This window comes from Pseudomonas sp. DD1 (genome assembly GCF_044510355.1).
Classification (GTDB): Bacteria; Pseudomonadota; Gammaproteobacteria; order Pseudomonadales; family Pseudomonadaceae; genus Aquipseudomonas; species Aquipseudomonas shahriarae.
The window spans coordinates 1-113,793 of the sequence record NZ_MSAJ01000033.1; the positions used below are offsets into that span (position 1 = coordinate 1).

A 113,793-nucleotide genomic window follows, 5' to 3' on the forward strand; every position below is an offset into this window, starting at 1 on the left:
AGCCCAGGTTGCGCATGACGATGCGACGTTCGTCGTCGGTCAGGCCTTCGGGGTTTTTCCACAGGGCGATGTCGGCGGTCATGTTGACCTCTTGCGGCATCCAGTGGTTGGCGCAGCCGTCGAGGTACTTCTGCCAGGCCCAGTCGTACTTGAAGGGTACGAGTTGGTTGAGGTCGGCGCGGCAGTTGATCATGCGCTTTTCGTCAACGGCGACACGGGCGGAAGCGCCTTCGAGTTCAGCGAGGCCTTCGGCAACGTCGAGTTTGTCCAGGGCCGCCTTGGCGCGCACGATGGCGGCGGAGTCGTTGGCGGTGACGGCGCGGGCTTCGATGGCGGCGGCAGCGCCGGCGCCGTCGAGGCGGTCCATGTTGGCTTCGGTGGCGTGGCCGGCGTTGGCGCCTTTAGCGGCTACTTCGCCTTCTTCTTCTTTGTCGAATTCGTCCCAGCTCAGCATGACGTGTCGTCTCCTGCGTGTGGGCCAATGGTGCCCGTGTGAAACCGGATGGTTGGGTGTTCACACGGCCCAAGGGCCGCGGTGGATCTTTAAGGAATCGTTTGTTGCAACAGCTCGCGCAGGCACTAAACGGAATAGGGCTACGGGTGTTCTGCTTGAGGCCTGAGGGGCGGAGCGACAGTGTCGTACTCCTGCGGGGCCTCAGGTCTGGCTCGTTACCCCATGTAAAGGGATATTGCAGGCCCGATTTACCCGCGCATTATAGGGAAAAATTTGCCTTTGTGTTGCGGCGGATAGCCTCAGTCGAGGGGCAAAATGAGGGTATTTCCGGCCGGGGCACGGGTTTACAAGGGTTTGCCGGGGTAGGATTTTTTTGACGGGCGGTGAGGGATTTTTGAAGCAGGGGGCAAGGCGAGGATTTTGCGGGTGATTCTTTGCCGCAAGGACAATTCCTTGCGGCGAACATTGCCAGGTTAAGTTCTAACTAACTAAGTTATTAACCGTTAGAGCAACCATTACCCATGACTTTGTAATTAAGAATATGACGCTGGCCCTGGTGGTCTTCATATTCCATGCGCGCTGGAACAACTTCGCAGACATTCGGGATGGCGCTCATGGACACCACTTTGGCGATATCCAGATCGGTGGAGTAGGTGTATTCCTCAACAATGGCGGTGTGCTGGCTGGCTACGTCAGTCGGGATCTCGTCGGCCAGGGCGGCGGTGGCGCACAGGCTGGCAAGGGCCATAACTAATAAAGCTTTCATTTCCAATTTACCTTTTTACAGTCGAAGGGGGTCACGGGGCCCTTGTGAGGCCGCGTGTGTAACTTGAGTAGTGAGTTCGGATTAACGTGCCTTCGTGGGGGCTGCAACTTGGTTAATCACGGTGCCTTGTTGGCGAGGCTGATTTTAGGCGCCTGGGTTGCATTCATATACCCGTGCTTTTGATAAACACTTTTGGCGGTTTTCGTAACAATCCACCACAGAGGTTTTTTTAGCGGCTGAGAAAAGCGCCACAAGCCCCGAGCCAGAGCATTGCAAGGGGATATCAGGGTAATTTGTAGGGGCTTGTTACTACCATCGTCGAATGGTTCTATAGGCCTACCCCGGCTAAAACAGGGGCATACAACAACAACTATTGTCACCGAGGTAAGAAAGATGAGTGCGGCTTCCCTGTACCCCGTTCGCCCCGAAGTAGCAGCCAATACGCTGACCGACGAGGCGACCTACAAGGCCATGTACCAGCAGTCGGTGGTCAACCCCGACGGCTTCTGGCGCGAGCAAGCCAAGCGTCTTGACTGGATCAAGCCTTTCACCACGGTCAAGCAAACCTCGTTCGACGACCACCATGTCGATATCAAATGGTTCGCAGACGGCACCCTCAACGTTTCCTACAACTGCCTGGACCGTCACCTCGCCGAGCGTGGCGACCACGCGGCGATCATCTGGGAAGGCGACGACCCTTCCGAGAGCCGTACCATCACCTATCGCGAACTGCATGAACAAGTCTGCAAGTTCGCCAACGCCCTGCGTGGCCAGGATGTGCACCGCGGCGACGTGGTGACCATCTATATGCCGATGATTCCCGAAGCCGTGGTCGCCATGCTGGCCTGTACCCGCATCGGTGCGATCCACTCGGTGGTGTTTGGCGGTTTCTCGCCTGAGGCCCTGGCCGGTCGCATCATCGACTGCAAATCCAAAGTGGTGATCACCGCTGACGAAGGCATCCGTGCCGGCAAGAAGGTGCCGCTCAAGGCCAACGTCGACGACGCGCTGACCAACCCGGAAACCAGCAGCATCCAGAAAGTCATCGTGTGCAAGCGCACCAATGGCCAGATCAAGTGGAACCAGCATCGCGACATCTGGTACGAAGACCTGATGAAAGTGGCGGGCACTGTCTGCGCGCCAAAAGAGATGGGTGCCGAAGAAGCGCTGTTCATCCTTTACACCTCCGGCTCCACCGGCAAGCCCAAGGGCGTGCAGCACACCACTGGCGGCTACCTGTTGTACGCGGCCCTGACCCACGAGCGTGTGTTCGACTACCGCCCGGGTGAAGTCTACTGGTGCACCGCTGACGTCGGTTGGGTCACTGGCCACACTTATATTGTCTACGGCCCGCTGGCCAATGGCGCGACCACGCTGCTGTTCGAAGGCGTGCCTAACTACCCGGATATCACCCGGGTCGGGAAAATCGTCGACAAGCACAAGGTCAATATCCTCTACACTGCGCCGACGGCGATCCGCGCAATGATGGCTTCCGGCACCGCCGCCTGCGAAGGCACTGACGGCAGCAGCCTGCGCCTGTTGGGTTCGGTGGGTGAGCCGATCAACCCGGAAGCGTGGGACTGGTACTACAAGAACGTCGGCCAATCCCGTTGCCCGATTGTCGATACCTGGTGGCAGACCGAAACCGGCGCGACCCTGATGAGCCCATTGCCGGGCGCTCACGCGCTCAAGCCGGGTTCGGCGGCACGCCCATTCTTTGGTGTGGTGCCGGCGTTGGTGGACAACCTGGGCAACATCATCGAGGGCGCCGCCGAAGGCAACCTGGTGATCCTCGATTCGTGGCCAGGCCAGGCGCGTACCCTGTACGGCGACCATGACCGTTTTGTCGACACTTACTTCAAGACCTTCCGTGGCATGTACTTCACCGGCGACGGCGCGCGTCGCGATGAAGACGGCTACTGGTGGATCACCGGCCGCGTGGATGACGTGCTCAACGTTTCCGGGCACCGCATGGGCACCGCCGAGATCGAAAGCGCCATGGTTGCTCACCCGAAAGTCACGGAAGCAGCAGTGGTTGGCGTACCTCACGACATCAAGGGCCAAGGCATCTATGTGTATGTCACCCTGAAAAACGGCGAGGAGCCGACCGAAGCGTTGCGCCTGGAGCTGAAGAACTGGGTGCGCAAAGAGATCGGCCCGATCGCTTCGCCGGACGTGATCCAGTGGGCACCGGGTCTGCCGAAGACCCGTTCGGGGAAAATCATGCGCCGTATCCTGCGCAAGATTGCCACGGCCGAGTATGACGGGCTGGGCGATATCTCCACCCTGGCCGATCCAAGCGTGGTGCAGCATTTGATTGATACCCACAAGACCATGAACGCCGCGTAAGCGGGTTGATGGGACCAAGCCCCATTCGGTGTAAGCCGGGTGGGGCTTTTTTGTGGGAATTCACTTTGAAGTACCAGCAATGTGGCAGTTGGCGGCTGACAGACTGCTCTCAGCAGCAAGCCAATAAATATCGGTTTATCTCGTAGGGCATTTCTGAATGTTACCCAGCGGTGCAAATGTGTAACCTTGCGCCCAAACATGAGGCAAAGTGCTACATCAGCGCCTCGAAAATGCCCGTTTTAGACGCCCGGCAAAATAAGATCAAACGCTACACTTGCCGGGATAGAAGGGTTTGCGAATAATAGGCCCGCAATTTGCAGCGTTAATAGGTTTAGTATCTTTTGCCTCTGCATAAATTTCAGGGGTTGTCAATGTGTTGGAGTCGCTTTCTCGGTGCTTCTGTAAATTGTTGTCGCATTGAGGAAATATCGGCTTCCGGCCTGTCGTTAGAATGCCGATCACTCGCTCGTCGTCGCCGTGTTGAACTGGTGTAGGACGCAGCACCGCTATTCGGTTTCACTCAGTCGCATCGTGGGCCATGGCTCATACTGCTGTTTTTGTCCTATACCGATGGAGTCCCAAGATGAAGAAACTCGTGCTGTTGGGCGCCCTGGCGCTGTCCGTGCTGTCCATGCAAGCCTTCGCTGAAGAGAAGCCGCTGAAAATTGGTATCGAAGCAGCCTACCCTCCGTTTGCCTCGAAGGCGCCGGACGGCAACATCGTAGGTTTCGACTACGACATCGGCAATGCCCTGTGCGAAGAGATGAAGGTCAAGTGCACTTGGGTCGAGCAGGAATTCGACGGCCTGATCCCGGCGCTCAAAGTCCGCAAGATCGACGCGATTCTGTCGTCCATGTCCATCACTGATGACCGCAAGAAGTCCGTGGACTTCACCAACCGCTACTACCTGACCCCGGCGCGCCTGGTGATGAAGGACGGCGTTGCTCTCAGCGACAGCCTGGTTGAGCTCAAGGACAAGAAGATCGGCGTACAGCGCGGTTCGATCCACGACCGTTTCGCCAAGGAAGTCCTGGCGCCTAAAGGTGCGACCATCGTTCCTTACAGCACCCAGAACGAAATCTACCTGGACGTGGCTGCCGGTCGCCTTGATGGCACCGTGGCTGATGCGACCCTGCTCGAAGACGGTTTCCTGAAGACCGACGCGGGCAAAGGCTACGCGTTCGTAGGTCCTGCGTTCACCGACGCCAAGTACTTCGGCGACGGCATCGGCATCGCAGTGCGTAAAGGCGACAAGGCCAACCTGGAGCGCATCAATGCGGCCATCGCTGCGATCCGCGCCAATGGCAAGTACAAAGAAATCGAGAAAAAGTATTTCAACTTCGATATTTACGGCGCTGACGCCAAGTAAACCTTCGCAGTTGTCTGTCCAGAATGGCGCAAGCACCAGGGTCTCTGAAGTTTGCGCCATTTTTTCATCCGCCTTTTCGAGGACCTGAATCATGTTGAAAGGCTACGGGGCCGTTATCCTCGATGGCGCATGGTTGACGCTTCAGCTCGCCTTGTCGTCCATGGCCTTGGCCATTGTTCTGGGTCTGATTGGGGTTGCACTACGCCTGTCGCCGGTCCGCTGGCTGGCGTGGCTGGGCGACCTGTATTCCACGGTGATCCGCGGGATCCCCGACCTGGTGCTGATCCTGCTGATTTTCTACGGTGGTCAGGACCTGCTCAACCGCGTCGCGCCGCTACTGGGCTACGACGACTATATTGACTTGAACCCCTTGGCCGCCGGTATCGGCACCCTGGGTTTCATCTTTGGCGCCTACCTCTCGGAAACCTTCCGTGGCGCCTTCATGGCCATCCCCAAGGGGCAGGCCGAGGCGGGCATGGCCTATGGCATGAGCCCGTTCCAGGTGTTTTTCCGGGTGATGGTGCCGCAGATGATCCGGCTGGCAATCCCCGGCTTTACCAACAACTGGCTGGTATTGACCAAGGCCACTGCGCTGATTTCGGTGGTGGGCCTGCAAGACATGATGTTCAAGGCCAAGCAGGCGGCGGATGCCACCCGCGAACCTTTTACCTTCTTCCTCGCGGTGGCGGCGATGTACCTGGTGATCACCAGCGTCTCGTTGCTGGCCCTGCGTTACCTTGAGAAGCGCTACTCGGTAGGCGTAAAGGCGGCTGATCTATGATCTTCGACTACAACGTCATCTGGGAGGCCATGCCGCTGTACCTTGGCGGCTTGCTGACCACCCTCAAACTGCTGCTGATCTCGCTGTTCTTCGGCCTGCTCGCCGCCGTGCCCCTGGGCCTGATGCGGGTGTCCAAGCAGCCGCTGGTCAATGGCGCGGCCTGGCTCTACACCTATGTGATCCGCGGCACACCGATGCTGGTGCAGCTGTTCCTGATCTACTACGGCCTGGCCCAGTTCGAAGCGGTACGCGAGAGCTTCCTCTGGCCGTGGCTGTCCAGCGCAACCTTCTGCGCCTGCCTGGCCTTTGCCATCAATACCAGTGCCTACACCGCAGAAATCATCGCCGGCAGCCTCAAGGCCACGCCCCATGGCGAGATCGAAGCCGCCAAGGCCATGGGCATGTCGCGCTACAAGCTGTACCGCCGCATCCTGCTGCCCTCGGCCCTGCGCCGGGCACTGCCGCAGTACAGCAATGAAGTGATCATGATGTTGCAGACCACCAGCCTGGCCTCCATCGTTACCCTGATCGACATCACCGGTGCCGCGCGCACGGTGAACGCCCAGTACTACCTGCCGTTCGAAGCCTATATCACCGCGGGCCTGTTCTACCTGAGCCTGACGTTCATCCTGGTGCGCCTGTTCAAGCTGGCCGAGCGTCGCTGGTTGAGCTACCTGGCTCCACGGAAGCACTGATATGGAACGCATCGACCACGTATTGCCCTGGGGGCACCTGGGCTGCGAGCGCCAACTGACGGTGTTCCGCTTCGGCCACGGCGAGCGCAAGGCGTATCTGCAGGCCAGCCTGCACGCCGATGAGTTGCCGGGGATGCGCGCGGCCTGGGAGCTGAAAAAGCGCCTGCTTGAGCTGGAGCAGCAGGGCGCGCTCAATGGGGTGATCGAACTGGTGCCGGTGGCCAACCCGATGGGCCTGGGCCAATTGCTGCAAGGCAGCCACCAGGGGCGTTTCGAGATTGGCAGCGGCAAGAACTTCAACCGTGATTTCGTCGAGTTGAGCGCGCCGGTGGCGGCCCTGCTGGAAGGCCGGCTGGGCGACGATCCCCACGCCAACGTGCGCATGATCCGCCAGGCGATGAGCGATGCGCTCAATGCATTGCCCGAGCCGAGCAGCCAGTTGCAAGGCATGCAGCGGGTCTTGCTGAGCCATGCCTGCACCGCCGATGTGGTCCTCGACCTGCACTGCGATGCCGAAGCTGCGCTGCACATGTACGCGCTGCCCCAGCACTGGCCGCAGTGGCGTTCGTTGTCGGCGCATTTGAATGTGAAGGTCGGTCTGTTGGCGGAAGACTCCGGCGGCAGCTCGTTTGATGAAGCCTGCTCGTTACCGTGGCTGCGTTTGTCGCGGGCGTTCCCCGAGGCGCAGATCCCTCTGGCCTGCCTGGCAACCACCCTGGAGCTGGGCGGTCAGGCCGACACCGGTCGGGATGAGGCGATTTTTCACGCCGAAGGCATCCTCGCGTTCCTCGCCGAGCAGGGCCTGATCAAGGGTGAGTGGCCGGCGCCGCAACATGAGCCGTGTGAAGGGGTGCCCTTTGAAGGCACCGAATTGCTGTTCGCACCCCACGCCGGGGTGATCAGTTACCTGCGTAAAGCCGGTGATTGGGTGGAAACCGGCGAACCGATTTTTGAAGTGATTGATCCTTTGGCCGACCGCGTCAGCATTGTCTGTGCCGGTACGTCGGGGGTGTTGTTTGCCGTTGAACGGCTACGTTATGCCCAAGCGGGTTTCTGGCTGGCCAAGGTGGCGGGGCGCGAAGCGCTGCGTCACGGGCGCTTGCTCAACGACTGACCAACTGTTTTTGTGAGAACCGACCGCATGTACAAACTTGAAGTCCAAGACCTGCATAAACGCTATGGCAGTCATGAAGTGCTCAAAGGCGTGTCCCTGGCCGCCGCGGCCGGTGATGTGATCAGCATCATCGGGTCCAGTGGCTCGGGCAAAAGTACCTTTTTGCGCTGCATCAACCTGCTGGAGCAGCCTCACGCCGGCAAGATCCTGCTCAATAACGAAGAGCTGAAGCTGGTGGCCAACAAGGACGGCGCGATGAAGGCCGCCGACCCCAAGCAGTTGCAGCGCATGCGTTCGCGCCTGTCCATGGTGTTCCAGCATTTCAACCTGTGGTCGCACATGACCGCCCTGGAAAACGTCATGGAAGCCCCGGTACACGTGCTGGGCATGTCGAAAAAAGACGCCCGCGAAAAGGCCGAGCACTACCTGGCTAAAGTGGGCGTGGCCCACCGCAAGGACGCCTTCCCCGGCCATATGTCCGGTGGCGAGCAGCAGCGCGTGGCAATTGCCCGGGCGCTGGCGATGGAGCCTGAGGTGATGCTGTTTGACGAGCCGACCTCGGCTCTCGACCCGGAGCTGGTCGGCGAAGTCTTGAAAGTCATGCAGGACCTGGCCCTGGAAGGCCGGACCATGGTGGTGGTGACTCACGAAATGGGCTTTGCCCGTGAAGTGTCGAACCAGTTGGTGTTCCTGCACAAAGGCATTGTCGAAGAGCGCGGCAACCCGCGTGAAGTGCTGGTCAACCCGCAGTCCGAGCGGTTGCAGCAGTTCTTGTCCGGCAGCTTGAAGTAAACAGGGCTGCGTTTATGCACTGAAATAGTGCATGCTTCGCAGCCTTGAGGTTGGCCTCGATTCCCTGTGGGGGCGGGCTTGCCTGCGATGGCGAGGTGACTGGCCCGCCTGCTGTCGCAGGCAAGCCAGCTCCCACATCAGATCTCTGTTTGTGTTGAGTTTTGTGTTTACTTACGGGCTAGCATTGGCCCATGCCTCTACTCCCGTTTTTCGTTTCGGATAGCATTCCATGACAGCCCATCGCATCGGTTTCCTGATTTGGCCCAGCACTAAAGCCCTGACGCTTGCGCTGGCTGAGGAGGCCTTGCGCGTTGCCCAGCGGGTGCATCCGGATGTGGTCTACGAGGTGTCATTCCTGCAGGCCGAGCCGCCGGTCGAGGGTGAGTGGAAATTGCCCGGCGAACCCTGGGCCGGCAAGCTGGAAGGTTTCCAGAAGCTGTTCCTGCTGGCCGATGAGCCGCCGACGGTGATCGCCTCGCAACTGGGCTCTGCGCTCAAGCAGCTGGTACGCGCCGGCTGCGTGATCGGTGGCTTGTCGGCAGGGGTGTATCCCCTGGCGCAACTGGGGTTGCTCGATGGCTATCGTGCTGCCGTGCACTGGCGCTGGCAGGACGACTTTGCCGAGCGTTTTCCCAAGGTCATTGCCACCAGTCATTTGTTCGATTGGGACCGCGATCGCCTGAGCGCCTGTGGCGGCATGTCGGTCCTCGACCTGATGCTGGCAGTGCTGGCCCGTGACCACGGCGCCGAACTGGCGGGCGCGGTCTCCGAAGAACTGGTGGTGGAGCGCATCCGTGAAGGCGGCGAGCGCCAGCGCATCCCTCTGCAAAACCGCCTGGGCTCCAGCCATCCGAAGCTGACCCAGGCGGTGTTGCTGATGGAGGCCAATATCGAAGAACCGCTGACCACCGACGAAATCGCCCAGCATGTGTGCGTGTCGCGACGACAACTGGAACGGATCTTCAAGCAATACCTCAACCGCGTTCCCAGCCAGTACTACCTGGAACTGCGCCTGAACAAGGCGCGCCAGATGTTGATGCAAACCAGCAAGTCGATCATCCAGATCGGCCTGTCTTGCGGCTTCTCCTCGGGGCCGCACTTCTCCAGCGCCTACCGCAACTTCTTCGGCGCCACCCCGCGTGAAGACCGCAACCAGCGTCGCAGCAGCAGCCCGTTCGAGTTGTCGTCGGTGCCGTCCGAGCGCGGCTGAGCAGCGTCTTGTCCGGCGCATGCAACTGAGCAAAATTCCCACGGCACTGCCGCAACCGCCTGTCTTCTGTTTAAACTGCGCCATTGCGAAGCTATTTGTCGCATTGGCGTAAACCCGCGTAAAACGGGGGTTGGCGCTATAAGAAGTTGTCGCTTGGCGGCAAGGCCGCGCTGAAAACTGTCCTTACAATCCCTGCATCGCCCGCCAGTTTCAGGCAGGCGTTCCTCTTCAGGAGACTCCGATGTCCGTTGAGCAAGCCCCGGTGCAACGTGCCGATTTCGACCAGGTCATGGTGCCCAACTATGCCCCTGCCGCCTTTATCCCTGTGCGTGGCGAAGGTTCCCGTGTGTGGGACCAGTCGGGTCGCGAGCTGATCGACTTTGCCGGCGGCATCGCAGTGAACGTACTGGGCCATGCCCACCCGGCGCTGGTCGGTGCACTGACTGAACAGGCCAACAAGCTGTGGCACGTCTCTAACGTGTTCACCAATGAGCCGGCCCTGCGCCTGGCCCATAAGCTGATCGACGCCACCTTTGCCGAGCGTGTGTTCTTCTGCAACTCCGGCGCCGAAGCCAACGAGGCCGCCTTCAAGCTGGCCCGTCGCGTGGCGTTCGACCGTTTCGGCAGCGAGAAATACGAGATCATCGCCGCACTGAACAGCTTCCACGGCCGCACCCTGTTTACCGTCAACGTCGGTGGCCAGTCGAAGTACTCCGATGGTTTCGGTCCTAAAATCACCGGCATCACCCACGTTCCTTATAACGACCTGGACGCGCTGAAAGCCGCGGTGTCGGACAAGACCTGCGCCGTGGTGCTGGAGCCGATCCAGGGTGAAGGCGGCGTGCTGCCGGCCGAGCTGGCCTACCTGCAAGGTGCCCGCGACCTGTGTGACGCCAACAATGCACTGCTGGTGTTCGACGAAGTGCAGACCGGTATGGGCCGTAGCGGCCATCTGTTTGCCTACCAGCACTACGGCGTAGTGCCTGACATCCTTACCAGCGCCAAGAGCCTGGGCGGCGGTTTCCCGATTGCCGCGATGCTGACCCGTGAAGACCTGGCCAAGCACCTGGTGGTCGGCACCCACGGCACCACCTACGGCGGCAACCCGCTGGCATGCGCGGTGGCGGAAGCGGTGATCGACGTGATCAACACCCCTGAGGTGCTGGCCGGCGTGAATGCCAAGCACGACCTGTTCAAGGCCCGCCTGGAGCAGATCGGCCAGAAGTACGGGATCTTCACCCAGGTGCGTGGCATGGGCCTGCTGCTCGGTTGCGTATTGAGCGATGCCTTCAAAGGCAAGGCCAAGGACGTGTTCAACGCGGCCGAGAAAGAGAACCTGATGATTCTGCAAGCCGGCCCGGACGTGGTGCGCTTTGCGCCGAGCCTGGTGGTGGAAGATGCGGATATCACCGAAGGGCTGGATCGTTTTGAGCGTGCTGTAAAAACACTGACGCAAGCCTGATAGATACACATTTATCTAACGAACCGGATCAAATGTGGGAGCGGGCTTGCCCGCGATAGCGATCTGTCAGTCGACGTTGTTGTGACTGGCCCACCGCAATCGCGGGCAAGCCCGCTCCCACATTGGAACCTGGGTGATTCCAGGTTCGGTGTCCGGCATTTTTTTATGAAGTTTTCGAGTTAAGGAGTGACACCATGCTGGTGATGCGCCCCGCGCAAATGGCTGATCTGGGCGAGGTACAGCGTCTGGCTGCGGACAGCCCGATTGGTGTCACCTCCCTGCCGGATGACGTTGAACGCCTGAGCGACAAAATCGCCGCCAGCGAAGCGTCTTTCGCCGCCGAAGTGAGTTTCAACGGCGAAGAAAGCTATTTCTTTGTTCTCGAAGACACCGTTGCCGGCAAGCTGGTGGGCTGTTCGGCCATCGTCGCCTCGGCCGGTTATTCCGAGCCGTTCTACAGCTTTCGCAACGAGACCTTCGTCCACGCCTCCCGTGAACTGAAGATCCACAACAAGATTCACGTCCTGTCCCAGTGCCACGACCTGACCGGCAACAGCTTGCTGACCAGCTTCTACGTGGTGCCGGAGCTGGTGGGGTCGGCCTGGTCGGAACTCAACTCCCGTGGCCGCCTGTTGTTTGTCGCCAGCCACCCGGAGCGGTTTGCCGATTCAGTGGTGACCGAGATTGTCGGCTACAGCGATGAGAACGGTGACTCGCCGTTCTGGGACGCCATCGGCCGCAACTTCTTCGACCTCAACTATGCTGCCGCCGAGCGCCTGTGCGGGTTGAAGAGCCGCACCTTCCTCGCCGAACTGATGCCGCACTACCCAATCTACGTGCCGCTGTTGCCGGATGAAGCCCAGGAAGCCATGGGCCAGGTACACCCGCGTGCGCAGATCACCTTCGACATCCTGATGCGCGAAGGCTTTGAAACCGACCATTACATCGACATCTTCGACGGTGGCCCGACCCTGCATGCGCGGGTCTCGGGCATTCGTTCGATCGCCCAGAGCCGCGTGGTGCCGGTGAAGATCGGCGAGATGGTCAAGGGCGTCGGCCGCCAGTACCTGGTGAGCAACGCGCAGTTGCAGGATTACCGCGCGGTCATGCTCGAACTGGACTACGCGCCGGGCAAGCCCGTGACCCTGGACCTGGAAGCGGCCGAAGCCCTGGGCGTCGGCGAAGGCGCCAGCGTGCGTCTGGTCGCGGTTTAAAAGCAGAGTTTCGCGGGTGGCTGCAGCCAGCGGCCCGTTTGAGGAGATAGCATGATCGTTCGTCCCGTACGCAGCAGCGATTTACCGGCCCTGATTGAATTGGCGCGCAGCACTGGCACCGGTCTCACCACCTTGCCGGCCAACGAAGAGCGCCTGACCCACCGGGTGGGCTGGGCTGAAAAAACCTTTCGCGGCGAAGCCGGGCGCGGGGATGCCGACTACCTGTTTGTGCTGGAGAACGACGAAGGCCGCGTGGTGGGGATTTCCGCGATTGCCGGCGCCGTCGGCCTGCGCGAGCCGTGGTACAACTTCCGGGTCGGCCTGACGGTCAGCGCCTCTCAGGAGCTGAATATCTACCGCGAGATTCCTACGCTGTTCCTGGCCAACGACCTGACGGGCAACTCCGAGCTGTGCTCGCTGTTCCTGCATGCCGATTACCGCAACGGCCTCAACGGTCGCATGCTGGCCAAGGCGCGGATGCTGTTTATCGCCGAGTTCCCGCAGCTGTTTGGCAACAAGATCATCGCCGAGATGCGCGGGGTGTCCAATGACGCCGGGCGTTCGCCGTTCTGGGAAAGCCTGGGCCGGCACTTCTTCAAGATGGAGTTCAGCCAGGCCGACTACCTCACCGGCGTGGGCAACAAGGCGTTTATCGCCGAACTGATGCCCAAGTTCCCGCTGTACACCTGCTTTTTGTCCGAGGACGCCCGCAACGTGATCGGCAAGGTTCATCCCGACACCGAGCCGGCCTTGAGCATGCTCAAGAGCGAAGGCTTCAGCTACCAGGGTTACGTCGATATCTTCGACGCAGGTCCGGCGGTGGAGTGTGAGACCAGCAAGATCCGCGCGGTGCGCGACAGCCAGGCGCTGGTACTGGCCATTGGCACGCCGGGGGACGACGCCACGCCGTTCCTGATGCATAACCGTAAACGTGAAGAGTGCCGCATCACCGCCGCACCGGCGCGCCTGGCTGCCGGCACGCTGGTGGTCGATCCGCTGACCGCCAAGCGCCTGCAACTGGTGGCTGGTGATCAAGTGCGTGCGGTACCGTTGTCTGCTGCCCGGGAGTCGAAATAATGAATGCGTTGTATATCGCAGGGAGCTGGCTGGCTGGCCAGGGTGAACGCTTTGAGTCGCTGAACCCGGTGACCCAGCAAGTGGTCTGGGCCGGCAATGGCGCCAGCGTCGAGCAGGTCGAATCTGCGGTGCAGGCCGCACGCCAAGCGTTCCCGGCCTGGGCCAAGCGTCCGCTGCAAGAGCGCATCAGTGTGCTGGAAACCTTTGCCGCCACCCTGAAAAGCCGTGCCGATGAAATCGCCCGCTGCATTGGCGAGGAAACCGGCAAGCCTCTGTGGGAATCGGCCACCGAAGTCACCAGCATGGCCAATAAAATCGCGATCTCGGTGCAAAGCTACCGCGAACGTACCGGCGAGAAGAGCGGACCCCTGGGCGACGCCACCGCTGTATTGCGCCACAAGCCTCACGGTGTGGTCGCCGTGTTCGGCCCTTACAACTTCCCAGGTCACTTGCCTAATGGGCATATCGTCCCGGCCTTGCTCGCGGGCAATACCGTGTTGTTCAAACCGAGCGAGCTGACCCCTAAAGTGGCCGAGCTGACGGTACAGTGCTGGGTCGAAGCCGGCCTGCCAGCGGGCGTGTTGAACCTGCTGCAAGGCGCGCGCGAGACCGGGATTGCCCTGGCTTCAAATCCAGGTATCGACGGGTTGTTCTTCACTGGCTCCAGCCGTACCGGCAACCATCTGCACCAGCAATTCGCCGGGCGCCCGGACAAGATCCTCGCGCTGGAAATGGGCGGCAACAACCCGCTGGTGGTGGACCAGGTGGCCGATGTGGACGCTGCGGTCTATACCATCATCCAGTCGGCCTTTATTTCCGCCGGCCAGCGCTGCACCTGCGCCCGGCGCCTGCTGGTACCGGAAGGCGCCTGGGGCGATGCACTGCTGGCGCGCCTGGTGGCGGTCAGCGCGACCATTGCCGTCGGTGCCTACGACCAGCAACCGCCGCCGTTCATGGGCTCGGTGATCTCCCTGGCGGCGGCCAAGGCCTTGATGGAGGCCCAGGAACTGATGCTGGCCAACGGCGCCGTGGCGCTGCTGGAAATGACTCAGCCCCAGGCGCAGGCAGCCTTGCTGACGCCGGGCATCATCGACGTCACGGCCGTGACCGAGCGCGAGGACGAAGAGCTGTTCGGCCCGTTGCTGCAAGTCATTCGCTATACGGATTTTGAAGCGGCGATCAGTGAAGCCAACAACACCCAGTACGGCCTGGCCGCCGGTCTGTTGTCGGACTCCGAGGCGCGTTACCAGCAGTTCTGGTTGGAGAGCCGGGCCGGTATCGTCAACTGGAACAAGCAACTGACCGGCGCCGCCAGCACCGCGCCCTTTGGCGGGGTAGGGGCATCGGGCAATCATCGCGCCAGTGCGTATTACGCGGCGGATTATTGCGCGTACCCGGTGGCGTCCCTGGAAACCCCGAGCCTGGTCTTGCCGGCCGCGCTGACTCCGGGTGTGACGCTGATCTAAATGTGGCAGCTAGCGTGTGTGGGAGCTGGCTTGCCTGCGATGCGGACACTTCGATCTTTCAGTCAGATTGAGGGGGATGCCATCGCAGGCAAGCCAGCTCCTACACTCGCCGGCGCCTACAGTTGATCGGGTTTGCAGAGACAGATTTGTGGTGTGTTGAAGACCTTTGATGCCTATAAAAACAGATGTTCGTGGAGCCTCGCCGATGAAATCCTGTGAAGTCAATTTTGACGGTCTCGTGGGGCCGACCCATAACTACGGCGGTTTGTCCTACGGCAACGTCGCGTCCCAGAGCAACAGCCAGCAATCTTCCAACCCCAAGGAAGCGGCGTTGCAGGGCCTGGCGAAAATGAAAGCCCTGATGGACATGGGCTTTGTGCAAGGCGTGCTCGCCCCCCAGGAACGCCCGGATGTGGGCGCATTGCGCCGCCTTGGCTTTACCGGTAGCGACGCCCAGGTGATCCAGCAGGCGGCCAAGCAGGCCATGCCGTTACTGGTGGCCAGTTGTTCCGCATCGAGCATGTGGGTGGCCAACGCCGCCACGGTCAGCCCGAGCGCCGACACGGCCGACGGCCGCGTGCATTTCACCGCCGCCAACCTCAACTGCAAATACCACCGCAGCATCGAACACCCGACCACCAGCCGCGTGCTGGGGGCGATGTTTGCTGACCAGAAGCACTTCGCCCACCACGCCGCGTTGCCGGCCGTGGCGCAGTTCGGTGACGAAGGCGCGGCTAACCACACGCGTTTCTGCCGCGAATATGGTGAGGCGGGCGTGGAGTTTTTCGTGTTTGGGCGCAGTGCGTTCGACACCCGTTACCCGGCGCCGCAAAAGTACCCGGCGCGCCAGACCCTCGAAGCGTCCCAGGCGGTTGCCCGTTTGCATGGCCTGCAGGATGACGGTGTGGTCTACGGCCAGCAGAACCCGGCCGTGATTGATGCCGGTGTGTTCCACAACGATGTGATCGCGGTGGGCAACGGCGAAGTGCTGTTCTATCACGAGGATGCGTTCCTCAATACCGAGCAAATGCTGGCTGAGCTGCAGGCCAAGCTGGGCAAGGTTGGCGGCAACTTCCAGGCGATCTGCGTGCCCCGCGCCCTGGTCAGCGTCGAAGACGCTGTGCGCTCCTACCTGTTCAACAGCCAGTTGTTGAGCCGCGCCGACGGTTCGATGCTGTTGATCGTGCCCGAAGAGTGCCACAACAACGAGCGCGTCTGGCACTACCTGCAAAGCCTGACCCGTTCCGGTGGGCCGATCGGCGAAGTGAAAGTCTTCGACCTCAAGCAGAGCATGCAGAACGGCGGCGGCCCGGCCTGCCTGCGTTTGCGCGTGGCGCTGAAGGAGGCTGAACTGGCGGCGGTCAACCCAGGGGTTATCATGACGGCACCGCTGTATGAAACGTTGACCCAATGGGTCGGCAAGCACTACCGCGACAGCCTGCGCGAAACCGACCTGGCTGACCCGCAGTTGCTGCTCGAATGTCGCACGGCATTGGATGAACTGACGCAAATCCTTAAACTGGGCTCGGTTTATCCTTTCCAGATCAATTAAAGCCCCACGGCTGAGACTTACTTATGACCACCGATACCCTGAAGCTGATCCTTGAAGACACCGACGGCACCCAGCTGGAAACCTCCTGCACCCGCCTCGCCGTGGTGTGGCAGGGCAAGGAAATCTGGATCCAGCACGACGGCCGTGGCCAACTGCTGATCGGCGTGGACGTGGAAGAGGGTGATGCCGAATACGCCAACCTGCTGATGCGCCCCCTGGCGACCAACCTGATGAGCCTGCAACTGGAAATGGAACCGGCCGACGTTGAAGGTGATGACGACGATCACGTCCACGGCCCAGGCTGCAACCACTAAGGAAGCTGCTCTATGCTCGCCCTCGGCAAACTGCTTGAACTGACCCTCGCCGGTCGTGAACCGGCGCAAAAAATTCAACTGACTGTCGACGGCGTGCAGATGCGCTGGCTCAGTGAGGGCGCCCTTGAAGTGCGGCCTCCCGAAGCCCGGGACAACGGCGCCGATGTGCTGTTGTCGTCCGGTATCCATGGCAACGAAACCGCGCCGATCGAATTGGCCGACCGCTTGTTGCATGGCATCGCCCGTGGGGAGATCAAGCCTCGCACCCGTATTCTGTTCCTGTTCGGCAACCCCGAGGCCATACGCCGCGGCGAGCGTTATCTCGAGCAGGACGTCAACCGGCTGTTCAACGGCCGTCACGAACAAAGCATCGGCCCTGAAGCCATGCGTGCCGCCGAGCTCGAGCAGTTGGCCCGCACCTTCTTCAGCGTGCCCGGCCGTAGCCGCTTGCACTACGACCTGCACACGGCCATCCGTGGCTCGAAGATCGAACAGTTCGCCCTGTACCCCTTCAAAGAAGGCCGTCAGCACTCACGTGCCGAACTGGCCCGTTTACGTGCGGCTGGCATGGAGGCGGTGCTGTTGCAGAACAAGACCTCCATCACCTTCACCGCGTTTACCTACGAGCAACTGGGCGCCGAGTCGTTCACCCTGGAGCTGGGCAAGGCCCGGCCATTTGGGCAGAACCAGGGGGTGGATGTGTCGCGCCTGGAAACCCGCCTCAAGCAGATCATCGAAGGTAACGAGCCGGCCACCGAGGGCCTGGACGGCCTGAAGTTGTTCAGCGTGGCGCGGGAAATCATCAAACACAGTGACGCCTTCACTCTGCATTTGCCGGCGGACGTGGAGAACTTTTCAGAGCTGGAGAAGGGCTATCTGCTGGCCGAAGACATCGCCAAGACCCGCTGGGTGATCGAGGAGGAGGGTGCGCGCATCATCTTCCCCAACCCGAAGGTCAAGAATGGCTTGCGGGCGGGGATATTGATTGTGCCGACCACAGATGTTGGCCTGGCCTGAACCCCGAGACTGACTCGGTCGAATGTGGGAGCGGGCTTGCTCGCGAAGGCGGAGTGTCAGTCAATACCTGTGTGACTGATCCAGCGCTTTCGCGAGCAAGCCCGCTCCCACATTTGCTTTGCAGTGTCGCTTAAACCGCTACAGCACGCGGCTCATTGCGACGGATCGCGCGGATCTTGTGCAGGGTGTCGGCGCAGGTCTGCGCGGCTTCCTTGCCCTTGTGCACAAAGTGCTCAAAGAAGAAGTTGTGGTGCTCGCTGCCCGCGTGGAAATGATGCGGCGTGAGGGACACCGAGAACACCGGCACTTCGGTTTCCAACTGCACCTGCATCAGGCCGCTGACCACCGATTGCGCGACGAACTCATGGCGATAGATCCCGCCGTCCACCACCAGGGCGGCAGCGACGATGCCGGCGTAACGGCCGGACTTGGCCAGCAGCTTGGCGTGCAGGGGCATTTCAAAGGCGCCGCCGACTTCAAAGAAGTCGATATCCGACTCCTGGTAGCCCTGGACGAGCATTTCGGCGAGGAAGCCTTTACGGCTTTGATCAACAATATCTTTGTGCCAGCAAGCCTGGATAAACGCGACGCGCTCACCGTGGTGGTTTTTGCTCTTGCTGTCGATTGCGGTGGGTTGCATGTTCTGACTCCTGTTTATGAAAAAAACAGGGCGTTATGAATCGAATGGGATTTAAGGGTGCGAGCGGCTGGGGCATGCAGGCATGCCATCAGCGTTCGGCCCTTAGGCGCCAATCCCGTTCTCTCTTCATCCGGACTATGACCGTCGGCCCCGGGATCACACCGGGTCTGCTGACCTTGCCGCCGTCCTGCGTGAGCAGTTCGAGGCGCCAAGCGCTCGCGGGCTATGCGCATTGCGCGCAATTACCGCCGGTGGGGAATTGCACCCCGCCCTGAGAACGTTGCCGCCAGAACCCTGGCGGCGGAGAGTTTTTACCATACATTTCGAAAAACTGCATAGGGTGCTTGTTAATATCGACTATCGACAGGTTTGCTGGCAGCTCCATCCAGGAGCCGGCTTGATATTTGCCGGTGATGCCCGCAGTAATCGGTTACAACAGGGGATTCCCCACTCGCAGAGGCAGATTTGATGTCGGTTATTGATCTTCGTAGTGACACCGTGACCCAACCCACCCCTGGCATGCGAGCTGCCATGGCCGACGCCCCCAGCGGCGATGATGTCTACGGTGAAGACCCCAGCGTCAACCTGCTGGAGGCCGAACTGGCCAAGCGCCTGGGCTTCGCTGCGGCGCTGTTCGTGCCTACCGGCACCATGAGCAACCTGTTGGCGCTGATGGCCCACTGCGAGCGGGGCGAGGAATATATCGTCGGCCAGCAGGCCCACACCTACAAATACGAAGGCGGCGGCGCGGCGGTGCTGGGTTCGATCCAGCCGCAGCCCCTGGAAGTCCAGGCCGACGGTTCGCTGGACCTGGCCCAGGTCGCAGAGGCGATCAAACCGGACGACTTCCACTTCGCCCGCACCCGGCTGTTGGCCCTGGAAAACACCATGCAGGGCAAAGTCTTGCCCATCAGCTACCTGGCCGCTGCCCGCGCATTTACCCGTGAGCACGGCCTAGCCCTGCACCTGGACGGCGCGCGCCTGTACAACGCGGCCGTCAAGCTGGGCGTGGATGCCCGGGAGATTACCCAGCATTTCGATTCGGTTTCGGTGTGCCTGTCCAAGGGCCTTGGCGCGCCGGTTGGCTCGGTGCTGTGTGGCTCCAGTGCGTTGATCGCCAAGGCCCGTCGTTTGCGCAAGATGGTCGGCGGCGGCATGCGCCAGGCCGGCTCCCTGGCGGCGGCCGGGCTGTATGCCCTGGACCATCAGGTGGCGCGCCTGGCCGACGACCATGCCAATGCCCACTGGCTGGGCGACGAGCTGCGCAAGGCCGGCTACAGCGTGGAGCCGGTGCAGACCAATATGGTCTACGTGCAGATCGGCGAGCAGGCCCAGGCCCTGAAGGCGTTTGCCGAGGCCCGTGGGATCAAGTTGAGCGCCGCGCCGCGCCTGCGCATGGTCACGCACCTGGACGTCAGCCGGGCGCAGATCGAGCAAGTGCTGGCGACATTTGTCGAGTTTTCCCGGAAATGACCGTGCAGACCGTCTAATTGACTGTTTCTATCGTATAAACACGCTGTACCACGGGCAAAGGGCCGATATAATGCGGCCCTTTGCCGTCGCTCCGTCTGATGACGTTTAGCACTGGCCTTTGGCCGCAGCCTCCGTGGAAGAACCTAATGAAAAGCGCAGAAATCCGTGAAGCCTTCCTTCGCTTCTTCGAAGAGCAAGGTCACACCCGTGTCGCCTCCAGCTCCTTGATCCCAGGCAATGACCCTACCCTGCTGTTCACTAACGCGGGGATGAACCAGTTCAAGGACTGCTTCCTGGGCCAGGAAAAGCGCGCCTACACCCGCGCCACCAGCAGCCAGAAGTGCGTGCGCGCCGGCGGCAAGAACAGCGACCTGGAGAATGTTGGCTACACCGCCCGTCACCACACCTTTTTCGAAATGCTCGGCAACTTCAGCTTTGGCGATTATTTCAAGCAAGACGCGATCAACTTCGCCTGGACCTTCCTCACTGGCGTGCTGAAGCTGCCGAAGGAAAAACTCTGGGTCACCGTCTACGCCACCGATGACGAAGCCTACGACATCTGGACCCAGCAGATCGGTGTGCCGGTCGAACGCATGATTCGCATCGGCGACAACAAGGGCGCGCCTTACGCCTCCGACAACTTCTGGACCATGGGCGATACCGGCCCGTGCGGCCCGTGCACCGAGATTTTCTACGATCATGGCGCCGACATCTGGGGTGGCCCGCCGGGCTCGCCGGAAGAAGACGGTGACCGTTACATCGAGATCTGGAACAACGTGTTCATGCAGTTCAACCGCACCGCCGATGGCGTGTTGCATCCGCTGCCTGCGCCGTCGGTCGATACCGGTATGGGCCTGGAGCGGATCAGCGCGGTGATGCAGCACGTTCATTCCAACTACGAAATCGACCTGTTCAAGAACCTGCTGAGCGCGTCGGCCGCGGCCATTGGCTGCGCCAACGACAACCAGTCTTCGCTCAAAGTGGTGTCGGACCATATCCGTTCTTGCGGTTTCCTGATTGCCGACGGCGTGCTGCCTTCCAACGAAGGCCGTGGCTATGTGCTGCGCCGCATCATCCGTCGTGCCTGCCGCCACGGTAACAAGTTGGGCGCCACGGGTAGCTTCTTCTACAAAATCGTTGCCGCGCTGGTGGCCGAGATGGGCGAAGCCTTCCCGGAACTCAAGCAGCAGCAAGCCAACATCGAGCGCGTGCTCAAGGCTGAAGAAGAGCAGTTCTCCAAGACCCTGGAGCACGGCCTGAAGATCCTGGAACAGGACCTGGCTGAGCTCAAAGGTACCGTGGTGCCGGGTGATGTGGTGTTCAAGCTGTATGACACCTATGGCTTCCCGATGGACCTGACGGCCGACATCGCCCGCGAGCGTGAACTGACGGTCGATGAGGTTGGTTTCGAGCGTGAGATGGAAGCCCAGCGTGTACGCGCTCGTTCCGCGAGCTCTTTTGGCCTGGACTACAACACCCTGGTCAAGGTTGACGTGGCGACCGAGTTCACCGGCTATCACGCCACCGTCGGCTCGGCCAAGATCGTGGCTATCTATAAAGATGGCAAGTCGGTCGATGTCTTGAGCGAAGGCGAAGAGGCGGTCGTGGTGCTCGATCAGACGCCGTTCTACGCCGAATCCGGCGGCCAGGTCGGTGACTGTGGTTTCTTGCGTTCGACATCCGGTCGTTTCGACGTGCGCGACACCACCAAGACCGGCGGTGCTTTCCTGCATCACGGTGTGTTGGTGCTGGGTAACCTGACGGTCGGCGCTCCGGTAGAAACTCAGGTTGATGCTGAGGTGCGGCATGCAACCGCCTTGAACCATTCGGCCACCCACTTGCTGCACGCCGCGCTGCGCCAGGTATTGGGCGAGCACGTCCAGCAGAAGGGTTCGTTGGTCGACAGCCAGCGCCTGCGCTTCGACTTCAGCCATTTTGAAGCGATCAAGCCTGAGCAATTGAAGGCACTGGAAGATATCGTCAACGCCGAGATTCGCAAGAACACCCCGGTAGAAACTGAAGAAACCGATATTGAAACCGCCAAGAAAAAAGGCGCCATGGCGCTGTTTGGCGAGAAGTACGGCGACGAAGTGCGCGTGCTGAGCATGGGCGGCAGCTTCTCCGTGGAGCTGTGTGGCGGTATCCACGCCGCGCGCACCGGCGACATCGGCCTGCTGAAAATCACCAGCGAAGGCGGTGTGGCTTCCGGTGTACGGCGTATCGAGGCAGTGACCGGTGCTGCGGCCCTGGCCTACCTGAATGCGGCCGAAGAACAACTCAAGGAAGCGGCGACCCTGGTCAAGGGCAGCCGTGACAACCTGATCGACAAACTCTCTGCCGTACTGGAGCGCAACCGCCAGCTGGAAAAACAGCTGGAGCAGTTGCAAGCCAAGGCGGCCAGCGCCGCGGGCGACGATTTGTCGGCCTCGGCCCTGGACATCAAGGGCGTGAAGGTTCTGACTGCACGCCTGGACGGTCAAGATGGCAAGGCGCTGTTGGCCTTGGTCGATCAGTTGAAGAACAAGCTCGGCCGCGCAGTGATCCTGCTCGGCAGTGTCCATGAGGAAAAGGTCGTACTGGTTGCCGGTGTAACCAAAGACCTGACTGGCCAACTCAAAGCCGGTGATTTGATGAAGCAAGCCGCCGCGGCAGTGGGCGGGAAGGGCGGTGGTCGTCCGGACATGGCACAAGGCGGTGGTGTAGACGCCGGAGCCCTGGACGCGGCCCTGGCCCTGACCGTGCCGTTTGTCGAGGCCGGTATTTAAGGCGCTGTTAATGAGCCCATGGTCTAGTCATGGGCTCGCTTAGCTGCTGGAAGATTTGTTTATTGGGCGCTCCTTTACGGGCTGAGGCGGCTTAGAAATGGCTTTGATCGTACAGAAATTTGGAGGCACCTCGGTCGGCTCTGTCGAAAGAATCGAGCAGGTCGCCGACAAGGTTAAGAAATTCCGCGATGCCGGCGACGACCTGGTGGTGGTGCTGTCGGCCATGAGCGGCGAGACCAATCGCCTGATCGACCTGGCCAAGCAAATCAGTGGCGATCAGGCGCCGCTGGCGCGTGAGCTGGATGTGATCGTGTCCACCGGTGAGCAGGTGACCATTGCCCTGCTGGCCATGGCGCTGAACAAGCGTGGCGTGCCGGCGGTGTCCTACACGGGCACCCAGGTACGGATCCTGACGGACAGCGCGCATACCAAGGCGCGCATCCTGCAGATCGACGACCAGAAGATTCGTGGTGACCTGAAGGCCGGTCGCGTGGTGGTTGTCGCCGGTTTCCAGGGCGTCGACGAGCACGGCAATATCACGACCCTGGGCCGTGGCGGTTCCGACACCACCGGTGTGGCGCTGGCGGCAGCCTTGAAGGCTGACGAATGCCAGATCTATACCGATGTGGACGGCGTCTACACCACCGACCCGCGCGTCGTGTCCGTGGCCCAGCGCCTGGACAAGATCACCTTCGAAGAGATGCTGGAAATGGCCAGCCTCGGGTCCAAGGTGCTGCAGATCCGTGCGGTGGAGTTCGCTGGCAAGTACAACGTACCGCTGCGCGTATTGCACAGCTTTAAAGAGGGTCCGGGCACCCTCATTACTATTGATGAAGAGGAATCCATGGAACAGCCGATCATTTCCGGCATCGCTTTTAATCGCGATGAAGCCAAGCTGACCATCCGTGGCGTGCCAGACACCCCGGGCGTGGCATTCAAGATTCTCGGGCCTATCAGCGGCGCGAACATTGAAGTCGACATGATCGTGCAGAACGTTGCGCACGATAACACCACCGACTTCACCTTCACTGTGCACCGCAACGAGTACGATGCGGCCGAACGTATCCTGCAGAACACTGCCAAGGAAATCGGTGCTCGTGAAGTGGTCGGCGACACCAAGATCGCCAAGGTCTCGATCGTCGGTGTGGGCATGCGCTCCCATGCGGGTGTTGCCAGCCGCATGTTCGAATCCCTGGCCAAGGAAACCATCAATATCCAGATGATCTCCACGTCGGAGATCAAGGTATCGGTGGTGATCGAAGAGAAGTACCTGGAACTGGCTGTGCGTGCACTGCACACCGCTTTCGAACTAGACGCGCCGGCCCGACAGGGCGAGTAACGCGTTGCCAGGAAGGCGCGGTTGATCCGCGCCTTTCTTTTTTGTCGGGTGAGGGCGCAAGCCTGTTCTTTTGCCCGTGCTCGACAATACTAAGGCGTGCAGGTCCATGGCCGTTTGGTCATAGGCCCAGGGCCTTTTTTTGCAGACTGTTGTTCCCGAAATGAAATGCGTGAGGAGAAAGGTATGCTGATTCTGACTCGTCGATGCGCAGAAAGCCTGATTATTGGTGATGGCGAAATCACCGTGACCGTGCTCGGCGTCAAAGGCAATCAAGTGCGGATTGGGGTTAATGCCCCCAAAGAGGTGGCCGTCCACCGTGAGGAAATCTACCTGCGGATCAAGAAAGAGAAGGACGACGAACCAAGCCATTAATTTTTATCGTTTTTTATGTTTGCAAACGGGGATGAAGCTGGTTAATATACGCCCCGTGTTGCGGAGAGCTGGCCGAGTGGCCGAAGGCGCTCCCCTGCTAAGGGAGTACACCTCAAAAGGGTGTCGGGGGTTCGAATCCCCCGTTCTCCGCCATTATTTGCTTAGTACGTTGCAATCTGGTTTTTTCGCTAAGTGCTTGAAACTAAACGAAAAAATAGCTTTACATAGAGATTGAACGGCCTATAATGCGCGGCAACAAATGCACTCGTAGCTCAGCTGGATAGAGTACTCGGCTACGAACCGAGCGGTCACAGGTTCGAATCCTGTCGAGTGCACCATTTAAGAGTTAGTTGCAGCAATGCAGATAACTTGGCTTCAACCAGTTGTGATCTGGTATAAAACCACAATCTGCACTCGTAGCTCAGCTGGATAGAGTACTCGGCTACGAACCGAGCGGTCACAGGTTCGAATCCTGTCGAGTGCACCATACAAACAAAAAGCCCGCCTAGTGCGGGCTTTTTGCCGTCTGGGGTTTTTATTTTCCCGTGGGGGTGTGCTTGTGTAGGAATCGTCTGCGGCCTGCATGTTTTTCTCTCGGTCATGTGTTTTCTTTTCTGTCAGCGTCGTCGCAGTTTCATACGTGTGGCCAACACTCAGCTTTGTTGCGCAAGCGCTTGTTCTTTCCAGTTTTTTAACGTTTAAAACGGCCGGGCGGTGTATCATTGCGCCCGTCAGCCCCGCCGGGGCTTGTGGAATACCTCCATGGACTTACCCAGTAGTTACTCAGTACCCCGTTTTACCAATCATGAATTGACTGATTGATCCTTCCGGCGTGCCCCGCTGCTGGGAGTGGAGTTCGCCTATGACCGAAGTAGAAGTAAAGAAAACACAAGAAAGCCTGCAGGATCGCCTGGCTCAAGTCGTTGAGCTGCTGCAGCGCCAGCGTGTGGTCGAAGATCTGACCCATCGCCAGGAAGGCCCTCATCAAGACCGGGTCGAGAACCTGGTCCATCGGCAGAATCTCGTCGAGTTGCAGCGCAAGCTCGATGACCTGCACTCTGCCGACGTTGCCTACATCCTTGAAGCTCTGCCGCTGGACGACCGTCTGACGCTTTGGCAGTTGGTCAAGGCGGATCGCGATGGCGACATCCTCCTCGAAGTATCCGATTCGGTTCGTGAAACCCTGATCGCCGACATGGACGATCACGAGCTCCTGGCCGCCGCCAAGGAGATGGACGCTGACGAACTGGCCGACCTGGCCCCTGAACTGCCCCGTGATGTTGTCCATGAGCTGATGGAGACCCTCGATGGTCAACAGCGTGAGCGTGTGCGCTCCGCGTTGTCCTATGACGAGGAACAGGTCGGCGCATTGATGGACTTCGAAATGGTCACCATCCGAGAGGATGTCAGCCTGGAAGTGGTCTTGCGTTACCTGCGGCGTCTCAAGGAGCTGCCAGGGCATACCGACAAGCTGTTTGTGGTGGACTACGACGGCATCCTCAAGGGCGTGCTGCCGATCAAGCGCCTGCTGGTCAATGACCCGGACAAACAAGTGGCTGAGGTCATGGCCAGTGACCCGGTGAGCTTTCATCCTGATGAAGACGCCTACGATGCCGCCCAGGCATTCGAGCGTTATGACTTGATCTCGGCCCCGGTGGTCGACAAGAACGGCAAGTTGATCGGCCGTTTGACCATCGACGAGATGGTCGACCTGATCCGTGAGGAAAGCGAAAACGAAGTCCTCAACATGGCGGGTCTGCGTGAAGAGGAAGATATTTTTGCGTCAGTCTGGCGCTCCCTGAGCAACCGTTGGGCGTGGCTGGCGGTCAACCTGGTCACTGCGTTCATTGCCTCGCGGGTGATTGGTCTGTTCGAGGGCTCCATCGAGAAGTTGGTGGCGTTGGCGGCACTGATGCCGATCGTCGCCGGTATTGGGGGTAACTCGGGTAACCAGACCATCACCATGATCGTGCGGGCGATGGCCCTGGATCAGGTAAGCACCGGCAACACCTCGCGCCTGATGCGCAAGGAGCTGGCTGTGGGCCTGATCAATGGTCTGGTATGGGGTGGCGTGATCGGCGTGGTGGCCTACCTGCTGTATGGCAGTTGGTCCCTGGGCGTGGTCATGACCGCGGCCATGACCCTTAACCTATTGCTGGCGGCACTGATGGGGGTATTGATCCCCATGACCCTGGCGCGCCTTGGGCGCGATCCAGCGATGGGTGCCAGTGTGATGATCACGGCCATGACCGACAGTGGCGGCTTCTTCATCTTCCTGGGCCTGGCGACGATCTTCCTGCTTTGAACCTACTGGGAGCCGGCACGCCGGCTCCTGCACAAAAGTAAAAATCCCGGGCAAAAAAAAGCCAGCGCAAGGCTGGCCTCAGCTTTCAGTTGCCGATTATTCGGCTTCTGCGGCTGCCTCAACGTCATGGGCAATCAGCGACACAAGCGCATTTTGCTGACGGTGGGACAGTTGGCGAAACCGCTGTAGCAGCTCGCGTTCGTGCAGTGACAGCTCCGGGCTGTCCATACGCATGCTCGGCTCATCACCCAACGCGCCTTCCTGAATAAGGCTTTGCTCCATGCGCGCGATGATTTCAGAGTTCATGCTGCGATGATGATTGCGAGCCACCTCGGCAATGCGTTCCCGCATTCCGTCTGGCAGACGTACGACGAACTTGTCAGCCGTACGGCTGGAATAAATTGCCTGTTTCAATGGGCGCATATATTTAACCGGTTAGTTCAGGGGAGCGGTTTTTGGAATTGGCCGCAACATGTGTGTTAGGACAAGGCTTGCGGACAAATGTTCAACCCGAATTGCAAAGAGGCCGCATCATGCCTCAGTTTTGCCGGTTCCTTGGCGTCAATTCTGTGACAAATATTGAGCTTCCTACAGGCTTTGTGCCAGTACTCATTTTCAAATTTGCGGACTGGTTGGAAAACTTTTCTGCGCAAGAACCGGGCCGCAGGCTCTCGCTAAGATGGGGTTTTCGGGCGCATATCCTATAGCAATGTGGCCTTTTGCCCTTAATTTTAAGACTAGTGGCAAATGGCCGATTTGCGAGCCGGGGCGACATAAGGTAGGGCGGTCAGGCGAGCAGGATTGAGACGGTGTCAATCTCTCGTCACAGGCAGGGTCAGCGCAGGATCGGGTCGAACTTGAAGCGACGCCCGACGACCATGGCGATCACCAGCGCGACTGTGAATAGGGCGCAGGCGCCCAGGCAAAGGGCTTGCCAGTCATTCGACGGAAGGTTGAGTCCCAGAATACCCGTGGCAATGGCCAGGATCAGAAATAGCCAGACTGACTTGGTCATGATGGGCTCACTTAGAAAATCAGGTGTTCAGAAGAGCTCGCGGCCTGTGCGCCCTGTGCCAGGTGCACCGATGATTGTCCATCGCCTGTCATCAGGGCCAGTTGAGGTCGTTGTTGAGCGTGGTGGCTGCCCGCTTGGCTGATCTGCGCTGAATCGCTGTCGTTGCCGGCCTGGAAGTGGAATGTCACCAGTACGGCCAAGGCCAGGGCGTTCAGAAGCAGAAGGGTGCTGTTCATGGGTGTTTCCCCGTGTTCACGTGCAGGACAGTTTTATAAGTACAAAGAGTGCACTCATCATGCCAGCTATTATTTTGATTTAAATCCTTTTAAAACAATAACTTAAGTTGATCTCAAAAGTATGGCTCATTGCAATATGCAATGATGGCATTTCGTGCCAATGCATTTTGCACGATGGGGTCGGCAGGCCTGTGGGCAACGGCTTATCGCCGGTTGGGTGGGATAAAGGCTTACGCCTAAAAAGCTGACGGACGACATGACAAAACCCACCCTGACCGTTAACATGCACGCCGTCCGTCGCAACGCCATCTGGCCCAGCGCCTGTCATTAGTCCCAGTAGCTCAATTGGATAGAGCATCCCCCTCCTAAGGGGAAGGTTGGCCGTTCTTATCCGACATTGGTTTAACTGCATATTGAAAAGGTTCGCCTAGTAAGGGCTGCGCGCCAGTCAGCGTCCTTTTTACTGCATATTCAATGCACCTGAATCGTGGTCGGATCTCAGGATCGAACTTTCATAACCCGCTGTTTTTGCGTAAGATGCCGACGCTCAATGTCCTCTTAGTTCAACGGATAGAACGAGCCCCTCCTAAGGGCTAGATGCTGGTTCGATTCCAGCAGGGGACACATCATCCGCATTTCCTCCCTTCCCAAGTCTTTTGCTACTCATCTGGCAACAAGCTACGCGACTGCGCACACGATGCGTCCTTCTTCAGTCGCTACCGTTCCCATCAGAAAGCTCGATCAACTAGAAGACGGTCTTTAGGGTGTTTGAGCCGAGGCACCACAAGGTTGCCGTCGGAGGAAGTTTCCCTTCCGTCGTTTAGGAATAGGCTTCTTAGCGATGCTGGCGATTGATAGAGCGCAGTCTTCTTCCGTCAGTTGGTAATGTTTTGATGCCACAGCCGCCTTAAGGTGCTCTCTGGCAGTCCGAGCTCTTTCGCCGCTTGGGACTGGCTGAGCCCACGCTTCTTCAGCTCCTGCACCGCCAACCATTTCTTCCTGGCTTCCACGACGCTAGGGGCCGCCAAGGCTTGTGGCTCTGAGGGGAGTAGGGCATCCGCTAGCCCTAAGCCTTCTGCTTCGGCCAGCGCAGCCAGGAGAGCTTCCCGCACTGTGCACCTCTCATGGGAGGCAGCAGCGAGTGCCAGCAAAGTTATTGGTTCTACTTTCAGCGCCGAGGCAAGACGGGCACTCATTTCGATGGTCGCTGAGCTTCTACCGAGCTCTAGCTCGCTTACGTGGGCCTGTGTGAGCGAGCCCGCGAGTTTTGCTTGAGACAAGCCTTTCCGAGTGCGAAGCAGTTGAACTACTGCTGCATAAGATTTCCGCAGCGACATTTCACTATCCCAATAAAAAGAGACGGTATGTCGCATTTGCCTGCCGCCACACAAACAGATATATTTGTCTGCGTGGCGGTATTACGCCTCAGCCGCTAATAATTGAATATTGACAGAGAGGGGTTGGGCCGTGGATGGGATCATCGAAGACGGTGTGTTGGGCGATCCCGGAGTCAGCCTGATGGGTTTTGAGCACGGTCTCGAAGCCGTTATGGCTGCAGCCAGAAAGCGCTACAAATGGATGCCCCTCTGCGCCGTCGAGGAGTGGACAATCCTAGACGCCATCGTCAGCGACGCCGAGCGAGCCAAAGTAGTCGCCGCAGGCTGCCAACCAATCTTCATGTTTGCCCACAAAGTTGTGGATGACGAGCAGAGGCGTTTCGAGCCAGGCCATTGGGTGCGCTCAAGCATGGGCACCGCTTTCAAAGAAGGCTACTTATTCGAAACACGCAACACGGTCTACGTGTTGCTCGGGCCAGGCCATCGTAAGTCTGCTTCTATCGAAGCAATATTTTCCCTTTTCTGATTACCCATCGGTTCTGCTGGGCAACTGACGTGCTCCAGCAGCTTGAGGCGACACATGTTCAGAACCTTAGACAACGACCTGATAGGCCTCCCAGGAATGTTCGGGGAGGGCGTGTCCCATTGGCGCGGAGTCTCAAGGCTGCTCCGAACGCCTTGGTATCACTTAACCCTTAGCGTCGAAAACCAGGGTCGGCTCAGCGAATGCGCGGTGATGATTGACGACACCTACCAGCTTCAAAAAATGTTGGTAAGCCAAGGTGCGGATTTAGCTATCACCGACATTATGGCTGTGACGCCCTCTTGGATGAATAAGTCCGGTGGCTGGCAGATGGAGCGGTTAACCAGAGTAACCGTAGGTGAGGACAGATCTGGTTCTGAGGTTTGCTTGCTGGAAGTGGCTAAAGGGGCGGTGTATCACACCTCACACCAGCGAGACTTCAAGGTTGAAGCGCTGGAAAACCTGAGGCCCGTATTTCTCTCGAACATGATTCAGGGACATTGAGACTACCAACAATCCTGCACGATACCAACGCGTCTGGTTCCGTGCGGAATTCCTGATAACGACTTGCGGAATAGCGCCGGAGCGCAGTGATGCTCGACACCATAGATGTAAATTTCCACGGAAAACGCCACACCGATTTCGATCTCAAACGAATCATTAAAGCCCAGGAGCAAGGATTTGATGTGCCGGTGACCGCTTACCTTTGCGGTGTTTCCATCAGGTCGCGCGCAGGTATCGGTGTTGTTTTTGGCCACAAGCGTAGAGACCAGTACGGTCGGTTAGGTGATGGTCACCTAATCCGGACTTCAGATGTGCGGAAGGTTGAACGGGAGGGGAGGTTTTGGGTAATGACGACGGAGAACTCAAGGTACGTAATCGCAACATTTCAACGCCTAAACGGACGTGCCAGCCTGCGGGATTTTTTGCGCTTATCGCGGGGGCAGCACTATCCAGTACCACGCGTGTTGCAATGACGCCTTTTGATCTGAGTCTTAACCAAGGCAACACCAAGGGGTGGGGGGCGCTGCGTTTGGCCTCCGTTCCTACCGATCCAGATTGGGAAATGCTCAGGGAGATGATGAGTCAGAACTTTGCTACTTGAGTTGACAGGCCTTGGGCGGCGTATTAAAAATGTTAAGTAGTTATTTATTTGTAATGCAATTTACATCATTGGTGTAATTTTTCTGCGAGAAACAAGTTGCAGTCAATGCATATTTTTTACAATTGATCTTCGTGCCGAGTGTCATTATAAATACTTCTAGCGGAACCATCTTCCTTGGCTTTCACATTCCTTTATTACTTTTTCAAGCCATGTCTCGTACCAGTACCAGGTGGTTCCGATATGAACGCCCAGACCTTTGCCAGGATTTTTTGCATCCCAGGTTTGCCATAATACAGTGTGATCTCGCATGCTAAATCTTTTATATCCAGCTTCCTTGACTAAGCTTACGATTTTTGATGGTAGATGCTTAGGGCGTTCAGTTTCTTTTATTTGAATATATTTTGTATTGACCCCTTCAGCCATTTCAGAGCCGGGTTTAATAAATTCAATTACTTGATCAGCTTGACCCTTATGATTAGCGGTTTTTGGAATAAAAAATACGCGATAAGAAAATTTTGGGTCATTAAACTCCTCGTCTGTGAGGCTTAAATCGAACGCTGTTATGTAGGCTCGTATATTTTCAGGCAAGCCTTCTGCTTGAGAGAGCTTGTCCACCTGGTCTTTGTTTAGAGAGGAGAATTGTAGGCTAAAACTTAAATGTTTATCAATGCCGGAGTCTTGCCCAAATAATCGTTTGATTAGCTCATTGTAGTTCAGGCAGCATGCTTGAAATCGAGCACTTAGAAATTGATCAATTCGAGTTGTCATTTGATGCTCAATTTCGTGCCTGAGTCCGATTAAAAAACGAAGATTATTCGCAGCACTCGCATCTACGGGGGATTCAGGGTGATTTAGGCATTTTTCAAGTTCCCAATGTTTTACAGCGCCTTTTGCTGTTTTGTCATATCGCTTTCTCGCCCCTTCCATTCGAAAGTAACGGTACTCAAAACCTTTTTTTCTGTAATATGCATGTAGTAGATACGTCCAAGATATCATCATCAAAACGATAAATATTTCCGATTTGAAAATCAATGCTGGATTATTGAAGATTTGAACTGATGCAAGAGCTGCTTCTCTCGACTTTTTCGTAAGCTCGTTAGCAACTGAGCCGATTGTTCTAATCCTTTTTGCTGTTGCCATGTCTATTTTCCTTAGTTTCTAAAGTTCAGCCAGTTGATTTTTTAAGCTGCGCCTCATGATTGCCTAGGGAAATTATCGCTTTTTCTGCTGAAAACTCTATCTCTTCCCCATTCGCAAATTCTGCAACGAACCCCTGCGTTGTGCCGCCGTATTTTCCTAGTCCTCGGTGAACGTCTCGAACATAGAAACTTATAGCCTGACCTGGGGTTTGGTGATTTGTATACAGGCAGTACCTTGAGTAAAGGTCGCTCAAAAGATCAAACTCTCTAGAAGCAGTGATTTTTTGTTTTGATGCATAGTATTTGTCGCGGATGCTATAAAAGAAAGCGTGTGCGGATTTTTGTGTTGTGAAACTCTCATCAAGTACGTTAAGATTTTTCCCCATACTAAGCTCCTGATTTTTTCGATGTGATTTGCTTGGTCTTCTCATGGCGTCATCTTCAATGAGGCAGCTAAAAAGATAAAATGCGAATGAGTAACGTGAGCTAGGCGCTGGTAATTGATAATTTGTAATTTGTAATTTGTAATTTGTAGTGAGTGTTAGCTTAGCTCAGATGCGCGGTAGCGCCACTTTGGTTCAGTTAATATTTAATTTCCAATAGAGTTTGAACCACGATCAAAACCACAGCGCTTGTGGCTAGTCGTTCACTGACGGCAGTGGTTGCTCCGGCTAGCGTGCTCGGTACGGGATTGGAATCAGTCTTCTTATTTCGAGAGGCTCCCGACTTTTCAAACTTTATTTTTTGTGTAACGTTAGGGGACTAACCACGTAGAGAGTTCCCATGTCCAAACTCGCAGAATTCCGCCAGCTTGAAAAACACCTAGCCGAACAACTCCAAGCTCTTGAAGCTCTCAAGGGCGATGCTGGCCTCAAGAAAGAAATCGAATTCGAAACCAAACTGCGCGATTTGCTCGCAAAATACGGCTACAGCCTCAAGGACGTGATCAACCTGCTTGATCCGCAAGCCGGTCGACGGGCTCCAGTAGCCGAGTCCAAAACCGGCAGTCGCAAGCCGCGCCAGTTGAAGGTTTACAAAAATCCGCACACCGGCGAAGTCGTAGAAACCAAAGGTGGCAACCACAAAACGCTTAAAGATTGGAAATCGAAGCACGGCGCCGCGACTGTTGAGTCTTGGCTGAACAAGTGATTTTTGTGAGTACACCAAAAGGGCCCTCAAGGGCCCTTTTGTATCTCAGTAGCGATCAACTGTTTTTTTTGATAAATCGAGTAGATATCTGAACAGGTCGGCATACCTGAGATTTTACTATTCGTTCCGATTAATTCATTTTGCTGTGATCAGGCATATTCAGAGCCCGCGCTGTTGCTTCAACCTTGATCGACTCCTTCTCGCCTTTGGCATTCTCGACCGTCAACGTCAGCGGCACCTTGTCGCCCTCTTTGACCTGCTGAACCAGGTCAATAAGCATTATGTGATAGTTGTGGGGATCCAGAGTGACGGCTTTACCAGCAGGTAAGGCGACGAATTCTACCGGCGTCATGCTCATCACGTCGTTCTTCATGGTTGACTGGTGAACTTGCACGGTTTTAGCCACCGGCGACTGCGCACTGATCAGCTTGCTGTCGCTGCTTGCCGTGATAGTCATAAACGCGCCGGTCGCTTGTTGGCCTGCGACTGTTGCGCGAACCCACGCGTCATCTACCTGCGTCTGGGCTGATACCTGACAAGCCAGGCCCAGAAGGGATAGCCCAAGTACGACCTGTCTGACGCGCTGGGTGATACTGGTTTGATTATTAATTGAGTTCATTAGCAGACCTCCATGACGGTAAGCAAATCTTCCGCACACTCTTGTGCAGAAAGCGAATGAGACAAACCAAGGCGTAGCGTTCCCCTGGAGTCATAAACATAGCTCGTTGCGGTATGGGACAACGTATAAGTTGATCCGCTGGGGACTTTTTCGTAGAACACGCCGAACTCCTTGGCCGTAGCAGCCGTTTCTTCCAGTGTTCCGTAAAGCGCGACAAATGACGGGTCAAAGGTTTTGACGTATGCATCGAGTACCGAAGGCGTATCCCGCTCCGGATCCAGCGTGATGAAAATGACCTGGAGGCGGTCACCATCCTTGCCCATTAGGTTTTTGATTTTTACTGCACGGGCCAGAGCGGTGGGGCAGATCGCGGGGCATTGGGTAAATCCGAAGAACACCATCGGCATCATGCCTCGATAGCTCGAGAGCGTTCTCACGTCGCCGTCAGTGTCTTTCAACTTAAACGTGCGACCGAGGATCTGATTGCTCAGATCCTTGCCGTATTTGTACGACAACTCCCCTCGGGAATCGCAGCCGGTCAGGATGCCCAGACCAAGCAGCCCCATACCTGCAACCACCTTGCGGCGAGTCAACAAAACGCTCATGGATTAATGCCTTTTGGATCGTCCAGTAGTCCAGTCAACTGTATGGACGCATCATCTTAAAATTAACGTATGGCATCAAAATGACTGATCGATATTTCCCGACTGAACGAGAGGTCAGTCGGGGTCTGCAATGCTGAATGCATCTAATCGATTCAGCTCAATGAGCCGCTGAAGAGTGCTCCTGGCTTACGTTCACGACTCCTTTGAACAGAGCGAACTGCTTCACTCGATTCGGCGATACAGCGCTTTCTGCCTGTGTCACGGATTGGCTCATATGTACGGCTGCGTCTGGGGCCAATCCGGCGCTGCGCAGGGTGGTTGGATCCAGTAACGCGTCGCCTGCACACAGCACGACCCGCCAGCCTTTATCGTTTTTTCCTAGCAGTGCGCGACCTCCGCGCTCGCCTTGTGTCCAACCGGCGACAGCGTGATCACCTTCGACCGTAATTGGGCCGACATCAAGCGGAGCATCCGGACGCTCCCAAGTATGGCGCATCAGGTGTTGGATATTTTGTTGATCCGATGCAGTGTCAGCGAAAGCCCCCGTGACAAGTGTCATCAAGATTAGAAATAGCGGTGCGAATTTCATGGTGTGTGTCCTTGAGTTGAGGCTGCCGTCGATCACTCGGCAGCCGAGTTCCATCGGGGTCGTTTAGAAGCCCATTTTCACGCCGAGCTGCGCCGAGGTTCCAGGCATTGGATAACCGGTGCGATACTCATAGTTGCGGTCGAATAGGTTTTCTACCGCCACAAAAACCTCACCGACTTTACCCAGCGCCGGAACCGCATGACCCACCCTCAGGTTTACGACAGTGAAGCTGTCCACCTGTGCGAAGTTCGCGGCCCCTGCGGTACGCTCTTCCGCTAGCACGTACATGTCTTTCTGATACTGGGCATCAGCGCTGAAACGCCAAGGGCCGGTTTCGTAGGCTGTGCCTAACGACAAAGACTGTTTCGGTGCGTAAGGCAGAGTTTTCAGCGACGGATCCAGCCAGGTGAAGCCGACGAAGCTGCTCCAGCTATCGTTCCAGTGCTGCTGCCAAGTGGCCTCGGCGCCCTTGATTTCGTAATCACCCAAGTTGGTAAATGAGGGCTGTGAAACGGCAGGAGGGAACGCGAACAAATAGCGATCTTTGTACTTGTCCTTGAAGATGGCCAGATCCAGGGTTGCACTCTCGATAGGGTTGAACTTGACCCCCAGCTCCTGGTGATCAAGCTTCTCGGGCTTGAGATCTTTCCAGCTTTCGCCGAGCGCCGGGATTAGGTTCGAGAGAACTGAAGCCTCGAGCCCTGGATAATTGATGCCTCGAGACAGGTTGGCCCGGAACTCGACATTGGAAGTGGACAACAGCACACCAGCATGAGGCGCTGTCGCGCTTTCGAAGACGTTGTGGTCGTAGGTACGCACGCCGGCAGAAGGCGTTAGTGTCCAGCTGTCGTTGAGTTCGAATGCATGACTGACAGCAATGTGTGGCGAGATCACTCGCAAGGTTGGCGCGTCGAAGTCGGCACGCGGTGCCGGCGCTATACGTTTGTAAGTCACGTCGCCTTTGCTTTCATCGATGTCCATGCCCAGCGCGACTTCGCCCTTTTGCCAAGGGCGCAGACTTTCTTCCCAGCGCAGGCCTTGCAAGGTGAAGTCACTGATGGTGTCACCATCGAGCCCTGGTTGATCAAGCGCGCTGCCTCGACCTTCGTTGTGGTAAAGCTTGATGCTACCGTTGCCCCAGTCGTAGTCGTGGTTAAGTGAGAGCGAAGCCAAGGTGCCGCGAGTGTTGAACTCACCGGTCTTGGTCTCTGGCAGACCTTTCTGTCCAGGGTCTGAGGCTTGGTTGTTGGCATGCAACAGCAACAGGCCAGCACTCCAGTTATCGTTTAAACGATAACCTATGCGCGCCAGGCCGTTGTTCAAACGGCCATCGCCATCCGGACGGTCGCCATCGGAGTGAGCGGCTCCTTGCGCTAGCAGGTAGTCCCAATCGCCGCTGCGGCCAATAAGGGAGGCTTGATCGGTCGCAGTGTGGAAACTGCCACCGGTTACCTGCAATTCGCCATGCTGGTTATCGCCCACTTCAGCAGTACGAGGAGTCAAATCAATTGCGGCAAAGGTGTTGCCGAATTTTTGCGGTTGCGGGCCTTTGTAGACGTTGATGCTTTGCATGGCATTGATCGGTAGCAAATCCAGTAAAGGGTGCCCCCAAACGCCCATGTAAAAAGGCACGCCATCGATGTACGTCTTGATCTCACTGCCTGGCCGGCTGGCGCCCATACCACGGATATACACCGCACCACCTTCAGCCCCACCAAACGACCCCACTGGGTTGAATCGTGAAACGGTCACCCCCGGAGTACGGCGCAGCGCGGACGATAGATCTAGCGCGTTGAGGTCGCGGATCTGATCCTGCCCCACCACGGTGGTCAGGCTACCGAAGGAGTCGACCTTGTTCTGGTCGATTACAGAAGAGCCAATCACCGTCGTTTCAGGCAACTCCACAGGTTGATTATCCGCCTGTGCAGCTGCAGTGGCGCCCAACAGTGAAATCGAAACACCGTACCAAATAGCCTTTTGCATCATCCCTTGTGCTCCTTGTTATCGACGAGGCCCTGCTCACTGATGGAGTGTGTGCCTACGTTTTCAATGCCAAAGTTTTCTCGCCTGCGGTGCATCCCCATGCACGGCAGGGACTTGCTGCATCACAAATGAAATAGCCAGCACGGGGCATACCTGATCACACCAGTACGTGATTCAGATCTCGGTATCGGACGCTCACCAACGATGGATCTCTTGGTGATAAAAGGATCCCAGAGATCGAGCTGGCAATAATTGAGCGCTGATGACCGTGGCTATTTAGTACAAGGGAGAGGCGCGAGGGTTGGCCGATGGCCAAGAGTAGCGAGGAGGAGCCTTACTGCGGGTTTCAACGGGTCTTCGCAGAAGCTGGTTGGTTCGCGCAAGCCAAGCAAGGCAGAACAGGAACACGAGGTTTAAGGTGATTGAGGAGCACATCGGGCAACTGAAGTTGCTGGCCCAATTACTCTTGGACTGGGCAACCAAATCCCCCCCGACATCCGCAACACCCACATTAGATACTGAGCAGAATTGCCCTCCCGCGCCATTGAGGGCCAAGCCACTCATCTGTCCGTGAGCAATACCGCAAGCCAATAGATTGAACAGGACGCAGGCATAGAGCGTCCAAGCAATCAACGAGCGGTCTGTTCGAGTTCTATTCATGGAAATGACTCTAGCACCCGACTTTTGGGCGTGCCACGTAACGACCATGTATTTGGTTGAGGTTTAACGCAGAAGCATTTCTAGTTCCAGACGAACCGTCCGAGCGTATTTGAGCTACTGTCGGAAGTGCGTCAGGTGAAACCCAATCATGCCTACTGAGCATTTGTTCTGACCGACTCGTGGAGGGGCAAAAAGTCTAACGACACCTGTCACCTTTGATAACCTGCGACAGTCTGGCGCAGGCATTACCCTAAGTCCGATAAAACATGTCTATCGAGTCGCCTGAGGCAGACTGTCGCATGTTGTTCCGTGGAACCTTGTCGGAAAGACTACTCGCCTCGTGCGCAGACCGTGCAAAACCCTTAATCTGTTGACGCTTTGTGGTTTCACCTTTTGGTGAAGCAATAGGGAAGCAGGTACGCCCTTTGGCCATTCCTGCGCTGCCCCCGCAACTGTGAACGGTTAGCTCTTTCGTCTATGCCACTGGCCTATAACGGCTGGGAAGGCGCGGGAGGGTGTTGAGCTGTGAGCCAGGAGACCTGCCACAAGTGCTGCCGAGTATCCCGGCAGTTTTCAGACCCGCATCCCTCGGAGGGAGAACTGATGCATATCGAACCCGGCGTGCTCAATGCCGCCAAAGTGCTGTACGCCAACGCCGCTGCAATCGCTACGCTGGCGGCGTTTTCGCCGAAGCTGTTACGCCCCGATAACCTGATTAAGACGATACTCGCCGCCGCGTTTTTCTCGGTGTTCATGGAAGTATTCCATTTGCCGGTCGGCGCTTCTGAATTGCATTTCGTCGGTGCTTCCGCCGTCTACGTCATCTTCGGCTTTATCCCCACGCTGTTTGGTTTTGCCATTGGCCTGTTGTTGCAAGGATTGTTGTTCGAACCGCAGGATCTAGTGCACCTAGGGGTCAACTCGTTGTCTTTGATGTTGCCGCTGATTGCCGCCCACGGCTTGCTGGGACGCCGCTTTTTCGACGTTGCCGGACGCAGCATTCGTTGGGCTGAAGTGGTCAAGTTCGATGCGCTGTATTACACCGGTGTGGTAGCGATGGTGGGTTTCTGGTTGTCCATGGGCGAGGAGCCAACCCCTCTGAGTAACTGGGCGCTGTTCGCCGTTTCGTACTTGCCACTGGTGTTGTGCGAGCCGCTGTTCACCTGCCTGGTTGCGAGGACGCTTAAGCGCTATGCCGACAACACCTTTGTCGAGCGCTTCACCTGTGTGAAATCACTGAAAGTCGCATAATTTCCCCGTGCCCCATCGTCTAGGTATTTCTGGGCGGTGGGTTTGAACGACATCTTTCGATCTTCAACCCCGCTTGCTTGGGTGTTAATGTCGCTGCCATGAAATTGTCCCTATCAAACCGCTCGCTCGTTGCCTGGACGCTATATTTCTGCGTCCTGTTCAACGTGTTTGCCTGCGGTTTGGGACATGGGCAGATGAGCGGGCTCGAACTCAATGGAGTCGGCGGTCAGTTTTGCTCTGCACTGGGCAGCAAGAGCCCGATTCAGAAAACGGACTTCACTGACCAGTCAACTGGTGGCTGGGCCGGTAGTCTGTCCTGCCCTATCTGTTCAGCGGTGACATTGAGCATCGCCTTTCTATTTTGCCTGACCTGGCTGCTGCGAATCAGACAAAAGCCGCAGTCCAGCCGCGAGCTGCGCTGCAAGGCACCTCCTCGATACTCTTGGCCCTCGGCCAACCCTCGCGCTTCCCCTCAGATTTGACGCCTGTGAGTGGCCGGCTTGATTTGCCCGCCATCGCTTGTTTTTTCGTCGTCCGTTTTACGCCGGCTGTCGCTGATGCGACCAAGGGTGGACGCCGTTCAACCGTCTCGGGAAGGACATCCGTATGTCTCTTGTTATTGATCATCCAAGTTCCAGGTTTAGTTTTTCCGAAAGGATCACTGTCTGTATTACTGCATTCCGTAAGTCGCAAGCGGTTGTGGCACGGAGGTTGGTATGCGCTCTGTAGCCATTCCTTCAGGGGCTTCGCGGCTGGTCAGTAAGGCGTCGCGTGTGAGCAGTCGTGGCGACTTCCTGTTGCCGTTTCCTGACTACCCCAGTAATGCACGCTGTTTTGTTCACTTGGATGCCCGGTTGCTGCCTTACTGGCATACGTTGTTCGATGTGTGTCCTGGGTTGCTCAAGTTAGATCCACCGGACGGCTTGAACATATTTCGAAGTTTCATGACCTGGGCATACCGCAATCATCCACCTCTGAACTGGACTTACTACCTGAGTGTTTGTCGCTGGTTACTCAACTCGACCTACCAGAAGCAAATACACGAGGAACACATCGACTCCTTCATGACTGCGGCGGCGGCTCGTTGGATAAATACTGACGATAGCCAAGCTCGCGGGCTGGTCTTGGCTTGGCAGGGTTCGCCTATGAGGGTGTTTGACTGGAAGGTAGCCCCCCGTTCTGTCGCCGGCGTTGACCCTGAAAAAGAGGAATTTCCCCCGACGCCTTGGGACTTCGCCTGGTGCCCTCTTACAGGAAAGGGAGGCGCTGGCTTTCGCCGCTGGTTGCCTATCCCCGGATACGAGCCACAGGCCCAGCCTTTGAAGGCTGTCCGTGATAAGCAGAAGTCCTGCTAGTGCATAAGCGCTACATCATCGGAGCATGGCTGAGTCTGTTCGCCATGCTGATGATTTTTGCCGGCCCGCTGATCAGTCAGGGGATCAGCCTTGCCCATGGCCAAAGTCAGCAAATGGGTATGTCAGACATGGAATGCCACGACATGCCTGGCATGAGTCAGATGACTCATCACGGCTCTACTGACAAACACCATGACCTGATCGTGTGGGAAAAGTGTGGGTACTGCTCACTGCTGTTCCAACACCCTGCACTCATCGAGTCGAATCTGCCCAGCTTCCGGCTTAATGCTCCACCGCTACGCCATCTTTATGCTCGCCCCATCGCACAGCCAGCAGAGCCACCAGTGTTTCCTGGTGCTCGGAGCCGAGCGCCACCGGTTCAACCTTTGAACGTCACCGCTACTTTTTGCTGAAAACGCATTGCCGAACTGCGTCAACGGGCTCTTGTGGGCCGTGTTGCCTAATCGTCATGAACGTTCAGCCAACACCTGACTTTCATCGGAAGATCCCATGTACCCGACCAAGAACGAGCCGCTGCTTCACATTGACCTGTCGCGTTTGCGTTGGCGCCTTGCCTCCTACATGGTTCTGGGGCTGGCATTACCAGTAATCGCCCAAGCTGCACAGCCGCAGGACGGCACCGGGGATGCACCACAAACAACCAAACGGTTACAGACCTGGACGTTGGAGCCTATAAAAGTTTCTGGAGAGCGCGAAGGCTATACCGCACCAAGCTCTGCTTCAGCCACGCGCACCGACACACCGATGATCGACGTCCCGCAGTCGGTACAGGTCGTCACTCAATCGATGATCAAAGAGCAGGACAGCCATTCGCTTACTGATGCGCTGGTTAACGTCTCAGGAGTCAGAGCGACAAAGCCTCAAGAGGCACTGTTCGCCCAGCCTATCGTACGCGGATTCCCGGCGGAAATTTACATGAATGGGCTACCTGCATTCGGAGGTACGGCGGCCAGTATTGACCCAGCCAGCCTCATTGGCACCGAACGCGTCGAGGTACTCAAAGGCCCGACATCAGCGCTTTACGGCGGCGGAATTGGCGCGCCACTAGGTGGCTTGATCAACGTGATTTCCAAGCGCCCTGAAGCTGAGCCCAGTGCCTTACTGTCGATGCGCACCGGCAGCTTCGGCACGGTGAATCCTTCGATGGATCTCAATACACCCATCGGCGACAAGGTCGCCGCACGAATATCCGCTGACTATCAGGAAAACGACAGCTGGATTGATCACGTCAATGGCCATCAATGGTCGATACAACCAAGCATTGCGTTCCAGCTCTCGCCAGAGACCGAGCTATTGCTGCGTGGTCAGTACGAGGATCGCAGCCAGCTCGAATATTCCGGCCTACCAGCCGCCCAAGCATTAAGCGGGCAGATTGATCGCAATGCATTCCCAGGGGCTACAAGTGGACAGCCTCACACCACCATCGAGAATCGAACAACGACTGCCCAGCTCACGCATGAGCTTAGCGACGACACGCGAATGACCGTCACCGCTCAGTATTACGAGGGTAAGGTTCGCGACTATGGCAGTTTTGTTTATCCGGAGCTTCTCGGCCCAAGTCCTGCGACGCCAACGGTCTACCCGATATTCAAGCTTTACCTGCCCACGAACATCCGGGAAAACACCCTCGATACCAACCTGGCATCCAGAATCGAAGCGCTGGGCGGCAACCACGAACTACTGGTAGGAGCCAGCTACGACCGTACCGATTTCACCTCGGCCATGTCCGGCGCGGAGCTCATCGGTGAGCTTGACCTTGCCAATCCGGCATATGGGATTTCCTACGGCGCGACACCCGAAATAATGGTGTCCCAGACCAACCGTTACGAAACAAAGGCTCTTTATGTTCAAGATCAAGCAACCTATGGCCGCTTCCATCTTTTGGGGTCGTTGCGACTGACCCAGCTTGATCTCAAGCAGCAAGAGCAGGGCGTTGATACTTCCTATCACCGTGTTACGCCACGGTTTGGCATCACCTATGACCTGACCGAAAGTCTTGCGCTCTACGCGGCGTATTCCACCGGTTTCAGGGGGGCGTTCAACTTCACTGGTCGCGAGACTCCCAAGCCTGAGCTCTCTCGCAACTATGAGGCGGGCGTTAAGCTGGCTTTCAACGATCTTGGCATTTCCGGCACGCTCGCGGTGTTCGAACAGACGCGCCGTAATGTGTCCACTCCCGATCCTGACCCTAACTACTCGATTCTGGGTTATTCGGTGCAGAGCGGCGAACAACGCGCTCGCGGGGTAGAAGCGGATCTAGTCTGGGAACCGATCCCCGCTCTTTCGTTGCTGGCCAACTATGCCTATACCCAGGCAGAAGTCACAGAGGACAGCTCGATTCCGGTCGGTGACGGATTGCCTCGAGTACCACGGCACAGCGGTCGCCTCGCAGCCCGTTATCGAATACTCGATGGCGCCGCGAAGGGGCTGGGCTTCGGTGCTGGTATCACAGCACTTAGTTCCCGTGAGTTAACCCTGCCCAATACGGTATCCGCACCAGGCTATGCACTGCTGGATGCGCAGACTTCCTACGACTTCGACCGATACACGATCTCAGTTTCGGCGGTAAACCTGACAGGCCGCAAAGTCTTTGAGACCTATCAATATTTGGGGTCTCCCCTGGTATTACCTACTCAACCACGTTCGGCTTACCTGACGCTGACAGCCAGCTTCTGAGGACACCATCATGATTGATAACCAACGTCGTAACTTAGTGATTGGCGCACTCCTAGCTCCCTTGGCGGCAAGCGTTCACTTCAAGGCTTCGGCTGCTGACAAAACCACGCAAGAACACAACATTTCTGACATGGGCCCCGACATGGGCAAAGTGCCTTGGATGGGAGACGAGCAAATCGCAATGTTGATCTACCCAGGCATGACAGTAATGGATCTGATTGGCCCGCACTGCATGTTTGGTTCGCTCATGGGGGCCACGATTCATATTGTTGCCAAGTCGCTTGATCCGGTAACCAGCGATGCTGGCTTAACGATTATACCGACCGCCACCTTCGACACCTGTCCTCGCGACCTGACTGTGCTTTTCACACCAGGCGGCACGGACGGCACCCTGGCAGCGGCCTCTGACCCCGAGACTCTGGCCTTCATGGCTGATCGCGGGTCACGTGCAAAATATGTCACCAGTGTCTGCTCTGGCTCGCTAATCCTCGGCGCGGCGGGACTGTTAAAAGGCTACAAGGCAACCTCTCACTGGTCATGCCGCGAGGCATTAGCCGGGTTTGGAGCAATCCCCACCGAGGCTCGGGTGGTGCGCGACCGCAATAGAGTGACGGGGGCAGGTGTAACAGCGGGTCTTGATTTCGGCTTGGCTATGGTCGCGGAGCTGCGCGACCAGACCTATGCCGAATGTACACAGTTAATGAGTGAGTACGATCCCGATCCGCCGTTCAATGCAGGGTCAATGAAGACCGCTCCGCCGAAGGTAAAGGCAGCCATGATCCAGATGGCAGTGGACTTTACGAAGAAGGCAGAGGCGCTCGCCAGCGCGGCGAAAGGCTAAGTTTTGTGGTGCGGGGTATGCGGTAGTTCCGCACTTACGGATATGAGCTGGTGGGGGGCAGCAAGCTGCCTCCCTACCGCCACCCTTACTTCGACATCCACGCAATCACGGCCTTGTAGTCTTCGGCGCTACAGTCCATGCACAGGCCCCGCGCCGGCATTGCATTAAAGCCTTCGGTCACGTGTTTGACTAATACATCGGTGCCCTGCTCAAGACGAGGTTTCCATGCCGCTTGATCACCTTTTTTTGGTGCCATAGGTAACTGGCCGCTATGACACATGGTGCAGGCGCGGTTGAATACCGCTTCAGGCTCCTGGGCGGCATAAGCAGTAGAGAATGCGAGTAAACAGGCAGCTGCCAATACTTTCTTCACGGTCTGACCTCATGGGATATTTTTATAATCAGGCGGCGCCTTCGGAATGACAGAGTCCATCCGTGGCACATGAGCATTGCCGACGCATTTGCCGTTTGGCAGAAAGCACATCAGCAGGGCATTTTGAGTTTAGTGAGGGCGTATCGAGACCCCAAATGCGACAGTCCGCCGCACCTGGCGACCTAGCTAATGAACCGTTGCTCGCTTGAGGGGGGCGAGTGTCACCTGTGGCAGGTTGTCGCAGCCCCGTGTGTCAGTGGATGCATGCTACATTTAAGGCCGACGCGGTGATTTCTCTTGGCAGGGTTAACGTCGTGTCACTGAGTGCCATGGCCTGAGAGGGCCGTGGCACTTTTCTTTTCTCTATGTAGCTCACTCCCGCATCCGATATCTGTGCTCCTTGTTTACTGATTCTCCAGCAGACTCATCTCCAGCTTTTCTTTGAAAGCGCCTCAAAGAAAAGGCCCACAGCGTGGGCCTCGTTAACTTCAGTCGAGCTTACCGATCCAGATCACTTGCCCACGGTGAAACCGTAGTCGCCATCACTTTTGTGGGTATCAACCGAAACGGCATGCCATTCAACCTTGTACTTGCCGGCTGCCAGCGGTTTCTCAGGTGTGACGATCAATGTCTTCTGGTCGCCTGGAGCGGTATCGATGCTTTTGATAGCAACTGCGGAGCCATCGCCAGTGATGGTGACTTTGGTGAACTTGGCTTCGACACCCTCAGAGAACACCAGACGCAGCTCCTGCGGTGCACTTACCGTGCTATCAGCAGCCGGTGTTTCACTCTTAAGGTGGGCATGGGCAAACACTGAAGTGGCGGTTGCAAGAGATGCAAGCAACGCCACGGAGGTCAGGATTTTTTTCGCAAAATGAGCTGGCATCTTTATTACCTCTGGTTAACGACGAGTAAAGGTTTGCTGCGAATTCGTACTCTGTAGCGCTGAGGCCAGATGGGCCCCAGCGGCTATCCACATCAGAAGTCCAGGGTAAGCCCGGCGTACAAAGCACGCCCATCACCTGGTGAGTGCAGGGATGCTTGGGCACCATCAGGGTCATACCAAACGTATTCATAATAGCGGTTGGTGAGGTTTTTCAACTGTAGATCGACGCTCACTGACTCGGTCACTTTGTAGGTCGCGCCGAGGTTCATCAGAACGTATCCGCCATACGTCCCTTTGGTGTTTTCTCGCTCCAGGTAGTAGTTAGTCTGGCCATTCATCCAGGCCGTCAGCTGCAAGGCGGGTGTCGCTTCATAGCTGACCCCAGCGTTGTAAAGGTGATGGGGGATATGGTCGATTTCCTGGCCTTTACTGTTGGGCAAAGTGGCGCTTGGTTGGAGTATTTTCGAATACTGCCAAGAGTAGGCCATCCATATTTCAGTGCGTTCGTTTGGGTGTAGGTTCATCTGCAAGTCATAACCCCACCGTCGCGTTTCACCGACGTTGTCCGACTCGCCGCTCGGGTCGTTGAGGCGGCGACTGACTTCACCCGAGGCTTCTTGCTGCCAGTATGCGACGCGACCATCAATCCAGTCCGCAGGGGTGAACTTGATGCCTGTTTCCCAGCCTTCATTGATTGAAGGTGCCAGATCGGTATCTCTTGGCGGGATTTTGTAGGCTGCCGCGCCGGTGCCAACTTGGAAGGTACGGCCCCAGTTGGCATAAAAACTGGCCACGTCCCAGGGCGAATAGACCACGCTGAGTTTAGGTTGTTTGATCAGGCCATAATCGTTGATGTCGTAATCCAGGCCGGTCATTTCGTTGGTGAAATCACCCTGGATTTTATCGACCCGATACGCCGGTACGATCTTCAGCGACTCGAAAGGTTTGATCTCAGCCTGGACGTAAGCGCCGTAGGTGTCGAAGTCGAACTGCTGATCGCGGGTAGTTGCCAGGCGAGCACGGTCTTTGGTGCGATAGCGCTCACTTTTGTTTTGCTGCTGCTGTACGTCTGCACCACCTTCCAAGGCGAAGTCATACAGCCAACTGACCTCCGGTCGCCATGTCAGGGATGTGAGGGCGCCATATTGGGTTTCATAGGCATCACGCTCCTGTTGGGAGCTAGTGCGCCAATATTGCGTCCAGCGTCGATCATCGAAGGTATTGACGTAGGTCTTCGCCGACCATGCGAGATTCTCAGCCACGTCTGTATCGAAATGCAGACTGACCTGATTCATACGCCGAGTGCCCTTGTCGGTGGCGTTGAAACTGTTGGTCATGGTTGGGTGATGGCGGGCATCACCTTCGGTCAAATAGCCAGGCTCCTGAGCCTCTGCTTCGTAGTGACGGGCGATCAGACCGATTCGGTAGCTGTCGTCATCCGGTGTGTAAAACCACTTACCAGACATCGAAAATCTGTCTGCTTGGGAATGATCCCTGTAGCCATCGGATTTTTGATAGGCAAAGAAGTAGTTCTGAGTCCAGTTGCTGCTTTCGATGCCCTTGGCGAGCTGGGTTTCCTGAGTGTTGAAACTGCCGTAACGAATCCGCGCCTTGGCGTAGTCACCACCGGTGCGGGTCAGCATGTTGACGTTACCCGCGATGTTGTTCAAACCATAGCGCGCATCACTGGTGCCTCGGACAACCTCGATGCTGTCCAGCTCCATGGGGAAAATCATGTCCATGAACGGCATGTTGCCGTCGTTGCTGTTGCTAGGAATCCCGTCAATCAACAGTTTTACGGCGTTCACTTCGCCTTCGCCGTTAAAGCCACGGAAGGAAATTTTTCCTGAGGTCGTGCCCTGGTTGAACTCCGTGAGCATCACCCCAGGAGCTCGGCTGAACAACTCCCAGCTGTAATTGACTGGCATCTTTTCGAGGATATCCCCCCCGAGGATATCCACCGAGCTGAGTACACTGCTGGTACTCAGGGGGCCGCTGGCTGTGCCCTGAACGTTCACGGTGCCCAGAGTCAGAGTCGAGTCTTCGACTTTACCGACGTCGGCCAGAGCCGAGCACAAAGGGTTCATTGCGAATAGGCCAACCGACATCAACGGCCACAGGGAACGGGACACAGACAGACGCTTTGCATGACGCAAAGTAAGTGAAGCAGGCATAGCACGCACTTCCTGATGATCAAGAAACTTCAAGGCGTTTAGCGTCCATCGAGGCCGCTAACAAGTTTAAAGAGGCAGCGCCGGACAATGTCGCGGCGTTATGATCATGCGAAGGGAGAGGCGCGTGGACTTAGACTTGGCCACCGAATCCTGGGATGGAGCTTCGGCAGTTCAGGATTTTCGAGGGAAGTGTCGGATGTGTATTGCGGTAAAAAGTGTCGGTAGTAGTTGGAAGGAAGCGCCGCCATTCCAGCATGGCCACAGCAGCAATCACCGTGCTGCATAACCGTTTTTGAAGGGGCTTGCTGGACAGCGTCGATTGTTTTCTTGAACCCTGGAGGTAAAGCTTGAGAACTGCCTCCCGAGCAGAATCCACCCCAAAGCATGAGCTGAACATCCGGCGTCTGCATAGCGCGGCTCAACGGCATGGCAAACATGTTTAGCAACACGGCCAGGCAGGCGATCCAAGGGCTTATGCGTTTCAACGAGGACATGTTCAAGGTCAGCGTAGAGGGGCGGTTATTTAGCCGGAATTAAGGAGCAATGTAAAAGTTTCATGCGTGCGCTATTTCGCCACAGGCAGCGTCATTTTCCCCGAGATAGGTGATTGGCTGGCGCGTACGATTAACCATCTCCGAGCACGAGTATTTTTACGTGCGAGCACGGACATTCTGGTACGTAGCGACGTTTTTCACGCGTATCAAAAAAAGGATTTCAGCGGTTGCTCGATCCAAATGGACACCGGGTGAATGACAGGGGCCTCTCCAATAACCTCGTTCCGGAGCCTGCCCGCGATCATGAGCCTGGCTAATGTTCTTTTGAAATCAATTCGTTTTTGTTCATATAGCCTCCTTGCTTAAAATACCTGCAGCTCTTCACGGTGGTCGATCTACAGGCCGTCAAATGAAGGAAAAAAATGTTGACCAAAGCTGAAAGAGGCAAGGCGCCATTTCAGGTTTGTCCAAATACAGGTGCAGGTCACGATGAACAACGAATTCACATTTGCTATCAAGAGCATTTGTTTTGATGAGAACTACTTTCCCTCAGAAAATACACGCATTACGACCAACTTTGCCAATCTGGCGAGAGGAGAGAGTCGTCAGCAAAATCTGCGCAACACTTTTAAGATGATTGATAATCGCTTTAATGCGTTGGCGCACGAAAATAATCCTACGGGTGATCGTTACACGGTCGAGTTGAATATTATCTCCGCTGAAGTGAAAATTGATGCTGAAGGTCGCGGCCACGCTATTCCTTTTATTGAGATTTTGAAGACAACGATTGTTGATCGAGAAACCAATGAACGTATAAGTGGCATTGTAGGAAATAATTTCTCATCCTACGTGCGAGACTATGACTTCAGTGTACGGCTGCTAGAGCACAACAAGAACCAGTCGGAATTCAGCATCCCAGATGACTTTGGCGATTTGCACGGCAAACTATTCAAGTGCTTCGTCAACTCAAACGCTTACAAAGAGCACTTCGACAAGCCACCTGTCATCTGCCTGAGCGTATCAAGTGCCCGGACATACCTGCGAACCGAGAACCAGCACCCTGTCTTGGGCTTTGAGTACCAGCAAGATGCGTACTCTTTGACAGATGAGTATTTCAAGAAAATGGGCTTGAAGGTTCGCTATTTCATGCCGCCGAACAGTGCTGCGCCACTGGCTTTCTACTTCTCAGGGGATTTGCTCGGTGATTACACCGATCTTGAGTTGATTGGCACCATTAGCACAATGGATACGTTCCAGAAAATCTACCGTCCTGAGATTTACAATGCAAACTCCGCAGCTGGAAAGTCCTATCAGCCTAGTTTGAAGCATCAGGACTATTCATTGACTCGAATTGTTTATGATCGAGAAGAGCGTAGCCGACTGGCTACTGAACAGGGGAAGTTTGCCGAAGAGCAATTCATCAAGCCCTATCAGGCCATTCTTGATCAATGGTCTGCTCGCTGCGCGCTTTAATTAATTTCAAATCAAGGTCTTTTTTAATGAAAAAACTGTTGCCTACTTCGACCGCTGGTAGCTTGCCTAAACCTTCCTGGCTTGCACAACCTGAAACGCTCTGGTCACCCTGGAAATTGCAGGATGAAGAACTGGTTGAGGGTAAACAGGACGCCCTGCGCCTCTCGTTGCAGGAGCAGCAGTTGGCCGGTATCGATATCGTCAGCGATGGCGAACAGACCCGTCAGCACTTTGTGACGACCTTCATCGAGCACCTCGACGGCGTCGATTTTGAAAATCGTGAAACAGTCCGAATTAGGGATCGCTACGATGCCAGCGTGCCGACGGTAGTAGGTGCTGTTGCTCGGAAAAAGCCGGTGTTTGTGGAAGACGCCAAATTTTTGCGCCAGCAGACGAAGCAACCGATCAAGTGGGCCCTACCTGGCCCAATGACGATGATCGACACCCTCTACGATGCTCACTACAAAAGCCGTGAAAAACTGGCTTGGGAATTTGCGAAGATTCTCAATCAGGAGGCTAGAGAGCTGGAGGCTGCGGGGGTAGATATCATCCAGTTCGATGAGCCTGCATTCAACGTGTTTTTTGACGAGGTGAATGACTGGGGTGTAGCCACTTTGGAGCGAGCAATCGAAGGGCTTAAGTGCGAAACCGCCGTGCATATTTGCTACGGCTACGGCATCAAGGCCAACACCGACTGGAAGAAGACGCTGGGTTCGGAATGGCGCCAGTATGAAGAAGCGTTCCCCAAGTTGCAGAAATCCAGCATCGATATCGTCTCGCTGGAGTGTCACAACTCTCACGTCCCGATGGATCTGATCGAACTCATCCGGGGTAAAAAAGTGATGGTGGGCGCCATTGATGTGGCAAACCATGCCATCGAGACGCCCGAGGAAGTCGCCAATACCCTACGCAAGGCACTTCAGTTCGTAGATGCCGACAAGCTCTATCCTTGCACCAATTGCGGCATGGCTCCGTTGCCTCGCCAGGTGGCAAGGGGCAAGTTGAATGCGTTGAGCGCAGGCGCAGAGATCATTCGAAAAGAGCTGTCGAACTAGGAACCGCGATGTCACTCACTGCCACTACCACTGCTACTTCCATCGAGCCCCTGAGCTTTCGTGAGGCGCTCGGGCACTACGCTTCCGGTATCACGGTGATTACATCGCACACCGGTGATGAGCCGATTGGCTTTACTTGCCAGTCGTTTTATAGCGTATCGATGAACCCGCCACTGGTTTCGTTCAGCGTCATGCGCAGTTCGGCCAGCTATCCGAAGATTCGTGAGGCAGGTCGATTCGCAGTCAATATTCTTTCCGTTGAACAGGTTGGGATTTCCAACCAGTTCGCTCGCCGAGGCACGGATAAGTGGCATGGAATCGAATGGCAGGAGTCGCCGCTAGGTAATCCCGTCATTGCCGACAGCCTGCACTGGCTCGACTGTGAAATCCACGATGAGCACGTCGCAGGAGATCACGTGATAGTGATTGGTGAGGTGAAAGCTTTGGATCTGCAAAAGGCTGACATTGCACAGCCATTGCTGTATTTCAAAGGGCAGTATCGCAACTTGGCCGCGCATGGCGCAGTTTGAGCGACGAGCGTTTTCCTGCGTAAACGGAGTGGCCACAAACCGCTCCGTTATGTTGCGATAACGCAATTTAGACGCCTACAGCGCTGCGAGAGGGGTACAGGGCCAACTCGGCAACCTTGCCGAAAATCAGTCCTAGGCTAGTCCAGAGTACGATCTGGATACCTATTACCTGCGGTGGCTATCAGGTGGTAGCCATTATTCAGTGAATCGCCCCGGATTCTCTAGACACCTTGCAAGCTCATTGCGTAACGTTTTTCAAACTCTACCGGTGACAGCTGATTGTTGAAACCATAGCGGCGTTTTGGGTTGTAGAACATCTCGATGTAATCGAACACATCACTACGAGCATCTTGCCGCGAGGTGTAGATTTTCCGCTTGATTCGTTCCCGTTTCAGAAGCTGGAAAAAGCTCTCAGCCACGGCGTTGTCAAGACAATTGCCTCGGCGGCTCATGCTGGCAACCAAATTGTTCGCTTTCAAAAAACTGCGCCAATCGGAGCTGCTGTACTGGGCGCCCTGGTCGGAGTGAACCATCACCTCTTGTTTCGGTTTTCGCCTCCAAACCGCCATTAATAACGCATCAATGGCCAAATCAATGGTCATCTGCGCCTTCATTGACCAGCCAACGACCTGACGAGAAAACAGATCCAGCACCACCGCCAAATACAGCCAGCCTTCATACGTACGAATGTTGAGTCGCATGGCGATGGCCTGAAGCCATTAACATTAGGGGCTTATCTCCATTTCCCGAACGTCCAGGCCGAGCGCTAGGGCGGGGCCCCCATTTTTCTCTCCCGCCCAGCCCCGCCAGCCCCACATCCCACCCTGCCTTCAAATCAACTCCTGCGGAGAAATCACCCAAGCGCTGCAGGGCATCTTGTACAGCAGGTGTTCCACCGTGCTGCCGATTAATCGGTCCATGGCCCGATGGCCTATTCGGCCCATCACAATCACATCGGTTTCATAGGCACTCGCGTAGCTGGCAAGCACCTTGGCGGGGTTGCCCATGATCATGTGCTGGCGCTCCGGTGGAATACCGTTGCGCTCCGCCAGTTCGTGGAAGGCATCGGCCTGGGCGTCAAACAGTGTCCGGGCTTTGCTGGAGGAGAAGAAGCTTGCGCCATTTTCGAAACCGAATTCATCGGCACTGATAGCTGAAAGGTCGTGGGCATAAATGACGTCTAGTTCTGCGTGACAGATGCTCGCTAGTTTCGCGGCCTCTTGCACAATGGTGTCGTTGAAATCTTTGTATTGCCCGTCGCGATGAAAAGGGTCTACTGCAGCGATGATCTTGCGGGGCAGGGCGTGGTGCATATGGCTGACGAAATGCAAAGGTACCGGGCATTCGCGCAACAGGTGGACATCCAATGGCGTAAACATCAGGCGTGAAAGCAGCGATTCATGCTCCAGCGCCTTGATCAACACCGCCATGGGTTGTTCTTTGAGGTGGATGAGGATTTCCTGCAAGGGGTCGTTCACCCAGACCACTTCAGTGGTGACATGCACCCCGATTCTGCGCAACGGGCGGGCCTGGTCTTCCAACCATTGGCGATGGCGTTCGACATAGCCGATGCGCATTTGCTCCAGCGCTTGCTCGTTGACCAGCCCGGCCGTTGCCAGCCCCTCGAGATAGTCAAATGCCACGATGTGCAATGCCGCATCCGCAGCCTTGGCCAGGGCGGCGGCTCGGTCGAAAGCGGGGCTGTTCTCCATCAAGGGTGGGACGACCAACATGAAGCGTGATTGATCAGACATGACATCTCTCCCGTAGGTAAATGCGCAGGTGCCCGCCCCAATCGCCGCGCAGCTATTGGAACCTGAAACCTCGCAATTAGAGTGTGGCGGACTGCGGGAGGCCGGGTTGATCTTTGTCAAACCCAGGGGGCAATCGGGTGGCAACCCGACGTGCGGTCGGTCAGCGACGAAATTGTTGACCATTATCAATCTTTCCAGTGTTTCCTCGGCGCAGTCTTATAGGCGTGCCGAACCTGGCGCACCCACAGTGGCGGAGGATCACCATGGCGACCATGAAAGCGGCTGTTTTCGTTGAAAAGAACCGGATCGTCCTGGAAGACAAACCCATCCCCACTGTGGGGCCCCTGGATGCTTTGATCCGTATTACCACGACGACCCTCTGCGGTACCGACGTGCACATCTTGCGCGGTGAGTATCCGGTGGCCAAAGGGCTGACGGTGGGGCATGAGCCCGTAGGGGTCATTGAACAGTTGGGCTCGCAGGTGCGCGGCTTTGTCGAAGGGCAGCGGGTCATTGCCGGTGCCATCACCCCCAGCGGGCAAAGTTACGCTTGCCTCTGTGGCTGTGCTTCGCAGGATGGCCCGGACACCCGCCACGGTTTTCGCGCCACGGGTGGCTGGAAGTTCGGCAATAGTATTGACGGTTGCCAGGCGGAGTACGTGCTGGTGCCAGATGCCACCGCCAATTTGTGCCCGATTCCGGACGGCCTCAGCGATGAGCAGGTGTTGATGTGCCCGGACATTATGTCCACCGGTTTTTCCGGGGCAGAGCGCGCCGAGGTCAGCATCGGCGATACCGTTGCGGTGTTCGCCCTCGGGCCAATCGGCCTCTGTGCAGTGGCCGGCGCGCGTCTCAAGGGCGCGACTACCATCATTGGCGTCGATGCCGTGCCCGCGCGAATGAGTGTTGCGCGGCGTCTGGGGGCGACCCATGTGGTCAACTTCAAGGACGGTAATGTCGTCGAGCAAATCATGGCCTTGACCGATGGCCGTGGGGTGGATGTGTCCATCGAGGCATTGGGCACGCAAGGCACGTTCGAGTCCGCTTTGCGGGTCTTGCGCCCCGGTGGTCGGTTATCCAGTCTCGGCGTTTATTCCAGTGACTTGCGCATACCCCTGGATGCCTTCGCCGCCGGGCTCGGGGACTACAGCATTGTCACGACCCTGTGCCCCGGCGGCAAAGAGCGTATGCGCCGGCTGATGGCGGTGGTTAACAGCGGCGGTGTGGACCTGTCGCCCCTGGTAACCCATCGTTTCAAGCTCGACGACATTGAAGCGGCCTATGAGCTGTTTGCTCACCAGCAGGATGGTGTGATGAAGGTCGCGATTACGCCGTGAAGATGGGGTTAGAGGGGGTCTGGAGGTCGTCAATGTTAATTGATATCACGCAGGAGCAGGCAACCGCATGCTGGGTTGTGCACATGGAAGGTGTCGCAGTGGAATTCAAAACCCTGGAAGGTGCGCAGGCATTCGTCAGGCGACTCCTGACGCGTATAGACGCGCCGCATGCCTGGCCGATCAATGTCGATCCGCCCCCTGTCCGGCGAGCGGCCCACGCAGCCCGATAGCCCGGCGACATGGTTGCAACGGTTCGGCCGACCTCGTGGAGTCACGAGTGGGTCGCAAGGCAAGGCCAGCATCGATGACAAAACCATGAATGAAACCCTCGGCATGGCAGGCGCGGCAACCGCACTGGGGATCGGTATGCTCATTGGGCTGGAGCGCGAGCGGCACAAAGGGCAGGGACAAGGCCGCGCCTGTGCAGGACTGCGCACGTTTGCGATCACCGCGCTGTTGGGTTATGTGGCGATGCAGGTCGGCGCCGGTCTGCTGGTCGGGATCGTGGCGATAACCCTTGGGTTGCTGGTCACCGTGGCGTACTGGCGCAGCCTGAGCGATGACCCGGGCGTCACCAGTGAAGTGGCATTGATCACGGTTTTGCTGCTGGGTGCGATGTGCAGTACATCGCCCGAACTGGCCATCGCCATCGCCGTGGTGATCGCGGGCCTGCTGACCTATCGACAGAAGCTGCACTACTTTGCCCGTAACCAACTGACTGATGTGGAGGTGCGCGACGGCCTGGTACTGGCGACTGCCGCGCTGGTGGTGCTGCCGCTGGTCCCTGACCGCTTTATCGGCGCCTACGCCGCGATCAACCTGCGCACCATTTGCACGCTCACGGTATTGCTCATGGTAGTGGGGGCGGTGGGGCATATTGCTGTGCGCACCCTGGGCACCCGGTATGGGTATGCAATCAGTGCCATTGCTTCCGGATTTGCCTCCAGCACCGTGACCATTGCCGCCATGGGGCATATCGCCGCCAGGGAGCCGGACAACATCAAGGTCTTGAGTGCCGCCGCGATCTTCTCCAACCTGGCGACTGTCACCCAAGTCGGGCTGATCATGGGGGCGGTCGACAGCAGTCTGTTACGTCATATCTGGGGACCGCTGTTGTGCGGCGCCGCTGCCACAGCGCTGTATGGACTGTGCTTGATGTTTCCCCGGCCCGCGAATGGCGTGGGGCAACCGATCAAGGTCGGTGGCGCGTTCAATCTCAAGCTGGCGCTGGTGGTCTCATTGACCATGACCGGCATCACTTTCCTGTCGTCGGTGATGCTCAATCACTTCGGTGAAACCGGAGTCATGCTCACGGCGACCCTGTCCGGCTTCGCCGATGCCCATTCCTCGACAGCATCAATTGCGACATTGGCCAAGTCCGGTCAGTTGCCACTTAGCGCCACCACCATTCCTATACTGATTGCAGTCAGCAGTAACACGCTGAGCAAATGCCTGGTGGCGTGGATCAGCGGCGGGCGACGGTTCGCCGCTTACGTTATCCCGGGTCAGGTCTTGCTGACGCTGGCCATGTGGGCCGGGATCTTGCTTCTTTGAATCACATTCAACCTGGTACCTGATGAAGATCAAGTTGGCTGAGTCGGGTGCGTTCACTCTATAGGTGTCAGCAACCAAAAGGCCACGTGCCGAGGTGTCTCATGTCGCAGGCTCAGCGTTTACTGTTAATTGCCCCCTCAACCCTGACCCGTACACCCGCGTTCGAGCGGGCCGGCGCGTTGGCCAAGGCGATGCAAATGCCTTTGCACATTGTCGCATTTGACTACTTGCAGGCCTTGGCGGTGGCCGGCCTGTTCGCCCCTGAACAAATGAACCGGGCCCGTGACGGTTATTTGCAAAACCACAGGCAGTGGCTCACGGAGCAGGCGGGGTTGATCAGCCAGCACGGGGTGCAGGTCACCAGCGAAGTGGTGTGGGTGCAACACCCTTACGAAGAAATCATGCACTTTGTCAGTGAGATGCCACTGGCGTTGATCATCAAGGATGCGCAGGAAGAATCAGCCTTGCAGCGGATCTTTTTCGCACCACTGGACTGGCAGTTACTGCGCGATTGTCCGGTACCTGTGCATTTGGTGACCAACGCGCTCAACCCTCGGCCGCGCAATATCCTGGCCATCGTCGATGTGCTGCGCGACGAGGAGCAGGACAATGTGTTCAACGACCAGATCATCAACGCAGCGGTAAAGCTGGCCAACGAATGCGATGCCCACCTTGAGTTGATGCATGTGTATGACTGGGCGGCGATTTACGTTCAGGACATGGGCTTTGGTGCCTTGCCCCTGGCCACTGGGATTTATGAGGCGCTGGGCACGACTCAGCGGGAAGTGTTTGCCGCCATGGCTGAACGCCATGGTGTACCGCCGGAGTATCGCCACTTCATTGAGGGCAACCCGGTGTTGAGTATTTGTGAGTTCGCTGCCGAGCATCGCACGGACATCATTGTGATGGGCACGGTTCAGCACAAGGGGTTGAACAAGTTGCTCGGGACCACCGCTGAACAACTCCTGCAGCGGGCGCCCTGCAGTGTGCTGGCAATCAAGCCCGGGCGGGTATTGCAATCCTGAGCAGGCCACGGCCCCGCGCTGGAGCGTTGAGCGCAGCAGCGCGGGGCCGTGGCTCTACAGATGCCGGCTATGGATCACTTGGTGGGAGTCACGGGGATCAATGCATGACTCGAAGCCCAGTGCTCTGACCAGGTTACGCATGGGGATATTGCTGGCGGCATCCACCGAATACATCCGGCGGTAGCCATTCTTGCTGGCGGCGTTGATCAAATGTTTCATCAGTAGAGTGCCCAGGCCCAGGTGCGCCCATTCATCGGCTACTGTCACTGCGCACTCACAGTCATCCTTGCCGGTAGCGGCGTAACGGCTGATGCCGATCTCGATCAGATGACCGTTTTCGTGCGCCAGCGCGATATAGGCCACTCGATGTTGGTTATCGGTGTCCATCAACGTATTGAGCAGGCTGTCACTGGGCTCGTTGATCTGCGCCAGGAAGCGCATATGTCTCGATTCGGGGGACAAGCGTTTGATAAACGCATACTCACGCTCGCGATCCTTTTCCTCGAGCGGCCGTATCAGTACGTGGCGACCGTCCCTGAGCGCTTCGATCCAGTGTTCTGCGGTGACGGTGGCATAAACTGCCGCCGCCCGATCATTGTGGTCTTTGAAGGTGGGCATGGGTGAACCTCCATCTGATGTGAAAGGCCGGCGCGCGCAGATAAATCTCGCGGTGCTTCCTTTCTACGTCGTTGAGGGCTTCGGGCGCTGATCTGGATCAGCTACTTGTGTTGGCATCCTTGATTTTCGGATGACTGAGGTGGATTACGCGGCGGCCCTGGGCGGACCAGCCATTTGCGGAATTGGCGGCCCGCCACCCAGGCAGTTGATTGAAATCAACTGCACCTGCGTCATTAAGAGCGATCAATGGCACTTCCCTTGAGTATTCATGGAAACGGCTATGCATATGACATTTCTCGGTGCTGCGGGCACGGTCACCGGCAGTAAATACCTGCTGCAGCACCACGACCATCATGTACTGATCGACTGCGGCCTTTTCCAGGGCTATAAACAGCTGCGGCTGCACAATTGGGATGCGCTGCCGTTTCCGATCGGTGAACTCGATGCGATTGTGCTTACCCATGCCCACCTGGATCACAGTGGCTATCTACCGGTCCTGGTACGCAATGGCTATCGCGGGCCGGTCTATGCCACGCCTGCGACCTGTGACCTGCTGAAGATTCTGCTGCTAGACAGTGGTCGCCTCCAGGAAGAAGAGGCTGAGTTTGCCAATCGGCATGGCTTTTCCAAGCACAGCCCGGCGGCGCCGCTGTATACCGAACAGGACGCCGAGCGAGCGCTGAAGCTGTTACGGCCGATCGAGCTGCATCATACGATTGAGATCGTCACCGGCATGACCCTCCAACTGCGCGGCGCCGGGCATATATTGGGCGCGGCCACGGTCGAGGTGGTCGCCGATGGCGTTACGCTTGTGTGCTCGGGAGACTTGGGGCGACCCGACGACCCCCTGATGTTCGCTCCGGAGACCATCGAGCAGGCGGACTACCTGTTGGTGGAGTCGACCTACGGTGACCGCAAGCACCCGGCCGAGCTGCCAGAGGAACAATTGGCCGACGTCATCACCCGCACCGCGCTGCGCCATGGCATTACCCTGGTACCTTCCTTCGCCGTCGGTCGGGCGCAGTTGCTGATGTACCACTTGTATCGGCTCAAGCAGCAACACTTGATTCCCGATGTGCCGATCTATCTCAATAGCCCCATGGCCACCGACGTCACCACGTTGTACCAGCGTTTTCGCAGCGAACACCGTTTGACCGCGCAGGAGTGCGAAGGCATGTGCCACGTCGCGAAGTTTGTGCGCACTACCGAAGATTCGATCCGCCTGGACCAGCAACGCACGCCGGCGGTGATTATCGCTGCCAGCGGCATGGCTACCGGGGGACGGGTGATCCACCACCTCAAGGCGTTGGCCCCCAACCCGATCAATACGTTGCTGGTTCCTGGCTTCCAGGCGGGCGGCACCCGTGGTGCGCAAATTGTCGCGGGGGCTCCTTCCGTGCGTATTCATGGCAAGGAGGTGCCCATCAGGGCCGAGGTGGTGCCGATGCAGTCCCTGTCGGCACATGCGGATGCCGATGAAATCATGCAATGGCTTCGCGGGTTCAAGCGGCCACCGAAACACACCTATGTGGTGCACGGCGAACCCAATGCCTCGGATGTGCTGCGCCGACGTATCAGCCTGGAGCTGGGCTGGTCGGTCTCGGTGCCGGAGTATCGCGATAGCGTCGAACTCAGCGCCACCGACCACCCTTCGAACACATCGGGCTGATAGCAAACAGTCCTTGCCGCTTTACGGCAGGCTCCAGACTGGCCAAGCGGTTGACGCAGCCAGCCGCTGACGCTCGGTTTTTTTCCAGAAGCAGGGCCTCGTTAGCCGTTTGGCCAGTGCCGTCTGGCTGGTGGGCGCGATATATTGTGCAGACCTTGTACCTTGCCCCCGGTCTGAGTGCGTCTGACACGTAACTCACAGAAGACGGAACTGTTGGGTGTCGAGTTCATCGAAGGCTTCATGCTTCGATAAACCCGAAGTTGTCCCGCTTGTCGGATCAAAATATTCCCGGGTGCCTAAGGTGCCTGGGCTTAACGACGCTTCGCCTTCAGGCTATCGTGTAAATAGCCTGACACCCACTGCAAGGAGCCGCTCGGAACGCCGATGCGCCAAATCTGGAAATCTTTTCGAGCCCTTTATTTCGCCTCCTTGATGATGCTGATCGGCTCCGGCCTGCTCAGTACTTACCTGGCCTTGCGCCTGGCGGCGGATAACGTCGACAGCCTGTGGGTCGGTGCGCTGATGGCGGCCAACTATTTTGGCCTGGTGCTGGGGGGCAAGATCGGGCATCGCCTGATCGCCCGGGTCGGGCATATCCGGGCCTACGCCACGTGTGCCGGGATTGTCGGTGCGGCGGTGTTGGGCCATGGCCTGGTGGATTGGCTGCCGGCCTGGATCGTGCTGCGGATAATCGTCGGCCTCGGCATGATGTGCCAGTACATGGTCATCGAGAGCTGGCTCAACGAGCAGGCCGACGCCAAGCAGCGGGGCGTGGTGTTCAGCGGTTATATGATCGCCTCCTACCTGGGCCTGGTGCTGGGCCAGCTGATTCTGGTCATGCACCCCCAATTGGGGCTGGAGCTGCTGATGTTGGTGGCGCTGTGTTTCGCCCTGTGCCTGGTGCCGGTGGCCATGACTCGGCGTATTCACCCGGCGCCCTTGCATCCGGCGCCCATGGAGCCACGCTTCTTTATCAAGCGCGTGCCGCAGTCCCTGAGTACGGTGTTGGGTGCCGGCCTGATCGTCGGCTCCTTCTACGGTCTGGCGCCGCTGTATGCGGCCCAGCAGGGGTTGAGCACCGAGCAGGTCGGTCTGTTCATGGGTAGCTGCATTTTTGCCGGCCTGCTGGTGCAGTGGCCGTTGGGCTGGCTGTCGGATCGTTATGACCGTGCGCTGCTGATCCGCTGCTTCGCCCTGTGCCTGGCGGTGGCGGCATTGCCGCTGGCGATCATGACCCAGGTGCCGTTGGAAGTGCTGTTTATAGCCGGCTTCCTGTGCTCGCTGGTGCAGTTCTGCCTGTATCCGCTGGCCGTGGCATTTTCCAATGACCATGTCGAAGGTGATCGCCGGGTCTCGCTCACGGCGATGTTGCTGGTGACCTACGGGGTGGGCGCCAGTGTCGGGCCGTTGCTGGCAGGCGTGGTCATGAAGCTGTTCGGCAACCAGATGCTGTATGCGTTCTTCAGCTTGTGCGCCTTGATCCTGGTCTGGCGCATCCGCCCCAAGGCAGTGACCAATCTGCATCAGGTGGACGATGCGCCGCTGCATCACGTGGCGATGCCCGACAGCATGTCCAGCTCGCCCCTGGTGGCTGCCCTCGATCCGCGTGTGGATGAGCAAGTGGTGCAGGACCAGATGCAAACCACCGCGCCGGAACCTGCGCCCGAAGCCGAACCTGACGTGGAGCCACAACCTGAGCTCGAGCCGCCGGAGCATCCGGACCCGGAAGACCACCCGCATGACCTGAGCCGGGCCCGTCCCTGAAACGAAAAACGGGCAGTTCCCCAAGGAACTGCCCGTTTTTTGTGCCTGTGGTTCGGCGCTTACATATCGTCGTCTTTATCGAACCGGCGCGCCTCGCGCTGCAGTTGATAGACAAAACGCTCAACCTGACGCTGCACCAGGCCGCTCATGTTGTGGAAGCGCACACCGGCAAAGGTGGTGTTGATCCTTTCTTCAAAGTGCAGGTAACGCAACTCCACCGCCGTGGTCATGCTGCCGAAGGGCAGGGCGGCGATAAAGCGGTCGTAAACCTGGCCCAATTGCAGACGCTCGGAGATATCACCTTCAAAGCGCAGCTTGCAGCCGGTGGCGGAGATATCCAGCAACTTGCCGCTGAGAGGCGCCTTGAGTTTCTCGCCGCCCAATTCGATATTCACCAGTTGCGCCAGTTTCAATGCCGCACGAAAGGCATTGCGGCGCTGATGGTACACCACTTCTTCAGGCAGGCTGCCCTTGTAGATGCGGTGGCCGTCTTTTGTGCCGATGGTCAGGCTGCCATTGCTCTCCCAGGCCACGCGCACGCCTTCGTGGAAACCTTCGATGCGAAATGCTTCGCCATTTTCCAGATAGCGTTCACCTTCGGGCGGGATCATTTCGTCCAGGCTCAGGGTCTTGCTGTCCTTGTCGACATCCACCAGGTAGCTCTGGAAGCGCTGGTTGCGTTCGTGGAAGGTGATGATCAGCGGGTCGTGGCTCTCTTGCAGCAGCCGCAGGGTGCCGGCAATTTCCAGAGGGGTGGTGAGGACCTTGGGTGGCTGCGGAGCATCTTCCGCGTTGAGGGTGTTGAACACGGTTCTTCCATCTCCAGACAAAATACGACTACACGCAAGAACCGGCATTTTGCCAGTATGTGGCGCGCCTTGATAGGGCGCGCGATAAACCGGCGTCAGGCTTGGCTGAGGGTGCTGGGCTTGACCAGCCGTGAGGTGGAGCCCTGGGCGTTATACAGTGCTGGAGGTTCGCCACCGTGGAGGATGCGCAACTGGTTGGCGGTGGTGGCTTGCTGCAGTTGGATCGACTGGCCATTGAGCACATTGGCCTCCTGGCAGCTGATCAACAACTGATTGAGCGCTGCGCTCTGAGCCAGCAACTGGTCACCGACCGATGAATGGCTGGCGAGCTGTTCCAGGCCGCTGTGATCAGCGGGCAGGCCCAGGCTGAGCAGGATCTGGCTGCGTTTCTGGCCGTGTTGTTCAAGCAGGATGATCAGCGATTGCTTGCGTGCCAGGATGTCTTCCAGCACGCGCATATCGCGGCCGCACAGGGCCACGAATTCGTCTTGAAGCAGCTCCAGCAGCTGTTGCGCCGGAGCCAGGTCTTCATTGATCAGTTGCAGCAGATTTTCGTCGTGCATGGCTGGCCTTGGGGTTTAAGCGTCCAAAAGCCTGGCGCAGGCCTTGGCCTAGCGCTCGGCTTTGATGATTTTGCCGGCTAAACGGTCGTTGTCGATCTGATAGCTGCCATCGGCAATCGCCTGCTTCAATTCGGCCACACGGGCTTTATTGACCACCGGCTGATCGCGCAGCGAGTCTGTGATCTTCTGCAACTGTTGAGCCTCGTTGCTCAAATGCACCGATTCGCCACTCTGGGTCGAAGCGGTCTGTTCTGCCTTGGCAGGCTGTGCCGGGGCCTTGGCTTCAACGCTGTCCTTGGCCGCGTTGGTACGCGTGCCGCCGGGCGTTGCCTGGGCGCTGTTCAATCGGCTGAAATCAATGACCATGTTAAAAAACCTCTGGGTATTTGGACGCTTGCCATGTTTTCGGCCATACCCGGACAAACTTTAGGCGCGATCGACAACAAACCTGTACACCGCCAGATCATGCGCACAGTGTAGGAAAAGCCAGCGTCCCACGCCAGTGATCTATAGCGCCACCTCCACTTGGCCAGGGGCTGTTACCCGGGCCTTGATCACGCGCTTGGAGTTGAGGTTCTTCACGCGAATCTGCTCGCTCATCCCGCCATTGGCCAGGGCTTCCCCCGGCATTTTCACGTTCAGCCCGCCGCTGCTGGCGGATATCACCACTTGGTCGCCCTTGCGCACCACTTCTGCCTGTTCCAGGTGAACCAGGGTGATGACCTGGTCGGTGACCATTGGTCGGGTCAGTTTCTGCCCGACGGCCTGGTCCACGGAGGTGAGGTAACCCTGGCTGATCTGGCTGATGTCCCGTTCGCGCAGGGCCACGTCTTCAAAACCGATGATGCCGGTGCGCTTGAGCGGGCGGGTGACGGTGACCACGTCGCGAAACAGGCGGACCTGGGCCGGCACGAACACGGTCCAGGGCGAACTGCCGTCGCAGCGCACGCGCACGGTCACGCGGCCAATGGGCTGGGCGGGGCTTTCCAGGGAGCCTGTCAATTCCTTGTCACACATGGGCATGCGCAAACGCGGGTCCAACTGGTTGACCTGGATTTCATAACGGCCCGGTGTCTGTGTGGTCGCCAGATAATCTTCTACAGTGAACTCAAGAAAGCCTTGAGTGACGCCGATAAGTAGATCAGGCAAGGTGACGTTGTCGGCACGGGCTGCAAAGCCGGTGCCCAAGGCAAACAACGCCGTCCAGGCGCAGAGCAATCTGCGGTACTGTGGCGAGCGAAGGCGTCGGGAAACTGTCGTTTTGATGTCCATGGCCAATAAATAGCAAAGCGCGTGCCGTTTTGTGTTGGGTACGCGTCGTACCCGTAAGTTTTGTAGCGTAGGAGTCTGGGCATGGCGGGTGTAATGGATTCAGTGAACCAGCGCACACAGCTGGTAGGGCAGAATCGCCTGGAGTTGTTGCTGTTTCGTCTCGATGGCAAGCAGCTCTATGGCATTAACGTCTTTAAAGTGCGGGAGGTGCTGCAATGTCCCAAGCTCACCATAATGCCCAAGTCCAACCCGGTGGTGTGTGGCGTGGCCAACATCCGGGGTGCGACGATTCCGATTCTTGACCTGGCGATGGCCACCGGCTCTTCCGGCTTGCAGGATCGTGAGAGCCCGTTTGTGATCATCACCGAGTACAACACCAAGACCCAGGGTTTCCTGGTGCGCTCGGTGGAACGCATCGTCAACATGAACTGGGAAGAGATCCATCCACCACCCAAGGGCACCGGGCGCGATCACTACCTCACGGCAGTGACGCGGGTCGATAACCAGTTGGTGGAAATCATCGACGTCGAGAAAATCCTCGCGGAAGTGGCGCCGACGTCGGAGCAGATTTCGGTGGGGGTCGTGGATGAGCAGACCCAGCAAAAGGCCGTGTCCCTGCGGGTGTTGACGGTGGATGACTCCTCGGTGGCGCGCAAGCAGGTGTCCCGTTGCCTGCAGACCGTGGGTGTCGAAGTGGTGGCGCTCAATGATGGCCGCCAGGCGCTGGATTATCTGCGTAAGCTGGTGGACGAAGGCAAGAAGCCGGAAGAAGAATTCCTGATGATGATTTCCGACATCGAGATGCCGGAAATGGACGGCTATACCCTCACGGCCGAGATACGCAACGACCCACGCATGCAAAAATTGCATATCATCCTGCATACTTCATTGTCCGGTGTATTCAATCAGGCGATGGTCAAGAAGGTCGGTGCCGATGACTTCCTGGCCAAATTCCGTCCTGATGACCTGGCATCCCGGGTAGTCGACCGGATCAAATCTGCAGATCACGGCTAGGGGCTTTCTCCCTGGCGGTCACACGAGTTAAGAGGCGGTTTCATTGTCTACGGGTAATTTGGATTTCGAACAGTTCCGGGTATTCCTGGAAAAAGCCTGTGGCATATTGCTTGGTGAAAACAAGCAATACCTGGTATCAAGCCGTCTCAACAAATTGATGGAACAGCAGGGCATCAAGTCCCTGGGCGAGCTGGTGCAGCGCATCCAGGGCCAACCGCGCAGCGGGCTCAAGGAGATGGTGGTCGATGCCATGACCACTAACGAAACCTTATGGTTTCGCGATACCTATCCCTTCGAGGTGCTCAAGAACAAGGTATTGCCCGAGGCGATCAAGGCCAGCCCTGGCCAGCGCCTGCGCATCTGGTCGGCGGCGTGTTCGTCGGGGCAGGAACCGTATTCGCTGTCGATGTCCATTGATGAGTTCGAGCGGACCAACATGGGCCAGTTGAAGGCAGGGGTGCAAATTGTCGCCACTGACCTGTCGGGCACCATGCTGACCAACTGCAAGACGGGCGAATACGACAGCCTGGCCCTGGGCCGCGGTCTGTCACCGGAGCGCCTGCAGCGTTATTTCGACCCCAAGGGGGCCGGGCGCTGGGCGGTCAAGGCGCCGATCAAGAGCCGGGTGGAGTTCCGCTCGTTCAACCTGCTGGACAGCTACGCCAGCCTGGGCAAGTTCGACATCGTGTTTTGCCGCAACGTCTTGATCTACTTCTCGGCTGAAGTGAAGAAGGACATCCTGTTGCGCATCCATGGCACGCTCAAGCGTGGTGGCTATCTGTTTCTCGGTGCTTCCGAGGCGCTCAACGGCTTGCCGGATCATTACCAGATGGTGCAGTGCAGCCCCGGTATTATCTACCAGGCCAAGTGATGGCTTGAGCCCGTTCTTCAGGACGCGGCAAGCCGTGCAAACAAGGGAGACCCGCAAGGGTCTCCCTTTTTTTTGCGCGGGATGTTCCCCCCTCTGGAACTTATGTTTCTCAGCTCGCCACGGATGGGTGGGCAAGTTCCGTTCGTTCAAAACGTAAACCGTGTTGACGAGGGCGCGAAGTCTTTATCGCCACGTTCACCGGAAGGAGGAGGGTATGGGAAACATTTCGACAGAGCATCGTCCGGGAGGTGCACGTTTTGCGTTCGATCCGGCTATTGAATCGCGGCGTGTGCAGGATCCCCCCGCAGGGGCGGCAAGGGGGTGGGCAGGTTCCAGCCCTATGCCTGGCACTCAGGCGTCCGGGGCGCCGAGCATCAGCTTTTCCCCGGTCAATAGTGGGGTTTCGAGACAGGCTTTTAGCTACGACTCTTTTGCCTCCAGTGACTCTATGCCGACAAACGATTTCTCTTCTTTTGGAGGGGGCGATTCAGTCCGTGCCGGACTCAAGGCCGGGAAAGATACCGGGGATGTTTTTGCAGGGTTTTTTCAAGGGCGAAATGGTAACTGCGCCACGGTTTCAGCCATCAAGGCAATGATGGAGCGCTATGGCAAGAAGGAGACCGACCTCTTCAAGGATGTGAAGGAAACCAAGAATGGCTACCACATCACGTTGAAGGACGGGAGTGAGGTGAATTTGACTCGCCAGGAGATGGAGGCGGCAGAGCGTCATGCCGGCTTTAAAGGTAATGATCCTGTGATGAAAAAGACCGCAGTCCTGGCCTATGCCACCAGTGCCAAGAAAGCACAGGAAGCCAACCATGAAAATTCGAAATATGACTTTTCCAAGGCCCTGGACTCTCTTGGCAATGGTGAGCACACCAAGGACGCCTTTATCCGGCTAGGCATGAAGGATCATATTCGGCAGGGGACCGTAAGCGATCTGCAGAATGGCCGGTTGGGCATCATAGAGAAGGACGTCGCGGGGCCCGGTACGGCCCATTCGATGGTGGTGGTTGGAGGAGTAGAGGAGCACTGGGGGAGCAAGGGCGGCCGGGTCCAGAGGGGAACCATGACCGGGAACGGCGTCGTATTTAAGGAAAACGTAATCCTTTTGACTTGATGGCGCCTTCAAGGCAAGTGATGCCGGCAGTGGAAACCTTGCAAGAAAAGACCTTTGGTTGCTCATCGTCAACCAAAGGTCCCCGGCAGTCATCGCTGGCGGCAACGCCATCGATTATCTCCCCGGCACAAAACGGCAACACCCATTGCCGCTTTCCTGACGTTTCGCGGTCAAGCGTTGCCGCTTTTCCGGCATTGCCACCGGCAATATCTCCCTAAGCCCTTGATTTATGGGGTCTGAAAAACCTGGCATGGCGCTTGCTATAACCCTGTTACAGAAAAGCAGGTCAGCCCCTAAAGGTTTCCGCCATGAGCATCAGCTTCGATAAAGCGCTCGGTATCCACGAACAGGCCCTGGGCTTCCGCGCCCAGCGTGCCGAAGTCCTGGCTAACAACATCGCCAACGCCGATACCCCGAACTACAAGGCTCGGGACCTGGACTTTGCCGCCGTGCTCGCCGCACAGAGCGACAAGACCAAGAACGGCTCCTTCGCCTTGAACATGACCAATAACCGTCATATCGAAGCGCAGGGCTTGAGCAGTGGCGATGAGTCGCTGATGTATCGCACGCCGATGCAGCCGTCGATCGACCAGAACACGGTCGACGCGCAGCTGGAACAATCGAACTACGCCGAGAACTCGGTGAACTTCCAGGCCAGCTTCACCCTGCTCAACAGCAAATTCAAAGGGCTGATGTCAGCCCTGCGCGGAGAATAAGCCATGTCTCTATCCAGTGTTTTCAATATTGCCGGTAGTGGCATGAGCGCCCAGACCACGCGTCTGAACACGGTCGCCAGTAACATTGCCAACGCCGAAACGGTGTCGTCGAGCATCGACCAGACCTACCGCGCCCGGCACCCAGTGTTCGCCACCATGTTCCAGGCCGGTCAGAACGGCGGCAGCGATTCGTTGTTCCAGAGCCAGGATGCCGCTGGCCAGGGCGTCCAGGTGCTGGGGGTGGTCGAAGACCAGAGCAACCTCGACGCGCGCTACGAGCCCAATCATCCTGCCGCGAACGAAAAGGGTTACGTGTATTACCCCAACGTCAACGTGGTCGAGGAAATGGCTGACATGATTTCCGCCAGTCGCTCGTTCCAGACCAACGCGGAAATGATGAACACCGCCAAAGCCATGATGCAGAAGGTCCTGACCCTCGGTCAGTGATAAGGGGCGCTAAAGCATGTCTGTCACTAACGATGTGTCGAGTAATTCGACGATCCAGAGTCTGTTCGACTCCAAGGTCAAGGATGCCAAGTCCACCCAGGGCAACCTGGCCGATACGGCCAAGGCGGCCTCGGGCAATCAGTCCTTGGGCAAGGATGCGTTCCTGCAACTGCTGGTTACCCAGTTGAAGAACCAGAACCCGCTGTCGCCCCAGGACAACGGCGCGTTCGTGGCCCAATTGGCGCAGTTCAGCAGCCTGGAAGGCATCAACACCTTGAACGACTCGGTGAACACCATCACCGGCAACTACAAGTCGTCGCAGGCACTGCAAGCCTCGTCACTGGTCGGGCGTTCGGTAATTATCGAAACCAACAAGGCCATGGTCGACACCAGCAAGAGCTTCACCGGCTCGGTCGCCGTGGGTTCGTCGGTGGGCAACGTCACCGTCAAGGTCACCGACAAGGACGGCAAGCTGGTCAAGACCATCGATCTGGGTGCCCAGAGCGCCGGCAAGTCGGACTTTATCTGGGACGGTAAAAACGAAGCGGGCGAGCAGCTTGATTCTGGCACCTACACCTTCGCCGCCAGCACCAAGAATGACGCCGGTGATCCGGTCGCCCTGAAAACCTCGCTGCCGGCCACGGTCACCAGCGTGACCTTGAGCCAGACCGGCGGCGAAATGCTGCTCAATCTTTCTGGCGGCATGGGCAGCATCAAGCTGTCGCAAATTCAGACTATCGGTACATAGAGCCGGCTAAATACGGCAAGAGGAGAGAAACATGTCTTTTAATATCGGCCTTAGCGGCCTCTATGCGGCCAACAAACAACTGGACGTGACCGGCAACAACATCGCCAACGTCGCGACCACCGGTTTCAAGTCGTCCCGCGCAGAATTCGGCGACATTTATGCCGCGTCCCGCCTGGGCACCGGCAATAAAACCATCGGCACCGGCGTTAACCTGGCGGCGGTCTCCCAGCAATTCACCCAGGGTGAAATCAACGGCAGCGGCGGCGTGTTGGATATGGGCATCCGGGGCGGCGGCTTCTTCGTGCAGAAGGGCAGCGACGGTTCGCTGGAGTACACCCGTAATGGCTCGTTCCAGGCGAACAAGGACGGCTACATCACCAACAACACCGGCACCTCGCGCCTGCAGGGCTATGCTGCCGATGAAGATGGAAAAATCTCCAAGAGCGGCCTGACCGACCTGCGGATCAACCTGTCCAACTTGCCGCCCAAAGCGTCGACCAAGGTTGACTCCAGCAGCAACCTGAACTCCTCCAAGCCGGTGATCGACCAGACGACCAGCCCGTTTGACCCGACTGTAGCGAGCTCGTTTACCGAGCAGTACGGCACCACTTTGTATGACACTCAAGGCAATGCCCATGAGATGGTGCAGTACATGGTGAAAACCGGCTCCAATACCTGGAAGTCCTACACCCTGATCGACGGACGCAATCCTGACGGTACGCCGGTCAAGGGTACAGGTGCGGTTGCGCCGGTAGCCTCCACGGTGACATTTGATACATCAGGCACGCTGAAGGGGATCGTCACTCCGCCAAGCACCGTATCCAACACCACCCTGACCATCAGCAACTGGAAGCCGGGCGTCATGGATAATGGCGTGTGGAACCCTGACAACGGGGCTGCAGCCAACCCGGGCGGTATCGCGATCAACATGTCCGATATCACTCAGTACAACTCGGCCAGCTACCGGAACCCGCCGATCACTGATGGCTATGCCACTGGCGAAATCACAGGGCTGAAAATCGACGGCAGCGGTGTGCTGTTCGCCACCTTCAGCAACCAGCAGAGCAAGGCCATCGGCCAGATCTCCCTGGCCAGCTTCAACAATGAGCAAGGCCTGCAGCCTGCCGGTGGCACCACCTGGAAAGAAACCTTTGCCTCGGGCCAGCCTGGCTACGATGCACCAGAATCCGGGACCTTGGGCTCGATCGTGGCCAACTCCCTGGAGAACTCCAACGTCAACCTGACCAATGAGCTGGTGGACCTGATCAAGGCCCAGAGCAACTACCAGGCGAACGCCAAGACGATCTCCACCCAGAGCACCATCATGCAGACCATCATTCAGATGACGTGATGCGCTAGCGCTCGACAAGAAGCCCCTCGGAAGAGGGGCTTTTTTGTGGGCGTTGGAAAATCCCCCGCGACGCGTCAGGTAACGCGGTGAAATCCTTAGGAAGGAACACGTCGCTTCTGCCTTGCCACTGATTGGTCCAGAGCCCTGCGGGCTCATCAATCATGGGGGCTGAGAATGTGGAGTTCAGGGGTGTCTGCGCCAGGTGCTGGGCGCGCAATGTTTGTACCTGCAGCATCAAACGTGCCATCGCCTGCCCAGTCCGTAAGCGCAGAGTCTACGGTCACGACGTCGCTGCGCCAGATGTTCGATGCTGAGCAAGGCGCCAGGACCCAGACGGTTCAGGATCTACGCGACAAGTTGAATGCGCTGCGCGAGAAGCTGGGTGACGAGAAATTCAAGGAAATTCTCAACAGTGAGATCAAAGACGCTGATGACAAGTTTCTTGAGTTTCTCAAGCGGTTGCTGGAGGAATGGTTTCCCGAGGATGTAGCGCCACCGACCCCGCCATCACCAAGAGGTGGCGGCGGGGGTGGCGGTAGAGTGAGTCCGGGTGGGTTTGGCCCCACCGAGTCCATGAGCAATAAGCCGATTACCGAAGGCTCAAAGTATTACAGCTACAAACCGGACAATAGTAACCCCGGGAAAAAGCCGAGCAATATCTGGAGCGGCTTCAGCCAGGGCGATGATGGCAACTGCATTACCGTTTCGGCGATAAAAGCCGCCATGATGCGGTATGGCCAGAAACCTACGGACATCTTCAAGGAGGTGAAGGAGACGGCCAACGGCTATGAAGTGACCATGCGCGATGGGGTCAAGGTATCTTTTACCAAGGACGAATTGAAGCAGGCGGCCACACACGCTCGTTTCAAGGGTGACGACCCTCAGATGTTGACCGATGCCAACTTCCTGTATGCCGCGAGTGCCAAGCGCGCGCAGATGGAAAACAACGACGGCACGGCCGGACGCAGTTTCACGGCTGCGATGGACAGCCTCAACGATGGTGAATACTCCCGCGAGGGGCTGGATCGTTTGGGCCTGAAGGGGCTTTACCGGCCGGCGACCGATGCCGACTTGAGAAACAGCAAGGTGGGAACCGTGGAATACAACGGCCACTCAATGGCCGTGATTGATGGCCGCATCGAGTTGTGGGGGCGGCGAGGCGGTGTACCTCAGTCGGGCCTGGCGACTGTGTTGATCTAGCCTGGGCCGGGTTTTTTGCCAGGCAAAAAAAGCCCCCGATACACCACTGGGCATATCGAGGGCTTTTCAGCCTAGGGATTTAAACCCAGGGCAGGCTCAGCTTATTGGCAAGCTTCGCAATCCGGCTCGTCAATCGCGCAGGCCTTTGGCACTGGTGCCGGGCCGGCTGGAGCAGCGAGTACCGAATCGTCACCGTGGTTGCCGCTGGATACAGCGTTCAGCTTGCCGGTGTTGATGGTCGACTTCTCGGTGCTGGTCGCGGCCAGGGCACGGAGGTAGTAAGTGGTTTTCAGGCCACGGTACCAAGCCATGCGGTAGGTCACGTCGAGTTTCTTGCCCGAAGCGCCGGCGATGTACAGGTTCAGGGACTGGGCCTGGTCGATCCACTTCTGACGACGGCTGGCGGCGTCAACGATCCACTTGGTGTCCACTTCGAAGGCGGTCGCGTAGAGCTCTTTGAGTTCTTGCGGGATGCGCTCGATCTGCTGCACGGAACCGTCGTAGTACTTCAGGTCGTTGATCATTACCGAGTCCCACAGGCCGCGGGCTTTCAGGTCGCGGACGAGGTACGGGTTGATCACGGTGAATTCGCCCGACAGGTTCGATTTCACATACAGGTTCTGGTAGGTCGGTTCGATCGACTGCGATACGCCGGTGATGTTGGCGATGGTCGCGGTCGGTGCGATGGCCATGATGTTGGAGTTACGAATGCCTTTCTGCACACGGGCACGTACCGGTGCCCAGTCCAGGGATTCGTTCAGGTCAACGTCGATGTACTTCTGGCCACGCTGCTCGATCAGGATCTGTTGCGAGTCCAGCGGCAGGATGCCCTTGGACCACAGCGAACCCTGGAACGTCTCGTAGGCGCCGCGCTCGTCGGCCAGGTCGCAGGAAGCCTGGATCGCGTAGTAGCTGACCGCTTCCATGGACTTGTCGGCGAACTCGACCGCAGCATCCGAACCGTAAGGAATGTGCTGCAGGTACAAAGCGTCCTGGAAGCCCATGATGCCCAGGCCGACCGGACGATGCTTGAAGTTGGAGTTCTGCGCCTGTGGCACCGAGTAGTAGTTGATGTCGATCACGTTATCGAGCATGCGTACGGCGGTGTTGACGGTGCGTTCCAGCTTGGCGGTGTCCAGCTTGCCGTTGACGATGTGGTTCGGCAGGTTGATCGAGCCCAGGTTGCAGACGGCGATCTCGTCCTTGTTGGTGTTCAGGGTGATCTCGGTGCACAGGTTCGAGCTGTGGACCACGCCCACGTGCTGCTGCGGGCTGCGCAGGTTGCACGGGTCTTTGAAGGTCAACCATGGGTGGCCGGTTTCGAACAGCATCGACAGCATCTTGCGCCACAGGTCTTTGGCCTGGATGGTCTTGAACAGCTTGATCTTGCCTGGGTACTGGGACAGGGCTTCGTAGTACTCGTAACGCTCTTCGAAGGCCTTGCCGGTCAGGTCGTGCAGGTCCGGCACTTCGGATGGCGAGAACAGGGTCCACGGGCCGTCATCGAAGACGCGCTTCATGAACAGGTCAGGGATCCAGTTGGCGGTGTTCATGTCGTGGGTACGACGACGATCATCACCGGTGTTCTTGCGCAGCTCGATGAACTCTTCAATGTCCATGTGCCAGGTTTCCAGGTAGGCACATACCGCGCCTTTGCGCTTGCCGCCCTGGTTCACTGCGACGGCGGTGTCGTTCACTACCTTGAGGAACGGCACGACGCCCTGGGACTTGCCGTTGGTGCCCTTGATGTACGAACCCAGTGCACGCACCGGCGTCCAGTCGTTGCCCAGGCCGCCAGCGAATTTGGACAGCATGGCGTTGTCGTGGATCGCGTGGTAGATGCCCGACAGGTCATCCGGCACGGTGGTCAGGTAGCAGCTCGACAGCTGTGGACGCAGGGTACCGGCGTTGAACAGGGTCGGGGTCGACGACATGTAGTCGAAGGACGACAACAGGTTGTAGAACTCGATGGCACGGTCTTCTTTGTTCTTCTCTTCGATCGCCAGGCCCATGGCCACGCGCATGAAGAACACTTGCGGCAGTTCGAAGCGGATCCCGTCCTTGTGGATGAAGTAACGGTCGTACAGGGTTTGCAGGCCCAGGTAGGTGAACTGCTGGTCACGCTCGTGGTTGATCGCCTTGCCGAGTTTTTCCAGGTCGAAGGTGGCCAGGATCGGGTTGAGCAATTCGAACTCGATACCCTTGGCGATGTAGGCAGGCAGGGCCTTGGCGTACAGGTCGGCCATTTCGTGGTGGGTCGCGCTCTCGGCGACTTTCAGGAAACCCAGGCCTTCGGCACGCAGGGTGTCCATCAGCAGGCGGGCGGTGACGAACGAGTAGTTCGGCTCACGCTCGACCAGGGTACGGGCGGTCATCACCAGGGCGGTGTTGACGTCGGTCAGGGCCACGCCGTCGTACAGGTTCTTCAGGGTTTCACGCTGGATCAGGTCGCCGTCGACTTCTTCCAGGCCTTCGCAGGCTTCGGTGATGATGGTGTTCAGGCGGCCCAGGTCCAGCGGCGCGAACGAACCATCAGCCAGGGTGATGCGGATCGACGGGTGAGCTTGCACGGCTTCGGCGGACGGCGCGTGTACGGCACGTTCCTTGGCGCGCGAATCACGGTAGATCACGTAGTCGCGGGCCACTTTCTGCTCGCCGGCACGCATCAGGGCCAGTTCGACCTGGTCCTGGATTTCTTCGATGTGGATGGTGCCGCCCGAGGGCATGCGACGCTTGAAGGTCGCGGTGACTTGTTCGGTCAGGCGGGCAACGGTGTCGTGGATACGCGACGAAGCGGCAGCGGTGCCGCCTTCAACTGCAAGAAACGCTTTGGTGATGGCGACGGTGATTTTGTCATCGGTATAAGGAACGACAGTGCCGTTACGCTTGATCACGCGCAATTGGCCGGGCGCGGTGGCGGACAGATCCATATTCGAATCAGCGGCCTGCGGCACGGAGCCTTGCGGGTTCTCGCGAGTTGTGTCGGTTTGCATGGGGGGGTGTCTCCACATTCTATATTTATTTGGGCACCATCACGGTGCCCACCGTTCCGTCCTGAAGCACTTACAACAGGCCTTGGCCTGGCATAACAACCTCGGGACAGGAGGAAGGGAGCTGTTCGCGCCGCTTCCATGCCGAAGTCTTCGGTTCCGAGCCTTAAGCTCTTTGCCGTATTCCTGAGTGGGTGTTGTTTGTATTGCAACACCCGTACCGCTTTCTCCCATTCGGGGTTGGAAAACAGCAGCCATCCGCGTGCGCGGTTTGGGCTTTCGAAAAAGGTTTAAGTTCCACCAAACAGGAGCAAGAAAGGGCTTGAGTTTCTTGTCTGATTTGTGTTTGGTCTTTTCGCTTGAAACCCTACATGTAGGGTTTTTTTAGCGACGAGGTACAAGATAATGCGTTTTGGAAGGCTTAGCAACGCACTACCTGTGGATAACGCTGTGGGTAAAATGTGTATGAAAGGTGGAACCGCCGTGTAGGCCGCAGTACTGCTGCATCGCGCCGTTTGTCACCGAATATGCCAAGCCGAAAACACCCGCTTGGATTTTTGCGGGCGCGAACCCTATCACAAAAAAAGGCGATCACCGAATGCATTTCCTGGCTTGTGTTTGAGGGCGGGGCCATGGCTACAATCGGCCTTCATTCCTACACGATTATGCCCTTTGTGCATGACAAATTAGGTACGGCTGGCGAAGATCAAAATAGGGGAGCTGGCTTGCCCGCTGCCACATTTGAACCTGCGCAGTCCTGACAGATCGCTTATAAAAACGAGGACCACCCGTGGAGCAAGAAGCCTGGCAGGTATTGATTGTCGAGGACGACCAGCGTCTGGCTGAGTTGACCCGTGACTACCTGGAAAGCCACGGCCTGCGGGTCTCGATAGAGGGCGACGGGGCCCAGGCGGTGGCGCGGATCATTGCCGAGCAGCCGGACCTGGTGATCCTCGACCTGATGCTGCCCGGCGAAGACGGCCTGAGCATCTGCCGCAAGGTGCGCGAGCGCTACGACGGGGTGATCCTGATGCTCACCGCGCGAACCGACGACATGGACCAGGTCCTGGGCCTGGACATGGGCGCCGACGACTATGTGTGCAAGCCGGTGCGCCCGCGCCTGCTGCTGGCGCGGATCCAGGCCTTGCTGCGGCGCAGCGAAAGCCCCGAGCCCGCCGTCCCGGAAAAGCAGCGGCGCCTGCAGTTCGGCCCGCTGGTAGTGGACAACGCCCTGCGCGAAGCCTGGCTGCACGACGGCGGCATCGAGCTGACCAGCGCCGAATTCGACCTGCTGTGGTTATTGGTGGCCAATGCCGGACGTATCCTGTCCCGCGAAGAAATCTTCACCGCCCTGCGCGGCATCGGCTACGACGGCCAGGACCGCTCCATTGACGTGCGCATCTCGCGGATCCGCCCGAAAATCGGCGACGACCCCATCCACCCGCGCCTGATCAAGACCATTCGCAGCAAAGGCTACCTGTTCGTCCCCGAAGCTGCTGCCGATATGCTGCCGTGAACTCGATCTTCCTGCGCATCTACGGCGGCATGTGCGCGGCGCTGATCCTGGTGGCGCTGCTCGGCGTCCTGGCCCTGCACCTGCTCAATGAGGTGCGCAGCGGCCAGTATCGCGAACGCCTGGCCCACGGCACCTTTGCCCTGATGGGCGATAACCTGCAACCGATGAGCAGTATCGAGCGCCAGCGCGCCCTGGCGGTGTGGGAGCGGTTGTTGGGGATTCCCTTGCAATTGCAGGCGGTGGCGGATGCCCGCCTGGACCTGAGCCAGCGCAATCGCCTGCAACGCGGCCAGGTCCTGGTGGAGCAGACCGGACCCCATGCGGCGCGGGTCTTGCGCCTGGTCAGTGAGAAAGAGGAACTGCTGCTCAGCGGCGAAGTGCAGCAGATCAGCGAGCAATTGGCCCGGGCCACCATTTATTTGCTGGCCGACGAACTGGTGCGGTTTCCGGTGGCCGAGCAGCCGCAACGCTTGGCTGACTTGAAAGAGGCCAAGGGCTTCGGCTTTGAGATGCACCTGCTGAAGCTGGACGAAGCCGACATGGACGAGGACCAGCGGCGTCGCGTGGCCGAAGGCGACACGGTGATGGCCCTGGGCAAGGGGGGCGACTCGATCCGCGTGTTTGCCGGCATGGTCGGCACGCCATGGGTCCTGGAAATCGGCCCGCTGTACCAGATGAACCCTTATCCGGCGCAATGGCTGGTGCTGATTGCCCTGATCGGCCTGACCCTGATCGGCCTGATCGTGTACTTGCTGGTGCGCCAACTGGAGCGCCGCCTGCGTGGCTTGGAAGCGGCCGCCACGCGCATCGCCAAAGGCAACCTGGAAGCCCGGGTGCCGGCGCGCGGGGCCGACTCGGTAGGGCGTCTGGCGGCGGCCTTCAATGGCATGGCCGAGCACTTGCAGCGCCTGCTGGCGATCCAGCGCGAACTGGTGCGCGCGGTGTCCCATGAACTGCGTACGCCGGTGGCGCGCCTGCGTTTTGGCCTGGAGATGATCGGCGACGCCGCCACGCCCGAAGCCCGGCGTAAATATATGGAAGGCATGGACAGCGATATCCAGGACCTCGACGGCCTGGTGGATGAGATGCTGACCTATGCGCGCCTGGAGCAGGGCTCGCCGGCCCTGAGTTTCCAGCGGGTCGACCTGAGTGCCTTGCTCGATCAGGTGATCGAGGAACTGGCGCCGCTGCGGCCGGGGATCGAAGTGGCGCGGGGGGTGTGCCTGTCATCGGCCCATCTGGACGCTGCCTGGGTCGATGCCGAGCCGCGCTACCTGCACCGCGCCCTGCAAAACCTGGTGAGCAATGCCATGCGCCATGCCCAGTCGCGGGTACTGATCAGCTACCAGGTGGGCCAGGTGCGATGCCGTATCGACGTCGAAGACGATGGCCCGGGAGTTCCGGAAAGTGCCTGGGAACGGATCTTTACCCCATTCCTGCGCCTGGATGACAGCCGCACCCGCGCCTCGGGCGGGCATGGCCTGGGCTTGTCGATTGTGCGGCGGATTATCTACTGGCACGGCGGGCGGGCGTTGATCAGCAAGAGCAACAACCTGGGGGGCGCCTGCTTCAGCCTGAGTTGGCCTCGGGACCAGGACAAAACTTGAGCCTGCGGTAGCTATCTATCAGGCGCCGATAGCCACCAAACTCAACAACTGCCCCTCGTGCACCACAAACTGCGCCTCCAGCTCCTTGCCATAACACCACTCACTGGACAGGTCCGTCAGCAACCGCAGGCGCAGCGAGCCCGCTTCAGACCACTCCAGCACCTCGGCATGCTCAAAATAGAAGCGCTTCTGTACGATCGGGTAGAGCGCCTTGAACAGGCTCTCCTTGGCCGAAAACGTCAGCGTCACCCATTGCGCAATCTGCTCTCGTGGCCCGGCGGCCATGCGTTGCAGTTCATCCGGGGTGAGGATTTCCCCGGCCAGGCGCTCGGCCCGTTCAAGGGACAGCAGGTTTTCCAGGTCCATGCCCAGCCCGCGCCATTGCGACTTATGCCCGACGATGGCCGCGGCATGCCCGGTGCTGTGGGTGATCGAACCGCTGATATGGCCTGGCCATACCGGGGCGCGGTCCTCGCCGATGGCGGGGATGCAGTCCAGGCCTTCGAGCTGTTGCAAGGCGGCGCGGGCACACAGTCTGCCGGCGAGAAACTCGGCCTGGCGCTTGGCCACCGAGCGCTGGATACTGGCCGGTGGCGGCACAGCGCAGCGCTGGAAGTCGCCGGCCTCAAGCAGTTTAGGCTCGAAGCGGGTGCTCAGGAACACCGTGCCGGGCAACGTGTCGGGCAGCGGCCAATGGTCATCAAGTGGGGTGCAGCAGGCGGGTATCGGGTTCATGCCGGCTATTCTGCACGGGGCGGCACATACCTGGGTAGCCCGCCGGTTCAGACTGTGTTCAGTTCAACGGCCGTAAACTGCGCAAGCATACCTTCAGGGCCGCTATCATGTTGCCCTGCAGGACAGTGGATTGGCCTTGGAGAGTGTTATGAAATTGCTGGTTGTCGAAGATGAGGCGTTGTTGCGCCATCACCTGTTGACCCGTCTTGGCGACAGCGGCCACGTGGTCGAAGCCGTGGCTAACGCCGAAGAAGCGCTGTACCAGACTGGGCAATTCAATCATGACCTGGCGATCATCGACCTGGGCCTGCCAGGCATGGGCGGCCTGGACCTGATCCGTCAACTGCGGGCCCAGGCCAAGACCTTCCCGATCCTGATCCTCACGGCACGCGGCAACTGGCAGGACAAGGTCGAAGGCCTGGCCGCCGGGGCTGACGACTATGTGGTCAAGCCGTTCCAGTTCGAGGAGCTGGAAGCGCGGATGAACGCACTGCTGCGCCGCTCCAGCGGTTTTACCCAATCGACCATCGTCGCCGGCCCGTTGCTGCTGGACCTCAACCGCAAGCAGGCGTCCCTCGACGAGCAGCCCCTGGCGCTGACGGCCTATGAGTACCGGATCCTCGAATACCTGATGCGCCACCACCAACAAGTGGTGGCCAAGGATCGGTTGATGGAACAGCTCTATCCCGATGACGACGAGCGCGATCCGAATGTGATCGAAGTGCTGGTCGGCCGCCTGCGTCGCAAGCTCGAGGCCCCGGCCGGGTTCAAGCCCATCGACACCGTGCGCGGCCTGGGCTACCTGTTTAACGAGCGCTGCCGTTGATCCGTTCGCTCCGTGTGCGCCTGATGCTGGCGGCCACCACCCTGGCCGTGTTGTTCATGCTGGGGCTGTTGCCGGCGATGCAGGGCGCGTTCAGCCTGGCGTTGCAGGATTCCATCGAGCAGCGGCTGGCGTCGGATGTGACCACGCTGATTTCTGCCGCGCGGGTCGATAACAACCGCTTGCTGATGCCGGCACAGTTGCCCGATGAGCGCTTCAACCTGACCGATAGTCGCCTGCTGGGCTACATCTATGACCGCGAAGGCCATCTGGTCTGGCGTTCGCGGGCCACCAGGGAAGAAAACATCAACTACCGCCCGCGCTACGACGGGCGCGGTAACGAGTTTGCGAAGATTCGCGAGGCCAACGGCCAGGAATTCTTCGTGTATGACGTCGAGGTCAAGCTGCTGGGGGGCAAGAGCGCGGCGTTCAGTATCGTCGCCCTGCAACCGGTGCGCGAATACCAGGTGACCCTTGAAGGGTTGCGGGAAAACCTCTACCTGGGCTTCGGCGCCGCCTTGCTGGTGTTGTTGAGCCTGTTGTGGATCGGCCTGACCTGGGGCTTGCAAGCCTTGCGCCGGCTCAGCCAGGAGTTGGATGAAATCGAAGGCGGCACCCGCGAAAGCCTCAGCGAGCAACACCCACGGGAGCTGCTGCGCCTGACCGGTTCCCTCAACCGCCTGCTGCACAGCGAGCGCGAGCAGCGCACCCGTTACCGCGACTCCCTGGATGACCTGGCCCACAGCCTGAAAACCCCGCTGGCGGTATTGCAGGGCGTGAGTGAAGACATGGCCCAGCGCCCCCAGGACCTTGAGCAGGCGCGGGTGCTGCAGTCGCAGATCGAGCGCATGAGCCAACAGATCAGCTACCAGTTACAGCGTGCCAGCCTGCGCAAAAGCGGCCTGGTGCGTCACCAGGTGCGCCTGCGCCCCGTGCTGCAGAGCCTGTGCGACACCCTGGACAAGGTCTACCGCGACAAGCGGGTGCTGGTGTCTTTTGCGTTGCCGGAGCAATGCGATGTGCCCATCGAGCAGGGCGCTTTGCTGGAATTGCTCGGCAACCTGCTGGAAAACGCCTATCGCCTGTGCCTGAGCGAGGTGCGCGTGACCCTGGATGAAAGTGCCGATGGCGTGCGCTTGTGCATCGAAGACGATGGCCCCGGCGTGCCACCCGACCAGCGCGCACGGATCCTGCAGCGCGGCGAACGCCTGGATCGCCAGCATCCAGGGCAGGGGATCGGGTTGGCAGTGGTCAAGGACATTATTGAAAGCTATGGCGCGCGGTTGACCTTGGGGGACTCGCCTTTAGGGGGGGCGGCGTTCAGGATTCATTTTCCGGCGCTGTGACCTTTATTGATTCGCCGGCCCCATCGCAGGCAAGCCAGCTCCCGCATTTAACTGTGTTCACACATCAAAATGTAGGAGCTGGCTTGCCTGCGATGACGCCCGACCAAACACTGCATCTTCAACTCTCCTGCGCCCGATAAGCCCCCGGCGTCACCCCCGTCCACTTCTTGAACGCCCGATGAAACGCCGACGGCTCGGAAAACCCCAGTTGCTCGGCAATTTCCTGCAACGACAAATCCGCCCGCCCCAGATGAAAAATCGCAATATCGCGGCGCAATTCATCCTTGAGTGCCTGGAAACTGGTGCCTTCCTCCCGTAAATGCCGGCGCAGGGTCTGCGGGCTGATGTGCAGGTGCTGCGCCACGGCTTCCAGGTCTGGCCAGGGTGTGCGGTCGCGGCTTAGCAGGCGACGTAGCTGGCTGCTCAGGCTGTCGCCTTCGTCTGGCCGGGACAGCAGGTCGGCGGGGGAGCGTTCGAGGAAGTGCTTGAGGGTGCGCTCATCCTGCAACAGCGGCAGGTTCAGGTAGCGAGTGGGGAACACCAGGCTGCTGCTGGCCGCGCTGAACACCAGGGGGCAAGGGAACAGCAGGTCGTATTCGCTGGCATGGGCCGGCATCGGGTAGCTGAAGGTCGCTTGCTCGAGGCGGATACGCTGGCCAATCAGCCAACTGCCGAGGCGATGCCAGATCACCAGCAGGGACTCGCTCAAAAAGTGATCCGGATCCCACAGGTGCGAGTCATCCAGGCTCAGGCGTGCCATATCGCCTTCACGGCTCAACCGCCAGCGCGGCCCCTGGGGGAACAGGCTGTAGAACAACAATCCGCGCTCCAGCGCCTTCTCCAGGGTGCGGCAATGAATCAATGCGTGGCACATCATGGCGAAAGTCCCGCGCTTGCTCGGTCCATCGGCAAAGCCCAGGTACTCGTCATCCAGCGCCTGCCACAACCGCTGCAACAGCTGCGTGAATTGCTCTGGCGCGATGCGCGCGCGGGGTTCTGCCAGCAGTTCCGGGGCAATCCCCAACTGCTGCAACAGGCTCGAGTAATCGTAGCCGGCCCGGCGCGCGCCGCCCAGGGCAGCGCGGGCGTAATGACTGGCGATGGTGCGTTCGCGCATGCAGGGGCCTCGTCCATTGAGTGGCCGATGGTAGCCATCGCGCCTGGGGCGGACAAGGCGGATATCCGCCAAATTGTAGGACGAGATTGGAATGATGGGCGGATATCCGCCACCTGACTCAACCAAGAATGCTGCCGGTGCACAGCCGACAGGCCCATGGTATGTGGGCTCCAGGGCTTTTGCGGAAAGTGGCACGCCGTTTGCGATAAGGAATACAGACCTGCCAGCCAGCAGCTCGCCAAAACAAATCCCTCCAGTGCAGGAGGGTTCGCAATTCAAGTGTCGTGGGCAATGGCGGATATTTGCCCCACGGGACTCTTGAGGAAACTTTGCAATGACGACTCGTCAGCCGTTCTACAAAACCCTGTATTTCCAGGTAATCGTTGCCATCGTTATCGGTATCCTGCTCGGTCACTTCTACCCGCAGACCGGTGTGGCCCTCAAGCCATTGGGTGACGGCTTTATCAAGCTGATCAAAATGGTCATCGCCCCGATCATCTTCTGTACCGTTGTCAGCGGCATCGCCGGCATGCAGAGCATGAAGTCGGTGGGCAAGACCGGCGGCTACGCGCTGCTGTACTTCGAAATCGTCTCCACCATCGCCCTGCTGATCGGCCTGGTGGTGGTCAACGTGGTGCAGCCAGGCGCTGGCATGCACATCGACGTTGCGACCCTGGACGCTTCGAAAGTCGCAGCCTACGTCACTGCCGGTAAAGACCAGAGCATCGTCGGCTTTATCCTCAACGTGATCCCCAACACCATCGTCGGCGCCTTCGCCAACGGCGATATCCTGCAAGTGCTGATGTTCTCGGTGATCTTCGGTTTCGCCCTGCATCGCCTGGGTGCCTACGGCAAGCCAGTGCTGGACTTCATTGATCGCTTCGCCCACGTGATGTTCAACATCATCAACATGATCATGAAGCTCGCGCCGATCGGTGCTCTGGGCGCCATGGCGTTCACCATCGGTGCCTACGGTGTTGGCTCGCTGGTGCAACTGGGCCAGTTGATGATCTGCTTCTACATCACCTGCATCCTGTTCGTGCTGGTAGTCCTGGGTGGCATCTGCCGCGCCCACGGCTTCAGCGTCCTGAAGCTGGTGCGCTACATCCGTGAAGAGCTGCTGATCGTACTCGGGACTTCCTCCTCCGAGTCCGCACTGCCACGCATGCTGATCAAGATGGAACGCCTGGGTGCGAAGAAGTCGGTGGTGGGCCTGGTTATCCCGACTGGCTACTCCTTCAACCTCGACGGTACTTCGATCTACCTGACCATGGCTGCCGTGTTCATCGCCCAGGCGACTGACACCCACATGGACATCACCCACCAGATCACCCTGCTGCTGGTGCTGCTGCTGTCCTCCAAAGGCGCTGCTGGCGTGACCGGTAGTGGTTTCATCGTACTGGCCGCAACCCTGTCGGCGGTTGGCCACTTGCCGGTTGCCGGTCTGGCGCTGATCCTCGGTATCGACCGCTTCATGTCCGAAGCCCGTGCCCTGACCAACCTGGTCGGTAACGCCGTAGCGACCATCGTTGTGGCCAAGTGGGTCAAGGAACTGGACACCGACAAGCTGCAAAGCGAGCTGGCTTCCGGCGGTACCGGTATCTCCGAAACCCGCGAACTGGATGACCTGGGCGTGGCCGAAGGCCCGGCACCAGCGCTTAAGTAAACGCTGACGCAGCACTGAAAAACCCATCTTCGGATGGGTTTTTTTATGGGCGCACGAGCACAACGGTCACTGCCGATGATGCTTACGGTGATTGCCGCTGCCGCGCAAGGTTGCCTACTCTGTGTTCCATCGAATCGGAATCGGAGCTCCCATGTCAGGCCCCTTGGCGTCCCTCAAAGTGCTGGATTTCTCGACCTTGCTGCCGGGGCCTTTTGCTTCGCTGCTGTTGGCAGACATGGGCGCCGAGGTGCTGCGCATCGAATCCCCCACGCGCATGGACCTGCTGCGGGTGTTGCCGCCCCACGACCGTGGCGTGTCGGCCAGCCATGCCTACCTCAACCGCAACAAGCGCAGCCTGGCCCTGGACCTCAAGCAGCCCGAGGCGCTGGATATCGTGCGGCAACTGGTGGCGGAGTACGACATGGTGCTGGAACAGTTCCGCCCAGGGGTCATGGAGCGCCTGGGGTTGGGGTATGAAGCGTTGAAGGCGATCAACCCGAAGCTGATCTATGTGTCCATCACCGGCTATGGCCAGACCGGCCCCTACAAGGACCGCGCCGGGCATGACATCAATTACCTGGCCTTGTCCGGCGTCGCCAGCTACACCGGGCGCCAGGACAGTGGCCCAGTGCCCCTGGGCGTGCAATTGGCGGATGTGGGCGGCGGCTCGTTGCATGCCGTGGTCGGCCTGCTCGCGGCGGTGATTGCGCGTCAGCACAGTGGGCTGGGGCAGTACCTGGATGTGAGCATGACCGACTGCGCCTTCAGCCTCAACGCCATGGCCGGCGCGGCCTACCTGGCGTGTGGCGTGGAGCCTGGGCGCGAAGACCAGGTGCTCAATGGCGGCAGCTTCTACGATTACTACCGCTCGCGGGACGGGCGCTGGCTGTCGGTGGGTAGCCTGGAGCCGGGGTTTATGCAGCAATTGTGTACTGCGCTGGGGCGCCCGGAGCTGGCGGCCCAGGGCTTGTCGCCCAAGCCCGAACAGCAAAAGGCCCTCAAGCAGGCGCTGCAAGTGGAGTTTGAGCGGCACAGCTTCGAGGAGCTGTGTGCGTTGTTTGCCGGGGTCGATGCTTGCGTCGAGCCGGTGCTCAGTCTGGGCGAAGCCCTGCAGCACCCGCAGTTGCAGGCCCGCGAGCTGGTGAGCCAGGTGCCCCGCGGGGATGGCTCGTTCCAGGCGCAGATGGCCTGCCCGCTGAAGTTTTCCGAAGGGGTGCCGGAGCCGAGGCATATCGGTGCTGCGGTGGGGGCGCACAGTGATCAGGTGCTGGGGGAGTTGGGTTTCAGTACTCAGCGGATAGCCGAGCTGCGGGGGGCCAAGGTGGTGGGGTAGTGGCTGTTCGGGCCCCATCGCGGGCTTGCCCGCGATGGGCATGGGTATCTACACAACTCTTTTATCTAGTGCTTATTGGGTTTGTGTACATATCCGTTGCTGCGGTCACGGCGGCTTAGGGTTCCGCCCTTACGGCGGGTCACTTTTGGAAAAGAGCCCCAAAAGTAACCAAAAGGGCTCTTGCCCCACCACTCGGTGCCTCGCCTAGGCTCGGCATGCCCGCAGTCAGGCATTGCTCCGTGGGCCCGCCGCGATCGGCCATCCCTGGCCGTGTCGCGGCTACCCCGGCATCCATGCCGGGGTGCCCACTGCGCAATACCTGCCTGCGGCCATCGTGGTTTAACGGGGCGCCTGAGATCAAAAGCCAGATCAAAAGCAGAGCAACAGCAGAGCAACAGCAACAGCAACAGCAAAGCCAGAGCGCGAAGCTGCCTTCCCCCCTGTGGGAGCTGGCTTGCCTGCGATGACGGTGTATCAGTCGATAAATATATTGGCTGATACACCGTCATCGCAGGCAAGCCAGCTCCCACAGGTGTATGCGCACGCCTCGACGATCAGGTCGGCTGTCAGGCCGCCTCGCTTTGCTTGTGATTTTGATCTTAGGCGCCCCGTTAAACCACGCTGGCCGTCATCCGATTTTGATTTGGGGGGTAAACCGGCAGGACGCCGGTTTAGCCGCGCTGGGCCATGGATGGCCCATCGCGGCGGCCCCCCAAATCAATGTCGGATGACGGGCACACCGAGCCTAGGCGAGGTGCCGAGTGGTGGGGCAAGAGCCCTTTTGGTTACTTTTGGGGCTCTTTTCCAAAAGTGACCCGCCGTAAGGGCGGAACCAATAGCCGCCGTTACCGCAGCAACGGATATGCACACAACCCCAAGAACCACGAAAGAGTTGCGTAGATACCTATGCCGCGATGGGGCCAGTGACCCCCCCAAAAAAAACCTCACTCCACCCGAGTCTCCCCGGTAAACACCAACGTCCCCCGACACTTGCGGCACAAATACCGCCGCCCCTGATTCACCAACCCATGGCGCTGGGCCGAGAACGGGAAGTCGCTGTCGGCACACGGGCACCGATAGATATAGCGGGTCACCCGCCGACGCTGAATCTCATAGGTATGGCAGCGATCGGGCGGCAGTTCGTAGACCCCGCGCATGATCAACTGCCATTCCTCGCCATGGGGCTGGATGCGCTCGCCGAACAATTGGTGGGCGATCAGGTGCGCCACTTCGTGGGCCACCGTCTGTTTGAGGAAATGTTGGCTGTTTTCCCGGTACAACTGGGGATTGAAGCGCAGCAGGTTCTCGTGCAAATGCGCGACACCGGCTTTCTGCCCACGCAGCTTGAGGCTGACCTGGGGGCGTTTGAAGCTTCGTTTGAAAAAGGATTCGGCTTGCAGGAAACAATCTTCGACGCGGGTATTGAGTTGCTCGGGCATGCTGTACATATCTCCAGAGATGTCCAGTATGCCGCATCCAGGGGTGTTTCCGAATCGGTCAGGCGCCGAATGGTCATGCATAACGCAAAAGCCACCTTGCGGTGGCTGTTCCTGCGCTGAAAAGACGGCTAGTTGGTGTAGATAGGACCGACGCCCAGGCCCCAGACAATCACGGTAAACGCCATGATCGCCACCAGGACCACCAGGCCTACCGCCAGCACCGAGCTGGAAAACAGGAAGCCTTCATCGGGGTCGATGCTCATGAAGGTCGGCAGCCCCACATAGAGCAGGTACACCGTGTAGCAGATGGCGGCCGTACCGACGACCATGCCCAGCCACATATGCGGATACAGCGCTGCCAGCCCGCCGATAAACAGGGGCGTGGCGGTATAGGTAGCGAACGCCACGCAGCGCGCCATGCTGGGGTTGGCGTCATAGGTGCGCGCCATCCAATGGATGAAGGCGCCCATTACCGCAACGCCGCCGAGCATCGCCAGGTAGGACATGATGGTCATCCACAGCGCACTTTCCTGGGTCAGCATGACCGGGGAGCGATTGCCGATGACCCAGCCGACCTGGGTGGTGCCGATAAAGGCTGATACGGCGGGGATCGCCGCGAGAATCAGCGTATGGGTGAGGTACATGTGGCCGATGCTTTCTTCTTTATCGCCACGAATTTCCCGCCATTCCTGGTCGGGATGGGTGAAAAGCCCCACGACGTGATGGATCATGCCAGTCACTCCTGTCGTTATTGCCATCGCCCCCCAAGCGGAGCGCCCGCCGGCCAAGTGGCCTGAAAGGTCTGGATATGTGTGCGACCTTATGTCGCAGTATAGGAAGTCATGACCGGAAAAAGTGTGGTGCTTTAGAGCAAATTGCGCTGTAAACACTGGGCTTAATCGCGCCTGGGTCTGTGACGTGGAATGCAGCCCCCTGTGGGAGCTGGCTTGCCTGCGATGGCGGTGGGTCAGCCATGCATTTGTCGACTGACCTACCGCCATCGGGCGCAAGCCCCTCCCACATTGGAACTCGGTCGTTCATATCGTTAAAATACTCGGCTTTTCGTCCCACACCTTTTCGCGGATCCAAGCGCCATGGGCACCCTTACCGTCAATCAGAACAAACTGCAAAAACGCCTGCGGCGCCTGGCCGGTGAGGCTGTCGCTGACTTCAACATGATCGAAGAGGGCGACAAGGTCATGGTCTGCCTGTCCGGCGGCAAAGACAGCTACACCATGCTGGACGTGCTGCTGCACCTGCAAAAGGTCGCGCCGATCAAATTCGACATAGTGGCGGTCAACATGGACCAGAAGCAGCCCGGGTTCCCCGAGGACGTGCTGCCGGCCTACCTCAAGACCCTGGGCATCGAGTACCACATCGTCGAGAAAGACACCTATTCGGTGGTCAAGGAGCTGATTCCGGAAGGCAAGACCACCTGCTCGCTGTGTTCGCGCCTGCGCCGTGGCACGCTGTACACCTTTGCCGATGAAATCGGTGCGACCAAGATGGCCCTGGGTCATCACCGCGATGACATCGTCGAGACCTTCTTCCTCAATATGTTCTTCAACGGCTCCCTCAAGGCCATGCCGCCCAAGCTGCGCGCCGACGACGGGCGCAACGTGGTGATCCGCCCGCTGGCGTATTGCAACGAGAAGGACATCCAGGCCTACTCCGATTTCAAGCAATTCCCGATCATCCCCTGCAACCTCTGCGGCTCCCAGGAGAACCTGCAGCGCCAGGTGGTCAAGGACATGCTCCAGGAGTGGGAGCGCAAGACGCCGGGGCGTACCGAAAGCATCTTCCGCAGCCTGCAGAACGTGATCCCCTCGCAGTTGGCCGACCGCAACCTGTTTGACTTCACCAGCCTGCGCATCGACGAAACCGCGGCTTCGCGCTTCGTCAACATTGTGAACCTCTGAGCCTTTTCCAGGCTCTGACAGACGGCGCTGATGGGCGCCGTTTTCATTTCAACCCGTAGGAGAGGGCATGCGCGATTACAAATGGCTGCACGAATACTGTCTGAACCGTTTTGGTTCGGCAGCTGAGCTGGAAGCCCACCTGCCCGCGCCCAAGACCCCGGCGCAACTGCGCCAGATCAGCGACGACCGCTACCTGTCGACCCTGTCGCTGCGGGTGTTCCGCGCCGGGCTCAAGCACAGTGTGGTGGACGCCAAATGGCCGGCGTTCGAGCAGGTGTTCTTTGGCTTCGATCCCGAGAAAGTCGTGCTGATGGGCGCCGAGCACCTTGAGCGCCTGATGCAGGACACGCGGATCATCCGCCACCTGGGCAAGCTCAAGAGCGTGCCGCGCAACGCGCAGATGATTCTCGACGTCGAGCAGGAAAAGGGCAGCTTCGCGGCATTGATCGCCGACTGGCCGGTGACCGACATCGTCGGCTTGTGGAAATACCTGAGCAAGCACGGCCACCAGTTGGGCGGGCTGTCGGCACCGCGCTTCTTGCGCATGGTCGGCAAGGACACGTTTGTACCGAGTTATGACGTGGTTGCGGCATTGAATGCGCAGGAGATTGTCGACAAGGCCCCCACCAGCCTGCGGGACCTGGCGACGGTGCAGGCGGCGTTCAACCAGTGGCATGCCGAGAGCGGGCGGCCGATGTGCCAGTTGTCGATGATGCTGGCGTTTACCGTCAACCATTGAGACCGCGATGGGGCCTGATCGGCCCCACATAATCCTCAGGCTGGCTGACCTTCCCCCGCCAACCGCCGATTCAGCTGGAACCGCCAGCGCACATACAGCAGCGCCGTGCAGAACACCGCCAGGCTTGCCAGCATCTCCAGCACGCCAAACCACTGGCGGTTCGGGTCATAGGCCGCCAGGGCGCCTTTGATGAAATACAGGTTCACCACAAAGCACATCCACGAATGCCCGCGCGCACTGCCCATCAGCATGCCCGGCGCGAGGATCAGCAACGGCACCAGTTCGATCAGCAGGATGACCCAGGGCCGTGCGCCATGCAGGTCGGCGATCAGCAGGTAATACACGCAGAGCAACCCCACCAGGCCGAAAAACGCCAGCAGGCTCAAGGCCCGTGCCACTTTGACCCGGGGCTCCAGCCAGGCCTGGGCCGGCAGGACTTTAGGCTTCTTGGCCACGGCCACTCTCCAGTTTCGCCGCAGTCTTCGCCAGGCGCAGGCCCAGGGCACGGCACAGGGCGATTTCATGGGGGTCCAGGGCACGTTTGCCATCGGCGCCGGAATGGTGGCTGGCGCCGTAGGGCGTACCGCCGCCCTGGGTGTCGAGCAGGGCCTGTTCGCTGTAGGGCAGGCCGGTGATCAGCATGCCGTGGTGCAGCAACGGCAGCAGCATCGACATCAAGGTGGTTTCCTGGCCGCCGTGCAGGCTGGCGGTCGAGGTGAAGACCCCGGCCGGCTTGCCGACGAGGGCGCCGGTCAGCCACAGGTTGCTGGTGCCGTCGAGAAAGTACTTCAAGGGGGCGGCCATGTTGCCAAAGCGCGTCGGGCTGCCCAGGGCCAGGCCCGAACAGTTCTTCAGGTCGTCGAGGCTGGCATACAGCGCGCCTTCGGCCGGGATGCTCGGGGCGACGGCTTCGCACTCGCTGGAGATCGCCGGCACGGTGCGCAGGCGCGCTTCCAGGCCGCCTTGCTCGATGCCTCGGGCAATCTGCCGGGCCATTTCACTGACCGAGCCGTTGCGGCTGTAATACAGCACCAGGATGTAGGGCGGGCTCACGGCAGAAGCTCCAGGATGTTTTCCGGCGGCCGGCCAATCACGGCCTTGTCGGCAGTGGCCAGGATCGGCCGTTCCATCAGCTTGGGATGGGCGGCGATGGCGGCAATCAATTGCGCCTCGCTGAGACTGGCGTCGGCCAGGTTGAGGGTCTTGTATTCGTCTTCGCCGGTGCGCAGCAATTGCCGGGCGCTGATCCCCAGCTTGCCGAGCAGGGTTTCAAGCTGCGTGGTGTCCAGCGGGGTTTCCAGGTAGCGCACCACGTTCGGCGTGAGGCCACGGGCCTGCAGCAGTTCGAGCGCACCGCGGGATTTCGAGCAGCGCGGGTTGTGATAAAGCGTCAGATCGGTCATGTGCGGGTCGCATCTTGCGTAAGGTGGCGGGTATTCTACCTGCGCTGCGGCGTGTCCTTAAACCGTAAGAGGCGATCGGCCGCAGCCCACGTTCATTTTTGCTAAGGATTACCCCATGACACGGCGACTGATAGGCGCACTGGCAGTTATCACCACACTCCTGCTCAGCGGCTGCGGCAATGATTATGGCGTTGACCAATACGGCCAGAAAGTCGCGTCCGAGCGCGTCGACAAACAATGGTTGGTGATCAATTACTGGGCCGAATGGTGTGGCCCGTGCCGCATCGAAATCCCCGAGCTCAACGCCCTGGCCGAGCAGCTCAAGGGCCAGCCGGTAAGCGTGTTCGGCGTCAACTTCGATAATGTGCAGGGCGAAGAGCTCAAGAGCGCCAGCGAGAAGCTGGGCATCAAGTTCACGGTACTGGCACAGAACCCCGAGGCGATTTTTGATATCCCGCGCAGCGAAGCGTTGCCGGTGACCTACATCATTGATGACAAGGGCAAGGTGCGGGCGCAGATGTTGGGCGAGCAGACGGCGGCGGGGGTATTGGCCAAGCTCAAGGAACTGCGCGGCTAAACGGTTGCTTGCTGGCGATTGCGGTATGCCCGGCACACCGCAATCGTCAACGGATCAGCCTTCTTCCAGCCACAAACGCAGTGGCTTGCCCTCGGCAGGCCAGAAACGGGTCTGCTCGATGGGCGAGATGTCCCAGCGCTGCACGGTTTCCAGGGCCTTGAAGAAGCGCTGTTCCTGCTCCATCAGGGCTTCGGCACACAGCTTGCGGGTGCTGCCGATCTTGCCGAAGCTGATTTTGTCACCCTCTAGGCTGTACGGCGCGAACCAGTGGTTGCAGCCGCCATTGCCATAGGCCCGGCCATCGGCACCGAGGGTCACGGTCAGGTGGGCGTAATCCATCAGGGGCCGTTCGCCGATCCACTCCACGATGTAGCTGTGATCCTGCTTGAGCTTGACCTCGTCGCTGGCGCAGCCGGCAAGGCCTGCGCCCAGCACTGCGATCATCAGCAGGCTCTTCATGGCGCGGCCTGCTGGCATTTCGGGCAACGGTGCTTGTCGCCGACGGTGGCCCAGCCCAACTCGGCAATGCGTGCAGTGGCGGCCGGTTGCAACGGTTCCTTGGTCAACTTGGTTTCCACCGCGAACTCAAACTCCAGCACGGCGTCGCAGCTGTCGCAATTGACCTTCCAGGTGTGAATCTCCAGCTCGCCGAACTTCGGCCCTTGCGCCATGGCAACCCATTGCCCGGCCGGGCGGATGGAGTAGCGCGCATCGCCTTCGACGGTCAGGCGCATCGACAGGGTCTTGCTGCCGCGCAAAGTGACGATCAGCACGTCGCCATGCTTGATCGAGCCACCATTGCCGGTGACTTGATAACGACCGGGCACCAGGGCGCGGCATTCGATCAGGGTGTGTTGTGGGCTCAGCAAACTGAAGCGGAAATCGTGTTCGGCCATGGATCCTCCAAATAGGCGCGGCATCCTATCACGCTCGCCTGTTCACCATGCGCGCGGTAGATGACCGTTGATCATCCCTGTACCAGGTTTTGCGCCTGGCCGTTGGCCCAGGCCTGGATATTGGCCAGGGTGGTCCCGGCAATCGCCGCCAGGGCCTCGCGTGTGAGGAATGCCTGGTGCGCGGTAATGATCACGTTGGGGAAGGTCAGCAGGCGTGCCAGCACATCGTCCTGCAAGGGCAGGTCGGAGCGGTCTTCAAAAAACAGCTGGGCTTCTTCCTCGTACACATCCAGGCCCAGGTAGCCCAGCTGTCCATCCTTGAGCGCTTCGATCAATGCAGGGGTGTCCACCAGGCCGCCGCGCCCGGTGTTGATCAGCATCGCTCCCGGCTGCATATGGGCCAGGGATTGCGCATTGATCAGGTGCTTGCTGTCGGCGGTCAGCGGACAGTGCAGGCTGATGATCTGTGCCTCGGCCAACAACTGGGGCAGGCTGACATAGCGCGCGCCAAGGGCTTCGACCTGCGGATTGGGGTAGGGATCGTATGCCAGCAAGCTGCAGCCAAAGCCGGCCATGATCTTGGCAAAGGTCGCGCCGATCTGCCCGGTCCCCACCACACCCACGGTCTTGCCCACCAGGTCGAAGCCGGTCAGGCCGTGCAGGCTGAAGTCGCCGTCGCGGGTACGGTTGTAGGCGCGGTGCAGGCGGCGGTTGAGGGCCAGCACCAGGGCCACGGCATGTTCGGCCACTGCATGGGGCGAGTACGCGGGCACCCGCACGATGGTCAGGCCCAGGCGCTTGGCGGCGGCCAGGTCCACATGGTTGTAGCCGGCCGAGCGCAGGGCAATCAGTTGTGTGCCGCCGGCCGCGAGGTGTTCGAGCACCGGGGCGCTGAGGTCGTCGTTGATAAAGGCACAGACCACTTCGTGCTTATCGGCCAGGGCCACGGTGTCGAGGTTCAGGCGTGCCGGTTGGAACTGCAACTCCATGCCCGCGGGCAAGGGTTCGGCGAGAAAGCTGTCGCGGTCGTAGGTCTGGCTGCTGAAGAGGATGATGCGCATCAAGGGGCTCCCTGCAAAATAGCGTGTGGTGACACAAAACCTGTGGGTGCCGGCTTACCGGCGCCCACAGGAGATGTTGCCCGTCATGGGCGTTGGGCGTGTTGCTCTGCATCAGGCGTTGACCCGGGCCTCGCTGGCAAGGCGGGCGATGGCCATGTCCAGTTCATCCAGGGCAGCCATGGCCTTGGCGTCATCCTGCTTGAGCAAGGTTTCGGCGCGTTGGCAGGCTGCGCGCAATTGCGGCACGCCGCAGTAGCGGGTGGCGCCGTGCAGGCGGTGGACCCGTTCGATCAGGGCATTGTTGTCGTTGGCTTCGCGGGCGACGCAGACGGCCTCACGGTCAGCTTCCAGGGACGCCAGCAACATGGCCAGCATATCGGCGGCCAAGTCCGCCTTGCCGGCCGCCAGGCGCAAGCCCTCCTCATGGTCGAGTACCGGCAGTTGCGCGGCGGGGCCGTGGCCTTCGACTGCGCGTTCCGGGCCTTGATTGCGCAAGGCCAGGCCGGTCCATTTCAGCACCACCTGGGCCAGTTGCCGCTCGCTGATGGGCTTGGTCAGGTAGTCATCCATGCCGCTTTGCAGCAGGGCGCGTTTTTCATTGGCCATGGCGTGGGCCGTCAGGGCGACGATAGGCAGTGGCGTGCCATGGCGCTCGCTTTCCCACTGACGAATCGCCTCGGTGCTCTGGCGCCCGTCCATGCCGGGCATCTGCACGTCCATGAGTACCAGGTCGAAGGCTTCTTTCTTCACCGCTTCGATGGCGCTATAGCCGCTTTCCACGGCCTGGACCTTGGCGCCCATGTCTTCGAGCAGGGTCTGTACCAGCAGCAGGTTGGCCGGGTTGTCGTCGACACACAGCACCCGTGGCGCACGGCTGGACAACGGCTCGCCCGGTTCACTGCGCAAGGGGCGCGGGCTGATCAGGTCGGACAGCGCCCGGCGCAATTTACGGGTGCAGGCCGGCTTGGCCTGCAACTGGCTATTGGGGTTGGGCACCGACAGGTTGAACAGCATCTGCTCGGTGGTCGGGCACAGCACCAGCACTTTGCAGCCCAGGTGCTCAAGGTCCCACAGGTGTTGGTTGAGGCGCTCCGGCGGAATATCGTTGGCGGTGATGCCCAGTACCGCGAGGTCGATGGCCTGCTCGGTCTGGTGTGCGCTGGTGATGCCGTTGGTCAGGTTCTCCAGGCTGTTGAACGGCGTGACCTCCAGGCCGCAGTCTTCCAACTGGTGTTGCAGGGCCTGGCGCGCCAGTTCGTGGTTCTCCAGCACCGCCACACGCCGGCCCAACAGCGGTGGGGCGGGCAAGTCTTCGATATCGTCGCGGGTTTTTGGCAGGTTGAGGCTGATCCAGAACTCCGAACCCTCGCCTGGCGTGCTGTCGACGCCGATTTCGCCGCCCATCTGCTCGATCAGGCGCTTGGAAATCACCAGCCCCAACCCGGTGCCACCGGGCTGACGGGACAAGGAGTTATCCGCCTGGCTGAAGGCCTGGAACAGGGCGCGCACATCCTGGTTCGACAGGCCGATGCCGGTGTCCTGCACGCTGATGCGCAGTTGCACGCTGTCTTCCTGCTCGTCTTCGAGCATGGCCCGGGCGACGATGGTGCCTTCGCGGGTGAATTTGATGGCGTTGCTGACCAGGTTGGTGAGGATCTGCTTGAGACGCAGCGGGTCGCCCACCAGGGACAGCGGAGTATCGCGGTAGACCAGGCTCACCAGCTCCAGCTGTTTGGCATGGGCGGCCGGGGCGAGGATGGTCAGGGTGTCTTGCAACAGGTCGCGCAGGTTGAACGGGATACTGTCGAGCACCAGCTTGCCGGCTTCGATTTTCGAGAAGTCGAGAATCTCGTTGATGATGCCCAGCAGGTTGTCGGCGGATTTTTCAATGGTGCCCAGGTAATCCAACTGACGGGGCGACAGCTCGCTTTTCTGCAACAGGTGGGTGAAACCGAGGATGCCATTGAGCGGTGTGCGGATTTCATGGCTCATATTGGCCAGGAACTCCGACTTGATGCGGCTGGCCTCCAGGGCCTCCTTGCGGGCCAGGTCCAGCTCGATGTTCTGGATCTCGATGGTTTCCAGGTTCTGGCGCACGTCTTCGGTGGCCTGGTCGATGCTGTGTTGCAGTTCTTCCTGGGCGTTTTGCAGGGTTTCGGCCATGCGGTTGATGCCGGACGCCAACTGATCCAGCTCTTGGCTGCCCAGGGGCGGCAAACGGGTTTCCAGGTTGCCGTCCTTGAGCTGCGCCACCGCTTGTTTGATCTGGCCGATAGGCGAGTTGATCGTGCGGCTGATGCGCAGGGCCAGGGCCGCCGTGCAGATCAGGCCGATGGCAATCAACAGCAGGCTGGCGAACAGGCTGCGATAGCCGCGCAGCAGCATGCCGTTGTGGGACAGTTCCAGTTCGACCCAGCCCAGCAGGCGATCGGCTTCGTCGGGAATCAGCTCGCCGGCGAGGTTGCGATGGCGGCCGAACACCGGCAGCAGGTAGCGGGTGGCGTCATTGCCGGTGCGTTGCAGCAGGTGTGAGCTGTTGCCGATGGGCGGCTGGTTGAGCATGGTCGGGCCAGCATGGGCCAGCGCCGAGCGGTCGGGCGCCAGGAAAGACACGGCCCGCACGTCGACTTGCTCCAGGGACTGGGTGGCGATGCGCTCCAGCAGGTCGGTGTTCTTGTTACCCAGTGCCGGTGCCACCAGCGGCGCCAGCTGTTCGGCGATCATCTCGCCGCGATTGAGCAGTTGGGTTTGCAGCTCCGAGAGCTGCATCCAAGTGAAATATCCGCCCAGGAGCAATGCCATCAGGCTGGTAGGCAACAAGGTCAGCAACAGTACGCGGCCTTTTATCCCCATTCTTCTTAGCACGCCACTCTCCTGCTACCACACTGATGTCGAGATTCTACGCAGGCATCCGGCCTGCGCTACCTGCGCAGTGTAGCCATATGAGGGGCTTGGAATCTTGCAAAAGATGCTTGAGGGGGATGATGGCGGGCTTATTGAACCCATATCCGTTGCTGCGGTGCTCACCGGGACACCGCGGGTTGTCAGGCAGACAAACCAGCTCACAACAGGGGCGTTCGCCGACTACCGATTACGTTGCTGCCGTTTTTTCCACTGGTGCCCCACCCACCACCGCCAATACACCATGGTCATGCAGTACGCCAGCGCGCCCAATACCAGGCCCAGCACCACCGAGCCCAGGAGGAACGGTTGCCACATGGTCGACAGTTGCCCGCTGATCCATTCCCAGGTCAGTTCATCGGGCAGGGTGCGGGCGGGGATGTTCATCAGCCAGGTGCCGGTCATATAGGTGCAGAAGAACACCACGGGCATGGTAATCGGGTTGGTCAGCCACACCAGGCTCACGGCAATGGGCATATTGCCGCGCACGGAAATGGCGAGGAAGGCCGCCAGCAGCATCTGCAAGGGTATGGGGATGAAGGCGGCAAACAGGCCGACAGCCATGGCCCGGGCAACTGAATGCCGATTGAGGTGCCAGAGGTTGGGATCATGGAGCAGCGTGCCGAGAAAGCGTAAGGACTTGTGTTCCCGAATGCTGGTCGGATCGGGCATGTACCGTTTGAATAAGTGCCGTGGCATAAGGGGTCCAGATCAGTTCGAGGGTCAAGTATGCCCGTATTCTACGAACGGGAAATTCAGACTTTGTGACAAAAAATCATAGTTCGCCCTGAACCACTCGGCTAACACTCAATGGGTCACTCTCAAGGAATGATCCATGCGTACAGGGATGTTTGCGCTGGCGTTGGGGCTGCTGGCGTTGCGCCTGCTGCCCGTCTTGCCGCCGGTCGGTTGGTTGCTGGTGTTGCCGGTGGTGGCGTTGATGCTACTGCCGTTTCGTACTTATCCGCTGGCGTTTTTCCTGTTGGGCCTGGCGTGGGCCTGTTTCAGCGCGCAACGGGCGCTTGACGACCGGCTCATCCCCGCGCTGGACGGCCAGACCCGCTGGCTGGAAGGGCGCGTCAGCGGGCTGCCGCAGCAGAGTGGTGGGGTGGTGCGCTTCGAACTGAGCGACAGCCGGTCACGCCAGGACCGGCTGCCCCAGCGCATCCGTGTGAGCTGGCAGGGCGGCCCGCCCGTGCGCAGTGGTGAGCGCTGGCGTTTGGCCGTGACCCTCAAGCGACCCTCCGGCCTGTTGAATTTCCAGGGCTTCGATCAAGAGGCCTGGCTGTTGGCCCAGCGTGTGGGGGCGACGGGGTCGGTCAAGGATGGCCAGCGCCTGGCGCCGGCCCGACATGCCTGGCGCGATGGGGTCCGCCAGCAGCTATTGGCGGTAGACGCCCGGGGGCGTGAAGCCGGGCTGGCCGCACTGGTGCTGGGCGATGGCTCCGGCTTGGCCGCCGAGGATTGGCGCATTTTGCAGGACACCGGCACCGTGCATCTATTGGTCATTTCCGGCCAGCATATCGGCCTGTTGTCGGGGTTGATCTATGCCTGGGTGGCCGGGCTGGCCCGCTACGGCTGCTGGCCCAGGCGTTTGCCCTGGCTGCCTTGGGCCTGCGGTCTGGCATTTGCCGCAGCGCTGGCCTACGGCTTGCTCGCCGGCTTTGCCGTGCCAGTGCAGCGGGCCTGTGTGATGGTGGGGCTGGTGTTGCTGTGGCGCCTGCGGTTTCGCCACCTGGGGATCTGGTGGCCACTGCTGCTGGCCCTGAATGCGGTGCTGCTCCTCGAACCCCTGGCCAGCCTGCAACCGGGTTTCTGGCTGTCATTTGCCGCCGTGGCCGTGTTGCTGCTGGCCTTCAGCGGCCGCCTGGGGCCCTGGCGGGCGTGGCAGGCCTGGACCCGTGCCCAATGGCTGATCGCGATTGGGCTGTTTCCGCTGCTACTGATCCTCGGTTTGCCGATCAGCTTGAGTGCGCCGCTGGCCAATCTGTTTGCGGTGCCGTGGATCAGCCTGCTGGTGTTGCCGCTGGCGCTGGCGGGCACGCTGTTGCTAGCGGTGCCATGGCTGGGCAGTGGCCTGTTGTGGCTGGCGGGGGGCGCGCTGGATTGGCTGTTCAAGGCCCTGGCCTGGCTGGCCGGGCACGTGCCAGCCTGGATGCCGGCCGAGGTGCCTGTGGGCTACTGGTTGCTCAGTCTGCTGGGCGCGGTGCTGTTATTGATGCCCAAGGGCATTCCCTTTCGCCTGCTGGGTTGGCCCCTGTTGCTGCTGGCGGTGTTCCCGCCCCGTGAGTCGATCCCGTTGGGCCAGGTGGCGGTGGAGCAACTGGATGTCGGCCAGGGCTTGTCGATCGTGTTGCGCACCCGCAACCACGTGCTGTTGTATGACGCCGGGCCACGGGTGGGGGATTACGATCTTGGCGAGCGCGTGGTATTGCCGGCGCTGCGCAAGCTGGGGGTTGGCCAGGTGGACTTGATGCTGCTCAGCCATGCCGACGCCGATCATGCCGGTGGCGCGGCGGCGGTGGCCCGTGGGTTACCCGTCCTGCGCGTGGTGGGCGGGGAAACCCAGGGGTTGCCTGCGTTCCTCGGCACCCAGGCCTGTGTCAGCGGTGAGCAGTGGGAGTGGGACGGCGTGGTGTTCCAGCTGTGGCAATGGGCAGATGCCCGCAACGGCAACGCGAAGTCGTGCGTGCTGCAGGTCCAGGCCAATGGCGAGCGGTTGCTGCTGACCGGCGATATCGACCGCGAGGCCGAGCGGGCCTTGCTGGCCACGCCGCTGGCGGTCGCCACGGATTGGCTGCAAGTGCCCCATCATGGCAGTCGCAGTTCCTCGTCCTGGCCGTTTGTCCAGCAACTGGCCCCCAAGGCGGTGCTGATCTCCCGTGGGCGAGGCAATGGTTTCGGTCATCCGCACCCGCAAGTGGTGGCGCGTTACCAGCATTTACGCAGCACCCTTTATGACAGCGCCGAACAGGGCGCCGTGCGTCTGCGCCTGGGGGCTTTCGAGGCGCCGGTCATGGCACGCAGCCAGCGCCGTTTCTGGCGCGCGCCTGTCATCGACAGTTACCAAAGGCCGGTGCCTGCGACATGATGGCTGTCGGCCGGCAGGCCCTTCCTCGCCAGCCTATATGCTAAAGTGGCGCACTTTTTCGAGGGGACATTCACTGTGTGGGAATTGGTCAAATCCGGCGGCTGGATGATGTTGCCGATCATTCTGAGCTCCATCGCCGCACTCGGCATTGTTGCCGAACGCCTGTGGACCCTGCGCGCCAGCCGTGTAACCCCTGATCATCTGCTGGGGCAGGTCTGGCGCTGGATCAAGGACAAGCAACTGGACAAGGAAAAGCTCAAGGAACTGCGGGCCAATTCCCCTCTGGGCGAGATCCTCGCTGCGGGCCTGGCCAACTCCAAGCACGGTCGCGAGATCATGAAGGAGTGCATTGAAGAAGCTGCCGCCCGGGTAATTCACGAACTGGAGCGCTACATCAATGCCCTGGGCACCATCGCGGCAATGGCGCCATTGCTGGGCTTGCTCGGTACCGTGCTGGGCATGATTGATATCTTCAGTGCCTTCACCGGGTCCGGTATGACCACCAACGCCTCGGTATTGGCCGGGGGTATTTCCAAGGCCCTGATCACCACGGCGGCGGGCCTGATGGTGGGTATCCCTGCGGTGTTTTTCCACCGATTCCTGCAACGCCGCATCGACGAGCTGGTGGTGGGCATGGAGCAGGAAGCCATCAAACTGGTGGAAGTGGTCCAGGGCGACCGTGATGTCGACCTGGTCGAGGGCAAAGCGTGAAATTTCGCCGCAAGCCCCGGGAAACGGTCGATATCAACCTGGCGTCGTTGATTGATGTGGTGTTCATCCTGCTGTTGTTTTTTGTCGTCACCACCACCTTTACCCGGGAAACCCAACTACGGGTCGAACTGCCGGAAGCCGTCAGCGGCTCGCCGGCCGAAGACCAGCAGCTCAAGCAACTGGAGATCACCATCAGCGCCGAAGGGGTGTTTTCGGTGAACAACCAGTTACTCGAGAAAAACGACGTGGCCAGCGTGATGGATGCGCTGCAGAAGGAGTCCGGCGGTGATACGCAAATGCCGCTGTCCATCAGCGCCGATGGCAAGACCCCGCACCAGGCTGTGATCACCGCGATGGATGCAGCCGGCAAGCTCGGTTTCAGCCATTTGCGCATGACCACCGTCGAGGCGGCGGGGCAACCCTGATGGCCTTGTCCGATCGTTTGCTCAAGGCCTGGTATGACGGCCACCCGGCGCTCAAGCTCCTGCAACCACTGGAGGCACTCTATCGCCGGGTGGTCAGGCGCAAGCGCGAGCGGTTCCTGGCGGGTGAGGGCACGATCTACCAAGCGCCGGTGCCTATAGTAGTGGTCGGCAATATCACTGTGGGTGGCACCGGCAAGACGCCGTTGATCCTGTGGTTGATCGAGCATTGCCAGCGCAGTGGCCTGCGGGTCGGTGTGGTCAGCCGTGGCTACGGGGCCAAGCCTGCGCAGTTGCCATGGCGGGTGCAGGCCAGCGACAGCGCGCAAGTGGCCGGCGACGAGCCCTTGTTGATCGTGCAGCGCAGCGGCGTCCCGCTGATGATCGACCCCGATCGCAGCCGGGCGGTGCAGGCCCTGTTGGCCAGCGAGACCCTGGACCTGATCCTGTCCGACGATGGCTTGCAGCATTACCGTCTGGCCCGTGACCTTGAGTTGGTGCTGATCGACAACGCCCGCGGCCTGGGCAATCGCCGCTGCCTGCCTGCCGGGCCGTTGCGCGAGCCGGTCGAGCGCCTACACAGCGTCGATGCCCTGCTATATAACGGCGCCGGAGCTGATCGCGAGGATGGCTTTGCTTTCCGTCTGCTGCCGACCACGTTGGTCAACCTGCTGACCGGCGAGCGGCGGCCGCTGGACCATTTTCCCGTGGGGCAACGGGTGCATGCGGTCGCGGGCATCGGCAACCCACAACGTTTCTTCAATACCCTCGAAACGCTACACTGGCTGCCGATACCCCATGCGTTTGCCGACCATGCGCCCTACAGCGCCGAGGTCCTGAATTTTACGCCGTCACTGCCCCTGGTCATGACCGAAAAGGACGCGGTGAAGTGCCGCGCCTTTGCCCAGGCACACTGGTGGTACCTTGCAGTCGATGCCGCACCGTCACCGGCGTTTATCGCCTGGTTCGACACGCAACTGATGCGTCTGCTGCCCGCTCGACTTTTGCCTTAAAACGTTTTTATCCAGGAAACCCCCATGGACACCAAACTGCTCGATATCCTCGCTTGCCCGATCTGCAAAGGCCCGCTCAAGCTCAGTGCCGACAAGACCGAACTGATCAGCAAGGGCGCCGGCCTGGCGTACCCGATTCGCGACGGCATCCCGGTGATGCTGGAAAGCGAAGCCCGCACCCTGACGACCGACGAGCGCCTGGATAAATGACCACTGCCTTCACTGTTGTCATCCCCGCGCGCTACGCCTCCACCCGCCTGCCCGGCAAACCGCTGCAGATGATCGGCGCCAAGCCGATGATCCAGCTGGTCTGGGAACAGGCCTGCAAAAGCAGCGCCCAACGCGTAGTGGTGGCCACTGATGATCTGCGGATCATCGAGGCCTGCAAGGGTTTTGGCGCCGAAGCGGTACTGACCCGTGAAGATCACAACTCCGGCACCGACCGCCTGGCCGAAGTGGCCACGCACCTGGGCCTGGCGCCGGACGCCATCGTGGTCAATGTGCAAGGCGACGAGCCGCTGATCCCGCCGTGTGTCATCGACCAGGTCGCGGCCAACCTGGCCGCCCACGCCGAAGCGCGCATGGCGACCCTGGCCGAGCCTATCGAAGACCTCGAGACCCTGTTCAACCCGAACGTGGTCAAGGTGGTCAGCGACATCAATGGCCTGGCCCTGACCTTCAGCCGTTCGACCCTGCCCTGGGCGCGCGACGAATTCGCCAAACAGCGTGATGTGTTGCCGGCGGGCGTGCCGTATCGCCGCCATATCGGCATTTACGCCTACCGCGCCGGCTTCCTGCATGACTTCGTCAACTGGGGCCCGTGCTGGCTGGAAAACACCGAGGCCCTGGAGCAATTGCGGGCCCTGTGGCACGGCGTGCGCATTCATGTCGATGATGCGATGGAAGCGCCGCCGGCCGGTGTCGATACGCCGGAAGACCTCGAGCGCGTGCGTCGGTTGCTGGGGGCTTGATGGAAGTCCTGTTTGTCTGCCTGGGCAATATCTGCCGCTCGCCCACCGCCGAGGGCGTGCTGCGCCACAAACTGCGGGCCGCCGGGTTGGCGGACCAGGTCGAGGTGGCGTCTGCCGGTACCGGTGAATGGCATATCGGCAAGGCCCCGGACAAGCGCAGCCAGCAAGCAGCGCTGCGTCGTGGCTACGACTTGTCGGCCCAGCGCGCCCAGCAGGTGTCGCGCGCCGACTTTGCGCGCTACGACCTGATCCTGGCGATGGACCAGAGCAACCTGCGCAACCTCAAGGCCATGCAACCGGCCCAGGGCAAGGCCGAGTTGGACCTGTTCCTGCGCCGCTACGATGGGGCGGTGGATGAAGTGCCGGATCCGTACTACGACGGCGAGCAAGGTTTCGAGCAGGTCCTGGACCTGATCGAGGCCGCCTGTGATTTGCTGGTGATCGAATTGAAGGGGCGGTTATGAGTCTGGATGTGCAGCCCCAGGTTTCCCTGAAGGCCTTTAACAGTTTTGGCATTGATGTGCGTGCGCAATGGTTCGCCGAAGCCCATAGCGACGCCGATGTGCGCGAGGGCCTGGCCTATGCGGCCGCACAGCAGTTGCCGTTGCTGGTGATCGGGGGCGGCAGCAACCTGCTGCTGACCCAGGATATCCCGGCGTTGGTGTTGCGCATGGCAACCCAGGGGATCCGGGTACTGCACGACGACGGCCAGCAGGTGGTGGTGGAAGCCGAGGCGGGCGAGGCCTGGCATCCGTTTGTGCTATGGACCCTTGCACAAGGGTTCTCTGGCCTGGAAAACCTCAGCCTGATTCCCGGCACTGTCGGGGCGGCACCGATGCAGAACATTGGCGCCTACGGTGTCGAGATCAAGGATGTCTTCGCCGGGCTGACCGCCCTCGACCGCCAGACGGGCGAGTTGCGGGATTTCAGCCTGGAGGAATGCAACTTCGCCTACCGCGACAGCCTGTTCAAGCACGAAGTGGGGCGCTGGCTGATCCTGCGGGTGCGTTTTGCCCTGAACCGCGTCGCACACCTGAAACTCGGCTATGGCCCGGTGCAGCAGCGCCTGGCGGAGCAGGGCATTGCCCAGGCGACCCCGAGCGATGTCAGTCGGGCCATTTGCAGTATCCGCAGTGAAAAGCTGCCCGATCCTGCGGTCTTGGGCAACGCCGGCAGTTTCTTCAAGAACCCACTGGTCTCCCAGGAGCTGGCGGCGCAGTTGCAGCTGCAATATCCCGATCTGGTGGCCTATCCCCAGGCCGACGGCCAAGTGAAACTGGCGGCCGGCTGGTTGATTGAAAAGGCCGGCTGGAAGGGCTTTCGCGAGGGGGATGCCGGTGTGCATCGCTTGCAGGCGCTGGTGCTGGTCAATTATGGCGCGGCCACCGGCCTGGATATTTCCAGCCTGGCCCTGCGCATCCAGCGCGATATCGCCGAGCGCTTCAAGGTCGACCTGGAAATGGAGCCCAATCGTTATTGAGCTACGCTTCTAGCGTGTTGAACCAAGCCCTGCATTGCAGGGCTTTTTTGTTAATGCTGGGTTAACTTAGCAGGCTAACGATGCCTGTTTATTGTTCGATAGACCCTGTTTATCAAAGGCCCGGTGAAGACCTGTCTTCACAAGAGAGCCCGATTAGCCTGAGCCATCTGCGTGTACCGACTCCGCTCCCTTGAAAGCGGCAGATAGCTCGACCCCATAATCCAATCACTATGCGGGCGTGCCCATGATTACTCTGAAACTCAACGGTCAAGATCATCCACTGGATGCCACCGAGGATATGCCTCTGCTGTGGGCGATCCGTGATGTCGCGGGTTACAACGGCACCAAGTTCGGTTGCGGCATGGGCCTGTGTGGCGCCTGCACCATCCATATCGACGGTGCGCCGGCGCGCAGTTGCATCACGCCCATCGGCTCGGTCAAAGGGCAGAACGTCAGTACTATCGACAACCTGCATAACGACCCGATTGGCCAGGTGGTGCAGCAGGCATGGCTGGATACGGCGGTGGCGCAATGCGGCTACTGCCAGGGCGGGCAGATCATGTCGGCCACGGCCTTGCTGAAAACCAACCCCAACCCCAGCGATGCACAGATTGAAGAAGCCATGGTCGGCAATATCTGCCGCTGCGGCACCTATAACCGCATCAAGACGGCGATCCGCCAGGCCGCGACTCAGTTGCAGGGAGCCAAGGCATGAGCCAGTTACCGAGCAATTTCGCCCTGAGCAACCTTAGCCGGCGCGGTTTCCTCAAGGGCGTCGGCGCGACCGGCGCCCTGGTGGTGGCTGCCAGTTGGGGCTTGCCCCAGGCCTTTGCCGACGAAGTGAAACAATACGGCGGGGCCGCGATGCCCAATGGCCTGGTTGATGATCCCAAGGTCTATGTCAGCATCGCCACCGATGGCACCGTCACCGTGATCTGCAACCGCTCGGAGATGGGCCAGGGCGTGCGCACCAGCCTGACCATGGTGGTGGCCGATGAACTGGAGGCCGATTGGGCGCTGGTGAAGGTTGCGCAGGCGCCGGGTGACGAAGCGCGTTTTGGCAACCAGGATACTGACGGTTCGCGCAGCATGCGCCATTGGTTCGAACCGATGCGCCGCTGCGGCGCCGCCGTGCGGACCATGCTGGAACAGGCCGCTGCCGAGCAGTGGAAAGTCCCGCTGGGCGAATGCCGTGCACAGTTGCATAAAGTCATTCACCAACCCAGCGGCCGCGAACTGGGCTATGGCGCCCTGGCCGCTGCCGCCAGCGCGTTGGCAGTGCCGGCGCGCGACAGCCTGCGGCTCAAGCAGCCCTCGGAGTTTCGCTATATCGGCAAGGAAGCCACCAAGGCCATCGACGGTGCCGATATCGTCAACGGCCGGGCGGTGTACGGCGCCGATGTGCATTTTGACGGCATGCTGTTCGCGACCATTGCGCGGCCCAAGGTATACGGCGGCAAGGTCAAGTCGTTCGATGCCAGCGCGGCGCTGAAAGTCCCCGGGGTGATCAAGGTCCTGCAAATCGAAAGCCGACCCATACCCTCGGAATTCCAGCCATTGGGTGGTGTGGCGGTGGTTGCCAGCAATACCTGGGCGGCGATCAAGGGCCGTGAGGCGTTGCAGATTGTCTGGGACGACGGCGCGAATGCTGGCTACAACTCCACCGACTATCGCAAGACCCTCGAGGCCGCGGCGCTCCAGCCCGGCAAAGTGGTGCGCAATACCGGCAGTATCGAGCAGGCCCTGAACGATGCCGACAGCACCCTCGAAGCCACGTATTACTTGCCACACCTGGCGCAGTCGCCGATGGAGCCGATGGTGGCCGTAGCCCGTTATCAAGACGGGCGATGCGAGGCCTGGGCTCCGAGCCAGGCACCTCAGGTCACGCGGGAACGGGTGGCCGAGCGCCTGGGCCTGCCGTTCGATAACGTCACGATCCACGTCACCCTGTTGGGCGGTGGCTTTGGGCGCAAGTCGAAACCGGATTTCATCATCGAAGCTGCGCTGCTGGCCAAGGAATTCCCCGGCAAGGCCGTGCGGGTGCAGTGGACCCGTGAAGACGATATTCATAACTCCTACTTCCATACCGTCTCCGCCGAGTACCTCAAGGCCGGCCTGAACAAGGACGGCCTGCCCTCTGGCTGGCTGCACCGCACCGTGGCACCCAGCATCACTGCGCTGTTTGCGCCGGGCATGAACCACGAGGCGGCGTTCGAGTTGGGCATGGGCTTTACCAACATGGCTTACGCCATTCCCAATGTGCGCCTGGAAAACCCCGAAGCGGCTGCCCACACCCGCGTGGGTTGGTACCGTTCGGTGTCGAACATCCCCCATGGGTTTGCCATTCAGAGCTTTGTCGATGAACTGGCCCATAAGGCCGGCCAGGATCCGCTGAAATATCAACTCAAGCTGCTGGGCCCGGATCGTCAGATTGATCCGCGAACCTTGAGTGAAGAGTGGAACTACGGCGAGTCCCCCGAGCGTTATCCGATTGATACCGCGCGCATGCGCGGCGTGCTGGAAACCGCCGCCAAGGCCGCCGGCTGGGGGCGCACGCTGCCCAAGGGGCGCGGCCTGGGGCTGGCGGTGCACTACAGCTTTGTGACCTATGTGGCGGCGGTGATCGAGGTGGAGGTCAAGGATGATGGCACGCTGATCGTGCATAAGGCTGATATTGCGCTGGACTGCGGACCGCAGATCAACCCGGAGCGCATCCGCTCACAGTTCGAGGGCGCCTGCGTCATGGGCTTGGGCAATGCGGTCCTGGGAGAAATCAGCTTCAAGGATGGCAAGGTCCAGCAGGACAACTTCCATATGTATGAAGTAGCGCGCATGTCCCTGGCCCCCCGGGAAATCGCCATACATTTGGTCACGCCAGAAGGAGAGGTGCCCCTGGGGGGCGTCGGTGAGCCAGGCGTGCCACCGATTGCGCCGGCGCTGTGCAACGCGATATTTGCCGCCACCGGCAAGCGTATCCGCAGCTTGCCCGTGCGTTATCAACTGCAGGGCTGGCAGCAGGCGGCGAAAGCCTGATGGACAGCGTGGATCTGAACGTCCTGCGCAGCGTGCTGGAGTGGCGCCGCGCGGGGCAGCGGGTGGTGCTGTACAGCGTGGTCCAGACCTGGGGCAGCGCGCCACGGCCGCCGGGGGCGATGCTGGCCCTGCGCGGCGATGGGGTGGTGATCGGCTCGGTTTCCGGTGGCTGCATTGAAGATGACCTGATCGCTCGGCTTTACGATGGTCGCTTGCCTGACGAAGGGCCGCCGGTGCAACTGGTGACCTATGGCGTGACCCGGGATGAAGCGGCGCGCTTTGGCCTGCCCTGCGGCGGCACCTTGCGCCTGACGGAGGAGCGAGTGGGTGATCCTGCCTGGGTCGCCGAGTTGCTGGCGCGTTGTGAGGCTCATGAAATAGTGGCCCGGGAGTTGGACTTGGCGACGGGCACCGTGCGTCTGAGCGCGGCGAGCCAGTCCGACATTGTCAGTTTTGATGGTGAGCGCTTGCGGGCCATCTACGGCCCGCGCTGGCGCCTGTTACTGATCGGTGCGGGGCAGCTGTCGCGCTATGTGGCAGAAATGGCGCGGCTGTTGGATTTTGAAGTACTGATCTGCGATCCACGCCAGGAGTTTGTCCATGGCTGGGAAGAACAACACGGGCGCTTTGTGCCGGGAATGCCCGATGAGGCCGTGCTCAATATCCAGACGGACGAGCGCACGGCCATTGTGGCCCTGACCCACGATCCGCGCCTGGACGACATGGCGCTGCTGACCGCGTTGAACTCCCGAGCGTTCTACATTGGTGCCCTGGGCTCGCGGGCCAATAGCCGCAAGCGGCGGGAGAACCTGGCGGTGTTGGGGCTGGGAGCGGAGGCGATTGCGCGGCTGCATGGTCCGATCGGTCTTCATATCGGCAGTCATACGCCGGCAGAGATTGCCTTGTCGTTGATGGCGCACATCGTCGCGATCAAGAACGGTGTGGAACTGTTGCAAGCAAAACCGGTGCGGGAGGTGGTCAGTTGACGAGCACCATTACCGCCATCGTCCTGGCGGCGGGGCAGGGCAGCCGGTTCCGCGCGCAAACCGGCCAGGACAAACTGCTGGCCCCTTGTAGGGGGCGTGATGGAGTGACACGGCCGGTCTTCGAGCAGGTGTTGGTCAATTTACCGACCTGTATCACCCGGCGCTGGGTCATCACCGCGCCTGCGCGCAGCGAGGTCATTCGCCTGGCCAGGGCATACGGTTGCGAAGTGCTGCTTGTGGATTCGGCGGGCATGGGCGACAGCATTGCGGCCGCCGTGGCCGCCAGTAGCCCGGCGGCGGGTTGGCTGGTGGTGTTGGGGGATATGCCGTTTATCCAGGCGGCGAGTATTGAGCGGGTGATAGAGCGGGTGGAGGGTGTCAGTGTGCCGGTGCATGCCGGTCAGCAGGGCCATCCTGTTGCGTTTGGCCCGGCACTGGGGCCGGCCTTGATGGGGTTGACTGCGGATCGTGGGGCCAGGGCTGTGTTTGCCCTGGCTGAGGTGCGGGAAGTGCAGGTGGATGATCCTGGGGTGTTGTGGGATGTGGACGTGCCGCAATCACTGGAATTCAGGTAGGGGCTGGAAGAGCTGGTCGGGGTGTCAGGTATTTATCCGTCATCGTTAACGATCATCGCAGGCAAGCCAGCTCCCACATGTCGCATAAAAAAGCCCCGCCTGATTGCTCAGGCGGGGCTTTTTAATTGCCGTTGGAATCAGGCGAGGGGTTTAGGCTCGTGCTCTTCTTCCAGGGCTTTTGGGTTGTGCTCTACCACTTCTTCAACGGAACGCAGGTTCTCGTCGATGGTTGGGGCAGTGTGCTCAACTTCTGCTTCGATGGTCGGTGCTGGCGCAACCGCTTCGACGACGGCCGGGGCCGCCGCTGCTGCTGCTTCGGCTTCTTTCTGCAGACGCTCGGCTTCACGCTTGCGACGACGCACTTCACGCGGGTCGTTAGGCGCACGGCCGTTTTCGGTCAGGGCGCTGACAGGGGCTTCAACCACTGGGGCGACCACTTCGGCAACCACTGGGGTTTCCACAACCACCGGAGCAGGTTCGGCAACCACAACCGGTTCTGCAACCACCGCTGGTTCGGCGATAACCACTTCAGCAACCGGTGCTGGAGCTTCTTCTACCGGTGCCGGGGCAGGTGCTTCGGCGGCGACGGCCGGCTCGGCAGTCCACTGGAAGGCGGTCTGTTCTTCGCGAACTTCACGCACTTCTGGGGTTGCTTCAGCGGCTGGCGCTTCGACAACAGCTTCGACCACAGGCTGGGGCTCAACCACGATTGCAGGTGCAGCCACAACTTCGGCTTCAGGCTGGGCTTCGCGGACCGGTGCCACTTCCACTTCTACAGCGGCAGGTGCTTCGACCACGGTGGTGGCTTCGACAACCGGTGCTTCAACTGCGGCAGTTTCCTGCACGGCAGCGGTGGCACGTTCGGCCTGCTGGTTGGCTTCGGCTTCGGCAGGAGCACTGATGACCGAGCTGGCAACTGCAGCGGTAACGGCCAGGCCAGCAGCCAGTTCGGTGCTGGTCGGTTCGTTGTTGGCGCTTTCTTCAGTGGCTTCGCCGGTCTCTTCCGAGCCTTCGATCACATTGCCGTTGGCGTCACGCTGACGCTCACGGCGGTTGCTGCGGCGACGCTGGCCACGGGAGCGGCGGCGTGGACGATCGCCTTCGGCGTTGTCCTGGCCATCTTCCTGTGGCTGTTCGTCGTTGTTCAGCAGTTCTTCTTCGCTGGCTGCGGCAGCCTGCTCGGCGCGTGGTTGACGCTCTTCACGCGGTGGGCGTGGAGCGCGTTCTTCACGGGGCTGGCGGGCCGGGCGTTCTTCAGTCGCGGCATCAGTTGCTACGGCGGCAACAGCTGGGGCAGCGTCCAAAGGTTCACGCAGTTCACGTACACGTTCTTCACGCTCGCCACGTGGCTTGCGATCTTCACGCGGGGCGCGAGGGGTACGCGGTGCGCGTTCTTCACGTGGTGCACGCTCTTCGCGCGGAGCACGTTCTTCACGGGCTACGGCCGGGGTTTCTTCACGGGCTTCGCGCGGCTGGCGCTCTTCACGGGGGGCGCGTTCTTCACGCGGTGCACGTTCTTCGCGAGGCTTGCGCTCTTCGTCACGGCGACCGTTGCGGTTACGGCTCTGCTGGCGACCGTTGCGACGCTCTTCGTTGCGGGCAGGGCGTTCAGCGGCTGGCTTCTCGACCACGGCTGGAGCAACAGGCTCTTCCTTGGTGGCGAACAGGCTGACCAGCGACTTCACCAGGCCCTTGAACAGGCTTGGCTCCGGCAGGACGGCAGGCGCGGCCACCGGGGCGGCGACTTCAGTCGGTACCGGTGCGTTGGCACGGGCCGGTGCGGTCTTGACCGCGGCTTCCTGGCGCACCAGGGTGCGGGTTGCGGCGGCTGGCTGGACTTCTTCGACTTCGGCAGCGGCAGCGGCGATTTCGTAGCTGGACTGGCCGCTGTGGGCTTCCGGGCTGTCATCACGCAGGCGCTGGACTTCGAAGTGCGGCGTCTCGAGGTGATCGTTCGGCAGGATCACGATACGGGCACGGGTGCGCAGTTCGATCTTGGTGATCGAGTTGCGTTTTTCGTTGAGCAGGAAAGCTGCAACCGGGATCGGCACTTGTGCGCGGACTTCGGCGGTGCGGTCTTTCAGGGCTTCTTCTTCGATCAGGCGCAGGATCGCCAGGGACAGCGATTCAACGTCACGGATGATGCCGGTGCCGTTGCAACGCGGGCAGACGATGCCGCTGCTTTCGCCCAGGGATGGACGCAGGCGCTGACGGGACATTTCCAGCAGGCCGAAGCGCGAGATACGGCCAACCTGTACGCGGGCACGGTCGGCTTCCAGGCATTCGCGGACTTTTTCTTCCACGGCGCGCTGGTTCTTGGCCGGGGTCATGTCGATGAAGTCGATCACGATCAGGCCGCCGATATCACGCAGGCGCAGTTGGCGAGCGATTTCTTCGGCTGCTTCCAGGTTGGTCTGCAACGCGGTTTCTTCGATGTCGCTGCCTTTGGTGGCGCGCGCCGAGTTGATGTCGATGGACACCAGGGCTTCGGTCGGATCGATCACGATGGAGCCGCCGGACGGCAGTTCGACCACGCGCTGGAAGGCGGTTTCGATCTGGCTTTCGATCTGGAAGCGGTTGAACAGCGGTACGCTGTCTTCGTACAGCTTGATCTTGCTGGCGTACTGCGGCATCACCTGGCGGATGAAGGTCAGGGCTTCGTCCTGGGCTTCAACGCTGTCGATCAGCACTTCGCCGATGTCCTGGCGCAGGTAGTCGCGGATGGCGCGGATGATCACGTTGCTTTCCTGATAGATCAGGAATGGCGCGGAGCGGTCCAGGGACGCTTCTTTAATAGCGGTCCACAGTTGCAGCAGGTAATCGAGGTCCCACTGCATTTCTTCGCTGCTGCGGCCAAGGCCGGCAGTGCGCACGATCAGGCCCATGTCGGCCGGAGCGATCAAGCCGTTCAGCGCTTCACGCAGTTCGTTGCGCTCTTCGCCTTCGATGCGACGGGAGATGCCGCCGGCACGCGGGTTGTTCGGCATCAGGACCAGGTAACGGCCAGCCAGGCTGATGAAGGTGGTCAGGGCGGCGCCCTTGTTGCCACGTTCTTCTTTTTCGACCTGGACGATGACTTCCTGGCCTTCGCTCAGGACGTCCTTGATGTTCACGCGGCCTTCAGGGGCTTTCTTGAAGTATTCGCGGGAGATTTCTTTGAGGGGCAGGAAGCCATGGCGCTCAGAGCCAAAATCGACAAAGGCAGCCTCAAGGCTTGGCTCGATGCGAGTAATCCGGCCTTTATAGATGTTGGCCTTCTTCTGCTCGCGTGCACCGGACTCGATGTCCAGGTCGTAGAGGCGTTGGCCATCTACCAGTGCAACACGCAACTCTTCGGGTTGAGTTGCGTTAATCAGCATTCTTTTCATGTTGTACCGTCGGTTTCCGGGCTGCCGGAAACGGCGTTCGGCACACACGACTTCTCACGGTCGGTGTCAGGTGCGTCAAGAGTGGTTGGCCACTCCAGTGTCCAGCAATACCGGCCAATTGGGCTGATATCGCGACTTACGCGTCCTGCTTGCTGTGGTGACTTAATAAGCACTCAGTCAGGAGGAGGAATCAACCGGCGACTGTGGACGAGATGAAGCGTCTAAATATAAGCCTAGTGCTACACAGTCCGACGGTTGTGCATCTCCACCCTACACGTATCCCTGATAATTCGGGTGCTGCCGCGCGCAGAATCCGCAGCGGGTTGGCATTTACCGTGTTCTCCAATGGGGAGTTCACGCTCATGGCTAATAACAGGCGTTGTTTCCGAAGCATTCGCCGTGGTCTGGTACAAGACTGACTGCACTTTGTGAACTGGCCGTAAATATCGGCGCAAGAGACGAGTAATCACTCTGTTTCTTGCACTCGCTTCAGGCCTCATGTCACCTGCGCTTGTTACAATCTTGAGCCTTCCAGTGTGGCAAGAGCCCCGTAGGACGGCCTCGCGTCCTGATGAATTGCGATGGTCAGGGGCGGCAGTTTGCCGCGAGTCCTCTGTCCAGGCCGCTTTTGGCGGCGTTCGCGACTATAGCAGCAATGATTAAGTGCTTCAATTCCATAAAAAATTGTTATCATTCCCGACATGACGACTACCACCCCCCCGACCCCCAGCGTCCAGCTGCTTGAGGTCTCGCCGGAATATGCCGGCCAACGCATCGACAATTTTCTTCTGGCCAGGCTCAAGGGCGTGCCCAAGACCTTGATTTATCGCATTTTGCGTAAAGGCGAAGTGCGGGTGAACAAGGGCCGGATCAAGCCTGAGTACAAGCTGCAGGCGGGCGATATCGTCCGGGTGCCGCCGGTTCGCGTGCCTGAGCGTGACGAGCCTGTGCCGCTGGCCCAGGGCCTGTTGCAGCGCCTTGAAGCGTCGATTGTCTTCGAAGACAACAAGCTGATCGTGATCAACAAGCCGTGCGGCATTGCGGTGCACGGCGGTAGCGGCCTGAATTTCGGGGTGATCGAAGCCTTTCGTCAGTTGCGTCCGGATGCCAAGGAGCTGGAACTGGTCCATCGCCTGGACCGCGACACCTCCGGCCTGTTGATGATTGCCAAGAAGCGCAGCATGTTGCGTCACCTGCATACCGCCCTGCGCGGCGATGGCGTGGACAAGCGCTATATGGCCCTGGTGCGTGGCAACTGGGCGTCCTCGATCAAGAGCGTGCGGGCACCGTTGCAGAAGAGCAACCTGCGCTCCGGCGAGCGCATGGTCGAGGTAGACGAGGAGGGCAAGGAGGCGCTGACCCTGTTCAAGGTGCTGCGGCGCTTCGGTGACTTCGCAACCATGGTCGAGGCCAAGCCGGTGACCGGGCGTACCCACCAGATTCGTGTGCATACCCTGCATGCGGGTCACTGTATTGCGGGCGATACCAAGTACGGCGACGAGGGTTTCTCCAAGGAGATTCGTGACCTTGGCGGCAAACGCCTGTTCCTGCATGCCTACATGCTGACGGTGCCATTGCCCGATGGTGGCGAATTGAAATTGCAGGCCCCTGTGGATGAGATGTGGGCCAAGACCGTGGAGCGCCTGAGTGTCGCGCCCTGACTACAAGCTGCTGATTTTTGACTGGGATGGCACCCTGTGCGATTCCATTGGTCGGATTGTCGAGTCCATGCACGTGGCCTCGACCCGTTCCGGCTTCGAGCTGTGCAGTGATCTGGCGGTCAAGGGCATTATTGGCCTGGGATTGCCCGAAGCCATTCGCACCTTGTACCCGCAGATCGCTGACAGTGAGTTGGTGGCGTTTCGCGAGCATTACGCCGATCACTACATTGCCCTGGAGTCCGAGCCTTCGCCTTTGTTTGAGGGGGTGGTGCAGTCGTTGGCGGCATTGCGTGAGCAGGGCTATCACCTGGCCGTGGCCACCGGCAAAGCCCGGCGTGGCCTGGATCGGGTGCTCAAGGCCAATGGTTGGGAAGACTATTTCGACGTCACCCGCGCTGCCGATGAAACCGCGAGCAAGCCCCATCCATTGATGCTGGAGCAGATCATGGCCCATTGCGGCGTGTCTGCCCGTGAGTCGTTGATGGTCGGCGATGCTTCGTTCGATCTGTTGATGGCGCGCAATGCCGGCATGGACAGTGTCGCCGTCAGCTACGGCGCCCAGTCCCCCGAAGCCTTGCAGGCTTACGAGCCGCGACTGACGATTGATCGGTTTTCGCAATTGCACGCCTGGCTCAACCAGGCCCATTAAGTTTTTGCTGGGGTAGATGGCATGACCGATGAGTGGAAGGCACCGACCAAGTCCGGTGCTGACAATGGCGATGATAAAAGCTGGAAGTTGTTGGAAAAGACCCTGCTGGCGGGCGTCCAGGAGCAGCGCCGCGCCCGGCGCTGGGGGATCTTCTTCAAACTCCTGACCTTCACCTACCTGATTGGCATGCTGGTATTGTTCAGTCCTTTGGTCGATATGGAAAAAAGCGCCGCCCGCAGTGGTAGCTATACCGCGTTGATCGAGGTGAGCGGGGTGATTGCCGACAAGGAGTCCGCCAGTGCCGACAATATCGTCAGCAGCTTGCGCACGGCCTTCGAGGATCCCAAGGTCAAGGGTGTGGTGTTGCGCATCAATAGCCCTGGCGGCAGTCCGGTGCAGTCGGGTTACGTCTATGACGAGATTCGCCGGCTGCGTGCCTTGCATCCAGAGACCAAGCTGTACGCGGTAATCTCTGACCTGGGCGCCTCGGGTGCCTATTACATCGCCAGCGCCGCCGACCAGATCTACGCCGACAAGGCCAGTCTGGTGGGTTCCATTGGCGTGACGGCGGCCGGCTACGGTTTTGTCGGGGCAATGGAGAAGCTGGGGGTTGAGCGTCGTACCTACACCTCCGGGGAGCACAAGTCGTTCCTTGACCCGTTCCAGCCGCAAAAGGCTGACGAAACCCAGTTCTGGCAGAGCGTGCTCGACACCACTCATCGCCAGTTCATTGCCAGCGTCAAGCAGGGGCGCGGTGAGCGGCTCAAGGATAAAGAACATCCGGAGTTGTTCTCGGGCCTGATCTGGTCGGGTGAGCAGGCATTGCCGCTGGGCTTGATTGATGGTCTGGGCAGTGCCAGTTCAGTGGCGCGGGATGTGATTGGCGAGAAGGAGTTGGTGGACTTTACCGTCCAGGAATCGCCGTTCGACCGTTTCTCCAAGAAGCTGGGGGCCAGTGTGGCGGAGAAACTGGCGCTGTACATGGGCTTCCAGGGGCCGGCCTTGCGCTGATCTCGCGATTGGCATAGCTCAAAATGTGGGAGCGGGCTTGCCCGCGATTGCGGTGGGTCAGCCAACCAATGGGTTGCTGACAGGCCGTCATCGCGGGCAAGCCCGGCTCCCACATTGTTTTTTGTGGGGCTCTCAGGGGATTTGCACGCCTTCGGCCAGCAACATATCCACCAGGCGGATCAGCGGTAGGCCGATGAGGCTGGTGGCGTCTGGCCCTGCGGTGCTCTGAAACAGGCTCACCCCCAGTCCCTCGGCCTTGAAGCTGCCAGCGCAATCGTAGGGTTGCTCGATCCGCAGGTAGCGCTCG

The 113,793-nt window shown here is 59.2% G+C and carries 109 protein-coding genes, 4 tRNA genes, 1 pseudogene and 2 riboswitches (1 of these 116 only partly in view); of the genes and pseudogenes, 73 read left to right on the forward strand and 41 right to left on the reverse strand.

The window, feature by feature from the left end:
• Both PSFL_RS19080 and PSFL_RS19085 read right to left on the reverse strand, forming a co-directional pair.
• A partial coding sequence (locus PSFL_RS19080) for a ribonucleotide-diphosphate reductase subunit beta (RefSeq protein ID WP_397470378.1) occupies positions 1-454 on the reverse strand: 454 nt, incomplete at its 3' end.
• A gap of 496 nt (positions 455-950) precedes the next feature.
• Positions 951-1,220, reverse strand: coding sequence for a DUF2790 domain-containing protein (locus PSFL_RS19085; RefSeq protein ID WP_057444078.1), 270 nt, complete (start codon positions 1,218-1,220; stop codon positions 951-953).
• A 393-nt stretch (positions 1,221-1,613) separates the two neighbouring features.
• On the opposite strand from PSFL_RS19085, the gene acs reads away from it, so the two are divergent.
• The 14 genes from acs to astE all read left to right on the forward strand — a co-directional run bounded on the left by acs (position 1,614) and on the right by astE (position 17,632).
• Positions 1,614-3,569, forward strand: a complete 1,956-nt coding sequence (gene acs / locus PSFL_RS19090; RefSeq protein WP_057439717.1) for an acetate--CoA ligase — start codon at positions 1,614-1,616, stop codon at positions 3,567-3,569.
• Between the two features lie 583 nt (positions 3,570-4,152).
• Positions 4,153-4,938: an ABC transporter substrate-binding protein gene (locus PSFL_RS19095; RefSeq protein ID WP_273866851.1), complete on the forward strand. Its 786-nt coding sequence runs from the start codon at positions 4,153-4,155 to the stop codon at positions 4,936-4,938.
• Positions 4,939-5,029: 91 nt separating this feature from the next.
• Positions 5,030-5,719: an ABC transporter permease gene (locus tag PSFL_RS19100; RefSeq protein WP_029294434.1), complete on the forward strand. Its 690-nt coding sequence runs from the start codon at positions 5,030-5,032 to the stop codon at positions 5,717-5,719.
• Entirely contained in the window at positions 5,716-6,414 is a 699-nt protein-coding gene (locus PSFL_RS19105) for an ABC transporter permease (RefSeq protein WP_057960451.1), read from the forward strand. Before PSFL_RS19100 ends, PSFL_RS19105 begins: the two co-directional genes overlap by 4 nt.
• A gap of 1 nt (position 6,415) precedes the next feature.
• Positions 6,416-7,528: a succinylglutamate desuccinylase/aspartoacylase family protein gene (locus PSFL_RS19110; RefSeq protein ID WP_057439715.1), complete on the forward strand. Its 1,113-nt coding sequence runs from the start codon at positions 6,416-6,418 to the stop codon at positions 7,526-7,528.
• Between the two features lie 27 nt (positions 7,529-7,555).
• Positions 7,556-8,320 carry an ABC transporter ATP-binding protein gene (locus tag PSFL_RS19115; protein WP_029294441.1) on the forward strand — a complete coding sequence of 255 codons (765 nt, stop codon included), beginning with the start codon at positions 7,556-7,558 and terminating at the stop codon, positions 8,318-8,320.
• A gap of 229 nt (positions 8,321-8,549) precedes the next feature.
• Positions 8,550-9,530, forward strand: coding sequence for a GlxA family transcriptional regulator (locus tag PSFL_RS19120; protein ID WP_057439714.1), 981 nt, complete (start codon positions 8,550-8,552; stop codon positions 9,528-9,530).
• A gap of 241 nt (positions 9,531-9,771) precedes the next feature.
• The gene (locus PSFL_RS19125; protein WP_057439713.1) at positions 9,772-10,992 is read left to right on the forward strand and encodes an aspartate aminotransferase family protein; all 1,221 of its coding nucleotides are present in this window, start codon (positions 9,772-9,774) and stop codon (positions 10,990-10,992) included.
• Between the two features lie 194 nt (positions 10,993-11,186).
• Positions 11,187-12,206: an arginine/ornithine succinyltransferase subunit alpha gene (aruF, locus tag PSFL_RS19130; RefSeq protein WP_032861580.1), complete on the forward strand. Its 1,020-nt coding sequence runs from the start codon at positions 11,187-11,189 to the stop codon at positions 12,204-12,206.
• 51 nt (positions 12,207-12,257) lie between these two features.
• Positions 12,258-13,283: an arginine N-succinyltransferase gene (gene astA / locus PSFL_RS19135; protein ID WP_057960449.1), complete on the forward strand. Its 1,026-nt coding sequence runs from the start codon at positions 12,258-12,260 to the stop codon at positions 13,281-13,283.
• On the forward strand, positions 13,280-14,749 hold the full coding sequence (gene astD, locus PSFL_RS19140; protein WP_315493170.1) for a succinylglutamate-semialdehyde dehydrogenase: 1,470 nt from the start codon (positions 13,280-13,282) through the stop codon (positions 14,747-14,749). Before astA ends, astD begins: the two co-directional genes overlap by 4 nt.
• A 205-nt stretch (positions 14,750-14,954) precedes the next feature.
• A complete protein-coding gene (astB, locus tag PSFL_RS19145) occupies positions 14,955-16,301 on the forward strand; it encodes an N-succinylarginine dihydrolase (protein ID WP_200656309.1) in 1,347 nt (448 codons plus the stop codon).
• A 23-nt stretch (positions 16,302-16,324) separates the two neighbouring features.
• Positions 16,325-16,615, forward strand: a complete 291-nt coding sequence (locus PSFL_RS19150) for a hypothetical protein (protein WP_029294458.1) — start codon at positions 16,325-16,327, stop codon at positions 16,613-16,615.
• 12 nt (positions 16,616-16,627) lie between these two features.
• Entirely contained in the window at positions 16,628-17,632 is a 1,005-nt protein-coding gene (gene astE / locus PSFL_RS19155; protein ID WP_115128778.1) for a succinylglutamate desuccinylase, read from the forward strand.
• A gap of 130 nt (positions 17,633-17,762) precedes the next feature.
• Here the strand turns inward: astE and PSFL_RS19160 are convergent, their stop codons facing one another.
• On the reverse strand, positions 17,763-18,272 hold the full coding sequence (locus PSFL_RS19160) for a 6,7-dimethyl-8-ribityllumazine synthase (RefSeq protein ID WP_057960446.1): 510 nt from the start codon (positions 18,270-18,272) through the stop codon (positions 17,763-17,765).
• Positions 18,273-18,385: 113 nt separating this feature from the next.
• Positions 18,386-18,555: riboswitch (FMN riboswitch) on the reverse strand.
• A gap of 185 nt (positions 18,556-18,740) precedes the next feature.
• On the opposite strand from PSFL_RS19160, the gene ltaE reads away from it, so the two are divergent.
• The 8 genes from ltaE (at position 18,741) to mgtE (ending at position 26,526) form a co-directional block, all read left to right on the forward strand.
• A complete protein-coding gene (ltaE, locus tag PSFL_RS19165) occupies positions 18,741-19,745 on the forward strand; it encodes a low-specificity L-threonine aldolase (RefSeq protein ID WP_057439708.1) in 1,005 nt (334 codons plus the stop codon).
• Positions 19,746-19,891: 146 nt separating this feature from the next.
• Positions 19,892-22,510 carry an alanine--tRNA ligase gene (gene alaS / locus PSFL_RS19170; RefSeq protein ID WP_057960444.1) on the forward strand — a complete coding sequence of 873 codons (2,619 nt, stop codon included), beginning with the start codon at positions 19,892-19,894 and terminating at the stop codon, positions 22,508-22,510.
• A gap of 97 nt (positions 22,511-22,607) precedes the next feature.
• Positions 22,608-23,849, forward strand: a complete 1,242-nt coding sequence (locus PSFL_RS19175; protein ID WP_057439706.1) for an aspartate kinase — start codon at positions 22,608-22,610, stop codon at positions 23,847-23,849.
• Between the two features lie 183 nt (positions 23,850-24,032).
• Positions 24,033-24,221: a carbon storage regulator CsrA gene (csrA, locus tag PSFL_RS19180; protein ID WP_003178872.1), complete on the forward strand. Its 189-nt coding sequence runs from the start codon at positions 24,033-24,035 to the stop codon at positions 24,219-24,221.
• Between the two features lie 62 nt (positions 24,222-24,283).
• Positions 24,284-24,374 (forward strand) — tRNA-Ser (locus PSFL_RS19185).
• A gap of 108 nt (positions 24,375-24,482) precedes the next feature.
• Positions 24,483-24,559 (forward strand) — tRNA-Arg (locus PSFL_RS19190).
• 72 nt (positions 24,560-24,631) lie between these two features.
• Positions 24,632-24,708, forward strand: a tRNA-Arg gene (locus PSFL_RS19195).
• A gap of 375 nt (positions 24,709-25,083) precedes the next feature.
• Complete coding sequence (gene mgtE, locus PSFL_RS19200) at positions 25,084-26,526, forward strand: magnesium transporter (protein ID WP_057960442.1); 1,443 nt, start codon at positions 25,084-25,086, stop codon at positions 26,524-26,526.
• A 96-nt stretch (positions 26,527-26,622) separates the two neighbouring features.
• Here mgtE and PSFL_RS19205 read toward each other — a convergent pair whose 3' ends face one another.
• From PSFL_RS19205 to PSFL_RS19215, 3 genes are all read right to left on the reverse strand, one after another.
• The gene (locus tag PSFL_RS19205; protein WP_057439705.1) at positions 26,623-26,949 is read right to left on the reverse strand and encodes an Arc family DNA-binding protein; all 327 of its coding nucleotides are present in this window, start codon (positions 26,947-26,949) and stop codon (positions 26,623-26,625) included.
• Positions 26,950-27,361: 412 nt separating this feature from the next.
• Positions 27,362-27,541: a PA3371 family protein gene (locus PSFL_RS19210; protein ID WP_057439704.1), complete on the reverse strand. Its 180-nt coding sequence runs from the start codon at positions 27,539-27,541 to the stop codon at positions 27,362-27,364.
• 11 nt (positions 27,542-27,552) lie between these two features.
• The gene (locus PSFL_RS19215) at positions 27,553-27,777 is read right to left on the reverse strand and encodes a hypothetical protein (RefSeq protein ID WP_115128775.1); all 225 of its coding nucleotides are present in this window, start codon (positions 27,775-27,777) and stop codon (positions 27,553-27,555) included.
• A 552-nt stretch (positions 27,778-28,329) separates the two neighbouring features.
• Between PSFL_RS19215 and PSFL_RS19220 the strand changes: the two genes are divergently transcribed.
• Positions 28,330-28,401 (forward strand) — tRNA-Arg (locus tag PSFL_RS19220).
• A gap of 251 nt (positions 28,402-28,652) precedes the next feature.
• Here PSFL_RS19220 and PSFL_RS19225 read toward each other — a convergent pair.
• Entirely contained in the window at positions 28,653-29,150 is a 498-nt protein-coding gene (locus tag PSFL_RS19225; protein WP_397470379.1) for a helix-turn-helix domain-containing protein, read from the reverse strand.
• Between the two features lie 94 nt (positions 29,151-29,244).
• On the opposite strand from PSFL_RS19225, the gene PSFL_RS19230 reads away from it, so the two are divergent.
• The 3 genes from PSFL_RS19230 (at position 29,245) to PSFL_RS19240 (ending at position 30,614) form a co-directional block, all read left to right on the forward strand.
• Positions 29,245-29,640: a DUF6957 family protein gene (locus PSFL_RS19230; protein ID WP_397470380.1), complete on the forward strand. Its 396-nt coding sequence runs from the start codon at positions 29,245-29,247 to the stop codon at positions 29,638-29,640.
• A 210-nt stretch (positions 29,641-29,850) separates the two neighbouring features.
• Complete coding sequence (locus tag PSFL_RS19235) at positions 29,851-30,141, forward strand: hypothetical protein (protein WP_273872598.1); 291 nt, start codon at positions 29,851-29,853, stop codon at positions 30,139-30,141.
• An 89-nt stretch (positions 30,142-30,230) separates the two neighbouring features.
• Complete coding sequence (locus tag PSFL_RS19240) at positions 30,231-30,614, forward strand: hypothetical protein (protein ID WP_273872597.1); 384 nt, start codon at positions 30,231-30,233, stop codon at positions 30,612-30,614.
• Between the two features lie 284 nt (positions 30,615-30,898).
• Here PSFL_RS19240 and PSFL_RS19245 read toward each other — a convergent pair whose 3' ends face one another.
• Together PSFL_RS19245 and PSFL_RS19250 are read right to left on the reverse strand one after the other, a co-directional pair.
• On the reverse strand, positions 30,899-31,882 hold the full coding sequence (locus PSFL_RS19245) for a DUF3644 domain-containing protein (RefSeq protein ID WP_273872596.1): 984 nt from the start codon (positions 31,880-31,882) through the stop codon (positions 30,899-30,901).
• Positions 31,883-31,907: 25 nt separating this feature from the next.
• Positions 31,908-32,312: a hypothetical protein gene (locus PSFL_RS19250; protein ID WP_273872595.1), complete on the reverse strand. Its 405-nt coding sequence runs from the start codon at positions 32,310-32,312 to the stop codon at positions 31,908-31,910.
• A gap of 352 nt (positions 32,313-32,664) precedes the next feature.
• Between PSFL_RS19250 and PSFL_RS19255 the strand changes: the two genes are divergently transcribed.
• Entirely contained in the window at positions 32,665-33,030 is a 366-nt protein-coding gene (locus tag PSFL_RS19255) for a histone-like nucleoid-structuring protein, MvaT/MvaU family (RefSeq protein WP_397470381.1), read from the forward strand.
• 130 nt (positions 33,031-33,160) lie between these two features.
• On the opposite strand, the gene PSFL_RS19260 is transcribed toward PSFL_RS19255, so the two are convergent.
• The 5 genes from PSFL_RS19260 to PSFL_RS19280 all read right to left on the reverse strand — a co-directional run bounded on the left by PSFL_RS19260 (position 33,161) and on the right by PSFL_RS19280 (position 37,486).
• Positions 33,161-33,649, reverse strand: coding sequence for a copper chaperone PCu(A)C (locus PSFL_RS19260; RefSeq protein ID WP_273872592.1), 489 nt, complete (start codon positions 33,647-33,649; stop codon positions 33,161-33,163).
• A complete protein-coding gene (locus PSFL_RS19265) occupies positions 33,649-34,254 on the reverse strand; it encodes an SCO family protein (protein WP_273872591.1) in 606 nt (201 codons plus the stop codon). Before PSFL_RS19265 ends, PSFL_RS19260 begins: the two co-directional genes overlap by 1 nt.
• A 157-nt stretch (positions 34,255-34,411) precedes the next feature.
• Positions 34,412-34,843, reverse strand: a complete 432-nt coding sequence (locus tag PSFL_RS19270) for a copper uptake system-associated protein (protein ID WP_166590700.1) — start codon at positions 34,841-34,843, stop codon at positions 34,412-34,414.
• Positions 34,844-34,906: 63 nt separating this feature from the next.
• A complete protein-coding gene (locus PSFL_RS19275) occupies positions 34,907-36,829 on the reverse strand; it encodes a TonB-dependent receptor domain-containing protein (protein ID WP_273872590.1) in 1,923 nt (640 codons plus the stop codon).
• A gap of 273 nt (positions 36,830-37,102) precedes the next feature.
• The gene (locus PSFL_RS19280; protein ID WP_273872589.1) at positions 37,103-37,486 is read right to left on the reverse strand and encodes a DUF2946 domain-containing protein; all 384 of its coding nucleotides are present in this window, start codon (positions 37,484-37,486) and stop codon (positions 37,103-37,105) included.
• Positions 37,487-37,850: 364 nt separating this feature from the next.
• Positions 37,851-38,048: riboswitch (cobalamin riboswitch) on the forward strand.
• Between the two features lie 41 nt (positions 38,049-38,089).
• Between PSFL_RS19280 and PSFL_RS19285 the strand changes: the two genes are divergently transcribed.
• The 6 genes from PSFL_RS19285 to PSFL_RS19310 all read left to right on the forward strand — a co-directional run bounded on the left by PSFL_RS19285 (position 38,090) and on the right by PSFL_RS19310 (position 43,630).
• On the forward strand, positions 38,090-38,737 hold the full coding sequence (locus tag PSFL_RS19285) for an energy-coupling factor ABC transporter permease (protein WP_273872588.1): 648 nt from the start codon (positions 38,090-38,092) through the stop codon (positions 38,735-38,737).
• A gap of 98 nt (positions 38,738-38,835) precedes the next feature.
• A complete protein-coding gene (locus tag PSFL_RS19290; protein WP_273872587.1) occupies positions 38,836-39,219 on the forward strand; it encodes a DUF2946 domain-containing protein in 384 nt (127 codons plus the stop codon).
• Between the two features lie 234 nt (positions 39,220-39,453).
• On the forward strand, positions 39,454-40,092 hold the full coding sequence (locus tag PSFL_RS19295) for a putative natural product biosynthesis protein (RefSeq protein ID WP_240888422.1): 639 nt from the start codon (positions 39,454-39,456) through the stop codon (positions 40,090-40,092).
• Positions 40,092-40,505, forward strand: a complete 414-nt coding sequence (locus PSFL_RS19300; protein WP_397470382.1) for a DUF2946 domain-containing protein — start codon at positions 40,092-40,094, stop codon at positions 40,503-40,505. Before PSFL_RS19295 ends, PSFL_RS19300 begins: the two co-directional genes overlap by 1 nt.
• A gap of 97 nt (positions 40,506-40,602) precedes the next feature.
• Entirely contained in the window at positions 40,603-42,789 is a 2,187-nt protein-coding gene (locus tag PSFL_RS19305; protein ID WP_273872584.1) for a TonB-dependent siderophore receptor, read from the forward strand.
• Between the two features lie 10 nt (positions 42,790-42,799).
• Positions 42,800-43,630 carry a DJ-1/PfpI family protein gene (locus tag PSFL_RS19310; RefSeq protein ID WP_273872583.1) on the forward strand — a complete coding sequence of 277 codons (831 nt, stop codon included), beginning with the start codon at positions 42,800-42,802 and terminating at the stop codon, positions 43,628-43,630.
• Positions 43,631-43,715: 85 nt separating this feature from the next.
• Here the strand turns inward: PSFL_RS19310 and PSFL_RS19315 are convergent, their stop codons facing one another.
• The 4 genes from PSFL_RS19315 to PSFL_RS19330 all read right to left on the reverse strand — a co-directional run bounded on the left by PSFL_RS19315 (position 43,716) and on the right by PSFL_RS19330 (position 47,557).
• Entirely contained in the window at positions 43,716-44,003 is a 288-nt protein-coding gene (locus PSFL_RS19315; protein WP_122557269.1) for a cytochrome c5 family protein, read from the reverse strand.
• 511 nt (positions 44,004-44,514) lie between these two features.
• Positions 44,515-44,889, reverse strand: coding sequence for a copper homeostasis periplasmic binding protein CopC (gene copC / locus PSFL_RS19320; protein WP_176999842.1), 375 nt, complete (start codon positions 44,887-44,889; stop codon positions 44,515-44,517).
• A 92-nt stretch (positions 44,890-44,981) separates the two neighbouring features.
• Entirely contained in the window at positions 44,982-47,063 is a 2,082-nt protein-coding gene (locus PSFL_RS19325) for a TonB-dependent receptor (RefSeq protein WP_397470460.1), read from the reverse strand.
• A 104-nt stretch (positions 47,064-47,167) separates the two neighbouring features.
• Positions 47,168-47,557 carry a DUF2946 domain-containing protein gene (locus PSFL_RS19330; protein ID WP_273872582.1) on the reverse strand — a complete coding sequence of 130 codons (390 nt, stop codon included), beginning with the start codon at positions 47,555-47,557 and terminating at the stop codon, positions 47,168-47,170.
• A gap of 489 nt (positions 47,558-48,046) precedes the next feature.
• On the opposite strand from PSFL_RS19330, the gene PSFL_RS19335 reads away from it, so the two are divergent.
• The 3 genes from PSFL_RS19335 to PSFL_RS19345 are packed head-to-tail and all read left to right on the forward strand — an operon-like array spanning position 48,047 to position 50,615.
• The gene (locus tag PSFL_RS19335; protein ID WP_397470383.1) at positions 48,047-49,030 is read left to right on the forward strand and encodes a DUF1852 domain-containing protein; all 984 of its coding nucleotides are present in this window, start codon (positions 48,047-48,049) and stop codon (positions 49,028-49,030) included.
• 26 nt (positions 49,031-49,056) lie between these two features.
• A complete protein-coding gene (locus PSFL_RS19340) occupies positions 49,057-50,085 on the forward strand; it encodes a methionine synthase (RefSeq protein ID WP_273872580.1) in 1,029 nt (342 codons plus the stop codon).
• A gap of 8 nt (positions 50,086-50,093) precedes the next feature.
• Positions 50,094-50,615, forward strand: coding sequence for a flavin reductase family protein (locus tag PSFL_RS19345; RefSeq protein WP_273872579.1), 522 nt, complete (start codon positions 50,094-50,096; stop codon positions 50,613-50,615).
• 221 nt (positions 50,616-50,836) lie between these two features.
• Here PSFL_RS19345 and PSFL_RS19350 read toward each other — a convergent pair.
• Both PSFL_RS19350 and PSFL_RS19355 read right to left on the reverse strand, forming a co-directional pair.
• Positions 50,837-51,304, reverse strand: a pseudogene (locus tag PSFL_RS19350) (IS3 family transposase); the annotation flags it as partial.
• A gap of 141 nt (positions 51,305-51,445) precedes the next feature.
• Entirely contained in the window at positions 51,446-52,369 is a 924-nt protein-coding gene (locus PSFL_RS19355; protein ID WP_128593710.1) for a universal stress protein, read from the reverse strand.
• A 263-nt stretch (positions 52,370-52,632) separates the two neighbouring features.
• Here PSFL_RS19355 and PSFL_RS19360 point away from each other — a divergent pair, with 263 nt between their 5' ends.
• Entirely contained in the window at positions 52,633-53,706 is a 1,074-nt protein-coding gene (locus tag PSFL_RS19360) for an NAD(P)-dependent alcohol dehydrogenase (protein ID WP_057444072.1), read from the forward strand.
• 35 nt (positions 53,707-53,741) lie between these two features.
• Here the strand turns inward: PSFL_RS19360 and PSFL_RS19365 are convergent, their stop codons facing one another.
• Positions 53,742-53,876, reverse strand: coding sequence for a hypothetical protein (locus PSFL_RS19365; RefSeq protein WP_397470384.1), 135 nt, complete (start codon positions 53,874-53,876; stop codon positions 53,742-53,744).
• Between the two features lie 145 nt (positions 53,877-54,021).
• Between PSFL_RS19365 and PSFL_RS19370 the strand changes: the two genes are divergently transcribed.
• Positions 54,022-55,260, forward strand: coding sequence for a DUF4010 domain-containing protein (locus PSFL_RS19370; protein WP_170045818.1), 1,239 nt, complete (start codon positions 54,022-54,024; stop codon positions 55,258-55,260).
• A gap of 101 nt (positions 55,261-55,361) precedes the next feature.
• Positions 55,362-56,285, forward strand: coding sequence for a universal stress protein (locus PSFL_RS19375; RefSeq protein WP_057439696.1), 924 nt, complete (start codon positions 55,362-55,364; stop codon positions 56,283-56,285).
• Between the two features lie 54 nt (positions 56,286-56,339).
• Here PSFL_RS19375 and PSFL_RS19380 read toward each other — a convergent pair whose 3' ends face one another.
• Entirely contained in the window at positions 56,340-56,903 is a 564-nt protein-coding gene (locus tag PSFL_RS19380; RefSeq protein ID WP_169961304.1) for a GNAT family N-acetyltransferase, read from the reverse strand.
• Between the two features lie 280 nt (positions 56,904-57,183).
• On the opposite strand from PSFL_RS19380, the gene PSFL_RS19385 reads away from it, so the two are divergent.
• Both PSFL_RS19385 and PSFL_RS19390 read left to right on the forward strand, forming a co-directional pair.
• Positions 57,184-58,572 (forward strand): MBL fold metallo-hydrolase RNA specificity domain-containing protein, encoded by a 1,389-nt coding sequence (locus PSFL_RS19385; RefSeq protein WP_397470385.1) that lies wholly within the window; start codon positions 57,184-57,186, stop codon positions 58,570-58,572.
• Between the two features lie 384 nt (positions 58,573-58,956).
• Positions 58,957-60,336, forward strand: a complete 1,380-nt coding sequence (locus tag PSFL_RS19390; RefSeq protein ID WP_397470386.1) for an MFS transporter — start codon at positions 58,957-58,959, stop codon at positions 60,334-60,336.
• Between the two features lie 59 nt (positions 60,337-60,395).
• Here the strand turns inward: PSFL_RS19390 and PSFL_RS19395 are convergent, their stop codons facing one another.
• The 4 genes from PSFL_RS19395 to flgA form a co-directional block, all read right to left on the reverse strand.
• Complete coding sequence (locus PSFL_RS19395) at positions 60,396-61,145, reverse strand: flagellar brake protein (protein ID WP_057439692.1); 750 nt, start codon at positions 61,143-61,145, stop codon at positions 60,396-60,398.
• A 95-nt stretch (positions 61,146-61,240) separates the two neighbouring features.
• Positions 61,241-61,708 (reverse strand): flagella synthesis protein FlgN, encoded by a 468-nt coding sequence (locus PSFL_RS19400; protein WP_057439691.1) that lies wholly within the window; start codon positions 61,706-61,708, stop codon positions 61,241-61,243.
• 48 nt (positions 61,709-61,756) lie between these two features.
• On the reverse strand, positions 61,757-62,074 hold the full coding sequence (gene flgM, locus PSFL_RS19405) for a flagellar biosynthesis anti-sigma factor FlgM (RefSeq protein WP_057439690.1): 318 nt from the start codon (positions 62,072-62,074) through the stop codon (positions 61,757-61,759).
• 141 nt (positions 62,075-62,215) lie between these two features.
• Positions 62,216-62,980: a flagellar basal body P-ring formation chaperone FlgA gene (gene flgA / locus PSFL_RS19410; protein ID WP_397470387.1), complete on the reverse strand. Its 765-nt coding sequence runs from the start codon at positions 62,978-62,980 to the stop codon at positions 62,216-62,218.
• An 81-nt stretch (positions 62,981-63,061) separates the two neighbouring features.
• Between flgA and PSFL_RS19415 the strand changes: the two genes are divergently transcribed.
• The 8 genes from PSFL_RS19415 (at position 63,062) to PSFL_RS19450 (ending at position 70,447) form a co-directional block, all read left to right on the forward strand.
• Positions 63,062-63,994 carry a chemotaxis protein CheV gene (locus PSFL_RS19415; RefSeq protein WP_057439688.1) on the forward strand — a complete coding sequence of 311 codons (933 nt, stop codon included), beginning with the start codon at positions 63,062-63,064 and terminating at the stop codon, positions 63,992-63,994.
• A gap of 43 nt (positions 63,995-64,037) precedes the next feature.
• Positions 64,038-64,865: a protein-glutamate O-methyltransferase CheR gene (gene cheR / locus PSFL_RS19420; protein WP_057439687.1), complete on the forward strand. Its 828-nt coding sequence runs from the start codon at positions 64,038-64,040 to the stop codon at positions 64,863-64,865.
• 214 nt (positions 64,866-65,079) lie between these two features.
• Complete coding sequence (locus PSFL_RS19425) at positions 65,080-65,985, forward strand: hypothetical protein (protein WP_397470388.1); 906 nt, start codon at positions 65,080-65,082, stop codon at positions 65,983-65,985.
• 308 nt (positions 65,986-66,293) lie between these two features.
• Entirely contained in the window at positions 66,294-66,701 is a 408-nt protein-coding gene (gene flgB, locus PSFL_RS19430; RefSeq protein ID WP_057439685.1) for a flagellar basal body rod protein FlgB, read from the forward strand.
• Positions 66,702-66,704: 3 nt separating this feature from the next.
• Positions 66,705-67,148, forward strand: coding sequence for a flagellar basal body rod protein FlgC (gene flgC / locus PSFL_RS19435; protein WP_029294486.1), 444 nt, complete (start codon positions 66,705-66,707; stop codon positions 67,146-67,148).
• 16 nt (positions 67,149-67,164) lie between these two features.
• Complete coding sequence (flgD, locus tag PSFL_RS19440; protein WP_057439684.1) at positions 67,165-67,896, forward strand: flagellar hook assembly protein FlgD; 732 nt, start codon at positions 67,165-67,167, stop codon at positions 67,894-67,896.
• Between the two features lie 31 nt (positions 67,897-67,927).
• On the forward strand, positions 67,928-69,247 hold the full coding sequence (gene flgE, locus PSFL_RS19445) for a flagellar hook protein FlgE (protein WP_115128765.1): 1,320 nt from the start codon (positions 67,928-67,930) through the stop codon (positions 69,245-69,247).
• 216 nt (positions 69,248-69,463) lie between these two features.
• Positions 69,464-70,447: a hypothetical protein gene (locus PSFL_RS19450; RefSeq protein WP_397470389.1), complete on the forward strand. Its 984-nt coding sequence runs from the start codon at positions 69,464-69,466 to the stop codon at positions 70,445-70,447.
• Positions 70,448-70,548: 101 nt separating this feature from the next.
• On the opposite strand, the gene PSFL_RS19455 is transcribed toward PSFL_RS19450, so the two are convergent.
• Entirely contained in the window at positions 70,549-73,440 is a 2,892-nt protein-coding gene (locus tag PSFL_RS19455) for a ribonucleoside-diphosphate reductase subunit alpha (protein WP_115128763.1), read from the reverse strand.
• A 787-nt stretch (positions 73,441-74,227) separates the two neighbouring features.
• Between PSFL_RS19455 and PSFL_RS19460 the strand changes: the two genes are divergently transcribed.
• Both PSFL_RS19460 and PSFL_RS19465 read left to right on the forward strand, forming a co-directional pair.
• Complete coding sequence (locus tag PSFL_RS19460) at positions 74,228-74,953, forward strand: response regulator (RefSeq protein WP_057960425.1); 726 nt, start codon at positions 74,228-74,230, stop codon at positions 74,951-74,953.
• Positions 74,950-76,560, forward strand: a complete 1,611-nt coding sequence (locus PSFL_RS19465; protein WP_057960424.1) for an ATP-binding protein — start codon at positions 74,950-74,952, stop codon at positions 76,558-76,560. The genes PSFL_RS19460 and PSFL_RS19465 overlap by 4 nt, the downstream gene beginning before the upstream one ends.
• Before the next feature lie 18 nt (positions 76,561-76,578).
• Here PSFL_RS19465 and PSFL_RS19470 read toward each other — a convergent pair whose 3' ends face one another.
• On the reverse strand, positions 76,579-77,295 hold the full coding sequence (locus PSFL_RS19470) for a 4'-phosphopantetheinyl transferase (protein WP_057439681.1): 717 nt from the start codon (positions 77,293-77,295) through the stop codon (positions 76,579-76,581).
• A 148-nt stretch (positions 77,296-77,443) separates the two neighbouring features.
• On the opposite strand from PSFL_RS19470, the gene PSFL_RS19475 reads away from it, so the two are divergent.
• Complete coding sequence (locus tag PSFL_RS19475) at positions 77,444-78,121, forward strand: response regulator transcription factor (protein ID WP_057960423.1); 678 nt, start codon at positions 77,444-77,446, stop codon at positions 78,119-78,121.
• The gene (locus tag PSFL_RS19480; protein ID WP_273866890.1) at positions 78,118-79,464 is read left to right on the forward strand and encodes an ATP-binding protein; all 1,347 of its coding nucleotides are present in this window, start codon (positions 78,118-78,120) and stop codon (positions 79,462-79,464) included. The genes PSFL_RS19475 and PSFL_RS19480 overlap by 4 nt, the downstream gene beginning before the upstream one ends.
• A gap of 118 nt (positions 79,465-79,582) precedes the next feature.
• On the opposite strand, the gene PSFL_RS19485 is transcribed toward PSFL_RS19480, so the two are convergent.
• Positions 79,583-80,581, reverse strand: a complete 999-nt coding sequence (locus PSFL_RS19485) for an AraC family transcriptional regulator (protein ID WP_397470390.1) — start codon at positions 80,579-80,581, stop codon at positions 79,583-79,585.
• Positions 80,582-80,915: 334 nt separating this feature from the next.
• Between PSFL_RS19485 and PSFL_RS19490 the strand changes: the two genes are divergently transcribed.
• Both PSFL_RS19490 and PSFL_RS19495 read left to right on the forward strand, forming a co-directional pair.
• Positions 80,916-82,247 (forward strand): dicarboxylate/amino acid:cation symporter, encoded by a 1,332-nt coding sequence (locus PSFL_RS19490; protein ID WP_057439678.1) that lies wholly within the window; start codon positions 80,916-80,918, stop codon positions 82,245-82,247.
• 151 nt (positions 82,248-82,398) lie between these two features.
• The gene (locus tag PSFL_RS19495) at positions 82,399-83,580 is read left to right on the forward strand and encodes a CaiB/BaiF CoA transferase family protein (protein ID WP_397470391.1); all 1,182 of its coding nucleotides are present in this window, start codon (positions 82,399-82,401) and stop codon (positions 83,578-83,580) included.
• Between the two features lie 944 nt (positions 83,581-84,524).
• On the opposite strand, the gene PSFL_RS19500 is transcribed toward PSFL_RS19495, so the two are convergent.
• Positions 84,525-85,019 (reverse strand): SprT family zinc-dependent metalloprotease, encoded by a 495-nt coding sequence (locus PSFL_RS19500; protein WP_057960419.1) that lies wholly within the window; start codon positions 85,017-85,019, stop codon positions 84,525-84,527.
• A gap of 128 nt (positions 85,020-85,147) precedes the next feature.
• Positions 85,148-85,750, reverse strand: coding sequence for a Yip1 family protein (locus tag PSFL_RS19505; RefSeq protein WP_057439628.1), 603 nt, complete (start codon positions 85,748-85,750; stop codon positions 85,148-85,150).
• A 363-nt stretch (positions 85,751-86,113) separates the two neighbouring features.
• Between PSFL_RS19505 and ttcA the strand changes: the two genes are divergently transcribed.
• Both ttcA and PSFL_RS19515 read left to right on the forward strand, forming a co-directional pair.
• Positions 86,114-86,938, forward strand: a complete 825-nt coding sequence (gene ttcA, locus PSFL_RS19510; RefSeq protein ID WP_057439627.1) for a tRNA 2-thiocytidine(32) synthetase TtcA — start codon at positions 86,114-86,116, stop codon at positions 86,936-86,938.
• 67 nt (positions 86,939-87,005) lie between these two features.
• Entirely contained in the window at positions 87,006-87,677 is a 672-nt protein-coding gene (locus PSFL_RS19515) for a DNA-3-methyladenine glycosylase I (protein WP_057439626.1), read from the forward strand.
• A gap of 35 nt (positions 87,678-87,712) precedes the next feature.
• Here the strand turns inward: PSFL_RS19515 and PSFL_RS19520 are convergent, their stop codons facing one another.
• The 3 genes from PSFL_RS19520 to arsC are packed head-to-tail and all read right to left on the reverse strand — an operon-like array spanning position 87,713 to position 89,080.
• On the reverse strand, positions 87,713-88,132 hold the full coding sequence (locus PSFL_RS19520; RefSeq protein WP_057439625.1) for a DUF2069 domain-containing protein: 420 nt from the start codon (positions 88,130-88,132) through the stop codon (positions 87,713-87,715).
• Positions 88,116-88,730, reverse strand: a complete 615-nt coding sequence (wrbA, locus tag PSFL_RS19525; protein WP_397470392.1) for an NAD(P)H:quinone oxidoreductase — start codon at positions 88,728-88,730, stop codon at positions 88,116-88,118. The genes PSFL_RS19520 and wrbA overlap by 17 nt, the downstream gene beginning before the upstream one ends.
• A complete protein-coding gene (gene arsC, locus PSFL_RS19530) occupies positions 88,727-89,080 on the reverse strand; it encodes an arsenate reductase (glutaredoxin) (protein WP_397470393.1) in 354 nt (117 codons plus the stop codon). The genes wrbA and arsC overlap by 4 nt, the downstream gene beginning before the upstream one ends.
• Before the next feature lie 115 nt (positions 89,081-89,195).
• Between arsC and PSFL_RS19535 the strand changes: the two genes are divergently transcribed.
• Positions 89,196-89,657, forward strand: a complete 462-nt coding sequence (locus PSFL_RS19535) for a TlpA disulfide reductase family protein (RefSeq protein WP_057439622.1) — start codon at positions 89,196-89,198, stop codon at positions 89,655-89,657.
• A gap of 54 nt (positions 89,658-89,711) precedes the next feature.
• On the opposite strand, the gene PSFL_RS19540 is transcribed toward PSFL_RS19535, so the two are convergent.
• The 5 genes from PSFL_RS19540 to PSFL_RS19560 all read right to left on the reverse strand — a co-directional run bounded on the left by PSFL_RS19540 (position 89,712) and on the right by PSFL_RS19560 (position 95,214).
• Positions 89,712-90,116, reverse strand: coding sequence for an META domain-containing protein (locus PSFL_RS19540; protein WP_397470394.1), 405 nt, complete (start codon positions 90,114-90,116; stop codon positions 89,712-89,714).
• Positions 90,113-90,553, reverse strand: a complete 441-nt coding sequence (locus tag PSFL_RS19545) for a hypothetical protein (RefSeq protein WP_057439620.1) — start codon at positions 90,551-90,553, stop codon at positions 90,113-90,115. The genes PSFL_RS19540 and PSFL_RS19545 overlap by 4 nt, the downstream gene beginning before the upstream one ends.
• A 71-nt stretch (positions 90,554-90,624) precedes the next feature.
• A complete protein-coding gene (locus PSFL_RS19550; protein WP_115128759.1) occupies positions 90,625-91,614 on the reverse strand; it encodes a 2-hydroxyacid dehydrogenase in 990 nt (329 codons plus the stop codon).
• Between the two features lie 111 nt (positions 91,615-91,725).
• The gene (locus PSFL_RS19555) at positions 91,726-94,479 is read right to left on the reverse strand and encodes a response regulator (RefSeq protein ID WP_057960410.1); all 2,754 of its coding nucleotides are present in this window, start codon (positions 94,477-94,479) and stop codon (positions 91,726-91,728) included.
• Between the two features lie 219 nt (positions 94,480-94,698).
• Positions 94,699-95,214: a DUF2062 domain-containing protein gene (locus PSFL_RS19560; protein WP_057439617.1), complete on the reverse strand. Its 516-nt coding sequence runs from the start codon at positions 95,212-95,214 to the stop codon at positions 94,699-94,701.
• Positions 95,215-95,350: 136 nt separating this feature from the next.
• On the opposite strand from PSFL_RS19560, the gene PSFL_RS19565 reads away from it, so the two are divergent.
• The 12 genes from PSFL_RS19565 to PSFL_RS19620 all read left to right on the forward strand — a co-directional run bounded on the left by PSFL_RS19565 (position 95,351) and on the right by PSFL_RS19620 (position 106,797).
• Positions 95,351-97,606, forward strand: a complete 2,256-nt coding sequence (locus PSFL_RS19565) for a DNA internalization-related competence protein ComEC/Rec2 (RefSeq protein WP_397470395.1) — start codon at positions 95,351-95,353, stop codon at positions 97,604-97,606.
• Between the two features lie 75 nt (positions 97,607-97,681).
• Positions 97,682-98,317, forward strand: coding sequence for a MotA/TolQ/ExbB proton channel family protein (locus PSFL_RS19570; RefSeq protein ID WP_029299724.1), 636 nt, complete (start codon positions 97,682-97,684; stop codon positions 98,315-98,317).
• On the forward strand, positions 98,314-98,742 hold the full coding sequence (locus tag PSFL_RS19575) for a biopolymer transporter ExbD (RefSeq protein ID WP_029299722.1): 429 nt from the start codon (positions 98,314-98,316) through the stop codon (positions 98,740-98,742). The genes PSFL_RS19570 and PSFL_RS19575 overlap by 4 nt, the downstream gene beginning before the upstream one ends.
• Positions 98,742-99,752: a tetraacyldisaccharide 4'-kinase gene (gene lpxK, locus PSFL_RS19580; RefSeq protein WP_057439615.1), complete on the forward strand. Its 1,011-nt coding sequence runs from the start codon at positions 98,742-98,744 to the stop codon at positions 99,750-99,752. Before PSFL_RS19575 ends, lpxK begins: the two co-directional genes overlap by 1 nt.
• Positions 99,753-99,776: 24 nt before the next feature.
• Positions 99,777-99,962, forward strand: a complete 186-nt coding sequence (locus tag PSFL_RS19585) for a Trm112 family protein (protein WP_003174668.1) — start codon at positions 99,777-99,779, stop codon at positions 99,960-99,962.
• Entirely contained in the window at positions 99,959-100,723 is a 765-nt protein-coding gene (gene kdsB / locus PSFL_RS19590) for a 3-deoxy-manno-octulosonate cytidylyltransferase (protein WP_057439614.1), read from the forward strand. Before PSFL_RS19585 ends, kdsB begins: the two co-directional genes overlap by 4 nt.
• Positions 100,723-101,187: a low molecular weight protein-tyrosine-phosphatase gene (locus PSFL_RS19595; RefSeq protein ID WP_057439613.1), complete on the forward strand. Its 465-nt coding sequence runs from the start codon at positions 100,723-100,725 to the stop codon at positions 101,185-101,187. Before kdsB ends, PSFL_RS19595 begins: the two co-directional genes overlap by 1 nt.
• A complete protein-coding gene (gene murB / locus PSFL_RS19600) occupies positions 101,184-102,203 on the forward strand; it encodes a UDP-N-acetylmuramate dehydrogenase (protein WP_057439612.1) in 1,020 nt (339 codons plus the stop codon). Before PSFL_RS19595 ends, murB begins: the two co-directional genes overlap by 4 nt.
• Before the next feature lie 244 nt (positions 102,204-102,447).
• Positions 102,448-102,918 (forward strand): (2Fe-2S)-binding protein, encoded by a 471-nt coding sequence (locus tag PSFL_RS19605; protein WP_057960403.1) that lies wholly within the window; start codon positions 102,448-102,450, stop codon positions 102,916-102,918.
• A complete protein-coding gene (locus PSFL_RS19610) occupies positions 102,915-105,236 on the forward strand; it encodes a xanthine dehydrogenase family protein molybdopterin-binding subunit (protein ID WP_169960819.1) in 2,322 nt (773 codons plus the stop codon). Before PSFL_RS19605 ends, PSFL_RS19610 begins: the two co-directional genes overlap by 4 nt.
• Positions 105,236-106,222, forward strand: a complete 987-nt coding sequence (locus tag PSFL_RS19615) for an XdhC family protein (protein ID WP_057439610.1) — start codon at positions 105,236-105,238, stop codon at positions 106,220-106,222. Before PSFL_RS19610 ends, PSFL_RS19615 begins: the two co-directional genes overlap by 1 nt.
• On the forward strand, positions 106,219-106,797 hold the full coding sequence (locus PSFL_RS19620) for an NTP transferase domain-containing protein (protein ID WP_397470396.1): 579 nt from the start codon (positions 106,219-106,221) through the stop codon (positions 106,795-106,797). The genes PSFL_RS19615 and PSFL_RS19620 overlap by 4 nt, the downstream gene beginning before the upstream one ends.
• Positions 106,798-106,934: 137 nt before the next feature.
• Here PSFL_RS19620 and rne read toward each other — a convergent pair whose 3' ends face one another.
• The gene (gene rne / locus PSFL_RS19625; RefSeq protein ID WP_397470397.1) at positions 106,935-110,165 is read right to left on the reverse strand and encodes a ribonuclease E; all 3,231 of its coding nucleotides are present in this window, start codon (positions 110,163-110,165) and stop codon (positions 106,935-106,937) included.
• Positions 110,166-110,866: 701 nt separating this feature from the next.
• On the opposite strand from rne, the gene rluC reads away from it, so the two are divergent.
• Genes rluC through sppA form a run of 3 tightly spaced genes read left to right on the forward strand, consistent with a single transcriptional unit; the run spans position 110,867 to position 113,486 of the window.
• Positions 110,867-111,826 carry a 23S rRNA pseudouridine(955/2504/2580) synthase RluC gene (rluC, locus tag PSFL_RS19630; RefSeq protein WP_005790558.1) on the forward strand — a complete coding sequence of 320 codons (960 nt, stop codon included), beginning with the start codon at positions 110,867-110,869 and terminating at the stop codon, positions 111,824-111,826.
• Positions 111,813-112,475 (forward strand): HAD-IIIA family hydrolase, encoded by a 663-nt coding sequence (locus PSFL_RS19635; protein WP_057439607.1) that lies wholly within the window; start codon positions 111,813-111,815, stop codon positions 112,473-112,475. Before rluC ends, PSFL_RS19635 begins: the two co-directional genes overlap by 14 nt.
• 21 nt (positions 112,476-112,496) lie before the next feature.
• Entirely contained in the window at positions 112,497-113,486 is a 990-nt protein-coding gene (sppA, locus tag PSFL_RS19640) for a signal peptide peptidase SppA (RefSeq protein WP_057439606.1), read from the forward strand.
• A 132-nt stretch (positions 113,487-113,618) separates the two neighbouring features.
• Here the strand turns inward: sppA and PSFL_RS19645 are convergent, their stop codons facing one another.
• Positions 113,619-113,793, reverse strand: partial view of a nucleoside triphosphate pyrophosphatase gene (locus tag PSFL_RS19645; protein ID WP_057960397.1) — the final stretch only. 404 nt of this gene lie beyond the right edge of the window; only the last 175 of its 579 coding nucleotides appear in the window; the start codon falls outside the window, past its right edge; the stop codon is at positions 113,619-113,621.

Bases quoted from the DNA above. Each gene is read 5' to 3' on its own strand.
- PSFL_RS19610 (WP_169960819.1), top strand. From the start codon at position 102,915: ATGAGCCAGTTACCGAGCAATTTCGCCCTGAGCAACCTTAGCCGGCGC.
- PSFL_RS19260 (WP_273872592.1), bottom strand. From the start codon at position 33,649: ATGAACTCAATTAATAATCAAACCAGTATCACCCAGCGCGTCAGACAG.
- flgA (WP_397470387.1), bottom strand. From the start codon at position 62,980: ATGGACATCAAAACGACAGTTTCCCGACGCCTTCGCTCGCCACAGTAC.
- ttcA (WP_057439627.1), top strand. From the start codon at position 86,114: ATGGGCACCCTTACCGTCAATCAGAACAAACTGCAAAAACGCCTGCGG.
- PSFL_RS19505 (WP_057439628.1), bottom strand. From the start codon at position 85,750: ATGATCCATCACGTCGTGGGGCTTTTCACCCATCCCGACCAGGAATGG.
- PSFL_RS19305 (WP_273872584.1), top strand. From the start codon at position 40,603: ATGTACCCGACCAAGAACGAGCCGCTGCTTCACATTGACCTGTCGCGT.
- PSFL_RS19415 (WP_057439688.1), top strand. From the start codon at position 63,062: ATGGCGGGTGTAATGGATTCAGTGAACCAGCGCACACAGCTGGTAGGG.
- PSFL_RS19390 (WP_397470386.1), top strand. From the start codon at position 58,957: ATGCGCCAAATCTGGAAATCTTTTCGAGCCCTTTATTTCGCCTCCTTG.
- acs (WP_057439717.1), top strand. From the start codon at position 1,614: ATGAGTGCGGCTTCCCTGTACCCCGTTCGCCCCGAAGTAGCAGCCAAT.
- PSFL_RS19085 (WP_057444078.1), bottom strand. From the start codon at position 1,220: ATGAAAGCTTTATTAGTTATGGCCCTTGCCAGCCTGTGCGCCACCGCC.
- PSFL_RS19210 (WP_057439704.1), bottom strand. From the start codon at position 27,541: ATGACCAAGTCAGTCTGGCTATTTCTGATCCTGGCCATTGCCACGGGT.
- murB (WP_057439612.1), top strand. From the start codon at position 101,184: ATGAGTCTGGATGTGCAGCCCCAGGTTTCCCTGAAGGCCTTTAACAGT.
- PSFL_RS19595 (WP_057439613.1), top strand. From the start codon at position 100,723: ATGGAAGTCCTGTTTGTCTGCCTGGGCAATATCTGCCGCTCGCCCACC.
- PSFL_RS19205 (WP_057439705.1), bottom strand. From the start codon at position 26,949: ATGCGCCCATTGAAACAGGCAATTTATTCCAGCCGTACGGCTGACAAG.
- PSFL_RS19175 (WP_057439706.1), top strand. From the start codon at position 22,608: ATGGCTTTGATCGTACAGAAATTTGGAGGCACCTCGGTCGGCTCTGTC.
- astE (WP_115128778.1), top strand. From the start codon at position 16,628: ATGCTCGCCCTCGGCAAACTGCTTGAACTGACCCTCGCCGGTCGTGAA.
- PSFL_RS19240 (WP_273872597.1), top strand. From the start codon at position 30,231: ATGCTCGACACCATAGATGTAAATTTCCACGGAAAACGCCACACCGAT.
- PSFL_RS19615 (WP_057439610.1), top strand. From the start codon at position 105,236: ATGGACAGCGTGGATCTGAACGTCCTGCGCAGCGTGCTGGAGTGGCGC.
- PSFL_RS19450 (WP_397470389.1), top strand. From the start codon at position 69,464: ATGTTTGTACCTGCAGCATCAAACGTGCCATCGCCTGCCCAGTCCGTA.
- mgtE (WP_057960442.1), top strand. From the start codon at position 25,084: ATGACCGAAGTAGAAGTAAAGAAAACACAAGAAAGCCTGCAGGATCGC.
- PSFL_RS19250 (WP_273872595.1), bottom strand. From the start codon at position 32,312: ATGAGAAGACCAAGCAAATCACATCGAAAAAATCAGGAGCTTAGTATG.
- PSFL_RS19375 (WP_057439696.1), top strand. From the start codon at position 55,362: ATGTCGCAGGCTCAGCGTTTACTGTTAATTGCCCCCTCAACCCTGACC.
- PSFL_RS19105 (WP_057960451.1), top strand. From the start codon at position 5,716: ATGATCTTCGACTACAACGTCATCTGGGAGGCCATGCCGCTGTACCTT.
- PSFL_RS19340 (WP_273872580.1), top strand. From the start codon at position 49,057: ATGAAAAAACTGTTGCCTACTTCGACCGCTGGTAGCTTGCCTAAACCT.
- PSFL_RS19400 (WP_057439691.1), bottom strand. From the start codon at position 61,708: ATGCACGACGAAAATCTGCTGCAACTGATCAATGAAGACCTGGCTCCG.
- PSFL_RS19365 (WP_397470384.1), bottom strand. From the start codon at position 53,876: ATGCGGCGCGTCTATACGCGTCAGGAGTCGCCTGACGAATGCCTGCGC.
- PSFL_RS19455 (WP_115128763.1), bottom strand. From the start codon at position 73,440: ATGCAAACCGACACAACTCGCGAGAACCCGCAAGGCTCCGTGCCGCAG.
- PSFL_RS19385 (WP_397470385.1), top strand. From the start codon at position 57,184: ATGCATATGACATTTCTCGGTGCTGCGGGCACGGTCACCGGCAGTAAA.
- PSFL_RS19115 (WP_029294441.1), top strand. From the start codon at position 7,556: ATGTACAAACTTGAAGTCCAAGACCTGCATAAACGCTATGGCAGTCAT.
- PSFL_RS19605 (WP_057960403.1), top strand. From the start codon at position 102,448: ATGATTACTCTGAAACTCAACGGTCAAGATCATCCACTGGATGCCACC.
- aruF (WP_032861580.1), top strand. From the start codon at position 11,187: ATGCTGGTGATGCGCCCCGCGCAAATGGCTGATCTGGGCGAGGTACAG.
- rluC (WP_005790558.1), top strand. From the start codon at position 110,867: ATGACGACTACCACCCCCCCGACCCCCAGCGTCCAGCTGCTTGAGGTC.
- PSFL_RS19310 (WP_273872583.1), top strand. From the start codon at position 42,800: ATGATTGATAACCAACGTCGTAACTTAGTGATTGGCGCACTCCTAGCT.
- PSFL_RS19330 (WP_273872582.1), bottom strand. From the start codon at position 47,557: ATGTCCTCGTTGAAACGCATAAGCCCTTGGATCGCCTGCCTGGCCGTG.
- PSFL_RS19265 (WP_273872591.1), bottom strand. From the start codon at position 34,254: ATGAGCGTTTTGTTGACTCGCCGCAAGGTGGTTGCAGGTATGGGGCTG.
- PSFL_RS19290 (WP_273872587.1), top strand. From the start codon at position 38,836: ATGAAATTGTCCCTATCAAACCGCTCGCTCGTTGCCTGGACGCTATAT.
- PSFL_RS19095 (WP_273866851.1), top strand. From the start codon at position 4,153: ATGAAGAAACTCGTGCTGTTGGGCGCCCTGGCGCTGTCCGTGCTGTCC.
- PSFL_RS19470 (WP_057439681.1), bottom strand. From the start codon at position 77,295: ATGAACCCGATACCCGCCTGCTGCACCCCACTTGATGACCATTGGCCG.
- alaS (WP_057960444.1), top strand. From the start codon at position 19,892: ATGAAAAGCGCAGAAATCCGTGAAGCCTTCCTTCGCTTCTTCGAAGAG.
- PSFL_RS19110 (WP_057439715.1), top strand. From the start codon at position 6,416: ATGGAACGCATCGACCACGTATTGCCCTGGGGGCACCTGGGCTGCGAG.
- PSFL_RS19540 (WP_397470394.1), bottom strand. From the start codon at position 90,116: ATGAAGAGCCTGCTGATGATCGCAGTGCTGGGCGCAGGCCTTGCCGGC.
- PSFL_RS19120 (WP_057439714.1), top strand. From the start codon at position 8,550: ATGACAGCCCATCGCATCGGTTTCCTGATTTGGCCCAGCACTAAAGCC.
- PSFL_RS19490 (WP_057439678.1), top strand. From the start codon at position 80,916: ATGACGACTCGTCAGCCGTTCTACAAAACCCTGTATTTCCAGGTAATC.
- PSFL_RS19535 (WP_057439622.1), top strand. From the start codon at position 89,196: ATGACACGGCGACTGATAGGCGCACTGGCAGTTATCACCACACTCCTG.
- PSFL_RS19270 (WP_166590700.1), bottom strand. From the start codon at position 34,843: ATGAAATTCGCACCGCTATTTCTAATCTTGATGACACTTGTCACGGGG.
- PSFL_RS19515 (WP_057439626.1), top strand. From the start codon at position 87,006: ATGCGCGATTACAAATGGCTGCACGAATACTGTCTGAACCGTTTTGGT.
- PSFL_RS19560 (WP_057439617.1), bottom strand. From the start codon at position 95,214: ATGCCACGGCACTTATTCAAACGGTACATGCCCGATCCGACCAGCATT.
- flgC (WP_029294486.1), top strand. From the start codon at position 66,705: ATGTCTCTATCCAGTGTTTTCAATATTGCCGGTAGTGGCATGAGCGCC.
- PSFL_RS19100 (WP_029294434.1), top strand. From the start codon at position 5,030: ATGTTGAAAGGCTACGGGGCCGTTATCCTCGATGGCGCATGGTTGACG.
- flgE (WP_115128765.1), top strand. From the start codon at position 67,928: ATGTCTTTTAATATCGGCCTTAGCGGCCTCTATGCGGCCAACAAACAA.
- PSFL_RS19495 (WP_397470391.1), top strand. From the start codon at position 82,399: ATGTCAGGCCCCTTGGCGTCCCTCAAAGTGCTGGATTTCTCGACCTTG.
- rne (WP_397470397.1), bottom strand. From the start codon at position 110,165: ATGAAAAGAATGCTGATTAACGCAACTCAACCCGAAGAGTTGCGTGTT.
- PSFL_RS19345 (WP_273872579.1), top strand. From the start codon at position 50,094: ATGTCACTCACTGCCACTACCACTGCTACTTCCATCGAGCCCCTGAGC.
- arsC (WP_397470393.1), bottom strand. From the start codon at position 89,080: ATGACCGATCTGACGCTTTATCACAACCCGCGCTGCTCGAAATCCCGC.
- PSFL_RS19325 (WP_397470460.1), bottom strand. From the start codon at position 47,063: ATGCCTGCTTCACTTACTTTGCGTCATGCAAAGCGTCTGTCTGTGTCC.
- PSFL_RS19255 (WP_397470381.1), top strand. From the start codon at position 32,665: ATGTCCAAACTCGCAGAATTCCGCCAGCTTGAAAAACACCTAGCCGAA.
- ltaE (WP_057439708.1), top strand. From the start codon at position 18,741: ATGTCGGTTATTGATCTTCGTAGTGACACCGTGACCCAACCCACCCCT.
- flgM (WP_057439690.1), bottom strand. From the start codon at position 62,074: ATGGTCATTGATTTCAGCCGATTGAACAGCGCCCAGGCAACGCCCGGC.
- astA (WP_057960449.1), top strand. From the start codon at position 12,258: ATGATCGTTCGTCCCGTACGCAGCAGCGATTTACCGGCCCTGATTGAA.
- csrA (WP_003178872.1), top strand. From the start codon at position 24,033: ATGCTGATTCTGACTCGTCGATGCGCAGAAAGCCTGATTATTGGTGAT.
- PSFL_RS19565 (WP_397470395.1), top strand. From the start codon at position 95,351: ATGCGTACAGGGATGTTTGCGCTGGCGTTGGGGCTGCTGGCGTTGCGC.
- PSFL_RS19425 (WP_397470388.1), top strand. From the start codon at position 65,080: ATGGGAAACATTTCGACAGAGCATCGTCCGGGAGGTGCACGTTTTGCG.
- lpxK (WP_057439615.1), top strand. From the start codon at position 98,742: ATGGCCTTGTCCGATCGTTTGCTCAAGGCCTGGTATGACGGCCACCCG.
- PSFL_RS19475 (WP_057960423.1), top strand. From the start codon at position 77,444: ATGAAATTGCTGGTTGTCGAAGATGAGGCGTTGTTGCGCCATCACCTG.
- PSFL_RS19235 (WP_273872598.1), top strand. From the start codon at position 29,851: ATGATTGACGACACCTACCAGCTTCAAAAAATGTTGGTAAGCCAAGGT.
- kdsB (WP_057439614.1), top strand. From the start codon at position 99,959: ATGACCACTGCCTTCACTGTTGTCATCCCCGCGCGCTACGCCTCCACC.
- PSFL_RS19275 (WP_273872590.1), bottom strand. From the start codon at position 36,829: ATGATGCAAAAGGCTATTTGGTACGGTGTTTCGATTTCACTGTTGGGC.
- PSFL_RS19215 (WP_115128775.1), bottom strand. From the start codon at position 27,777: ATGAACAGCACCCTTCTGCTTCTGAACGCCCTGGCCTTGGCCGTACTG.
- flgD (WP_057439684.1), top strand. From the start codon at position 67,165: ATGTCTGTCACTAACGATGTGTCGAGTAATTCGACGATCCAGAGTCTG.
- PSFL_RS19225 (WP_397470379.1), bottom strand. From the start codon at position 29,150: ATGCGACATACCGTCTCTTTTTATTGGGATAGTGAAATGTCGCTGCGG.
- PSFL_RS19245 (WP_273872596.1), bottom strand. From the start codon at position 31,882: ATGGCAACAGCAAAAAGGATTAGAACAATCGGCTCAGTTGCTAACGAG.
- flgB (WP_057439685.1), top strand. From the start codon at position 66,294: ATGAGCATCAGCTTCGATAAAGCGCTCGGTATCCACGAACAGGCCCTG.
- PSFL_RS19295 (WP_240888422.1), top strand. From the start codon at position 39,454: ATGCGCTCTGTAGCCATTCCTTCAGGGGCTTCGCGGCTGGTCAGTAAG.
- copC (WP_176999842.1), bottom strand. From the start codon at position 44,889: ATGCCAGCTCATTTTGCGAAAAAAATCCTGACCTCCGTGGCGTTGCTT.
- PSFL_RS19545 (WP_057439620.1), bottom strand. From the start codon at position 90,553: ATGGCCGAACACGATTTCCGCTTCAGTTTGCTGAGCCCACAACACACC.
- PSFL_RS19280 (WP_273872589.1), bottom strand. From the start codon at position 37,486: ATGAATAGAACTCGAACAGACCGCTCGTTGATTGCTTGGACGCTCTAT.
- PSFL_RS19500 (WP_057960419.1), bottom strand. From the start codon at position 85,019: ATGCCCGAGCAACTCAATACCCGCGTCGAAGATTGTTTCCTGCAAGCC.
- PSFL_RS19150 (WP_029294458.1), top strand. From the start codon at position 16,325: ATGACCACCGATACCCTGAAGCTGATCCTTGAAGACACCGACGGCACC.
- PSFL_RS19485 (WP_397470390.1), bottom strand. From the start codon at position 80,581: ATGCGCGAACGCACCATCGCCAGTCATTACGCCCGCGCTGCCCTGGGC.
- PSFL_RS19380 (WP_169961304.1), bottom strand. From the start codon at position 56,903: ATGCCCACCTTCAAAGACCACAATGATCGGGCGGCGGCAGTTTATGCC.
- PSFL_RS19370 (WP_170045818.1), top strand. From the start codon at position 54,022: ATGAATGAAACCCTCGGCATGGCAGGCGCGGCAACCGCACTGGGGATC.
- astB (WP_200656309.1), top strand. From the start codon at position 14,955: ATGAAATCCTGTGAAGTCAATTTTGACGGTCTCGTGGGGCCGACCCAT.
- PSFL_RS19335 (WP_397470383.1), top strand. From the start codon at position 48,047: ATGAACAACGAATTCACATTTGCTATCAAGAGCATTTGTTTTGATGAG.
- PSFL_RS19550 (WP_115128759.1), bottom strand. From the start codon at position 91,614: ATGCGCATCATCCTCTTCAGCAGCCAGACCTACGACCGCGACAGCTTT.
- PSFL_RS19285 (WP_273872588.1), top strand. From the start codon at position 38,090: ATGCATATCGAACCCGGCGTGCTCAATGCCGCCAAAGTGCTGTACGCC.
- PSFL_RS19125 (WP_057439713.1), top strand. From the start codon at position 9,772: ATGTCCGTTGAGCAAGCCCCGGTGCAACGTGCCGATTTCGACCAGGTC.
- PSFL_RS19585 (WP_003174668.1), top strand. From the start codon at position 99,777: ATGGACACCAAACTGCTCGATATCCTCGCTTGCCCGATCTGCAAAGGC.
- PSFL_RS19160 (WP_057960446.1), bottom strand. From the start codon at position 18,272: ATGCAACCCACCGCAATCGACAGCAAGAGCAAAAACCACCACGGTGAG.
- PSFL_RS19360 (WP_057444072.1), top strand. From the start codon at position 52,633: ATGGCGACCATGAAAGCGGCTGTTTTCGTTGAAAAGAACCGGATCGTC.
- sppA (WP_057439606.1), top strand. From the start codon at position 112,497: ATGACCGATGAGTGGAAGGCACCGACCAAGTCCGGTGCTGACAATGGC.
- PSFL_RS19355 (WP_128593710.1), bottom strand. From the start codon at position 52,369: ATGTCTGATCAATCACGCTTCATGTTGGTCGTCCCACCCTTGATGGAG.